The sequence below is a fragment of the Variovorax sp. UC122_21 genome, assembly GCF_044056785.1.
In the GTDB taxonomy this organism is placed as follows: Bacteria; Pseudomonadota; Gammaproteobacteria; order Burkholderiales; family Burkholderiaceae_C; genus Variovorax.
The window spans coordinates 5,620,813-5,736,155 of the sequence record NZ_CP172004.1; the positions used below are offsets into that span (position 1 = coordinate 5,620,813).

Here is a 115,343-nt window from a genome sequence, read left to right on the forward strand (position 1 = left end):
AGGCGCCGGCCAAGCCGCCGCTGCCGGCCACCAGCCGGGTCGACGTCGGCACGGTGGCCGCGATCGGCGTGGCGCTCGGCAGCATCAGCGCGGTGCTGGTCGGCATCTTCGGCAAGTTCATCGACCTGGGGCAATGGATCCCGGTGGCGCTGATCGGCATCGTGATCGCGATCTCGGGGCCGAGCATGCTGATCGCCTGGCTCAAGCTGCGCCAGCGCAGCCTGGGACCGATCCTCGACGCCAGCGGCTGGGCCATCAACGGCCGCATGAAGGTCAACGTGCGGCTCGGCGGCATGCTGTCGCAGACCGCGCACGTGCCGCCGGGCGCGCGCCGGATCACGCCCGACCCCTACCGCGAGCGGCACGGGCTCACGGGCGCGGTGGCGGCCGCGTGCATCGTCGGCGCGGTCGCGGTGCTGGCCTGGCGCATGGACTGGCTCGACGAGCGGCTGCCGGCGCGGCTGCAGCACGATCCGGCCGCGGCGAGCGCGCCGGGCGCGTGAGCGCGCCCATCGTCGAGCCAATAATCGGGCCATGACCAGGCCCGATGCCGCCCCGCCCTGCTGGCACTACGCGCCGGCGCCGCACGACGGCGTCGAGCTCGCGCACTGGCAGGGCACGCAGGTGCCGCTGCTGCAGCCGCACTTCCATCGCCAGACGCAACTGAGTTTCGTGTTGCGCGGCAGCCGCGTCGTCGAGGCCGGCGGCCGGCGCTTCGAACTGCGGGCCGGCGACTGCCTCGCCATACCGGCGGGCGTGGCGCATCGCGGCCTCGCGCACACGCACGCGGGCACGGTCTGCCTCAACGTCTACGCGCCGGCCGAGCGCACGGGCGCGGCCTGCGTGCTCGACGGGCAGGCGCTCGACGCGCTCGCATGGCACGAACCGGTGTCGAGGATCGCGCGGCGCCTCGGCCTGAGCCGCGAGGCCTTCACGCGCCGCTTCGCCGCCCAGACCGGGCTGCCGCCGCATGCCTGGCGGCTGGTCGACCGGCTCAACGTCGCGCGCGAGCGGCTGCGCGGCGATGCCGAGCTGGCGGAGCTCGCGCTCGAGCTGGGCTTCACCGACCAGAGCCACCTGGGGCGCCACTTCCGCCGCGTGTTCGGCGTCTCGCCGGGCCGTTACCGGCGCGGCATGCGGCCTCCCTCACAAACGTCCTAGATCGAAGCCGCGCGCGTTCCTAGCATCCCGTCTTTTTGCACGGGAGGTGGGCGATGGAACCGAAGGTCATGGCGCTGCTGTTCGCGGCCGGCGCGGCGGGCGGCGTGGTCAATGCGATCGCGGGCGGCGCCACGCTGATCACCTTTCCGGCCATGCTCGCGGCCGGCCTGCCGCCGGTGGTGGCCAATGCATCGAACGCGGTCGCGATCTCGCCGGGTCACCTGCTCGCGGCCGTGGCCGATCGCGCGAAGCTGCCCGCGGTCGATCGCCGGCTCGCGCTCTCGCTGGCCGCCGCCACGCTCGGCGGCATCGCGGGCGCGCTGCTGCTGCTCGCGCTGCCCGAGGCCGCCTTCCTGCAGCCGGTGCCGCTGCTGATCGGCCTCGCGACCGCGCTGTTCGCCTTCGCGCCGCGGATCCAGGCCTGGGCCGCGCGGCGGCGCGAGGGCGCGGCGCCGAGCGCGCTCGCGGGCACGGCCGCGCTCGCCGCCGTCTCGGTCTATGGCGGCTTCTTCGGCGCGGGACTGGGCGTGATGCTCAGCGCGCTGCTGGCGATCGAGGACCCCGACGACATCCGGCGCGTGAAGGTGATGAAGAACCTGCTCGCCACGGCCGTGAGCCTGGCGGCGATCGTCATCTTCGTGGTGCAGGGCGCGGTGCACTGGGGCGCCACGCTCGCGATGCTGGCCGGCGCGGTGCCGGGCGGCTGGGCCGGCGGTCACCTGGTGCGGGTGCTGCCCGCGCGGGCCGTGCGGCGCGCGGTGATCGCGGCCGGGCTCTTCATGAGCGCGTACTACGCGGCGCGCATCTGGTGCTGAAGCCGTTGGCTTCAGTCGATCAGCTGCGCCTTCATCGCGTAGTAGGTGAGGTCGCTGTTGGTGTTGAGGTGCAGCTTCTCGAGCAGCCGCGTGCGGTAGGTGCTCACGGTCTTGACCGACAGCGACAGCGCGTCGCCGATGCTGCCCACCGATTCGCCCTTGGCGAGCTTGAGGAACACCTGGAACTCGCGCTCCGACAGGTGCTTGTGCGGCGGCGCGTCGTCCTTGCGGTCGAGCTGGTTGGCGAGGATCTCGGCCACCGAGGGCGTGATGTAGCGCCGGCCCAGCGCCACGGTGCGGATCGCGTTGGCGATCTCCTCGGGCTCGCAGTCCTTGTTGAGGTAGCCCGAGGCACCCTGGCGGATCAGGTTCACCGCGTAGTGTTCCTCGGGGTAGGCGCTCAGCACGAGGATGCCGAGGTCGGGCGCCTTCGCGCGGATCATGCCGAGCGCGTCGATGCCGCTCTGGCCGGGCATCGAGAGGTCCATCAGCAGCACGTCGAGTTCGGTGGTGCGCACGAGGTCGATCGCCTCGCGGCCCGACGAGGCCTCGCCGGCGACGCGGAATTCGACGAAACCCGAGAACAGCGCCTTCAGGCCCTCGCGAACCACGGCATGGTCATCCACTATTCCGATCTTGATCATGATGCGTTTCTCCTGGTCCATTCACATGAGGCGCCCGGAATTCGGGCAGGGCGCAACGATGCCATAGCAAAGGCCCGCGCGGCAGGCCTCGCCCCCAACACGGGCCCTTGTCCTGCACGCGAATGGAACGGCGTCTTGCGGGAACGACGGACTGCGCCGACACGGCGCCCCCTCCCGCTTCGAAAAGGGTCGCAAGCGCGGAAGTCCGTGGCCATCGGCACGCAGGCTCGGCTGCGCGGGGCCGTCGGGTGCGCGGCGCCTTGCCCGCGCGGGCACGCGGTGCCGTCCGACAGACGCATCTTCTTACGGTGGTTAGCTTGGGATGCAATCCCTTCATCCACCACATACATTCATTCGGCAACGCCCTGCCGCCTGTCGCGTCGACGTCCTGCGCCGAAGCCCCGGGTGCACGGCACTTCCGTCATCCCGACATGAACGCCACCGCCAGCACGCCCTCAGCACCTTCGGCACCCTCCGCGAACGCACCCCGCTTCGTCGAACGCCCTTCCTCCTTGTCCTCCGATCCATCACCGTCCGCCGACCCGAACCGATTGCGCATCCTCGTGGTCGAGGACGACGCGGACGCGATGGCCACTTCGCTCGAGGCCCTGCGCGCGATCGGGCACTGGGCCACCGGCGTGCGCAGCGCGGAGGCGGCGATCACGCGCTACATGCGCGGCGCCTTCGACCTGCTGATGCTCGACGTGGGCCTGCCGGGCCTCTCGGGCAAGGACCTCGCGGCCAAGCTGATGGCGATCGAGCGCATCCCGGTGATCTTCGCCTCGGGCGAACCGGAGCCCGCGCAGCCGCCGGCCGGCAGCGTGTGGCTGCGCAAGCCCTATGCGCTCGAGGACCTGAACCGCGCGCTCGCGCGCGCCTGCTCGGGCCCGGTGCGCGACGCGGCCTGAGCCTGGCCGCGCAAGCGCTCGCGCGGCACGCCTCCTTCCTTTCGTTCCGGCTCGCCGACCGCGCGAGCGCACCGCACCGGTGTTCCATTTTTCCGGACGGCTTCTTCTCCGACAAATCGAAGCGGTGAACGCTTCGACGCAAGCCGTCGCGCTTCGGGGGAAATGCATTTCTCCCCGCCTAACGATCTTCGGCCATGGACTCGCAAAGAGGTTCGCGCCCGGGAACGCCGCTCCAAGGAAATACCGTGCTTGCTGTCCATTCCCCCGTCGTCTTCGACGACACCGACGCCTATCTTTTTCGCGAAGGAACCCACGCCCGCCTGTTCGACAAGCTCGGCTGCCATCCGCATGAGGACGGCGGCGCCGACTTCGCGGTGTGGGCGCCCAATGCCGAGTCGGTCTCGGTGGTGGGCGACTGGAACGGCTGGAACGGCGACGCCGATCCGCTGAGCCCCGTGCCCGGCGACAGCGGCGTGTGGCGCGGCCACGCCGAGGACGTGCGGCCGGGCCAGACCTACAAGTACCGCATCCGCTCGCGCCTGCGCGGCCATGTCGAGGACAAGGCCGACCCCTTCGCCTTCTCGTCGGAGCTCGCGCCGGCCACCGCCTCGCGCGTGCACCGGCTCGGCGAGGGCCACGACTGGGCCGACGGCGAGTGGATGGCGACGCGCCATGCGCGCAACGCGCTCGACGCGCCGATGGCCATGTACGAGGTGCACCTGGGCTCGTGGCGGCGCGAGGACGGCCAGTTCATGGGCTACCGCGCGCTGGCCCACGCACTGGCCGACTACGTGAACGACATGGGCTTCACGCACGTCGAGCTGATGCCCGTGACCGAGCATCCGTTCTACGGTTCCTGGGGCTACCAGACCACGGGCTACTTCGCGCCGACCGCGCGCTACGGCACGCCCGAGGACTTCATGTACTTCGTCGACCACCTGCACCAGCGCGGCATCGGCGTGCTGCTGGACTGGGTGCCCTCGCACTTCCCGACCGATGCGCATGGCCTCGCCTTCTTCGACGGCACGCACCTGTTCGAGCACGCCGATCCGCGCCAGGGCTTCCATCCCGAATGGAATTCGGCGATCTTCAACTACGGCCGTCCCGAGGTGCGCAGCTTCCTGGTGTCGTCGGCGCTGTTCTGGCTCGACAAGTACCACATCGACGGCCTGCGCGTGGACGCGGTGGCCTCGATGCTCTACCTCGACTACGCACGCGGCCCCGGCGGCTGGGTGCCCAACCGCCACGGCGGGCGCGAGAACCTCGAGGCCATCGAGTTCTTGCAGACGCTCAACCGCGCGGTCTACCGCGACCATCCCGACACCTTCACCGTGGCCGAGGAATCGACCGCCTGGCCGCGCGTGTCGCGTCCGATCGAGATGGACGGGCTGGGCTTCGGCCTCAAGTGGAACATGGGCTGGATGCACGACACGCTGGACTACATGCGCCACGACCCGGTGCATCGCCGCCACCACCATCACGCGCTGACCTTCTCGCTGGTCTATGCCTTCCACGAGAACTTCGTGCTGCCGCTCTCGCACGACGAGGTGGTGCACGGCAAGGGTTCGCTGATCAACAAGATGCCCGGCGACGACTGGCAGCAGTTCGCCAACCTGCGCGCGCTGCTGGCCCTCATGTGGGCGCATCCGGGCAAGAAGCTGCTGTTCATGGGCGCCGAGTTCGGCCAGCGCCGCGAATGGACGCACGACGGCGAGCTCGAATGGTGGCTCTGCGGCCTGCCGGCCCATGCCGGCCTGCAGCGCATGGTGCGCCAGCTCAACCGCGTCTACCGCGAGCAGCCCGCGCTGCACAGCCAGGACTTCACGCCCGCGGGCTTCGAATGGATCGATGCCGACGATGCCGAGCGCAGCGTGTTCCTGTTCCTGCGCAAGCCCGCGCACGACGGCCCGCCCGTGCTGGTGGCCGTGAACATGACACCGGTGCCGCGCACCAACCTGCTGGTGGGCGTGCCGTGCGACGGCACCTGGCGCGAGGTGCTCAATACCGACGCCACCGAATTCGGCGGCGCGGGCTGGGGCAACTTCGGCGAGGTCGAGGCATCGCCCGTGCGCGCGCACGGCCGGCGCCACTCGCTGAGCCTCACGCTGCCGCCGCTGTCCACCGTGATCCTGCAATCCGAGGGCCAACGATGAAGCGTGAAACCACCCCGATCGGCGCCAAGGCGCCCAAGGGCAAGACCCAGACCGCGAGCGAAAGCACCCCCATCCCCCGCACCGAGACCAAGGCCCCCGCGCGCAAGCGCTCGCTGCCGCCGCCCGAGCCGCCGCTGAGCTTCGCGCCGGCAACCGCCGCACCCGATGCGCCCGCTCCCGCCGACGGCTCCGACGGCCGCATCCGCGCGGTGATCGGCGCGGTGCTGCCCTCGGTCGACGAGGGCCGCTTCCCGGTCAAGGCCATCGTGGGCCAGCGCACGACGATCACGGCGCACTGCTTCACCGACGGCCACGACGTGCTGCGCGTGATGCTGCGCTGGCGACCCGAAGCGAGCAACGGGGCACGCGACGCGGTGCGCGAGCTGCCGATGCGCGCGCTCGGCAACGACGTGTGGGAAGCCGCGTTCGCGCCGCCCGCGATCGGGCGCTACCTCTACAGCGTCAGCGCCTGGGTCGATTCCTTCGAGTCGTGGCGCCACGAGATGGCGCGCCGCGTGGGCGAGGACATCCGCATCGCGGCGCTCGCCGCGGCCAAGGACATCGTGGCGGCCGCGGGCCGCGCCGACGGCGCCGACCGCGAGGCGCTGGCGCGCTGGGGCGAGGAACTCGCGCGCGCCGCGGCCGATGGCGCGACCGAGCTGCGCGCGGTGCAGGCGCTGGCGCTCGATGCCTCGCTGGCCGAGGTGGCGCGCCGTTACCCCGACCGCAGCCTCGCCGTGACCTCGGCCGAACTGCCGCTGTGGGCGCAGCGCACGCGCGCGGGCTTCAGCACCTGGTACGAGCTCTTTCCGCGTTCGGCCTCGAGCGAACCGGGCCGCCACGGCACCTTCCGCGACGTCGAGACGCGGCTGCCCGCGATCGCCGCGATGGGCTTCGACGTGCTCTACATGCCGCCGATCCATCCGATCGGCCGCGAGCAGCGCAAGGGCCCGAACAACACGCTGGTGGCCGGTCCCGACGACGTGGGCAGCCCCTGGGCCATCGGCGCCCGGGAAGGCGGCCACAAGTCGATCCTGCCCGCGCTCGGCACGCCCGAGGACTTCCGCCACCTGGTGCAGGCCGCGAACGCGCAGGGCATCGAGATCGCGCTCGACATCGCCTTCCAGTGCGCGCCCGACCATCCCTACGTGAAGGAACACCCCGAGTGGTTCCGCCGCCGGCCCGACGGCAGCGTGCAGTACGCGGAGAACCCGCCGAAGAAGTACCAGGACATCTATCCCTTCCACTTCGAGAGCGATGACTGGCGCGCGCTGTGGGCCGAGCTGAAGAGCGTGCTCGACCACTGGATCGGCGAGGGCGTGCGCATCTTCCGCGTCGACAACCCGCACACCAAGTCCTTCGCGTTCTGGCAGTGGGTGATCGGCGAGATCAACCGCGAGCACCCCGACGTGATCTTCCTGGCCGAGGCCTTCACGCGGCCGAAGGTGATGCACCGGCTCGCGAAGCTGGGCTTCACCCAGTCCTACACCTACTTCACCTGGCGCACCGGCAAGGCCGAGCTGGTCGAGTACTTCACCGAGCTGTCGAGCGGCCCGGGCGCCGACTATTTCCGCCCCAACGCCTGGCCCAACACGCCCGACATCCTGCACGAGCAGCTGCAGGCCGGCGACGCGCCGACCTACATGGCGCGGCTGGTGCTCGCGGCCACGCTCGCGGGCAGCTACGGTATCTACGGACCGGCCTACGAGCTGCGCGAGCACCGCCCGCGCGAGCATGGCAGCGAGGAGTACCTCGACTCCGAGAAGTACCAGCTGCGGCACTGGAACCACGACGATCCCGAGAGCCTCGCGCCCTTCATCGCGCGCGTGAACCGCATCCGCCACGACAACCCCGCGCTGCAGACGCACCGCGGCGTGCGCTTCCTGCCGGTCGAGAACGACATGCTGCTGGCCTATGCGCGCGAGTCCGTGCCCGACAACGACGAAGCCGAGGCCAACGTGGTGATCGTCGCGGTCAACCTCGATCCGCACCAGGCGCAGTCAGGCTGGATCTACCTCGACCCGGCCAGCATCGGCGTCGGTCCCGACGAGGACTTCCAGGTGCACGACCTGCTCACCAACCAGCGCTACACCTGGCGCGGCCATCACCACTACGTGAAGCTCGATCCGCACAGCGTGCCCGCCCACATCCTCGTGGTGCGCCGGCGCGTGCGCAGCGAGCGCGATTTCGATTACTTCCTCTGAGGGAGAGAGCGATGAATGCACCCGTTTTCGCGCATCGCGCTGGAAACCGTCGAGATCGACAACAGCGACGATCCGCTGTGGTACCGCGATGCGGTGATCTACCAGCTCAACGTCAAGGCCTTCTTCGACACCAACAACGATGGCGTCGGCGACTTCAAGGGCGTGACCGCGAAGCTCGACTACGTGAAGGAGCTGGGCGTCAACACGATCTGGCTGATGCCCTTCTATCCCTCGCCGCTGCGCGACGACGGCTACGACATCTCGGCCTACGAGGACGTGAACCCGCAGTTCGGCACGCTCGACGACTTCCGCGAGATGCTCGACGAGGCGCACAAGCGCGGGCTGCGCGTGATCACCGAGCTGGTCATCAACCACACCTCGAGCGAGCACCCGTGGTTCCAGGCCGCGCGCAAGGCGCCGCCCGGTTCGCCCGAGCGCGACTTCTACGTCTGGAGCGACACCGACCAGCTCTACCAGGGCACGCGGATCATCTTCACCGACACCGAGACCTCGAACTGGTCGTGGGACCCGGTGGCCAAGGCCTACTACTGGCACCGCTTCTTCAGCCACCAGCCGGACCTGAACTTCGACAACCCGGCGGTGCTGGAGGCGGTGCTCAAGGTCATGCGCTTCTGGCTCGACATGGGCGTGGACGGCTTCCGGCTCGACGCCATCCCCTACCTGGTGGAGCGCGACGGCACCAGCAACGAGAACCTGCCCGAGACGCACGCGGTGATCAAGAAGCTGCGCGCGGCGATCGACGCCGAGTACAGGAACCGCTTCCTGCTGGCCGAGGCCAACATGTGGCCCGAGGACGTGCGCGAGTACTTCGGCGACGGCGACGAGTGCCACATGGCCTACCACTTCCCGCTGATGCCGCGCATGTACATGGCGATCGCGCAGGAGGACCGGCATCCGGTGGTCGAGATCCTGCAGCAGACGCCCGACATCCCCGAGGGCTGCCAGTGGGCGATCTTCCTGCGCAACCACGACGAGCTCACGCTCGAGATGGTGACCAGCAAGGAGCGCGACTACATGTACAACATGTACGCGGCCGACCAGCGCGCGCGCATCAACCTCGGCATCCGCCGGCGCCTGGCGCCGCTGATGGAGAACGACCTCGACCGCGTGAAGCTCATGAACGGCATGCTGCTGTCGATGCCGGGCTCGCCGATCATCTATTACGGCGACGAGATCGGCATGGGCGACAACGTGTTCGTGGGCGACCGCAATGGCGTGCGCACGCCGATGCAGTGGAGCCCCGACCGCAACGCCGGCTTCTCGCGCGCCGATCCGCAGCGCCTGTACCTGCAGCCGATCATGGACCCGATGTTCGGCTACGAGGCGCTCAACGTGGAGGCGCAGGCGCGCGACGCCAGCTCGCTGCTGAACTGGACGCGCCGCATGCTCGCGGTGCGCAAGACCAGCCATGCCTTCGGTCGCGGCCGGCGCCGCTTCCTCAAGCCCGGCAACCGCAAGATCCTGGCCTACGTCAGCGAGTACGGCGACGACATCATCCTGACGGTGTTCAACCTCTCGCGCGCGGCGCAGCCGGTCGAGCTCGACCTCGCGGCCTTCAAGGGCCGGGTGCCGGTGGAGATGCTCGGTCGCGCTCCGTTCCCGCCGATCGGCGAGCTGCCCTACCTGCTCACGCTGGCCTCGTATGGCTTCTACTGGTTCAAGCTCACGCTCGATGCCGAGATGCCGGTGTGGCACCAGGAGGGCGTGGCGCTGCAGGAGCAGCCGACGCTGGTGCTGTTCGACGGCTGGGACAGCTTCTTCCGCGAGCGCGTGATGCCGTGGCGCATCGGCATGGCCGAGCGCATGCGCACCCAGTTCGAGACCGACACGCTGCCGCGCCACATCGAGATCCAGCGCTGGTACGCCTCCAAGGGCGAGACCATCGCGCGCGCCCGGCTGGCCGACCATGCGGTGTGGGAGGACGGCGCCGACCGCTACCTGCTGCCGCTGTTCGACCTCGAGGGCCCGCGCGAGAGCGCCACCTACTTCATGCCGCTGACCCTGGCGTGGGAGGAGCGCGAGGAGGAACGCATGAACCGCCTCGCGCAGGCCGGCCTCGCGAAGGTGCGCCAGCAGGCCCAGGTCGGGCTGATGGGCGATGCCTTCTACGACGAGCCCTTCTGCCGCGCGCTGGTGCGCGCCATCCAGCAGGGACTGGAGCTGCCGACGGCCGCGGGCCGGCTGCAGTTCCGCCCCACGGCCGCGTTCGCGAAGCTGGGCCTGGACATCGAAGCCATGCCCGTGGGCCGGCCGAGCGCGCAGAGCAGCAACACGGTGGTGACGCTCAACGACACGCTGTTCCTCAAGGGCTACCGCCGCGCGCGCAAGGGCATCAATCCCGAGCTCGAGATGGGCCGCTTCCTCACGGACGTGGTGCAGTACGCGAACTGCGTGCCGGTGCTCGGCGCGCTCGAGTACGTGGGCAACGACGGCCAGGTGATGGCGCTCGCGATGGTGCAGTCGTACATGGCGAACCAGGGCGACGGCTGGACCTTCACGCGCGACTACGTCGAGCGCTACCTCGAAGAGCTGCGCACCGCGCCGGCCGACCTGCCCGACGCGCCGGCGCCGGCCGATGCGCACGGCGGCTTCATGGCACTGGCCGCGACCCTGGGCCAGCGCACCGCCGAGCTGCACCTCGCGCTGGCGCGCCCCACCGGCGACCCGGCCTTCGATCCCGAGCCCACCAGCGCGGCCGACGCCACGGCGTTGCAGACCCATGCGCAGGCCGAGGTCGACACCACGCTGGCGCTGCTGCAGCAGCGGCTGGGCCAGCTGAGCGACCCGGTGCGCGAGCAGGCGCAGCAGCTGCTGGGCCTGCGCGAGGCGCTGCACGCGGCGGTGGCCGCCAGCGTGCCCGCGCAGGGCGGCGGTCGCAAGACCCGCTACCACGGCGACTACCACCTGGGCCAGGTGCTGGTGAGCGGCAACGACTTCGTGATCATCGATTTCGAGGGCGAGCCCGCGCGCGACTTCGAGGAGCGCCGCGCCAAGGCCTCGCCGCTGCGCGACGTGGCGGGCATGCTGCGCTCGTTCAACTACGCGCGCTGGACCGCGCTGCGGCGCGTGGCGCAGAACGCCGAGGAGGCGGTGCGCCTCGATGCCGCGGTGCGCGACTGGGAGCGCGTGACGCGCGACGCCTTCCTCTCGGCCTACACCGGCACGCTGGCCGGCGCGGCCGAGGCGGTGCCGGCCGATGCCGGACTGCTGCGCCTGTTCGAGATCGAGAAGGCGCTCTACGAGCTGCGCTACGAGCTCAACAACCGCAACGACTGGGTCGAGGTGCCGCTGCACGGCCTGCTCGCCCTCGTTGCGCCGAACCATTCCGCCGCGCGCTGACGCGACGGTCCACAGAAGGAGGAACTCATCATGGACAACTTCGGCTTCCACCTGGAACCCTTGCGCGCGATCCTCTACCAGATCGGCGCCTACCTGCCGCGGCTGCTGGTGGCGCTGGTGGTCGTGTTCGCGGGCTGGCTGATCGCCAAGGTGGTGCGCTTCGCGGTCATCAAGGCGCTGCGCGCGTTCAACTTCAACGTGCTGACCGAGCGCTCGGGGCTGGACAACTTCTGGCGCCAGGGCGGGCTCATGAGCGACACCTCGGCGATCGTGGGCGCGCTGTTCTATTGGGTGGTGATCCTCGCCGCGCTGCTGATCGCCTTCAACGGGCTGGGGCTGAGCTACATCGCCGACCTGCTGGGGCGCGCGGTCTGGTTCGTGCCCAACATCTTCATCGCGCTGCTGGTGCTGGCCTTCGGCGCCTACTTCGCGCGCTTCGTCGGCGGCGCGGTGCAGACCTACTGCCGCAACGCCGGCATGCAGGACGGCCAGCTGCTGGGCAAGGCCGCGCAGTACGCGGTGATGGTGTTCGTGGTGCTGATCGCGCTCGACCAGGTCAAGGTGGGCGGCGACATCGTGCGCGAAACCTTCCTCGTGATGCTCGCCGGCATCGTTCTTGCTCTTGCACTGGCCTTCGGCCTCGCGGGCAAGGACTGGGCGGCCGAGCGCATCGAGCACTGGTGGCCGCGCGAACGTCCGCGCGGGCCTGGGGTGGCGCCGGTGCGCACGCCGGTGACGCCGGCCGCGCCGCTGACGCCCACCGCGCCCGCCACGTCCACGGCGCCTGCCGCCGCCGCCGGCACCGAGAGCGCTCCAGCGCCTTCCGTGCGCCAGCCCGTGGCACCGCGCAGCGACCACGCGCCGGGCCCGTACGACAGCGGCGAGCGCTGGCCGCCACCGCGCTGAACGCGGCCATCGGCACCCTGACCTTTTTCGTGTTTCCCGACCCCGACCGATCTCTCGCATTGACCCATTCATGAAGAAGGCCACCTACAGCCCCATCTCCGCCGTCTGGCCCGGCGAGCCCTATCCGCGCGGCGCGACCTGGGACGGCCAGGGCGTCAACTTCGCGCTGTTCACGCAGCATGCGCACAAGGTCGAGCTGTGCCTGTTCGACGAGAGCGGTCGGCGCGAGCTCCAGCGCATCGAGCTGCGCGACCGCACCGACGACGTGTGGCACTGCTACCTGCCCGAGGCCCGCCCCGGCCTGGCCTACGGCTACCGCGTGCACGGCCCCTACAAGCCCGAGGAGGGCCACCGCTTCAATCCGCACAAGCTGCTGGTCGACCCCTATGCCAAGGACCTCGTCGGCTCGCTGCGCTGGGGCGACGCGCTCTACGGCTACACCGTGGGCGGCCGGCGCGAGGACCTGTCCTTCGACCGCCGCGACAGCGCGCCGCTGATGCCCAAGAGCCGCGTGCTCGAGACAGCCTTCACCTGGGGCGAGGACCGCCGGCCGTCGATCCCCTGGCAGGACATGGTGATCTACGAGCTGAACGTGCGCGGCTTCACGATGCAGCATCCCGAGGTGCCGCCGCAGCTGCGCGGCACCTACGCGGGCCTGGGCTGCGCGCCGGTGATCGACCACCTGCGCCGGCTGGGCGTGACCACGGTCGAGCTCTTGCCGGTGCACGGCTTCCTCAACGACCGCCACCTGGCCGAGCGCGGCCTGCAGAACTACTGGGGCTACAACACGCTGACCTACTTCGCGCCCGAGATGCGCTACAGCGCGTCGGGCAAGGTGAAGGAGTTCAAGACCCTGGTCAAGACGCTGCACTCGGCCGGCATCGAGGTGATCCTCGACGTGGTCTACAACCACAGCTGCGAGGGCAACCAGCTCGGGCCCACGCTGTCGATGCGCGGCGTGGACAACGCCTCCTACTACATCCTCAACGCCGACCAGCGCCGCTACTACGACGACTTCACGGGCTGCGGCAACACCGTCAACCTCGAGCATCCGCGCGCGCTGCAGCTGGTGATGGACTCGCTGCGCTACTGGGTCGAGGAGATGCACGTCGACGGCTTCCGCTTCGACCTCGCCTCGGCGCTGGCGCGCGAGTCGGGCCGGGTCGAGAACCTCGGCGGCTTCTTCGACGCGATCCGGCAGGACCCGACCCTGAGCCGCGTGAAGCTGATCGCCGAGCCCTGGGACCTGGGCCATGGCGGCTACCAGGTCGGCAACTTCCCGCTCGGCTGGGCCGAGTGGAACGACCGCTACCGCGACGGCATGCGCGGCTTCTGGAAGGGCGACGCGGGCGTCACCGGCGAGATGGCGCTGCGGCTCACGGGCTCGCAGGACCTCTACGGCTGGTCGGGCAAACGGCCGTTCGCGAGCATCAACTTCGTGACCGCGCACGACGGCTTCAACCTCGAGGACCTGGTCTCATACAACGACAAGCACAACGAGGCCAACGGCGAGGACAACCGCGACGGCAGCAACCACAACGTGTCGTGGAACTGCGGCGCCGAGGGCGCGACCGACGATGCCGAGGTGAACGCGCTGCGCGCGCGGCAGAAGCGCAACCTGCTGGCCACACTGTTGCTGTCGCAGGGCGTGCCGATGCTGCTGGCGGGCGACGAGCGCGGCCACAGCCAGAACGGCAACAACAACGCCTACTGCCAGGACAACGCGCTGAGCTGGATCGACTGGAGCGACACGCCCGAGCGCGCCGCGCTCACGCGCTTCGTGCAGCGCGCCATCGCGCTGCGGCGCCGGCACCCGGCGTTCCGCCGCCGCAGCTTCTTCGAGGGCCGCGTGCCCGAGGGGCAGTCGGCCAAGGACATCTGCTGGCTGCGCCCCGACGGCGACGAGATGAGCTCCGAGGACTGGAACACCGACCATGTGCGCTGCCTCGCGGCGCTGGTCTCGGGCAGCGCCTTGCCCGACCGCGGGCCGCGCGGCGAGACGCTGCGCGACGACGACTTCCTGCTGCTGCTCAACGCGCACCACGACGCGATCCCGTTTCAACTGCCGCCGAGCACCGCGCCCTGGCGCGTGCTGCTCGACACCACCAAGGACGATGGCGCCGGCGAGACGGGCAAGCTGGAAGGCGCGGCCTATGCGCTGCCCAGCCGCTCGCTGGTACTGCTGGGCCGAGAGAACATGGGAACCCCCGAATGAACGACGCGATCCTCACGCAGCCACGCACGCACGCGATGCCCTTCGGCGCCTTGCCGAATCCCGCCGGCGGCGTCGACTTCCGCTTCTGGGCGCCCGATGCGCCGCAGGTGCTGCTCGAACTCGGCACCGAGGCGCATGCCATGGCGCGCGATGCCGAGGGCTGGCACCGGCTGCGGCTCGCGCAGGCACGCGCCGGCGACCGCTACCGCTTCCGCATGCCCGACGGGGTGCAGGTGCCCGACCCGGCCTCGCGCTTCAATCCCGAGGACGTGCACGGCCCGAGCGAAGTCATCGACCCGGCCGCCTACGCCTGGCGCGACGGCGGCTGGCGCGGCCGGCCCTGGTCCGAGGCCGTGATCTACGAGCTGCACGTGGGCAGCTTCACGCCCGAGGGCACCTTCGACGCCACGCGCGCGCGGCTGCCCGAACTCGCGGCGCTCGGCATCACGGCCATCGAGCTGATGCCGCTGGCGGACTTCCCGGGCCGACGCGGCTGGGGCTACGACGGCGTGCTGCCCTTCGCGCCCGATGCGGTCTACGGCCGGCCCGAGGCGCTCAAGGCGCTGATCGACGAGGCCCACGCGCTCGGCATGATGGTGCTGGTCGACGTGGTCTACAACCACTTCGGGCCCGAAGGCAACTACCTGCATGCCTGCTGCCCGCAGTTCTTCAACGACGCGCACCGCACGCCCTGGGGCGCCGCGATCAACTACGACGGGCCCGGCAGCGCGACCGTGCGCGACTTCTTCATCCACAACGCGCTCTACTGGGTCGAGGAGTTCCATGCCGACGGCCTGCGCATGGACGCGGTGCACGCGATCCGCGACGACTCGCCGGTGGGCATCGTGCAGGCCATCTGCGCCGCGCTGCGCGAGGGCCGCACGCGCGAAGTGCACGTGGTGCTGGAAGAGGACCGCAACCTCGCGCACCTGCTCGAGCGCGACGAGGAAGGCCGGCCGCGCATCGCCACCGCGCAATGGAACGACGACCTGCACCATGCGGCCCACGTGCTGCTGACCGGCGAGCGCGACGGCTACTACGCCGACTACGCGCAGCGGCCGCTCGAACTGTTCGCGCGCGCGCTGGCCGAGGGCTTCGTCTACCAGGGCCAGGCCTCGGTGTTCCGCGAAGGCGAGACGCGCGGCGAGCCGAGCGCCAACCTGCCCTCGGGCGCCTTCGTGTCCTACCTGCAGACGCACGACCAGGTCGGCAACCGCGCCTTCGGCGAACGCATCGACGCGCTGGCCGACCCGGTGCTGGTGCGCGCCGCGCGCGCCTGCCTGCTGTTGTCGCCGCACACGCCGATGCTGTTCATGGGCGAGGAGTACGCGGCCGCCACGCCCTTCCCCTACTTCTGCGACTTCGGGCCCGAGCTCGCGGCCGCGGTGTCGCAGGGCCGGCGCGACGAGTTCGGCCGCTTCGCCGCCTTCGCCGACGAAGCCGCGCGCGCGGCCATCCCCGACTGCAACGCGCCCGAGAGCTTCGCGCTGGCCAAGCTCGACTGGAGCGAGCGCGAGCGCTCGCCGCACCGCGAGAACCTCGAGAGCGTGCGGCAGCTGCTGCGCTTGCGCCGCGAGCGGCTGGTGCCGCATTTCGGCGGGCGCCAGCGCGGCGGCGAATACGAGGTCGAGGACGACCTGCTGCGCGTGCGCTGGACGCTGTCGGACGGCGCGGTGCTGCACCTGCTGGCCTGCTTCGGCGAGCACCAGCATGCGGTCGACGCGCCGCCGGGCGAGACGCTGCATTCGGCCGGCGCGCTCGGTGAGGCGGTCGATGCCGCGAGCGCACCCGATGGACATCCGCAACGGCTGCGCCTCGCGCGCGGCGCGGTGCATCTGAGCCTGCAGGTGTCCGATGTCGAGTGAATCCCGCGAGCACCCCACGATCGAGGCGCTGTGCGCGCGCTTCGGCATCGACACCCGCTACCACGATGTCTTCGGCCACGAGCACCAGGTACCGCGCGCCACCCTGCGCGCGCTGCTGGCCACCTTCGGCGTGGCCTGGCGCGGCGAGGACGACGACACGCCGGCCACGGTGCCGCCCGAGGCCGGTGCCGTGCTGCCCGCGGTGCACGTGGTGCGCGCCGAGCAGGCACCGTGGTCGCTGGCGCTCGATCCTGCCGTCCTGCCGACCACGGCCGACGGCCGCCACCTCTGGCACCTGCGCGACGAATACGGCGAGCCCAGCACGGGCGAGGCGCGGATCGGCGCCGACGGCATGCTGGCCTTCGACGTCGAGCTGCAGCCCGGCTACCACCGCCTGTCGATCGAAGGCGCCGAGGGCGAGACGCTGCTGATCGCGACACCGGGACGCTGCTACCGGCCGCCCTCGCTCGCGCCCGAGGGCGGCGGCCGCGCCTGGGGCCTCGCGGTGCAGCTGCCCGCGCTGCGCTCGCGGCGCAACTGGGGCATGGGCGACTTCGGCGACCTCTCGGAACTGGCCGCGCGCATGGCGCCGCTGGGCGTGGATGCGATCGGCCTCAACCCGCTGCATGCGCTGTTCGCGCACAACCCGCTGCATGCGAGCCCTACAGCCCGTCGACGCGACAGCAGATCGACGCGCTCTACATCGCGGTGGAGGCGGTGCCCGACTTCGCCGAGTGCGAGGAGGCGCGGCGCATGGTCGCCGAGCCCGCGTTCCAGACCCGGCTGAAGGCGCTGCGCGCCGCGCCGCTGGTCGACCGCGCGGGCGTGGCGCAGGCCAAGCACGAGGTGCTGCGCTGCCTGTTCGCCCACTTCGAGCGCGCGCACCTGGGGCCCGACACCGAGCCCGGCAGCGATCGCGCGCGCATCTTCCGTTCCTTCGTGGCCGACCGCGGCGAGGCGCTGCACCGCCATGCGCTGTTCGAGGCGCTGCAGGCGCATTTCCATGCCGCCGACGCCTCGGTGCATGGCTGGACCGGCTGGCCCGAGGCCTATCGCGATCCGGCCTCGGAGGCGGTGGCGCAGTTCGAGCGCACGCATGCGAGCGAGCTGCACTTCCACCAGTACCTGCAGTGGCTGGCCTCGATGCAGTTGGCGGAGGCCGGGGCGCGCTGCCGTGCGCTCGGCATGCGCGTGGGCCTGTACCTCGACCTCGCGATCTCGGTCGACCGCGCGGGCTCGGACGCCTGGGGCGGCCAGTCGGTGTTCGCGCTCGGCGCGAGCGTGGGCGCGCCGCCCGACGAGTTCAATCCGCAGGGCCAGGGCTGGGGCCTGCCGCCGCTGCGCGCCGACCGGCTGCGCACGAGCGGCTACCGGCTGTTCGCCGACACGCTGCGCGCCAACATGCGCCATGGCGGCGCGCTGCGCATCGACCACGTGATGGGGCTGATGCGGCTGTTCTGGATTCCCGAGGGCAGCTCGCCGCGCGACGGCGCCTATGTGCAGTACCCGCTCGAGGAGATGCTCGCGATCCTCACGCTCGAGAGCCATCGCCACCACTGCATGGTGATCGGCGAGGACCTGGGCACGGTGGCCCCGCGCGTGCGCGAGGCGCTGGCGCAGGCCGACGTGCTGTCGTACCGCGTGCTCGTCTTCGAGACCCGCGGCAGCGAGTTCCTGCCGCCCGGCGACTACCCGGGCGCGGCGCTCGCGACCTTCGGCACGCACGACCTCGCGACCCTGGCCGGCTGGTGGTCGGGCCACGATCTGCGCCTGCGCGCGCAGCTCGGGCTGTTCCCCTCGCAGGAGCTGTTCGAGAAGCAGCAGGCCGACCGCGCGGCGCAGCGCGTGGGCCTGTTGCGCGCGCTGCACCGGCAGGGCCTGCTGTCGGCCGAAGAGACGGCCGCGGCCGCCACGGCCACGCAGCCCGATGCCGCGCTGACGGCCGCCGTGCATGCCTACATCGGCGCCACGCCCTGCGCGCTGGCGATGGTGCAGCCCGAGGACCTGCTGGGCACGCTCGACCAGGCGAACCTGCCGGGCACCACCGACGAGCTGCAGCCCAACTGGCGCCGCAAGCTCGAGGCCGAGCTCGAGACCCTGGCCACGCGCGAGACGGTGCGCGCGGTGGCGGCGCGGCTGGCCGCCGAGCGGCCGCGCGCGAGCCCCACGCAGGACGTCGGGCAGCGCGTGCCCGAGGCGCGCATTCCGCGCGCCACCTACCGCCTGCAGCTGCACCGCGACTTCGGCTTCGATGCCGCGGCGGCGATCGTGCCCTACCTCGCGCGGCTGGGCATCAGCCATGTCTACTGCTCGCCGATCCAGCGCGCGCGCGCCGGCAGCATGCACGGCTACGACGTGGTCGCGCACGACCAGATCAATCCCGAGCTCGGCGGCGCCGAGGGCTTCGAGCGCTTCACGCGCACCCTGCGCGAACAGGGCCTGGGCCTGCTGCTCGACATGGTGCCCAACCACATGGGCGTGTTCGGCGCCGACAACGGCTGGTGGATGGACGTGCTCGAGCACGGCCCGGCCTCGGTCTATGCGCAGCACTTCGACATCGACTGGGAACCGCTGAACCCGGAGCTGCGCGGCAAGGTGCTGCTGCCGGTGCTCGGCGTGCCCTACGGCGAGGCGCTCTCCAACGGCGAGCTGGTGCTGCACTTCGAGCGCGGCGAAGGCACGGCGCGCGGCGAGGCCGGCTTCGCGCTGCGCTACTACGAGCACCGCTTCCCGATCGCGCCGCGCAGCCACGCCAGCGTGCTGGCGCGCGCCGTCGAGGCGGTGTCGAACGCCGGGCCGCGCGCGCGGCTGCAGGCGCTGGCCGAGGCCTGGGCGCAATGGCCGGTGCACGATGCCAGCGCCGACGACGCGCCCGCGGCCGACCCGGCCGTGCGCGAGGCGCGCTCGCGCGAGCATGCATTGCTGAAGGCACGGCTGGGCGAACTCGCCGATGCGCACGCCGAGGTGGCGCAGGCGCTGGCACAGGCCACGGCCGGCTTCAACGACGGCGGCGCGCGCGATGCGCTGCATGCGTTGATCGAGGCCCAGCACTGGCGCCTGACCTACTGGCGCGTGGCGGCCGACGAGATCAACTACCGGCGCTTCTTCGACATCAACGACCTCGCGGCGTTGCGCATGGAGCGCGACGAGGTGTTCGAGGCCACGCAGTCGCTGGCGCTGGACCTGGCTTCGCAGGGCATCGTCGACGGCCTGCGCATCGACCATCCCGACGGCCTGCACGATCCGGCGCGCTACTTCCTGCAGCTGCAGGAGGGCTATGCGCGCCGCGCCGGGCTGCCGCTGACCGGCAATGACGCGCGCGGCCGACCGGCGCGGCCGCTGTACGTGGTGGCCGAGAAGATCGTGGCGCGCGGCGAGGAGGTGCCCGAGGACTGGCATGTGCACGGCACCACCGGCTACCGCTTCGCGAACGTGGCCAACGGCGTGCTGATCGACACCGCCGCGGCCGGGCGTTTCGCAGTGCTGTGGCATCGCTTCACCGAGTCGCCCGCGCACTTCGAGACCCATGTGCGCGACGGCAAGGCGGCCGTGATGCGCCATGCGCTGGCCTCGGAGCTCTCAGTGCTGTCGAACGCGCTGCTGCGCATCGCGCGCGCCGACCGCGACACGCGCGACCACACGCTCAACACGCTGCGCCGCGCGCTCGCGGCGGTGGTGGCCTGCCTGCCGGTCTACCGCAGCTACATCGTCGACCGGCCCTCGGCGCAGGACCGCCGCTTCATCGACCACGCGGTGGCCGAGGCCGAGCGGCACTTCGGCGACGGCGACACCTCGGTCTACGCGTTCCTGCGCCAGACCTTGAGCGGCGAGGCCGTGCCCACGGCCGGCCCCGCGCTGCGCGACCGGGTGCGGCGCTTCGCGGTGCGCTTCCAGCAGTTCAGCGCGCCGGTGGCGGCCAAGGGCGTGGAGGACACGGCCTTCTATCGCTACTTTCCGCTCGCCGCGCTCAACGAGGTGGGTGGCGATCCCGACGTGTTCGGCGTCGACGTGGAGGACTTCCACGCGGCGAGCGCCGACCGTGCCGCGCGCTGGCCGCACACCATGCTCGCGACCTCGACGCACGACAACAAGCGCTCGGAGGACGTGCGCACGCGCATCGACGTGCTGTCGGAGATCCCGCGCGAATGGCGCGCCGCGCTGATGCGCTGGCGCCGGCTGCAGCAGCCGCTGCGCGAGCGCATGGCCGCCGAGGGCGCGCCGGCCGACGCGCCCTCGGGCGCCGACCTCTACCTGCTGTGCCAGACGCTGATCGGCACGCTGCCCGTCGAAGAACTCGACGGCGAGGCGCTGGCCGACTACAGCGAGCGCATCGTGCAGTACATGCACAAGGCCGCGCGCGAGGCCAAGCTGCGCACCGCGTGGACCCGGCCCGACGCGGGCTACGAGGACGCGCTGCGGCGCTTCGTGGAGCTGACGCTCGATGCGGCGCAGCCGGCCGCGTGGTGGGCGGACCTGCAGGCCTTCGCGTCGCGCATCGCGCTGTTCGGCGCGTGGAACAGCCTGTCGCTGACGCTCTTGAAGTTCGCCTCGCCCGGCGTGCCCGATGTCTACCAGGGCACCGAGCTGATGCCGCTGACGCTGGTGGACCCCGACAACCGGCGCGCCGTGGACTATGCATGCCGCGAAGACCTGCTCGAGGACTTCGAGCGGCGCGCGGCCGGTGCGCGATCCGCCGAGAGCGTGGACGCGTTCGCGCGCGCGCCGCACGACGGCCGCGCCAAGCTCTGGTTCGCCTGGCGGCTGCTGGCGCTGCGCCGCGCGCAGGACGCGTTCTTCCGCGATGCCGGCTACCGCGGGCTGCGCGTCGAAGGACCGCTCGCGCGGCACGTGGTCGCGTTCGAGCGGCGCCACGAGGGACGCACGCTGGTGGTGGTGACCGCGCGCTTCTTCGCGGGCCTGTGCGGCGGCGTGATCGACGAGGCCGCGCCGGTGCTGCCGGTGGGCGAGGCCTGGCGCGGCACGCGCGTGTGGCTGTCCGACGAGGGCACGCCCGATGCGCGGGTCGGTTTCACCGAACTGCTGACCGATGCGCCGTTCGAATCGGGCCGCGAGCTCGACCTCGCGCTGCTGTTCGCGCGCCTGCCATGGGCCGCGCTGTGGCGCGGCGCGCCGGGCGATTGAATCGCGCGCGGCGGCGCGGTCCTACGCGCTGTCGCGACGAAGGGTGCCTCGTTGGGCGGCGGCGCGGCCGCACAGTGCCACCACACTGCACCACGCCCCCGCCATGCCCACCGCATCCAACACGACCCGCCGCGCGCGTCCGCCGCGCGGCCCGCTCTCCATCTTCATGGTGGAGGACGAGCCGCTGGTGCAGGACAGCCTGCGCGTGGTGCTCGGCGGCTTCCTCGGCGCCGAGGTGGTGGGCTCGGCGAACAGCGAGGCGGAGGCGATCTCGTGGCTGCAGGCGCACGACGATGCCTGGCGAATCGCCGTGGTGGACCTGTTCCTGCAGCAGGGCACCGGCCTGGGCGTGCTGTCGTGGCTCGCGCCGATGAAGAACGGCCGCACGGTGATCGCGCTGACCAATGCGGCCACGCGCGCGAACCGCGAGCAATGCCTGCAACTCGGCGCCGACGCGGTGTTCGACAAGTCCGAAGAGATCAACGAATTCCTGAGCTTCTGCGAGGGCGCGTCGACGGGCACGACGCCGGCGGTGGCGCTCGCGTCGAAGGCGACCGCGCGCACGAGCGGGCCCGCCTGAGCGACCCGCGCGCTCGCCTACAGCGACGCAGGCGGCGCACCGACGATGCGCGGCCGGTGCGGCCCGAGGATGAAGTTTCTTCACCTCTTCATCCACACAGCACACACCGAAAGGAGTCAGACATGGCCAAGGAAAAGCATCTGCTCGACACGAACAACAACCTGCACCGCGACCCGATCACCGGCGAGCCCGGCTCGCATCCGGTGGGTACCGGCGTCGGCGCCACCGGCGGCGCGCTCGCGGGCGCGGCGGTCGGCGCGGTGGGCGGCCCCGCGGGCGCGGCGGCCGGCCTGATCGCGGGCGCCGTGCTCGGCGGCATGGGCGGCAAGGCCGTCGCGGAACGCGTGAACCCGAGCGTGGAACGCGCGCACTGGGCCTCGGCCTACGAGCGCGAGCCCTACTACGAAGCCGGCCGCAGCTACGACGACTATGCGCCGGCTTATGAGCTGGGCTGGAGCGGACGCGCCTCGGGCCATGACGAGTTCGCGGCCGTGGAGCCCTCGCTCGCGCGCGAGTGGGAAACACGCCGCGGCGCCTCGACGCTCGACTGGACGCGTGCCCGTCCCGCGTCGCAGGCCGCGTGGGAGCGCGCCGACCGCATCTACTACAGCGACGAGGACAGCGCGATTCCCGCGGTGGACGGCCCGCCGCTGGCGAACGACGACGTGGTCGACGTGATCAACGACCTGCTCGAGACCAGCCGCGATGGCGAGTACGGCTTCCGTGTCTGCGCCGAGGAGATCGACGACGCGCAGCTCAAGCGCGTGTTCGCCGCGCGTGCCGTCGAGTGCGCCGACGCGGCGGCACAGCTGGTGCGCATCGTCGAGTCCTACGGCGGACAACCGGCCGCGGGCGGGACGGCCAGCGGTGCGATGCACCGTGGCTGGGTCCATGTGAAGGGCGCGGTCGGCGCCAACAGCAGGCTCTCGATCCTCGAGGAGTGCGAGCGTGGCGAGGACACGGCCGTGGCGCGCTACCGCAAGGCGCTCAAGCAGATGCTGCCGGCCGGCGTGCGCGAGATCGTCGAGACGCAGGCGCGCGGTGCGCAGCGAAACCACGATCAGATCCGCGACCTGCGCAACGCGGAGCGCGACGCACGTTGACCGCGGTGCCCTGAACGACGAAGAGCCGGCATGCCGGGCTCTTTTTTTCGCGGACCGCCTGAGCGGCTCAGCTGCAGTTGAGCTTCATCGCCTCGATGCGGCCGCCGAAACCGAGCCGGCTGATCAGCCCGCCTTCGCGGCTGTTGGCGGGGAAGCTCACGGTGCGGTCGCGGAACATCGCGCGTTGATAGACCTCGAGCGTGGCGCGCGGGCCGACCGTCACGCTGTCGATGTCGCGCTGCAGTTGCCGCGCCGTGCCCTTGTCGAGGGTCTGGAGGGTGGCCGGGCCGACCAGCGTCACGACGTCGCCCTGGAAGTCGCGCTTCGAATAGAACTGGGCCCAGCAGCCGGAGCCGTGCGCCGGGTCCTCGACGCGCAGCGGCACGAGCAGCACGGTGGGCTCGGCCTGGTTGTCGACGGCCGAGACCTTGGGCGTGCCGGTGGAACAGGCGCCGAGCGCGAGCGCGGCGGCGAGGCCCAGGGGCCAGAGGGTGCGAGAAGTCTTCATGATGGATGCAAAGGCTGAGATCGGGAGATCGGGGAATGGCGCCGGCGGGCGGATCGGGGATCCGCCTGGCTCGAAGAGGCCGAAGGCCTGCGCCGCGAAGCACCAAGATAGCGGCCGAACGGCGCGATGCCGTAGGAGAAAGGCGCGCGGCGCCGTCGCAGGCGGGCGTGCCTGTTCGTGGACCGCATCGCACCTCGCCGAATAAAGCGCTTGCAATTGAATCGCATGCGATCTAATATTCGGCCCATGCCAGCCAAGAAAAGCTCCTCCTCCCGACCTGTCGCCCCCAGTGCCGACAAGCTCACGCTGGACGAGCAGCTGTGCTTCTCCGTCTACTCGACCATGTTGAGCCTCAACAAGGTCTACCGCGGCCTGCTGCGCGATCTCGATCTCACCTACCTGCAGTACCTCGTGATGCTGGTGCTGTGGGAGCGCGACGGCCTCAACGTGTCCGAGATCTGCACCCGCCTCTCGCTCGAGACCACCACGCTCACGCCGCTGCTCAAGCGGCTCGAGGCCCGCGGCCTCATCGCACGCGCACGTTCGGCGCTCGATGAGCGCCAGGTCATCGTGTCGCTCACCGCCGAGGGGCGCGCGCTGCGCACCAAGGCCAAGGCCATCCCGGCCTGCGTCGCGCAGGCGATGGAGCTGTCGGGCGAAGAGATCGACGGCCTGCGCGAACAACTGCAGACGCTGCGCGCCAGCCTCGACAGGAACGCATGAGCACTCCATTCCCTCGCGAGGCAGTCGTTGCCGGCTGCCTTTTTTCAAGGCATTTTATATCGCATGCGATATTCATTCATGCGCTAGTTCTCCCATCCATTCGTTCCCACCCCTCCAGCCAAAGGAAATCACATGACCTCGAACCAGACCACCTCTTCCTCCACCACGCGCCGCAGCCTGCTGACCGGCAGCGCCGCCACGCTCGCGACCGGTGCCCTCGTCGGCGCGGGCCTCGCGCGCAACGCCGAGGCCGCGCCCGCGCGCGCCGCCAAGGGCCAGCGCGGCTCGAGCAACACCATCGTCACCAAGGACGGCACGCAGCTCTATTTCAAGGACTGGGGCAGCGGCCAGCCCGTGGTCTTCAGCCATGGCTGGCCGCTGAATTCCGACAGCTGGGAATCGCAGATGCTGTTCCTCGCCTCGCAGGGCTTCCGCGCCGTGGCGCACGACCGCCGCGGCCATGGCCGCTCGAGCCAGCCGTGGAACGGCAACGACATGGACACCTATGCCGACGACCTCGCCACCGTCATCGAGACGCTGGACCTGAAGAACGTGGTGCTGGTCGGCTTCTCGACCGGCGGCGGCGAAGTCGCGCGCTACATCGGCCGCCATGGCACGAAGCGCGTGGCCAAGGCCGCGCTGATCTCGGCGGTGCCGCCGCTGATGCTCAAGACGGCCGCCAACCCCGGCGGCCTGCCGATCGAGGTGTTCGACGGCCTGCGCGCGGCGCAGCTCGCGAACCGTTCGCAGTTCTACAAGGACGTGCCCTCGGGTCCCTTCTTCGGCTTCAACCGGCCCGGTGCCAAGCCCTCGCAGGGCCTGATCGACTCGTGGTGGGCGCAGGGCATGCAAGGGGGCCACAAGAACACCTACGACTCGATCAAGGCCTTCTCGGAAACCGACTTCACCGAGGACCTGAAGAAGTTCGACGTGCCCACGCTGATCGTGCACGGCGATGACGACCAGATCGTGCCGATCGGCGCCGCCGGCCTGGCCTCGGCCAGGCTCGTGAAGAACAACAAGCTGATCGTCTACCCGGGCGCGCCGCACGGCCTGACCGATACGCACAAGGACCGTTTCAACGCGGACCTGCTCGCGTTCATCAAGTCCTGAGCGGGACATCCGGCGCGCGGGCTTGACGCGCGCGCCGGGCCTGCGTCTGATGCGGACATGCACGCGCCGCATCCCGGCGCAAGGAGCTCGAGATGACATCGACCGCGTGGGACCTCGAACGCTTCGTGAACGCGCAGGACCCGGTGTACGCCGAGGTCTGCGCCGAACTCGCCGCCGGGCGCAAGCGCAGCCACTGGATCTGGTTCGTGTTCCCGCAGCTCGCGGCGCTGGGACGCAGTTCGACGGCGCGCTTCTTCGGGCTCGAGGGCATCGATGAGGCGCGGGCCTATTGGGCGCATCCGGTGCTCTCGCAGCGACTGCGGCAGTGCGCGCAGCTCGTGCTCGACGTGCAGGGCAAGAGCGCGCACCAGATCTTCGGCTCGCCCGACGACCTCAAGCTGTGCTCGTGCATGACGCTGTTCGAGGTCGCCGCGCGTGGCGAGCCGGTCTTCGGCGAGGTGCTCGCGCGCTACTACGGCGGGGTGCGCGACGAAGCGACGCTTGCGTTGATCGGCGCCTGATTCAGAGCGCCATGAGCCCGCCGGCGACGGCCGCCAGCGCGACCACCAGCACCGGCGACATGCGCGCATAGACCAAGAGCCCGAAGGCCGCGAGCGCCAATCCGAAATCGGCGCGCGTGTGGATGGCGCTGGTCCACACCGGGTCGTAGAGCGCGGCCACCAGCACGCCGACCATGGCCGCGTTGACCCCGGCCATCGCGCGCTGCACGCCCTCGCGCTGGCGCAGCGTCTCCCAGAACGGCAGCGCGCCCGCCACCAGCAGGAACGCGGGCAGGAAGATCGCGAGCAGCAAGGCCAGTCCACCGAGCCAGCCACCGAAGGGGGCGGGCATGACGGCGCCGAGGAAGGCGGCGAAGGTGAACAAGGGACCGGGCACCGCCTGCGCGGCGCCGTAGCCCGCGAGGAAGACATCGTTCGACACCAGCCCGCTCGGCACCACCCCGGCCTGCAGCAAGGGGAGCACGACGTGGCCGCCGCCGAACACCAGGGCGCCGGCCCGGTAGAAGTCCGCGACGACGGCAAGCCCCGGCGATCGCCATGCGGCCGCCACCAGGGGCAATGCCACGAGCAGCACGGCGAACAGGCCGAGCAACGCGGCGCCGGTCGTCTTGCGCACGCCGTAGTCGCGATGCCGGGCCGCGGGCAGGGGGACCAGCTTCAGCGCCCATCGCCCCACCACGCCGCCCGCGGCAATGGCCGCGACCTGCCCCCATGCCGAGGGCACCGCGAGCACCAGCAGCGCCGCGACGATCGCCACGCCCGCGCGCAGGCGATCGGGACACAAGGTCCTGGCCATGCCCCAGACGGCTTGCGCGACCACGGCCACCGCGACCACCTTCAGCCCATGCACGGCGCCCGACTGCGAGAGCGCGGACCATTGCGCGACGCCGGCCGCGAACAGCACGAGCGCCACGGCCGACGGCAGCGTGAACCCGATCCACGCCGCGATCGCCCCACCCCAGCCCGCGCGCCCGAGGCCCAGCGCGATGCCCACCTGGCTGCTCGCGGGGCCGGGCAGGAATTGGCACAGCGCCACCAGGTCCGAATAGCTCCTGTCGTCGAGCCAGCCGCGGCGCTCGACGAAGGCCGCGCGGAAGTAGCCGAGATGGGCCACCGGGCCGCCGAAGGACGTCAGCCCGAGCTGGAGGAAGGCGAGGAAGACCTCGAGCACCGAGCCGCGTGCGCGGGCGGTGTCGTGGCCCTCATCGGCGGGAAGGTCGGGGGCGGGTTGCTGCGAGGGGTTCATGGCGGAGCGCGGCAGTATCGGTCACCGGCATGAAAGTTCGACCGACCCCATGTCGACAAGATGTCTCCCAGATCGATCGCCAGAATTCGCCTTGCCCACCTCTCCTCCTCCCTCGGGTGGGCTTCCTCCTGGTCCCATGCGAGTACGGACCCTTGAGCCCGCCTCGCGCGGGCTCTTTTTTCTGCCCGCGCTCGCTGGTCGTTGCGAGCGTGAAAGCGCGCATGACAGCGCCAACCGGATTCCGTAGGCAAAATCCAGGCATGCGAAACGTAGAGGGACTGTCGGACCGAGAACTCGAGGAGCAGGCACGCGTCTGGCGCAAGCGCGCGCTGGAGGGCGAACTGCACGCCAGGGGCACGGCCCATCTGCTCGAGACCGAGGCCCGGCGCCGCGTCGGCCTGGCGCGCTTCGATCCCGATGCCCTCGACTTGCGCTCGCTGGCGGACCGGCAGTTTCTGCCGCAGCAGGGGCTGGGCGGCAGGCTGCTGAAGGCCGGCATGCTCGCCGCGGGGATCACGCTGATCCTTCTGTTGTTCGTGGCCTATCGCTGAGCGGGCCCCGCTCGCGCTGGCGCGCTCGAACGCACGCCCAAAGCAAAAGGCGCTGCAACTCTGAAAGTTGCAGCGCCTTGCAATTTGGTGGCCTGGGGCGGAATCGAACCACCGACACGCGGATTTTCAATCCGCTGCTCTACCAACTGAGCTACCGGGCCTGGTATGGCACCTCACCGATTCACTGGGGGGAAAACCGGCTTTGGAGCCTGTTCAACCACTGTGTTGCAGTGTGGAGCCTGCGATTATACAGCGCTTCTGCGGCCTCGCGAAAGATCCACACCAAGTTGTTTGAGCTTTCGGTACAGATGGGTGCGCTCGAGGCCGGTCTTTTCGGCCACGCGCGTCATCGAACCGTTCTCCATCGCGAGGTGGAACTCGAAGTAGGCCTTCTCGAAACCGTCGCGCGCATCGCGCAGCGGACGATCGAGGTCGAAGCTCTGGGTGGACTGCGGGCCCTGGTCGGGCACGGGCACCGATGCGAGCGACGCCATCAGCAGGCTGTCGCCCGTGGTGGTGATGGCGCTGGGCTGGCCATGGCCGGTGGGCGTGGGCACGACACCGGCCGCGGCGCGGCGTGCGCTCTCGCGCGCGAGGCCCTGCTCGACGGCCTTCAGCAGCTTCTGCAGGGTGATCGGCTTCTCGAGGAAGGCGAAGGCACCGATGCGCGTGGCATCGACGGCGGTGTCGATGGTGGCGTGGCCGCTCATCATGATGACGGGCATCGTGAGCAGGCCCGCGGTGGACCACTCCTTGAGCAAGGTCACGCCATCGGTGTCGGGCATCCAGATGTCGAGCAGCACGAGGTCGGGACGCGCACGCTGGCGCGCGGCACGTGCCTCGGCCGCGTTCTCCGCGAGTTCGACGTTGTGGCCCTCGTCATTGAGAATTTCGAAGAGCAGGTCCCTGATGCCCAGCTCGTCATCGACCACGAGAATGTTTGCCATGAGTGCTGCTTGTTGTGTGCGCTGGTGTGTTGGTGCGACGGCCTCTTTCGGTCGCGCCGCGCGGCGGAAGACTTACTTCGAATCTTCGGTGTGAGCGGCCGCTGCCTGCGGCTCGCCTGCCAGCGCGAATGATAGCGAGACTTGCGCCCCCGCTATAGCCCCGTCGACGACGCGGTTGGACAGCTCGATGCGCGCGCCATGCTCGTCGGCGATCTTCTTCACGACCGCGAGCCCCAAACCTGTACCTTTTGTTTTCGTCGTGACGTAGGGCTCGAAGGCGCGCTTGAGAATGTTCTCGGCGAAACCCGGCCCGCTGTCCTGCACGGTGAGGCGCACGCGCTGTCCCGAATCGCCGAGCCGCGTGCGGATGACGACCTCGCCGCGCCGACCGGTGGCACCGGCCGCGGCCTCGGCGGCGTCCTGCGCGTTCTGCAGCAGGTTGTGGATGACCTGGCGCAGCTGCTGCGCGTCGCCGCGGATCGGGCGGCAGCGCTCGTCGGGCTCGAAGCGCAACGCGATCGGCATGGCCTCGGCGTTGTAGAGATGGAGCACGTCGACCAGCAGCGCATTGAGGTCGACGGGCTTGAGGTCGGCGGCCGGCAGGCGCGCGTAATCGCGGAATTCGTTGACCAGCCGCTTCATCGCATCGACCTGGTCGACGATGGTCTTCACCGACTTGACCAGCACCGCCTGCTCGGGCGCGGCGACCTTGCCCGAGAGCTTCATCTCGAGCCGCTCGGCCGAGAGCTGGATCGGCGTGAGCGGGTTCTTGATCTCGTGCGCGAGACGCCGCGCGACTTCGCCCCAGGCCTGCGCGCGCTGCGCCGAGACGATCTCGGAGATGTCGTCGAACACCAGCAACCGCGCGGCCCCGGGCAGCTCGGCACCGCGCGCCACGATGTTGATGGCGCCCTCCTGCTGCGGCAGGTCGGTGCCGGTGGCGTGCAGCTCGAAGGCATGCTGCCAGTGGTCGAGGCCATGCTGCATGCGCTCGACGAGAAAGTCCTCGAACTGCTGCTGCACGGCCGCGCCGAAGTCGGCCAGGCCCGGCACCTCGGTGAGCGGCTGGCCTTCGTAGGCAGCCAGCGGCGCGCGCAGCACGCGCGTGGCGCCGGGGTTGGTCGACAGCACGGTGCCGGCGGCATCGAGCACGATCACGCCCGAGGTCAGGTTGTCGAGGATGGTCTGCAGGTTGGCGCGCGCGGCATCGAGCTGGCCCATGGTCTTCTCGACCGCGGTGCGCGCCTCGGCCAGTTGCTGCGTCATGACGGCGAAAGAGCGCGTGAGGCCGCCGAGCTCGTCCTTGCCCTGCGACACGGCCGTGGGCCGCAGGTCGCCGGCGGCCACCTGGCGCACGCCGTCGGCCAGCACCAGCAGCGGCCGCGCGAGCTGGTTGCCGAACAGCACCGCGAGCAGCACGGCACCGAACACCGCGAGGAACAGACTCAGCGTGAGCGTGCCGATGTACATGCGGCGCAGGCCCACGCGCCCGAGCGCGCGCTCCTGGTATTCGCGATTGGCCTTGTCGACCGCAAGCGCGTTGGCCACCACGTTGGGCGGCAGCGGCCGCGTGACCTGCAGGAAGCGCGGCGCGGCATCGAGGTCGAAGCCCGGGCGCTGCACCATCGCGAGCGCGCGCACGGTGGCCGGCGGCAGCAGGATGCCCGGCGGCGGTTCGTCGAGTCCCTCGATGTGGGCGATCGCGCGGTCGGCGCGCACCTGGCGCAGCTGCTGCGGCGTGGGCCGCTCGGGATTGAGCTGGAAGCGCGAGGCGCCCGCGGTGGCGATGAGCTGGCCCGCGTTGGTCCACAGCACCACGTCGGTGGCCTCGAGCTGGTCGCGGATGCGTTCGAGCGCGAGGCCCGCGCTGGCATCGGAGACCTGCGCGAGCTGGCCGCCGGCCGCGCGCGTCTTGGCCGCGAGGTCGTCGGACAGCGCATCGAGCGTGGCGCGCCCGAGGTTCAGGCCCGAGTTCAGCGCGCCCTCGACCTTGACGTCGAACCAGCTCTCGATCGAGCGCTCGACGAACTGGTAGGACACGACGTAGACCAGCGCGCCCGGCACCACGCCCACCAGCGCGAAGATGGCGGCGAGCTTGATCAGCAGCCGGCTGCCGAACTTGCCCTGCCGCAATCGGCGCAGCAGCCGGAACGCGACCCAGCCGATCACCAGCACCAGCACCACCGCCACCACGACGTTGATGCCGAACAGGCGCACGTAGTAGCGCTCGTAGAGCTCGCGGTTGTTGGTGGCCTGGGCCAGCAGGAACATCAGCACCAGGCCGATGGCGGTGACCAGCGCGGCGCCGACGCCCACGGCCCAGCGCATCGCGCGCGAGCGGCGCGCGGCGGGCGTGGCCGCGGCACCGCTGCGCGGCTTCGAACTCACCGCTGCTTCTCCACCGCCAGGCGCGCGCTGCGCTCGGCGGAGATGTTCCAGTCGGCCTGGCCGGCCACGCCGATCTGGAACGGCCGCGGCAGCTGCGAGGTGTCGAGCCGGAAGCGGAAGGTGACCTGGTGCAGCGGGTCGTCGCCGATCTCGGCCGGATCGCCCATGCGCAGCCGGCCCACGCGCCGCACGGCCTCGAGCGCGTCGGCGAGGCTGTCGAAGTTCTGGTTCAGCGACAGGCTGAAGCTGGCCGAGCCCGACAGCGGCAAGGGCGAGACGTTGAGCCGCCAGCGGCGGGTCAGCGGCTGGTAGGCCAGCCGCATGTGGCGCGTGGCCTGCGCGACCTTGCGGTCGGTCCAGTACCAGCGCTCCTGGAACATCTCGGCCTCGGCCACGAAATAGATCGCGATGCCCTTGTCGAGCACGTCCTCGACCAGCGAGGGCAGTTCGAACTGCACGGCGGCATTGAGGTAGACGGCATCGTCGGATTGCTCGAGCCGCATCTGGGTGACGGCGGCGGCGTTGCGCGACTGGGCCAGCACGGGCGGCGCCAGCACCGTCAGCAGCAGTACGACCACCAGCGCCAGCAGCACGAGCCACCGGGGCTTGCGCGGTTCAACCCGGGTGCTTTTCAAGCAGGGCGTAGAAAAAGCCGTCGTGGTCACCCAGGGGATTGTCCGGGACGCCACGGGCATTCGCCCCGCTTTGAGGCAGCAAATGCCCCGGCGATGGCAGCAATCGGGCGTCGGTGTTGTGTGCAAGAAACGCATCGATCTGTTGCGAACCCTCTTCCCGAAACACCGAACAGGTGCAGTAAAGCAGCCGTCCGCCGGGCCGGACCAGAGGCCAGAGCGCCGCCAGCAGCGCGGCCTGCTGCAACGCCAGCTGGGCGGTGTCGCTCTCGCGGCGCAGCCAGCGCACGTCGGGATGGCGGCGCACGATGCCCGAGGCGGTGCAGGGGGCGTCGAGCAGGATGGCGTCGAAAGGCGTGCGGTCCCACCAGTCGGCGGGGCGGGCCGCGTCGGCCACCACCACCTTGGCCCGCAGGTCGAGGCGGGCCAGGGTCTCGTCGATGCGGCGGCTGCGCACGGCGTCGACCTCGAGCGCGGTCAGTTCGAGCGCATCGGGACCCGCGAACTCGAGCAGGTGGGCGGTCTTGCCGCCGGGCGCGGCGCAGGCGTCGAGCACGCGCAGCCGCCGCTCCGATGGCGCCGCGAGCCCGTCGAGCAGCAGCGGCGCGGCCAGCTGGGCCGCGGCGTCCTGCACCGAGCAGGCGCCGTCGGCGAAACCGGGCAGCTGCTGCACCGGCCGCGCGCGCGCGAGTTGCAGCCCGCCGAGGGCGACCGGCGTGGCCGGCATGTCAAGTGCCGCAAGTTCGTTGCGGTAAGGGCCGGCTGCGGTCTTGCGCAGGTTCACGCGCAAGGTCATCGGCGCCTGGGAATTGTCGGCCTGCAGCACGCGCTGCCAGTCGCGCGGATGGTCGCGCTTGAGCTTCTCGATCCACCAGCGCGGATGGTTCCAGTGCGCCACCGGTTCGGCATCGGTCGCGGCCACGAGCTCGTCGCGCTCGCGCAGGAAGCGCCGCAGGCAGGCGTTGATGAAGCTGGCCTGCGCGCGCGTGGCCGGGTTGCGCTTGGCGGCCTCCACGGTCTGGTCGACCAGCGTGAAGGGCTCGTAGGGCGACTGCTCCGCGTCCCAGGCCAGTGCGAGCGCGGTACACAGCAGCGCATCGGGCAGCGGCGGCGGCGTGCGCTTGGCGAGGTGGCGGCGCAGGGCCTCGGCGCGGCCCAGCCAGCGCAGCACCTGGAAGCCCAGCGCCTGGACGCCGGGGCGCAGCGCCGGTTCGACGGCCTCGAAGGCGACCGAGCCCGAGGTGCCGGCGCGGATCGACGCCAGCGCCCCCGCGGTCAATTGCAGTTGGCGCCAGAGCGGCGGTTGCAGCGGCGGGTTGCCGCTGTGCGAGGGGTCAGATGGAAGAGCAGGCAATGCGGGCGATGTTAAAGGGCCCGGATGTCCGCCACCCGGGCAATGTCATGAATGGAATTGGCGGCCGAAGTTCAGTCAGTGCAGCGGCGCCGCGGGCCTCAGACGCACGGCCCATGCCACCAGCAGCGCCGGAAACTGCGCGATCGCCGCGTTGTAGCTGGCGACCGCGAGGTTGAACTGGGTGCGCGCGATCTCGGCGGCGGCCGAGGGCTCGGGCCAGGCCATGGGCTCGGCCGCGATCGCGCCGGTGGCCGTGACCGGCACCAGCGCGTTCGCAGTCGTGGCCTGTCCCGCGGGACGCGACAGCGTGCCGTCGGGATGGAAGGCGGTCACCGCATCGGGATGCCGGCGCTGCCAGGCGGTCAGCAGCACCTGCAGCGCGGTCGCGAGCGCCGACATGCTGCCGGCCTCGAGCGGGCGCTGGCGGGTCGCGCCGAGCAAGGTCGCCATCTGCGTGGTCGCGGCCTGCAGCGAGGAGGCGCCCACCGCGGGCTCGGTCGATTCCTCGGCCACCGACGGCGCGCTCAGGCTGGCCTGCACGAAGTCGAGCTGGCGCGCCAGCGCGGCGTCCAGCGTGGCATAGGCCTGCAGGACCGACGCGCGCAGGCGCACCAGCCGGTTGTAGGCGCCGACGAACCAGAACAGCAGCACGGCCACGACGATCCAGCCAGCCAGCGAATCGGGCAACACGCTCATCGACGGCACTCCATGAAAAGCTGAAAAGGAAGACGGAAAGGGCCGGCGGAAAACCGCCGCCCCCATGAAAAACGCCTCCCGACCGCCAGGGCCGGGAGGCGTTCACGACCGGTCATGGCCGGGCGATGCTAACCAGTTATTCGGTCGCGGCGCCTTCGCTGGCGTCGACCGTGGTGGTGGCATCGCTGGACGAACCGGCGAGCTCGGCGGCTTCGGACTCGGCGATGGCGCGGCGCTCGGCCTCGTCCATCTCGTCCTTGGCCTTGCGTGCCTGGTGGTACGCCATGCCGGTGCCCGCGGGGATCAGGCGGCCGACGATGACGTTTTCCTTCAGGCCGCGCAGCTCGTCGCGCTTGCCCATGATCGCGGCTTCGGTCAGCACGCGCGTCGTTTCCTGGAACGAAGCGGCGGAGATGAACGAGTCCGTCGACAGCGAGGCCTTCGTGATACCGAGCAGCAGGTTGGTATACGTCGCGGGGATCTTGCCTTCGGCGCGCAGGGCGTCGTTGGTGTTGAGCATTTCGCTGCGTTCGACCTGTTCACCCGAGATGTAGTTGGTGTCGCCGACGTTGTCGACCACGACGCGACGCAGCATCTGGCGAACGATCACCTCGATGTGCTTGTCGTTGATCTTCACGCCCTGCAGGCGGTACACGTCCTGCACCTCGTCCACGATGTAGCGCGCGAGTTCTTCCGAACCCAGCAGGCGCAGGATGTCCTGCGGGTCCGCCGGACCGTCGACCACGCTTTCGCCCTTGTTCACCACCTGGCCTTCGTGCACCAGGATGTTCTTTTCCTTCGGCACGAGTTCTTCCCAGACCTTGCCTTCCGGGTCGGTGATCTGCAGGCGGATCTTGCCCTTCGTCTCCTTGCCGAACGACACGGTGCCGGTCATTTCGGCCAGCATGCCCTTGTCCTTCGGCGAACGGGCTTCGAACAGCTCGGCCACGCGCGGCAGACCGCCGGTGATGTCGCGGGTCTTCTGGCCTTCGACCGGAATACGCGCCAGCACTTCGCCGGGGCCCACGTCCTGGCCGTCGCGCACCTGGATCAGCGCGCCGATCGGGAAGCCGATCGTCACCGAGTGGTCGGTGCCGGGGATCTTCACCTCGGCGCCCGAGGCGTCGATCAGCTTGACCTGCGGACGCACGACCTTGGCGGCGCCGCGGCGCTTCGGGTCGATCACGACCAGGGTCGACAGACCGGTCACTTCGTCCACCTGCTTGGCGACCGTGAGGCCTTCCTCGACGTTCTCGAACTGGGTCTTGCCGGCGAATTCCGTGATGATCGGGCGCGTCAGCGGGTCCCAGTTGGCGAGCACGTGGCCGGCCTTGATCTGCTGGTCGGCCTTGACCGTCAGCGTCGCGCCGTACGGCACCTTGTGGCGTTCGCGCTCGCGGCCGTGCTCGTCATGGATGACGATCTCGCCCGAACGTGCGATCACCACCAGCTCGTTCTTGCTGTTGGTCACGTAGCGCATCGTGGCGTTGAAGCCGATCACGCCGTTGGACTTGGCCTCGACGCTCGAAGCGACAGCCGCGCGCGAAGCCGCACCACCGATGTGGAAGGTACGCATCGTGAGCTGCGTGCCCGGTTCGCCGATCGACTGCGCCGCGATCACGCCGACCGCTTCGCCGTTGTTCACCAGGCCGCCGCGGCCGAGGTCGCGGCCGTAGCACTTGGCGCAGATGCCGAAGCGCGTGGCGCAGGTCAGCGCGGTGCGGACCTTGACTTCGTCCACGCCGTCGGCTTCGATGGCGTCGATCGTGTCCTCGTCGAGCATGTCGCCGGCCTTGACCAGCACGGCACGCGTCTCGGGGTGCAGCACGTCCTCGGCCACGCTGCGGCCGAGGATACGGTCGCGCAGCGATTCGATGACTTCACCGCCCTCCACGATCGCGCGCATCAGCGCGCCGTCGTGCGTGCCGCAGTCCTGCTCGATCACCACCAGATCCTGCGTCACGTCGACCAGACGACGGGTCAGGTAACCCGAGTTCGCCGTCTTCAGCGCCGTGTCGGCCAGACCCTTGCGGGCACCGTGGGTGGAGATGAAGTACTCCAGCACGTTCAGGCCTTCGCGGAAGTTCGCGGTGATGGGCGTCTCGATGATCGAGCCGTCGGGCTTGGCCATCAGGCCACGCATGCCGGCCACCTGGCGAATCTGGGCCGCGGAACCGCGGGCACCCGAGTCGGCCATCATGTAGATCGAGTTGAAGGACTCCTGCTCGACTTCCTTGCCGTGGCGATCGACGACCTTCTGCTTCGACAGCTTGGCCATCATCACCTTCGACACTTCGTCGCCGGCCTTGCCCCAGATGTCCACCACCTTGTTGTAGCGCTCGCCGGAGGTCACGAGACCGGAGACGTACTGCTGCTCGATCTCCTTCACTTCCTTGGCCGAGCGGTCGATGATGCCGTGCTTCTCGGCCGGCACCAGCATGTCGTCGATGGCGATCGAGATGCCGGCCTTGGTCGCGAGACGGAAACCGTTCTGCAGCAGCTTGTCGGCGAAGACCACGGTCTCCTTCAGGCCGCACTTGCGGAAGCTCACGTTGATGAGCTTGGAGATTTCCTTCTTCTTCAGCGCCTTGTTGATGTTCGAGAACGGCAGGCCCTTGGGCAGGATCTCGGACAGCAGGGCACGGCCCACGGTGGTGTCCACGAGCGAGGTCGACGGCTCGAATTCGCCGCTTTCCTTGTTCTTGGTGTACTCCGTGATGCGCACGGCGACCTTCGCGGTCAGCTCGACCACGTTGGCGTCGAGCGCGCGCTGCACTTCACCGATGTCCGAGAACATCAGGCCTTCGCCCTTGCCGTTGATGCGGTCGCGGGTCGTGTAGTACAGACCCAGCACCACGTCCTGCGAGGGAACGATCGACGGTTCGCCCGAAGCCGGGAACAGCACGTTGTTGGAGGCCAGCATCAGCGTGCGGGCTTCCATCTGCGCTTCCACCGACAGCGGCACGTGGACGGCCATCTGGTCGCCGTCGAAGTCGGCGTTGAAGGCCGCGCAGACCAGCGGGTGCAGCTGGATCGCCTTGCCTTCGATCAGGATCGGCTCGAAGGCCTGGATGCCCAGACGGTGCAGCGTCGGAGCGCGGTTCAGCATGACCGGGTGCTCCTTGATGACCTCTTCCAGGATGTCCCAGACCACCGGCGTGCCCGATTCGACTTCCTTCTTGGCAGCCTTGATCGTGGTCGCGATGCCCATGGCTTCGAGGCGCGAGAAGATGAAGGGCTTGAACAGTTCGAGCGCCATCAGCTTCGGCAGGCCGCACTGGTGCAGCTTGAGCGTCGGGCCCACCACGATGACCGAACGGCCCGAGTAGTCGACGCGCTTGCCCAGCAGGTTCTGGCGGAAGCGACCGCTCTTGCCCTTGATCATGTCGGCCAGCGACTTGAGCGCGCGCTTGTTGGCGCCCGTCATGGCCTTGCCGCGGCGGCCGTTGTCGAGCAGCGAGTCGACGGCTTCCTGCAACATCCGCTTCTCGTTGCGCGCGATGATTTCCGGAGCCTTGAGCTCCAGCAGGCGGCGCAGACGCGAGTTGCGGTTGATGACGCGGCGGTACAGGTCGTTCAGGTCGGAGGTCGCGAAGCGGCCGCCGTCCAGCGGCACCAGCGGACGCAGGTCCGGCGGCAGCACGGGCAGCACGTCGAGCACCATCCAGTTGGGCTTGATGCCCGACTTGCGGAAGGCCTCGAGCACCTTCAGGCGCTTGGAGTTCTTCTTGACCTTGACTTCGGAACCGGTCAGGTCGCCGCGCAGCTTCTCGATCTCGCTGTCGAGCTCGATGCCCTCCAGCAGGTCCTTGATGCCTTCGGCGCCCATCTTGGCGATGAACTCGTCACCGTATTCCTTGCGCTTCGTGTCGTAGTCGTCCTCGGACATGATGCTGAACTTCTTCAGCGGGGTCATGCCGGGGTCGGTCACCACGTAGGCTTCGAAGTACAGCACGCGTTCGATGTCGCGCAGCGTCATGTCGAGCACGAGGCCCAGGCGCGACGGCAGCGACTTCAGGAACCAGATGTGCGCGCAGGGAGCGGCCAGGTCGATGTGACCCATGCGCTCGCGGCGGACCTTGGTCTGCGTGACTTCGACGCCGCACTTCTCGCAGATCACGCCGCGGTGCTTGAGGCGCTTGTACTTGCCGCACAGGCACTCGTAGTCCTTGATCGGGCCGAAGATCTTGGCGCAGAACAGGCCGTCGCGTTCGGGCTTGAACGTGCGGTAGTTGATCGTCTCGGGCTTCTTCACCTCGCCGAAAGACCACGAGCGGATCTTTTCGGGCGAAGCCATGCCGATCTTGATGGCATCGAAATGCTCATCCGGGGTGAACTGCTTGAACAGGTCGAGTAGCGATTTCATAAGACTCTATCCCCTTCGTTTACGAACGCTCGAGCTCGATGTCGAGACCCAGCGAACGGATTTCCTTGACCAGCACGTTGAACGATTCCGGCATGCCGGCTTCGATCGAATGCTCGCCCTTGACGATGCTTTCGTAGACCTTGGTACGGCCCTGCACGTCGTCGGACTTCACGGTCAGCATTTCCTGCAGGACGTAGGCAGCGCCGTACGCTTCGAGCGCCCACACTTCCATTTCCCCGAAACGCTGGCCGCCGAATTGCGCCTTGCCGCCCAGCGGCTGTTGCGTGACCAGCGAGTACGGGCCGGTCGAGCGGGCGTGCATCTTGTCGTCCACCAGGTGATGCAGCTTCAGGAAGTGCATGTAGCCGACGGTGACGGGACGCTCGAACTGGTCGCCGGTGCGGCCGTCGAACAGGTAGGCCTGCGTGCGCGTGTCGGTCAGGCCCTTGGCCTTCGCGATGTCGTCCGGGTAGGCCAGCTTCAGCATGCCGCGGATTTCCTCTTCCGAGGCACCGTCGAACACGGGCGTCGCGAAGGTCGCGCCGTTCTGCAGGTTCGCCGCCATCTCGAGCACTTCGCCGTCGCTCAGCGAGGCGATGTTCTCTTCGCGGCCCGAGCCGTTGTACAGCTGCTCCATGAACTTGCGCAGCTCGGCCGCCTTGGCCTCCTGCTGCAGCAGGTCGCCGATGCGCTGGCCGATGCCCTTGCCGGCCCAGCCCAGATGCACCTCGAGCACCTGCCCCACGTTCATCCGCGAGGGCACGCCCAGCGGGTTCAGGCAGATGTCGCACGGCGTGCCGTCGGCCATGTGCGGCATGTCCTCGATCGGAACGATCTTCGACACCACACCCTTGTTGCCGTGGCGGCCGGCCATCTTGTCGCCGGGTTGCAGGCGGCGCTTGACGGCCAGGTAGACCTTGACCATCTTGAGCACGCCCGCGGGCAGCTCGTCGCCCTGCGTGAGCTTCTTGCGCTTCTCTTCGAACGCGAGGTCGAAGCTGTGGCGCGTCTGCTCGAGCGAGTTCTTGATCGATTCGAGCTGCGAGGCCACTTCCTCGTCGGCCGGACGGATGTCGAACCAGTGGAACTTCTCGACCGACGACAGGTAAGCCTTGTCGAGCTTGGTGCCCTTGGCGAGCTTGTTCGGGCCGCCGTTGGCGGCCTTGCCGATCAGGAGCTTCTCGATCCGGTCGAACGCGTCGGCCTCGACGATGCGAAGCTGGTCGTTCAGGTCGAGGCGGAAGCGCTTGAGCTCGTCGTCGATGATCTGCTGGGCGCGCTTGTCGCGCTGGATGCCTTCGCGGGTGAACACCTGCACGTCGATCACGGTGCCTTGCGAGCCCTGGTCCACGCGCAGCGAGGTGTCCTTCACGTCCGAAGCCTTCTCGCCGAAGATGGCGCGCAGCAGCTTCTCTTCCGGCGTCAGCGTGGTCTCGCCCTTCGGCGTGACCTTGCCCACCAGCGTGTCGCCGGGCATGACTTCGGCACCCACGTAGATGATGCCGGACTCGTCGAGGCGGTTGAGCTGCTGCTCGGCCAGGTTCGGGATGTCGCGCGTGATTTCCTCGGCACCGAGCTTGGTGTCGCGGGCCATCACCACCAGTTCCTCGATGTGGATCGAGGTGTAGCGGTCGTCGGCCACGATGCGTTCGGAGATCAGGATCGAGTCTTCGAAGTTGTAGCCGTTCCAGGGCATGAACGCGATCAGCATGTTCTGGCCCAGGGCCAGTTCGCCGAGGTCGGTCGATGCACCGTCGGCCACCACGTCGCCCTTGGCGATCTTGTCGCCGCGCTTGACGATCGGACGCTGGTGGATGTTGGTGTTCTGGTTCGAACGCTGATACTTGATCAGGTTGTAGATGTCCACGCCGACTTCGCCGGCCGCGGCCTCGTCGTCGTTCACGCGCACCACGACACGGGTCGCGTCGACGTAGTCGACGATACCGCCGCGGGTGGCCGTGACCACGGTGCCGGAGTCGACCGCGGAGACGCGCTCGATGCCGGTGCCGACCATCGGCTTCTCGGGACGCAGCACGGGCACGGCCTGACGCTGCATGTTGGCGCCCATCAGCGCGCGGTTCGCGTCGTCGTGCTCGAGGAACGGCACCAGCGAGGCGGCCACCGACACAATCTGCGCGGGCGACACGTCCATGTACTGGATGCGCTCGGCACCGACCAGGATCGATTCGCCGGCTTCACGCGCCGAGACCAGGTCACCGGTCAACACGCCGTCCTTGTCCAGGGCCGCGTTGGCCTGGGCGATGACGTACTTGCCTTCCTCGATGGCCGACAGGTAGTCGATCTCGTTCGTGACCTTGCTGTCGACCACGCGGCGATACGGCGTCTCGATGAAGCCGTATTCGTTCAGGCGGGCGTACAGGGCCAGCGAGTTGATCAGGCCGATGTTCGGGCCTTCGGGCGTTTCGATCGGGCACACGCGGCCGTAGTGGGTCACGTGCACGTCGCGCACTTCGAAGCCGGCACGTTCACGCGTCAGACCGCCCGGGCCAAGGGCCGACACGCGGCGCTTGTGGGTGATTTCGGACAGCGGGTTCGTCTGGTCCATGAACTGCGACAGCTGCGAGGCGCCGAAGAATTCCTTCAGCGCGGCCGAGATCGGCTTGCTGTTGATCAGGTCGTGCGGCATCAGCGGCTCTTGCTCCGCCTGACCCAGACGTTCCTTCACGGCCTTCTCGATACGGGCCAGGCCGGTGCGGTACTGGTTCTCGGCCAGTTCGCCGACGCAACGCACGCGGCGGTTGCCGAGGTGGTCGATGTCGTCGACTTCGCCGTTGCCGTTGCGCAGGTCGACGAGGATCTTGACGACGGCCAGGATGTCCTCGTTGGTCAGCACCATCGGGCCGGTCGATTCGTCGCGGCCGACCTTGGCGTTGAACTTCATGCGGCCGACGCGCGACAGGTCGTACGTGTCCGGGTTGTAGAACAGGCGCTGGAACAGGGCCTGCACCGCGTCTTCCGTCGGCGGCTCGCCGGGGCGCATCATGCGGTAGATCGCCACGCGCGCGGCGAACTCGTCCACCGTTTCGTCGATGCGCAGGGTCTGCGAGATGTACGCGCCCTGGTCGAGTTCGTTGGTGTAGATGACCTGGATGTCCTGCACGCCGGCGCCGCGCAGCTTCTTCAGCAGCGCTTCGGTCAGCTCGTCGTTGGCCTTCGACAGGATCTCGCCCGAGTCGGCATCGACGATGTTGCGTGCGATCACGCGACCGATCAGGAAGTCTTCCGGCACGCTGATGTGCGTGGTGCCCGACTGCTCGAGTTCGCGCGTGTGGCGCGCGGTGACCCGCTTGTCCTTGGCGACCACGACCTTGCCCGACTTATCGGTGATGTCGAAGCGCGCGACTTCGCCGCGCAGGCGCTCGGAGACGAACTCCATCTGCGCGCCGCTGTCCATCAGGCGGAAGTTGTCGTTGACGAAGAAGTTCGCCAGGATCGATTCCGGGTTCAGGCCGATGGCCTTCAGCAGGATCGTGACCGGCATCTTGCGGCGACGGTCGACGCGGAAGTACAGCATGTCCTTCGGGTCGAACTCGAAGTCGAGCCACGAGCCGCGGTAGGGAATCACGCGGGCCGAGAACAGCAGCTTGCCCGAGCTGTGCGTCTTGCCCTTGTCGTGTTCGAAGAACACGCCCGGCGAACGGTGCAGCTGCGAAACGATCACGCGTTCCGTGCCGTTGATGATGAACGAGCCCTTCTCGGTCATGAGCGGCACTTCGCCCATGTAGACCTCTTGCTCCTTCACTTCCTTGACCACCTTCGACTGCGAGGTCGACGACTCGCGGTCATAGATGATGAGCTGGACCTTGGCGCGCACCGCCGAGGCGAAGGTCAGACCACGGGTCTGGCACTCGCGCACATCGAACGCCGGCTTCGCCAGGTTGTACTCGAGGAACTTCATCTCGACGAAACCGTTGTGCGAGACGATCGGGAAGGCAGCGTCGAACGCGGCCTGCAGGCCTTCGACGGTGCGTTTCTGGGGAGCGATGCCCGCTTGCAGGAACGCCGTGTAGGCGTCCTTCTGCATCTGCAGCAGGTAGGGAATTTCGACGACGCTGTCGCGGCTGCCGAAACTTTTTCGGATGCGCTTGCGTTCGGTGTAACTGTACGCGGACGATTGGGCCATGAGAGCTCCGGTGCTTGAGATCTTCAGCGACTTGTCAGCAATGCCGGGACGAACGGCACCACTGCTTGGCGGCTGGCCACTACCAGCCGTTGGCGGACAGCGATGCGTTGCACATCGCCCGAACCAAGGGGTCTTCTGCAGTCGGGGTCAGAAGACACTCAAAAAACGTCTTGATTTGGCATTTCCCTCGACCTCCTGGTCTCCGGGAAAGCCTCGGTGAGGCTTTTCCGGAGTCCTTCGGGCCTCCGGGAAAGCCGGCATCAAGCCGACTTTTGAGTGCGCTCTGAAAGCGGCAAAGGCTGGAGGGCCTTTTTCAGGCACCTCCAGCCCTCGAGGGGGTCTGAATTACTTCAGTTCCACCTTGGCGCCGGCTTCTTCCAGCTTCTTCTTGGCAGCGTCGGCGTCAGCCTTCGACAGGCCTTCCTTGACGGCCTTGGGAGCGGCTTCCACCAGGTCCTTGGCTTCCTTGAGGCCCAGGCCGGTGATTTCGCGCACGGCCTTGATGACCGACACCTTGTTCGCGCCGACATCGGCCAGCACGACGTTGAATTCGGTCTTCTCTTCGACCACGGCAGCGGCTGCGCCACCACCTTGGGCCGGAGCCGACATTGCAGCGGCGCTCACGCCGAACTTCTCTTCGATGGCCTTGACCAGGTCGTTGAGTTCGAGGACCGTCATGCTGTCCAGCGCGGTCAGAAATGCGTCTTTATCGAATGCCATTTTGGTTTCCTAACAATTGGGTTGAATTTTTCAAACGCAAGGCTTGGCTATCAAGCCGCCTGCGCTTCTGCCGGTGCTTCGTCGGCGGGTGCAGCTTCGCCACCACCGCGCTTCTCGGCCAGCGCCGCGAGCACGCGGGCGGTACGAGAGATCGGCGATTGCATCAAGCCCAGCAGTTGCGCCAGCAGCACTTCCTTGGAAGGGATGTTGGCCAGTTGCTTCACGCCGTCGACGTCCAGGGCCTTGCCACCGAATGCGCCGCCGCGAATCACCAGCTTGTCGTTGGTTTTCGCGAAATCGGCCACCACCTTCGCGGCGGCCACAGCGTCTTCGGAGAAGCCATAGATCAGCGGACCGGTCATCTGGTCGCCGACGATCTCAAACGCGCTGCCAGCCACAGCACGGCGGGCCAGGGTGTTCTTCAGAACACTCAGGCTCACACCCTTGCTGCGAGCTTCGCTGCGCAGTTTGGTCATGTCGGCCACCGTGATGCCACGGTATTCCGCCATCACGAGCGTTTGAGCTTTTGCGGCGAGGCTGGTCACTTCAACGATGACCGCTTCTTTCTCACTGCGATTCAGACTCAAGGTCTACTCCTTTTCAATGCGGTCTTCGGTTGTTTCATGAACCTCGGACCGCGCCTCATGCAGCGACCAACTGTTTTGGAACCCATTCGTCAGAAAACTCGAATTCCTTGCAGCGGGATCGCCATCTGCGCTGGCTGCCCGGCGGGGGCCGGGCGATTAAGTGCAGGCGACCTGCACACCAGCGGTCTTGGATGGCCCGCGGCAACCGAAGCCGCCGCGACCCACCACATTCGCCCTGCCCCGTTCCTCGCGGAACCGGGCCGGGCCAATCTACTTTTGCCTTCGCTCCTGCCCGGGATCAGGCAGCGGCGATGGTCTGCGTGTCCACGCGGACACCCACGCCCATCGTCGACGACACGGCGACCTTGCGCAGGTAGACACCCTTGCTCGAGGCCGGCTTGGCCTTGACCAGGGCATCGATCAGCGCGGCGAGGTTGCCCTGCAGCTTGTCGCTGTCGAACGAACGACGACCGATCGTGCCGTGCACGATGCCGGCCTTGTCGACGCGGAACTGCACCTGGCCAGCCTTGGCGTTCTTCACGGCGGTCGCGACGTCGGGCGTCACGGTGCCGACCTTCGGGTTCGGCATCAGGCCGCGCGGGCCGAGGATCTGGCCGAGCGTACCGACCACGCGCATCGCGTCGGGGGCGGCGATCACGACGTCGAAGGGCATGTCGCCCGCCTTGACCATGGCAGCCAGGTCGTCCATGCCGACGATGTCGGCGCCGGCGGCCTTGGCTTCTTCAGCCTTGGCGCCCTGGGCGAACACGGCCACGCGCTTGGTCTTGCCGGTGCCGTTGGGCAGCACGACGGCGCCACGCACGACCTGGTCCGACTTCTTCGCGTCGATGCCGAGCTGCACGGCCACGTCGATCGATTCGTCGAACTTGGCGGTGGCGGCTTCCTTGACGATGGTGATCGCGTCAGTCAGCGGGTACAGCTTGGTGCTGTCGACCTTGCCTTCGAGCGACTTCTGCTTCTTGGTGATCTTGGCCATTTACACGCCCTCCACATTCACGCCCATGGAACGGGCCGTACCAGCGATGGTGCGAACCGCGGCGTCCATGTCGGCAGCGGTCAGGTCCTTCATCTTGGTCTTTGCGATCTCTTCGAGCTGAGCGCGCGTGATCTTGCCGACCTTGTCGGTGTGCGGGCGCGCGGAGCCCTTGTCGAGCTTGATGGCCTTCTTGATCAGGACGCCAGCGGGCGGCGACTTGATGATGAAGGTGAAGCTCTTGTCGGCGAAGGCGGTGATGACCACCGGCAGCGCCAGACCCGGCTCGTAGCTCTGCGTCTGGGCGTTGAACGCCTTGCAGAATTCCATGATGTTCAGACCGCGCTGACCGAGTGCGGGACCGATCGGCGGGGAAGGGTTGGCCTTACCAGCTGGCACTTGCAGCTTGATGAAGCCGACGATTTTTTTCGCCATGCTTTGCTCCTTGCGGGTGATATCGCCAAGGCCTGTGGCCTGGGCTCCCCGGGGTGAACGACTCTTCGATCAAGGCCGCGCGCCGAGTCGGATAGCGCACTGCCGGAATAGGGCCCGATCCGGAGACCGGGCGGGCGTCAGGTCTTCTCGACCTGGCTGAATTCGAGTTCCACCGGGGTGGCGCGGCCGAAGATCATGACCGAGACGCGCACCTTGCTCTTCTCGTAGTTGACTTCCTCGACCGAGCCGTTGAAGTCGGTGAACGGACCTTCCTTGACGCGCACGAGTTCGCCCACGGTGAACTCGACCTTGTGGCGCGGCTTCTCGGTGCCCTGCTGCATCTGACTGACGATGTCCTCGACCTCTTTCTGCGAGATCGGGGCCGGACGGTTCTTGGCGCCGCCCACGAAGCCCGTCACCTTGTTGGTGTGCTTCACCAGGTGCCAGCTCTCGTCGTCCATGATCATCTCGACCAGCACGTAGCCCGGGAAGAAGCGACGCTCGGTGGTGCGCTTCTGGCCGTTCTTGATCTCGACCACTTCCTCGGTCGGGACCAGGATGCGGCCGAACTTGTCCTGCATGCCGGCGCGGTTGATGCGCTCGGTGATGTTCCGCTCGACGGCCTTCTCCATGCCCGAATAGGCATGCACCACGTACCAACGCAGATCGGGATTGGCAGCGGGCGCAAGGACGGAGGCGTTTTCCTCCGGCGGCGTGGTTTCAACAGCGTCGTCGGTCATTGGTTCTTACTTTTTCCAGCCCAGAATGAGGTCAAAAAACACCCATTCGAGCGTTTTGTCGGTGAGCCAGAGGAAGACGGACATGATCGCCACGAAGGCGAACACATAAGCCGTCATCTGCATCGCTTCCTTGCGGGTCGGCCAGACGACCTTCTTGACCTCGCGCCACGAATCGCGGCCGAAAGCCCAGAGCTGGCGGCCGTTCTCCGAACTGCCGAAGGTCGCCACGGCGGCGGCCAGGCCCACGAGCAGCGCGGCCCACTGAACCAGCGAGCCCTGGCGCGACAGCAGATAGAACGCCACGATGGCGCCCACTGCCAGCAGTGCTGCCACGGCCAGCTTGGCCTTGTCGGCACCGGTGCTCACGGTTTCGATTTGAGAAGTGGCCATGTTCGGCTGATTTCCTGCGGCCTCTCGGCCTCAATTCACGTCGCCGCGTTGAGACGGCGAAGCCCGTCGGGTCTCGACGGGCTTTTTTGCCTTCCCGCCGGAGGCCGGCGGGTCGTTTTCGGAGGCCACCCTAGGTGGCAGGGGCAGTAGGAATCGAACCTACAACCTTCGGTTTTGGAGACCGACGCTCTGCCAATTGAGCTATACCCCTCCGTTACTCTTGCCCGACTTAGATGTCGAGGATCTTGGCCACGACGCCCGAACCCACGGTACGGCCGCCTTCGCGGATGGCGAAGCGCAGGCCTTCTTCCATCGCGATCGGGTTGATCAGCTTCACGGTGATGCTGACGTTGTCGCCAGGCATGACCATTTCCTTGTCCTTCGGCAGCTCGATCGCACCGGTCACGTCCGTCGTGCGGAAGTAGAACTGCGGGCGATAGTTGTTGAAGAACGGCGTGTGACGGCCGCCTTCGTCCTTCGACAGCACGTACACCTCGGCGGTGAAGTGCGTGTGCGGCTTGATCGAACCGGGCTTGCACAGCACCTGGCCGCGCTCGACTTCTTCGCGCTTCGTGCCGCGCAGCAGCACGCCCACGTTGTCGCCGGCTTGACCTTGGTCCAGCAGCTTGCGGAACATTTCCACGCCGGTGCAGGTGGTCTTGACCGTCGGGCGGATGCCCACGATTTCGATTTCTTCACCGACCTTGATCACGCCGCGCTCGACGGCGCCGGTCACCACGGTGCCGCGACCCGAGATCGAGAACACGTCTTCCACGGGCATCAGGAACGTGCCGTCCACGGCGCGCTCGGGCGTCGGGATGTACGTGTCCAGGGCTTCGGCCAGCTTCATGATCGCGCCTTCGCCGAGTTCGCCCTTGTCGCCTTCCAGGGCCAGCTTCGCCGAGCCGTGGATGATCGGGGTGTCGTCGCCGGGGAATTCGTACTTGTCGAGGAGTTCGCGAACTTCCATTTCGACCAGCTCGAGCAGCTCCTTGTCGTCGACCATGTCGCACTTGTTCAGGAACACGATGATGTAGCCCACGCCCACCTGGCGAGCCAGCAGGATGTGTTCACGCGTCTGGGGCATCGGGCCGTCGGCGGCCGAGCACACCAGGATCGCGCCGTCCATCTGGGCGGCGCCGGTGATCATGTTCTTCACGTAGTCGGCGTGGCCGGGGCAGTCGACGTGTGCGTAGTGGCGGTTGGCCGTTTCGTACTCGACGTGCGCGGTGTTGATCGTGATGCCGCGGGCCTTTTCTTCGGGCGCAGCGTCGATCTGGTCGTAGGCCTTCGCTTCGCCGCCGAACTTCGACGACAGCACCGTCGCGATCGCGGCCGTCAGCGTCGTCTTGCCATGGTCAACGTGACCGATCGTGCCCACGTTCACGTGCGGCTTCGTGCGGGTGAATTTACCTTTTGCCATTTTTCGACTCCGAAAAAAAACGATATCAACGTACGCAGATAAGGTCGCAACGCTGCTCTTGCAACCCCTGGGAAAAACTGGTGCCCTTTGCGGGAATCGGACCCGCGACCTCTCCCTTACCAAGGGAGTGCTCTACCACTGAGCCAAAAGGGCTTTTGCCTAACCTGCATCAAACTCGGTCTCTGGAGCGGGAGACGGGAATCGAACCCGCGTCATCAGCTTGGAAGGCTGGGGTTCTACCATTGAACTACTCCCGCATCGGGGGCACTTCAAGGCACCCAAAGCGCTAGATCCAATCGCTCTTAGAAACCAAATTCATCGCTGGTGGAGAGGGCTGGATTCGAACCAGCGTACTCGTTAGAGGGCAGATTTACAGTCTGCTGCCATTAACCACTCGGCCACCTCTCCGGCGAACCTCGAAATATAGCACGGTTTTGTGACTATGCAGAAACCCAAGCACCAAAAGGAGCGAAGGAAACCGTTCGAGGAATGAACTGCGGGCGATTATCCGCGAATTTTCAGACCCCCTTCTGGTGCTCCTCGCGCCAGGCACGCGCTTCGCTGAAATGTCCGCATCCGATGAACGGCACGGGCGGGCGCAAGGCCGACAGCGGCGACGGATGATTCGACATCAGCACCTTATGGCGGCCAACGTCGATCAACGCACGCTTACTCTGGGCGTGCGAGCCCCATAGCATGAAAACAACAGGCTTGGGACCGTCGGAAACATGGCGGATCACCGCGTCCGTGAGCACCTCCCAGCCGCGCCCCGAATGGCTGGCCGGCTGGGCTTCCTCGACCGTGAGGCAGGTGTTGAGCAGCAGCACGCCATGCGTCGCCCACTTCACCAGGCTGCCGCCCGGGTTCGGGAACGGCGGCGGCGGCGTGCCGAGGTCGCGCTGGAGCTCCTTGAAGATGTTGCGCAGCGAGGGCGGCAGCGCCACGCCGGGCGCCACGGAGAAGGCCAGCCCCTGGGCCTGGCCGCGCCCGTGGTACGGGTCCTGGCCCAGGATCACGACGCGCACGTCCTCGGGCGGCGTGAGCTCCAGCGCACGCAGCGGCTGCGGCGGGAAGATCACCGTGCCCGCGTCGAGACGCTCGCGCAGGAAGGCCTGCAGCTTCTGTCCCACGGCACCGCCGAAGAAGCCATCGACCAGCGGCTGCCAGCCCGGCGCCACCGGCCAGTCTGCAGGATCGCTGCTGACCAGCTGATCCGCGGCGCTCATTCGAACAACGCCGCGAGGGCCTCACCAGGTTCCTCGGCGCGCATGAAGGCCTCGCCGACCAGGAAGGCATGCACGCCCGCGGCGCGCAGCGTGGCGACGTCCTCGCGCGTGGCGATGCCCGACTCGGTCACCGCGAGGCGCTCTTTCGGCAGACCCGGCAGCAGGTCGATGGTGGCCTGGATCGAGACCTCGAAATTGCGCAGGTTGCGGTTGTTGACGCCCACCAGCGGGGTCTTGAGCCGCAGCGCGCGCTCGAGCTCGGCCGCGTCGTGCACCTCGACCAGCACCGCCATGCCCAGGCCGTGCGCGATGGCCTCGAAGTCCTTCATCTGCGCATCGTCGAGGCAGGCCGCGATCAGCAGGATCGCGTCGGCGCCGATCGCGCGCGATTCGTACACCTGGTAGGCGTCGACGATGAAGTCCTTGCGCAGCACCGGCAGCTCGCACGAGGCGCGCGCCTGCTTCAGGTAGTCGATGCCGCCCTGGAAGAACTGCTTGTCGGTCAGCACCGAGAGGCAGGCCGCGCTGATCTTGCCGTCGCCTTCGGCATAGCTCTGCGCGATGTCGGCCGGAATGAAATCGGCGCGCAGCACGCCCTTGCTCGGGCTGGCCTTCTTGACTTCGGCGATCACGGCGGCCTGGCCGGCCGCGATCTTGGCGCGCAGCGCGCCTTCGAAATCGCGCGTCAGCACGCGGCTTTCGGCATCGAAGCGAACCGCCTCCAGCGGGCTGCGCCGTTTCGCGGCGGCCACTTCCTGGTGCTTGACGGCAACGATCTTGTCGAGGATGTCGGACATGGCTTCTCTCTTGCTCCTGGATTCCCGGCTCAGACCGAGGTGGTGACCCGCACCAGCTCGGCGAGCTTCGCCTTGGCCGCGCCCGAGGCGGTGGCCTCGCGCGAGCGTGTCACGCCCGCGGCCACCGAGTCGACCACGTTGGCCGCGTACAGCGCCGCACCGGCGTTGAGCAGCACGATGTCGAGCGCCGGGCCGGCCTGATTGTCGAGCACGCCGAGCAGCATCGCCTTCGACTGCTCGGGCGTCTCCACGCGCAGCGCGCGGTTGCTCGACATCTGGAAGCCGAAGTCCTCGGGATGCAGCTCGTACTCGCTGATCTCGCCGTTCTTGAGCTCGCCCACCAGCGTGGCTGCACCCAGCGAGATCTCGTCCATGCCGTCGCGGCCGTAGACCACCATCGCATGCTCGGTGCCCAGGCGCTGCAGCGCGCGCACCTGGATGCCCACCAGGTCGGGATGGAACACGCCCATCAGGATGTTGGGCGCGCCGGCCGGGTTGGTCAGCGGGCCCAGGATGTTGAAGATGGTCTTGATGCCGAGCTCCTTGCGCACCGGCGCCACGTTCTTCATGGCCGGATGGTGGTTCGGCGCGAACATGAAGCCGATGCCCGACTGCTCGATCGAGCGCGCGATCTGCTCGGGCTTGAGGTTGATGTTGACGCCCAGCGACTCCAGCACGTCGGCGCTGCCCGACTTGCTCGACACGCTGCGCCCGCCGTGCTTGCTGACCTTGGCGCCGGCCGCGGCCGCGACGAACATCGAGCAGGTCGAGATGTTGAAGGTGTGCGAGCCGTCGCCGCCGGTGCCGACGATGTCGACCAGGTTCGTGGTGTCGGCCACCGCCACCTTGGTCGACACCTCGCGCATCACCTGCGCGGCGGCGGTGATCTCGCCGATGGTTTCCTTCTTCACGCGCAGCCCGGTGATCAACGCGGCCATCATCACGGGCGAGCATTCGCCGCTCATGATGAGCCGCACGATGTGCAGCATCTCGTCGTGGAAGACTTCGCGGTGCTCGATGGTGCGCTGCAGCGCTTCCTGGGGGGTGATCATGGAAAGTCTCCTCGGGATGAATCAGCGGCCGATGCGCGCCGCGGGGGCGTCGGTGAATGCGAGCTTGAGGCCGAAGCCGATGAAAAGAAGGCCGGCGGCGCGGTCGAGCCAGTGCATGCCCTTCTGCACGGCACCGCGGCGCGCCATCCAGCCCGCCGCCAGCGCCCAGCCCACGTTGACGGGGATCGCGTTGAGGTTGAACAGCACGCCGAGCAGCACGAAGTACAGCGCCTTGTGGTCGGCCCCGGGCGCGATGAACTGCGGCACGAAGGCCAGGAAGAACAGCGCCACCTTGGGGTTGAGCACGTTGGTCCAGAAGCCGCCGAGGAAGATCGCCTTGAGGCTGCGTGTCCCGGTGGCCGCCGCGGCCTGCGCCAGGTCGGTCGGCGGCGCGGCACGCGACAGCAGCATGCGCACGCCCAGGTACAGCAGGTAGGCCGCGCCGATGTACTTGAGCACGGTGAAGGCCGCGGCCGAGGTCGCCATCAGCGTGCCGACGCCGATGGCCGCCGCGAAGATGTGGACGAAGCAGCCGGCGGTGATGCCGAGCCCGGCGACGATGCCGGCGCGCACGCCCGAGCGCAGCGAGTGGGTGACCACGTAGAGCACGTCGGGACCCGGCGTCAGGTTCAGCAGCCAGCCGGCGGCGATGAAGGCCAGCAGATGGGGAAGATCGGGCATCGCGTTCTCCTCTCCTCGAACGACGGATCAGGCGGCGAAGTAGGCCCGGATCGCGGCCACCGCGCGGTCGACGCCGGCGGCATCGACATCGAGGTGCGTCACGAAGCGCAAGCGGTACAGGCCCGTGGCCAGGATGCCCTGGCGCTCGAGGCTCTCGATCAGCCCCGCCGAGCGCGCCTTGGCCTCGCCCTCGAGGTCGACGAAGACGATGTTGGTGTGCGGCATCTCGAGCTTCAGCCCCTCGATGCCCGCGAGCCCCTGCGCGAGGCGCAGCGCCAGCGCATGGTCGTCGGCCAGCCGGTCGACGTGGTGCTCGAGCGCATGCGCGGCCGCTGCCGCGAGCAGCCCGGCCTGGCGCATGCCGCCGCCCGCCATCTTGCGGATGCGGTGGGCGCGCGCGATGAAGTCGCGCGAACCGACCAGCGCCGAGCCGATCGGCGCGCCCAGGCCCTTGCTGAAGCACACCGACACGCTGTCGAAGCACTGCGCGATGCGGCGCGCCTCGGCGCGCACGTCGGTGCTTCCGCTCTGCGCAGCCTGCGCGGTCGCCGCGTTGAAGAGCCGCGCGCCGTCCAGGTGCCGCTGCAGCCCGTGGTGCGCGGCGAGTTCGGTCGCCGCCTGCACGTAGTCGAAGGGCAGCAGCTTGCCGCCCCAGCGTGTTCTCGAGCGCCAGCAGCCGGGTGCGCGCGAAGTGCGCGTCGTCGGGCTTGATCGCCGCCTCGATCTGCGCGAGCGGCAGCGTGCCGTCGGCCGCATGGTCCAGCGGCTGCGGCTGCACGCTGCCGAACACCGCCGCGCCGCCGCCTTCCCAGCGGTAGCAGTGCGCCATCTGGCCGACGATGTACTCGTCGCCGCGGCCGCAGTGCGCGAGGATCGCGCTGAGGTTGCTCTGCGTGCCGGTCGGCACGAACAGCGCCGCCTCGAAGCCCAGCAGCGCCGCGATCTTCTCCTGCAGCGCGTTCACGCTCGGGTCGGTGCCGAAGACGTCGTCGCCCAGCGGCGCCGCCATCATGGCCTCGCGCATCGCGGGCGTGGGTTGGGTGACGGTGTCGCTGCGAAGGTCGACGATGGCGCTGCGGTCGGTCATGGCTTCAGTCCAGGAAGTTCTTGAGCATGGCGTGGCCGTGCTCGGTGAGTATCGATTCGGGGTGGAACTGCACGCCTTCGATGCGCACGTCGTGCGCATACCCGGTGTGCCGCACCCCCATGATCTCGCCGTCGTCGGTCCAGGCCGTGACGGCCAGCGCCTCGGGGCAGCTCGCGCGCTCGATCGACAGCGAGTGGTAGCGGTTGACGACGAAGGTCTTCGGCAGCCCCGCGAACACGCCCTCCTGCGTGGTCGTGATCTCGCTGGTCTTGCCGTGCATGAGCTGCTCGCGCGCGCACGATCCTGCCGCCGAAGGCCGCGCCGATGGCCTGGTGGCCGAGGCACACGCCGAGAATCGGCAGCTTGCCCGCGAAGGCCTCGATGGCCGCCACCGACACGCCCGCTTCCGCCGGCGAGCACGGCCCGGGCGACACCACCAGCCGCGTCACGCCCGAGGCGATCAGCTCGCCGATCTGCGCGACCGTGATCTCGTCGTTGCGGTGCACCTGCACATCGGCACCCAGCTCGCCGAAGTACTGGACGATGTTGTAGGTGAAGCTGTCGTAGTTGTCGATCATGAGGAGCTTCATGACTGGCCTTTCGAATACGGACTTCCGGACGCAGAGGACGCGAAGGATTCGCGAAGAACGCGAAAGGAATTCAAGGAAGAATGAAAAAGAAAATTCAGGGCTCCACTCATAGCTTGTTCACCATTCTCTGGATGCCTTTGACGACGGGAAATGCGTGGAAGTTGATCAACAGCCCCAGCTTCAGTCCCGACAAGCGCAGATAGGACAACAGTTGCGCGCGATGCAGGTCGGCCAGGACATCGATGGCCTTGAGCTCTACGATCACTGAGTCCTCGACAACGAAATCTGCGCGATACGCAACACCCACGCTACGGCCCTTGTAGTACGCGGTGATGGGCGCCTCGCGTTCGAACCGGAGCTCTCGTTCATTCAATTCGACCGCCAACGCCGCTGCGTAGGCGCTTTCAAGCAAGCCCACACCCAGCACTCGTTGCACCTCGACAGCCGCCCCGATGATGTCGTGCGAGAAGTCATCTAAAAAATTCTTGTCTTCCTTTTGCGTCCTTCGCGAATCCTTCGCGTCCTCTGCGTCCGGCTGCCCGTATTCGGAATTCATTCCAACCCCTCCTCAACAAGCTCCGCCGCCCGCAGCAGCGCACGCGCCTTGGCCTCGGTTTCCTTCCACTCGAGCTCGGGCACCGAATCGGCCACCACGCCGGCCGCGGCCTGCACGTGCAGCACCTGGTCCTTCACGATGCCGGTGCGGATCGCGATCGCGACGTCCATGTCGCCCGCGTAGCTGATGTAACCGCAGGCGCCGCCGTACAGGCCGCGCTTGGTGGGCTCGAGCTGGTCGATCAGTTCCATCGCATGCACCTTGGGCGCGCCGGTCAAGGTGCCGGCCGGGAAGGTGGCCTTGAGCACGTCGATGGCGGTCATGCCGTCCTTCAGCGTGCCCTCGACGTTGCTCACGATGTGCATCACGTGGCTGTAGCGCTCCACCGCGAAGGCTTCCGTCACCTTCACCGTGCCGGTCTTGGCGATGCGGCCGATGTCGTTGCGCGCGAGGTCGATCAGCATCACGTGCTCGGCGCGCTCCTTCGGGTCGTTGATCAGCTCGACCTCGGCCGCCTTGTCGAGCTCGATCGAGGCGCCGCGCGGGCGCGTGCCGGCCAGCGGGCGGATGGTGATCTTCTGCTCGCCCTCGCCGGTGTGCTCCTGGCGCACCAGGATCTCGGGCGAAGCGCCCACCACGTGGAAGTCGCCCAGGTGGTAGTAGTACATGTAGGGCGAGGGATTGAGCGAGCGCAGCGCGCGGTACAGCGACAGCGGCGACTCGGTGTAGCGCTTGCTGATGCGCTGCCCCACCTGCACCTGCATGAAGTCTCCGGCGGCGATCATCTCCTTGGCGCGCTCCACCGCCGCGAGGTAGTCGGCCTTGGCGAAGCTGCGCTCGGCCGGATGCGGCTGCGTGGGCTTCACGATCGGCGCGCTCACCGAGTACTTGAGCTTTTCCTTGAGCTCGCGCAGCCGGCGCTTGGCGTTGGCATAGGCCTCGGCCTGCTTGGGATCGGCATAGACGATCAGGTAGAGCTTGCCCGAGAGGTTGTCGATGACCGCCAGTTCCTCGCACTGCAGCAGCAGGATGTCGGGGCAGCCCAGCGTGTCGGGCGGGCAGCTCTTCTCGAGCTTGCGCTCGATGTGGCGCACGGTGTCGTAGCCGAAGTAGCCGGCCAGCCCGCCGCAGAAGCGCGGCAGCCCGGGCCGCAGCGCGACCTTGAAGCGCTTCTGGTACTGCGCCACGAAGTCGAGCGGATTGCCCGCGGCGGTCTCGACCACCTGGCCGTCAGTCACGACCTCGGTGACGGCCTCGGCGCCGAAGCCGCTGGCGCGCAGCAGGGTGCGCGCCGGCAGGCCGATGAAGCTGTAGCGGCCGAAGCGCTCGCCGCCCACGACCGATTCGAGCAGGAAGCTGTGCTTGCCGCCGCCCTGCGAATGGGCCAGCTTGAGGTACAGGGACAGGGGGGTTTCGAGGTCGGCGAAGGCCTCGGCCATCAGCGGGATGCGGTTGTAGCCCTGGGCGCTGAGGCTCTTGAATTCGAGTTCGGTGATCACGTGTCGTTCTCCGGAAAGCCGGCCCGGCGCGCTTTCATCGGCCGGGAGCGGTCTCATTCACAAACAGAGGAGGTGGTTCGGCGTCGATGCGTCCGGAACCGCGGGCGCACGGCGTGCGCCGTGCAATCAAACAGGCAGCGTCGATGGCGTACGCCAGGGCCAGGCTCCCCGGCTGCCTTCACCTGTTTGATGGATGTGATGAACGAACATGAGGGCCGGAGTTTAGCCCACGAGAACGCGGCCGCGCGCAAACCCGCGCTTCAGGGTTCGTCCGGAGCCGGCCCGATAGAACGAAAAGATACATTCGCACGACCGTTCGCAAATTCCAGAGGAGGCCGCCTTGTCCGCACGCTCGACCGCACTTCCGCTCGTGTCACGACCGCTCGCGCGCCTGTGCCTGCTGGCCGGTCTCGCGGCGGCGCTGGCCGTCGCCGCGCCGGCGCGCGCCGCCCCGGTCGACATCGCGGGCGTCAAGCTCGAGGACAACCTCGAGCTGCGCGGCACGCCGCTGCAGCTCAACGGCGCCGGCGTGCGCTACAAGGCCATCCTCAAGGTCTACACGGCCGGCCTCTACATGGGCCGCAAGGCCTCGACCCCCGAGGAGGCGCTGGCCGTGCCCGGCCCCAAGCGCGTGGCGATCACCATGCTGCGCGACATCGACGCCAACGAGCTCGGCAAGCTCTTCATCAAGGGCGTGGAGGACAACTCGCCCAAGAGCGAGATGGGCCAGCTGATCCCCGGCCTCTTGCGCATGGGCCAGATGTTCGCCGACCAGAAACAGCTCAAGGCCGGCGACACCTTCACCATCGACTGGCTGCCCGGCACCGGCACGCTGATCACGGTGCGCGGCGTGCCGCAGCCCGATCCCGTGAAGGAGCCCGCCTTCTTCAACGCGCTGCTGCGCATCTGGCTCGGCCCGAGCCCGGCCGACTGGAAGCTCAAGGACGCACTGCTCGGCAAGCCGTCCTGAGCGGCGGCCAGCGCCTCAGTCGCGCGGCGCCGCCAGTTCGGCCAGCGAATCGACGAAGCCGTCGGCATCGACCGCGCGCACCGGCTCGCCGTGGTTGTAGCCGTAGGTGACCAGCACCACTGGACAGCCGGCCGCGCGCGCGGCACGCGCATCGTTGCTCGAGTCGCCGATCATCAGCGTGCGCGCGGGCTGCGTGCCCAGCGCCTCGCAGGTCTTCAAGAGCGGCAGCGGATCGGGCTTCTTGCGCTCGAAGGCATCGCCGCCGAACACGCGTTCGAAGAAGCCATCGAGCCCCTTCTGGGCCAGCAGCGGCTGCGCGAAGGCGGTCGGCTTGTTCGTGAGGCAGGCCAGCTTCAGCCCCCGGTCGCGCAGCGCCCGCAGCCCCTCGACCACGCCCGGATACACCGCCGCATGCTGGCCGTTGATCGCGAGGTAGTGATGCTGGTAGCGCTCCCAGCCGCGGTCGAACCGCGCCTGCGCGCTGGCCAGGGCGCCGGGTGCGTCGGCACCGTCCGCCGCGGCCACGTACTGCAGCGCCGACAGGATCAGGTGCTCCGAACCCTTGCCGATCATCCGCTCGATGCGCTCGCGCGGCAGCGTGGCGAGGCCGAGGTCCTCGAGCATGCGGTTCAGGGCCACGGCGAAATCGCCGAGCGTGTCGATGGTGGTGCCGTCGAGGTCGACGATGGCGGCGTCGAAGCGGGTGAGGTTGAAATCGATGGAGTTCAAGGAAGAAGGGCTCATGGCGTTGCGAAGACTGCCCGCGACTTTACAGAGCCTCGCTGGATGACGTGGCTCACCACGCCATCGACTCGGCGCCGCCTTCGCGCAGCGCGGCGGCATGGACCAGGTTCGCCGCCACCATGTCCTCCATCGCGATGCCCATGGCCTTGTAGACCGTGATCTCGCGCGCATCGCGCCGGCCCGGTGCGCTGCCGAGCACGACCTCGCCGAGCGTGGTCGCGCGCCGGCGATCGCAGCCCGCGAGCTCGGCGCACCCCACGGGCACGGGCTCGAAGGCATCGAGCGTCTCCACGAACAGGCGCGCGTCGCGCGCGAGCGCCACCGGCAGCTCGCCCGCCGGCGGGTGGTAGCCGACCGAGCTCACGTGGGCGCCGGGCTTGAGCCACTCGGGCCGGATCACGGGCTGGGCGCTGTGGCTCGCGAGGCAGACGATGTCCGAGTCGCGCACCGCCGCCTCGATGTCCTCGCCGGCCCGCGCGAGCGGATGCCGCGCCGCGAGCCGCCGCGCCTCCTCGGGATGCAGCGCGCAGACATGGATGCGCTCGAGGTTGCGCACCAGCGGCAGCAGCCGCAGGTGCTCGCGCGCCTGCACGCCCGCGCCCACGATGGTCGCGACGCGCGCGTCGGGGCGCGCCAGCAGCCGCGCCGACAGCACCGCCGAAGCAGCCGTGCGGATGCCGGTGATGAAGGTGCCATCCATCACGCACGAGGCCATGCCGGTCTCGGGCTCGAACAGCAGGATCATCGCCAGGTGGTTCGGCAGCCCGAGCGCGAGGTTGCCGTCGAAGACGTTGACCACCTTGATCGCCATCTGCATGCCCGGGCGCCACGCCGGCATCGCGAGCGAGAAGCCCTGGCCCGGCACCGTGAGCTCGGGCCGCGCCGGCGACTGCACTTCGCCGCGTGCCAGTGCGCGAAAGCCGTCCTCGAGCCCATCGAGCAGTTCGCGTGGATCGAGAAGGCGCGCCACCTCGGCCTCGCTCAGCGTCATGACGCGGCGCGGTCCCTTCGCGATCTCGAACGCGGCAGGCTGGTTGTTCATGTGAATCTCCTTCATTGATGTGAAGGGGAATTCTGCGAAGCCGCCCTGCTTCGTTCAATTGATTCGTTTCGCGTTGACGTGAAGCAAACTCACTCCTAGGATGCGCCCGCATGCCACTGCCCCTGTTCTTGCTCACGAAGCTGCGCGCCTTCGAGTCGGTGGCCCGCCACGGCAGTTTCAAGCGCGCGGCCGAGGAACTGCACGTCACGCAATCCGCCCTGAGCCACCACGTGCGCCATCTCGAGACCGAGCTCGGCATGCCGCTGGTGCTGCGCTCGCACCGCCGCATCGAGCTCACGGCCGAAGGACGGCAGCTCTGCGCCGACTGCGCCCAGGGCTTCCAGGGCCTGGAGGCGGCAATCGACCGGCTGCGCCGCGCCGCGCGGCCCGACACGCTGGCGCTGAGCGTCGCCCCGTACTTCTCGGCACGCTGGCTCACGCCGCGCCTCGGGCGGCTCTGGGCGCGGCATCCGCGGCTGCATCTGCAGCTGCACCATGCCTACCAGCCCGCCGATTTCCTGCGCGATCCGGTCGATGCCGGCATCGGTTGGGGCGACGGACGCTGGCCCGGCGTCGAGGCCCGGCTGGTCGTGCCGGGCACGCTCACGCCCGTGTGCAGCCCGGCCTTCCTGGCCACGCTGCCGCGCAAGATCAAGCCGCGCGACCTGCGCGGCCGCCGCCTGTTCCACGAGTTCGATGCCGCGCACTGGAGCGCCTGGTTCACGGCGGCGGGCGTGGACGCGGGCCCGCTCGACACCACCCGCATCGACGACTCCCACGCGCTGCGCCGCACCGCGCTCGACGGCCATGGCTTCGCGCTGTTCTTCACGGCGCTGGTGCGCGAGGACCTCGATGCCGGACTGCTGGTGGCGCCGTTCGCGCACACCGTCGATCCGGGGAGCGCCTACTACCTCGTGCGTCCGGCGGACCGCGCGCCGAGCGCGGCGCTGCAGTCGTTCACCCAGTGGCTCATGGACGAGGTGGCCAGCGCGCCCTTCGTCTGAGCGCGGCGTGCCGCGCTCAGCGCCCGGTCCAGACCGGCCTGCGCTTCTCGTTGAACGAGGCCAGCCCTTCCTTCGCATCCTGCGTGCCCGCGAGCAGCGCGATCTGCCCCTCGGTGAACGCGATGCCTTCGTCGAAGGACATGGCCTCGAGCGCGCGCATCGCGTACTTGCCGCGGCGGATGGCAGTCGGCGACTTGTCGGTCAGGCGCTCGAGCAGCCATTGCGTCTTCGCATCGAGCGCATCGGCCGGCACCACGTGGTTCAGCAGGCCGGCCTCCTTCGCCTCGGCCGCGCCGAAGGGCTCGCCGCTCAGGCACCACTCGCGCAGGGTGCGGCGCGGCACGATGCGCTGCAGCAGGCTCAGCACCTGCATCGGGAACAGGCCGATCTTCACTTCGGGCAGGCCGAACTGCACCGTGTCGGCGGCCACCGCGAGGTCGGTCATGCACAGGAGGCCGATGCCGCCGGCCATGCAGCTGCCGTTGATGCGCGCGATGCTCGGCAGGGTGCCGGCCTGTGTCTCGCGCAGCAGGTCGGCGTAGTCGAGCGTGGGCTGCGCGAGGTCGAACGCGAAGCCCGCGCCGGGCTGCAGGTCGCCGCCGGCGCAGAAGGCCTTCTCGCCCGCGCCGGTCAGCACGATGGCGCGCACCTCGGGATCGGCATGCGCGAGGCGCCAGCCTTCGCGAATGCCGGCCACCACCTCCGCGTTGAGCGCATTGCGCTTGTCGGGCCGGTTGATCGTGATCCAGAAGGCGCGGTCGCGCTTCTCGTGCAATACGGCGGCGGTGCTCATGGCGCGGCTCCTTCGGCAACGGGGGCATCGACCTCGATTTCGGCGACGACGCGGCGCGCCTCGACCTGATCGCCAATGCGCACATGCAGCGCGGCCAGCCGGCCGCTGACCGGCGCGGCATGCACATGCTCCATCTTCATCGCCTCGAGCGTGAGCAGCGGCTGCCCCGCGCGCACGGCCTGGCCGGGCTCGGCCAGCACCGCGACCACGCGGCCGTTCATGGAGGCGCGCAACTTGCCGTCGCCGCCGCCCGCGCCGCCCTGGCGCACGGAAGCCGCGCGCGTGGTGTCCTCGATGCGCAGCGCGCGGTCGCTGTACTGCAGCCACAGTAAGGTGCCGTCGCGCCAGTACGCGGCGCTCTCGTGCACGCCATCGCAGGCGAAGCGCACGCTGTCGCCGCCGTGCTCGATCAACTCGATCGAGAATGCCTGCGCATCGAGCGTGACCTGGAACTGGCGCGACGCGATCAACGCGACGCTCGCATGCCGCACCTGCCCCGCGAGCTCGAAGCGCAGCGAGATCGGCAGCTTGTGCGGCAGCCGCCGCGCCTGCGTGTCGTCGGCGCGCTCGTACAGCAGCACCGCCGCGAGCGCGGCCGCGCGTGCAGCCGCGGCCTCGTCGGCCCGCAGCAGCGCCGCCTGGTGCTCGCCGATGAAGGCCGTGGTGGCACCGCCCGCCGCGAACACCGGATGCACGAGGCAGGCGCGCAGGAAGGCCTGGTTGGTGATCACGCCCAGCGCCACCGCGTCCTCGAGCCCCGTGGCCAGCTTGCGCCGCGCCTCCTCGCGCGTGCGGCCATGGGCCACGAGCTTGGCGATCATCGAGTCGTAGTACGGCGGCACCTCGGCACCCGAATGCAGCGCATGCTCGGCGCGCAGTCGCGGCGGCATCCGCCACAGCGCGAGCGTGCCGCTCTGCGGCACGAAGCCCTGCGCCGCATCTTCCGCGCACAGCCGCACCTCGATCGCATGGCCCTCGAAGCGCACGTCCTGCTGCGCGAGCGGCAGCGGCTCGCCCGCGGCCACGCGCAGTTGCAGTTCCACCAGGTCGAGGCCGGTCACGGCCTCGGTCACCGGATGCTCGACCTGCAGCCGCGTGTTCATCTCCATGAAGTAGAAGTTGCCGTCGCCATCGAGCAGGAACTCGAGCGTGCCCGCGCCCTCGTAGCGGATCGCCTTCACGGCCGCCACCGCGGCCGCGCCCATGCGTTCGCGCAGCGCGCCGTCCACCGCCGGCGAGGGCGCCTCCTCGATCAGCTTCTGGTGCCGCCGCTGCACCGAGCAATCGCGCTCGCCCAGGTGGATCGCATGGCCGTGGCGGTCGGCGAAGACCTGGATCTCGATGTGCCGCGGCTGCGCGATCGCGCGCTCGAGGATCACCTCGGGATCGCCGAAGGCGCTCTGCGCCTCCGAGCGCGCGCTGCGCAGCAGGGGCGCGAACTCCTCGGCCGACGGCACCAGCCGCATGCCGCGCCCGCCGCCGCCGGCCGTGGCCTTGATCATCACCGGGAAGCCGATGCGCGCGGCCTCCCGCGCGAGCCGCTCCTCGCCCTGGTCCTCGCCCTGGTAGCCCGGTATGCAGGGCACGCCCGCAGCCTGCATCAGCGCCTTGGCGCCGGCCTTGTGGCCCATGGCCTCGATGGCCTCGGCCGAGGGGCCGATGAAGACCAGCCCGGCCTCCCTGCAGGCACGCGCGAAGGCAGCGTTCTCGGCCAGGAAGCCGTAGCCCGGATGCACCGCGTCGGCGCCGGTGCGGCGCGCGGCCTCGACGATGGCCTCGATGCGCAGGTAGGACTGCGCGGGCAGCGCCTCGCCGATGCACACGGCCTGGTCGGCCTCGCGCACATGGCGCGCGCCGGCATCGGCGCTCGAATACACCGCCACCGTGCGGTAGCCGAGGGCGCGCGCGCTGCGCATCACGCGCAGCGCGATCTCGCCGCGGTTGGCGATCAGGATCTTCTGGAAGGGCGAGGCCTGGGTCATGGACTGCTTCCCCTCGCTCATGGCCGCGCCACCGAGAACTGCATCGGCTGCGGCTCGCGCAGCTCGGCCTCGCGACAGACGGCCAGCAGCTTCGCGAGCACGGCGCGCGTGTCGCGCGGATCGATCACGCCGTCGTCGAGCACGTGCGCGCTGGTGGTGAACACGCTCATCTGGCTGTCGAAGCGCTCGACGATGCGGCGCTCCATCTCTGCGAGCTTGGCGCGGTCGACCTCGCCGCCCTTGCGCCGCATCGCTGCCCTCGGTCACGTTGACCATGGTCCGCGCCGCCTGCTCGCCACCCATCACGGCGGTGCGCGCGTTGGGCCACGAGAAGCAGAAGCGCGGATGGAAGCCGCGCCCGCACATGCCGTAGTTGCCGGCGCCGAACGATGCGCCGCAATGGATGGTGATCTGCGGCACGGTCGCATTGGTCACGGCCTGGATCATCTTCGAGCCGTGCTTGATCATCCCGCCCTCCTCGTGCGCGCGCCCGACCATGAAGCCGGTGGTGTTCTGCAGGTAGAGGATCGGCGTGCGCGACTGGCAGCAGGCCTGGATGAAGTGCGCGGCCTTGGTGGCGCCCGCGTTGTCGATCGGCCCGTTGTTGGTGACCACGCCCACGGGCAGCCCCTCGATCTTGAAGTGGCCGACCACGGTGGCGCTGCCGTAGCCGGCGCCGAACTCGAGGAACTCGGAGTCGTCGGCGATGCGCGCGATCACCTGCTTCATGTCGACCGGCCGCTTGAGGTCGGCCGGCATGATGCCCAGCAGTTCCTCGGCATCGAAGCGCGGCGGCTTGAAGCGCCGCGGCGGCGGCGCCGGCAGCTCGCGGTTCCAGTCGATGTGGGCGAGGATCTCGCGCGCGATGCGGATCGCGTCGCGGTCGTCCTCGGCCGAATTAGTCGCCGAGCCCCGACACCGAGCTGTGCATGAGCGCACCGCCCAGTTCCTCCTCGGTCGCGATCTCGCCCGTGGCGGCCTTCAGCAGCGGCGGCCCCGCGAGAAAGGCGCGCGAGCGGTCGCGCACCATCACGATGTAGTCCGACAGGCCGGTCTGGTAGGCGCCGCCCGCGGTCGAGGAACCGTGCGTGACGGTCAGCACCGGCAGGCCGGCGGCCGACAGCCGCGCGAGGTTGCGGAACAGGCTGCCGCCGGTCACGAATTCCTCGACCTTGTAGGTCATGAGGTTGGCGCCCGCGCTCTCCACCAGCTGCACGTAGGGCAGCCGGTTCTCGAGCGCGAGTTCCTGGATGCGCAACTGCTTCGGAATGCCCATGGGCTGCAGCGCGCCGGCGTCGATGCCCGAGTCGGAGGCATTGACCATCACGCGCAGGCCCGAGACCTGGCCGATGCCCGCGATCACGCCGCCGCCGGGCACGCTCTTGTCGAGGTCGGGGTTGTCCAGGCCGAGCCCGGCGAGCGAGCAGAGTTCGAGGAAGGGCGTTCCGGGGTCGAGCAGCAGCGACAGCCGCTCGCGCGGCAGCAGCTGGCCGCGTTTCTCAAGCGTTCGCGCGAGCGCTCCGAAGTGGCGGCGGCGCGCTGCTCGCAGCCGCGTACGCGCTCGAGCAGCGCGAGCATGTGGGCGCGATTGGCCTGGAAGGCTTCGCCGTGGGGGAGAGGGTCGATTCGATGGTGGCCATGGTCTGCGGAAGAGTCCATGGCAGCTTAGGCAGCGCCCCCCGGGCGTCTTGTGCCCAGTGGCTGGGGATCAGCGCACGCCGAACAGCCCGGCCGCGTTGTCCCACGCCACGCGCTGCGCCACCGCGGGCGGCAGCTCGCCGAGCCAGCCGCGGTAGCCGCGCATCAGCTCGTCGTAGGCGCTCCAGCGCTGGTTGACCCAGGTGTCGGAGCCGATCAGGAAGCGATCGGGAAAGGCCAGGATCAGTTCGCGCCACGGCGCGCACAAGGTGCCGCCCTCGCAGACCAGGCCCGGGCGGTACGACAGCTCGCCCATCAGCTTCGGATAGCGCTCGAGCATCTGGCGCACGCGCGCCACCGGCGTGCCGCCGATGCCGGTGTGGGCCCAGATCAGCCGCGTGTCGCGGCCCTGGCTCGGCGTGTTGGCCATCAGCAGGTCGACCGCCTCGTCGTCCACGTGCGCGAGCACGGCGAGCTGCTTGCGCTCGGCCAGCGCCATCAGCTTCTTCGCGACCGGGCCGTTGGCATTGGCGCTCTCGTAGAGGTGGAACTCGCCGATGCCGCGGTAGGGCCCGCTCGCGGTGCCGCGCTCGAGTTCGGCCAGCACCATCTCGTGGATGCTCTCGTCGCGGAACCAGTTGCTGTAATCGGCGCGGTTGCGGTACAGCCGCACGAAGGGCACCACGGTGACGCCGGCCTCGCGGGTCTCGCGCAGCGCCGCGAGCGTGCGCGTGCCGTCGTTGGGCCGCGAGTTGCCGACGATGGCGCGCACGCCGTTGCGCTGCATGCGCGCGAGCGCCTCGGCCGGCGGGAACGGGCCGCTGCTGCCGTTCCAGGCCTCTTCGTTGTAGTGCAGGTGGGTGTCGAACAGCGGGCCGGCGTAGTCGGCGGCCTGGGCCGCGAATGCGAAGCCGGCGGCGACAGCGGCAACGACCGCGGATGCGGCGCGCGTCCAGCGTCGATGAAGGGAATCGGTGGTCCGGGTCATGCGGGCTCCTCGCGGCGGATGCGGTCGGTACGGTGGGCGGCGGAAGAATACCCGTCGCCGCGCCGGCTCAGCGCAATAACCGTGCCCTGAACTTCTGCACCATCGCCGCCGGCGCGTACGAACGCTTGCTCCGCCGGAAGCCCGCGATGCCCATGTCCCTGCTCGAAGTTGAGCCAGCGCACCGGCCGGCCGAACCGGGCCTCGAACTGCCGGCAGAAGTGCTGGAACATGTGCGGGTAGATGCCCGCGTGGCTGTCGAGCCCCTTGGCGAAGCGCATCGCGAACACGCCGGGCTGCAGTTCCTGCGCGAGCACGAAGCCCAGCGGCTCGTCGTGCGCGAAATGCACGAAGCCCTCGAGCCCGAGCGCCGCCGCATCGGCGATGGCTGCGCGGCATGGCGCCTCGTCGGCCTCGCCCGCGGCCTTGCCCTTCTGCGCCATCCAGGCCTCGAGCACGCGCAGCGCGGCACCGGCCGAGGCGGGACCGAAGACCTCGGCGCGCGGCGTGCACTGCGCGAACAGCTGCCGCACCTGGCTGCGCTTCCAGGCCAGCGCGCGGCCGGCGTAGTCGGCGAAGCGGCTGGCGTCGTAGAGGTAGTCGGCGTCGTCGGGCGAGGCGCTCAGCGCGAAGCGGTCGGCGCTCAGGCCGTCGATGTCGCGCCGCGACAGCGGATAGAAGCAGTCGTGGTCTTCGAGCATCGCGGCCAGCGCCTCGGGCGGCGCTTGCGGCAGCGCGAACAGCGCGATCAGGTGGCGCGTGTCGTCGTAGGTGCGGCCCGAGATGCGCGGCCAGCCGTCGTTCTCGGGCCCGATGTAGCGGTAGTCGTGGGCCTCGCGGAACAGCCAGAGGTTCGAGAACGTCAGGTCCGACAGGCAGCCCTCGGCGCTGCCCGCGCGCAGCCGCGCGAGCGCCGGCTCGATCGCCTCGCGCAGCGCCAGCGACAGCGGCTGCCCGGCGCTCATTCCGCGTCGTAGACCACCGCGCGCACGCCCGGCGCCGGCGGATCGGCCGGCGGCCCCGCGAAGCACTGGGCGATCGACAGCCACTGCGTGGCGCTGCCCGGCGTGCAGCGCAACGCGGTGTCGGCGAGGTGGCGGCGCTGGGTCACGACCAGGCAGAAGTCGAGCGCATCGCCGCGCACCGATTCCGCCGAGGCCGGATCGCCCCAGCGCCAGGTCTGGCCGCCGGGCGCGTCGAGCTCGATGAAGGGCGCGGGCTCGGGCACCGGCAGCTGGCGGTTGACGAAGGTCCAGCCGAAGGTGGTGGCGCCGATGTGGGCGATGTGGCGCAGCCGCGCGCTGGCCGGCCGGCGCCGGCGCATCAGGTCCCAGATGTCCTGTCCATGGGCCCAGGTTTCCATCAGGCGCGCGGTCGCGAACGAGCGCGCGCTCATCATCGGCCCGTACCACGGCAGCCGCGCCTTCGGGTCGAGCGCCGCGAGCGCATCGGCCAGCTGCATCGAGATCGGCTGCCACAGCGCGAGCATCGCGGGGCCGTCGAGCTGGCCGTACTTCTCGCGCGCCAGCGAGCTGATCTCGCGGCCCTGCGCGAACTGCGCGTTGAGCGCCGCGGCATCGCGCACGAAGGCCGCGGGATCGTTCAGCGCGAGCATCGAGGTCTCGTCGAAGAAGCACAGGTGGGCGATCTCGTCCCAGGGCGACCAGCCGTAGAACACGCTGGGGCGCGCGCCACTGTTCGGGCGTGAGCGTGGCGCACAGCGCGGCGAGCTCGGCGTATTCGTCGCGCAGGTCGCGCGCGGTCTCCGCGTCGGGGCCGTTCGTCGAATCGTTCATCGTGGGTGTCGTCCTTCTCGTTCTTCAGAGCCCGAGCTGCCGGGCCGCCAGGTCCTTCATGATCTCTTCCGATCCGCCGCCGATCATCATCACCTTGACCTCGCGGTAGATGCGTTCGCTGCGCGTGCCGCGCATGAAGCCCATGCCGCCCAGCAACTGCACCGCCTGGTCGGCGCAGAACTGCATGGCCTGGGTCGCCTGCACCTTCGCGAGGCACACGCGCGCCACGAGTTTCGCCGGATCGGCCAGGCCGTGCTCGATGCGGTAGGCCAGGTCGTAGACCAGGGTGCGCGCGGCATCGACGCGCAGGGTCATGTCCATGAGCTTGTGGCGCACCACCTGGCGCTCGGCCAGCGGCACGCCGAAGGTGACGCGCTGCCGCGCCCAGTCCACCGCCTCCTCGAGGCAGACCTCGGCGAAGCCGCAGGCCAGCGCCGACATCAGGAGGCGCTCGCCGTTGAAGTTGTTCATCACCAGCCTGAAGCCCTGGTTCTCCGTGCCCACCAGGTTGCGCGCGGGCACGCGGCAGTTCTCGAAGCGCAGGTGCGCGGTGTCGGAGCTCCACCAGCCCATCTTTTCGAGCGAGGTGCGCGCGAGTCCCGGCGCGTCGCCTTCGATCACCAGCAGCGAGATGCCGCCCGCGCCCTTGTTCGCGGGATCGGTGCGCACGGCGGTGGTGATGAAGTCGGCGCGCACGCCCGAGGTGATGAAGGTCTTCTCGCCGTCGACCACGTAGTGGTCGCCATCGCGCACCGCGGTGGTCCGAAGCGCCGCGACGTCGGAGCCGCCCGAGGGCTCGGTGATCGCGAGCGCGGCGATCTTCTCGCCGGCCAGCACCGGCGGGATCACGCGCTGCTTCAGGTCCTCGCTGCCGGCCTTGAGGATCGGCGGCAGCGCGATGCTGTGCGAGTTCAGCGAGGCCTGCACGCCGCCCGCGCCGCAACGCGGCGAATTCCTCGGCCACGATCAGTTGATGGAACAGGTCGGCCGGCGTGCCGCCGAGCGCCTCGGGATAGCCCAGGCCGAGCACGCCGAGTTCGGCAGCGCGCCGGTAGAGATCGCGCGGGAAGGTTTCGGCCTCGTCCCACTCGGTCACGAAGGGCGCGATCTCGCGTGCCACGAAGGCGCGCAGGCTGGCACGGAAGGCTTCGTGCTCGGCGGAGAAGTAGAAGGGCAGCGGCGGGGCGTCCAGGAATTCCATGGCGTCTCCTTGGCGCACGAGGCTAGCGGCGGGCGCTCCACGGGTCTTGCGCCAACAGGCTGCGCCCTGCGATGCGATGCGATGCGATGCGAGGCGCAGCGACTCGACGCAAGCCGCGCCACGCGCACGCCGCTAAGCTGGACTTTCCATCCGCCACCCGAGGAAGACCATGCCTTCATCCGCCGCCGCAGCGAAGAAAACCGTCCGCATCGGCGGCGCCTCGGGCTTCTGGGCGACAGCATGGTGGCCGCACCGCAACTGGTGCAGCACGGGCGGCTCGACTACCTGGTGTTCGACTACCTGGCCGAGACCACGATGGCGATCCTGGCCGCGGCGCGCGCGAAGAAGCCCGAGCTCGGCTATGCCACCGACTTCGTCGAGATCGCTATGAAACCGGTGCTCGCCGAGATCAAGCGCCAGGGCATCAAGGTGGTGAGCAACGCGGGCGGCATCCATCCGCAGGGCTGCGCCGCCGCGCTGCGCGCACTGGCCGAGGCCCAGGGCGTGCCGCTGCGCATCGCGGTGGTCGAGGGCGACGACCTCGGCGCGCGCATGGCCGAACTGCGCGCCGCGGGCACGCGCGACATGTTCACGGCCGAGGCCCTGCCCGAGAAGGTGCTGAGCGCCAACGCCTACCTGGGCGCGCTGCCGATCGCCGCCGCGCTGGCCGCGGGCGCCGACGTGGTGATCACCGGCCGCTGCGTCGACAGCGCGGTCACGCTCGGTCCGCTGATGCACGAGTTCGGCTGGCAACCCGGCGACTTCGACCGGCTGGCCTCGGGCAGCCTCGCGGGCCACATCATCGAATGCGGCTGCCAGGCCACGGGCGGCCTGCACACCGACTGGGAAGACATTCCCGACTGGGCGCACATCGGCTACCCGATCGTCGAATGCCATGCCGACGGCAGCTTCGTCGTGACCAAGCCCGAGGGCACGGGCGGCAAGGTGATCCGTGCCGCGGTGGCCGAGCAGCTGCTCTACGAGATCGGCGACCCGGGCGCCTACCTGCTGCCCGACGTGAGCTGCGATTTCCGCGAAGTGACGATCGAGCAGGAAGGCCCCGACCGCGTGCGCGTGGGCCCCGCGCGCGGCCGCGCGCCGACCTCGGCCTACAAGGTCTCGGCCACGCAGCTCGACGGCTTCCGCTGCGCGGGCAGCCTGGTGATCGTGGGCATCGACGCCGAGCGCAAGGCGCGGCGCACGGCCGAGGCGATCCTCGAGCGCACCGGCGGCATCCTCGCGCGCCTGGGCCTGCCGTCCTTCACGCGCAGCCACATCGAGGCGATCGGCGCCGAGAACGCTCTACGGCCCGCATGCGCGCACCCACGGCGTGCGCGAGGCGATGATGCGCGTGGCGGTCGACCATCCGCAGAAGGCCGCGCTCGAGATCTTCGCGCGCGAGATCGCGCCCGCGGGCACCTCGTGGTCGCCGGGCACCACGGGGCCCGGCGGCGGCCGGCCTTCCGTGTCGCCGCTCATCAAGCCCTTCGCCTTCCTGCTCGACAAGGCGCAGGTGCCGGTGTGGTTCGAGATCGACGGCGAGCGGCGGGCCGTCGCGATCCCGCCGGGCACGGGCGATGGCGCCGCGCCGCCGGTGGCGGAACCGCCACCCTTCGCCGACGACGGCGGCGAACAGGTCGAGCTGCGGCTCATCGACCTGGCCTGGGCGCGCAGCGGCGACAAGGGCGACCTCTCGAACATCGGCCTGGTGGCGCGCCGGCCCGAGTGGCTGCCGCTGCTGTGGTCGCGCGTCACGCCCGAAGCGGTGCGCGCCTACTTTGCGCACCTGGTGCACGGCAGGGTCGAGCGCTTCCACCTGCCGGGCATCGCGGCGATGAACCTGCTGCTGCACGGGGCGCTCGACGGCGGCGGGCCCTCGTCGATGCGCCTGGACCCGCTGGGCAAGGGCATGGGGCAGATGCTGCTCGACATGCGGGTGAAGGTGCCGCGCGCGGTGGCGCAGGTGGCGCAACGGCGCTGAAACGGGGGCGGCGGCCCGCGCGTGGGATGCTCGAAAACCGTCCGGGCCGAGCTCGGCCGGTCCTGAGCTTGTCGAAGGATCGAAGCCTTGCGCGAGGCTTCGACAGGCTCAGCCCGAACGGTCTTGGGTCTGGGTCAGGTCAGCTCAGGCCTGCGCCTCGGTCAAGGCCTGCGCCGCGACCACCGCCTCGGTGCGGTTGCGCACGTTGAGCGCGCGGAAGATCGCCGCGAGGTGGATCTTGACCGTGCCCTCGCTGATGCCGAGGCTGCGGCCGATCAGCTTGTTGGGCTTGCCCTGCGACAGCAGCTGCAGCACCTCGACCTGCCGCTCGGTCAGCACGTTGCGCAGGTGCTCGAGCGTCTGCGAGGCGGCCGGGGCACCGGGCGCGCGCGCGGCGTCGGGCTGCGGCGCCACGCCGGCCACGATGCCCGGCGGCAGCGCGGTCAGCATCATCGGCGGCACGTAGACGCCGCCGGCCAGCACCAGCCGCACGGCCGACAGCATGACCTCGGGCGAGTAGGCCTTGGGAATGAAGCCGAGCACGCCGCGCTCGAGGGCGGCGCGCATGATGGCCGGGTCTTCGTAGCCCGACAGCACGATCACCGGCACGGCCGGATGACGGCGGCGGATCTCGTCGATGTGGGCCTGCCCGTCGGCGCCGGGCATGTTGAGGTCGATCAATGCCAGGTCGAGGTCGTCGGTGGCGCCGGCGAGCAGCTCGTCGACGCTCATGACCAGCACGAACTCGATGCCGGGCTCCAGCTCGGACAACTTGGCCTTGACCGCCTCGATGACGAGCCGGTGGTCGTCGGCGATCAGAATTTTCATGGCTTAACCCCAGCGTGCATTGACTCAGCGACCGCCGACGATACCGGCGAATGCCCGGCGCAGCAAGGCTGGCGCGCTGCCCGAACGGCATAGGCCCCAAGCGATATGGCGCCTTGCGGGCCCGCTGAGAAGAATGGTCGCCAACCCGAAGGAAGCGAGACATGGGCATGTGCCAACGAAGCCGGCGCCGGTGCAGGGCATCTCTCGGGCGGCGCCCCGCGCTGCCTGCGGCCTGAGCCGGCACGCGTGTCTTCATGGCCCGCCTGATCGACTGCCATTCGGCCTTCGTCTCGTTCGGGCTCGCGCTCGATGCCGCGATCGCCGCGAACCGCCCCACGCTCGACCACGACGCCGCGCAGCGCCAGGCCCGCCTGCTGCTCGACGAGGCGCGCGAACGCGCGCGCGCGAGCGCGACGCCGCTGTCGCCCGCGCAACTCGAATCGGCCGCCTTCGCGATGGTCGCCTGGATCGACGAGATCCTCGCGCGCCACCCGGGCGCGGCCCAGGGCGCGGCGCCGCTGCAGGTGCAGCTGTTCGCCTCGAACAACGCCCACAGCGAGTTCTTCCACCACCTCTCGGCGCTGGGCGCGCGCGACGACGAGGTGCGCGAGGTCTACTGGCATGCGCTGGCGCTGGGCTTCAAGGGCCAGTACTACTTCGAGCACGGCGACCGCGGCGAGCTCGGCAAGCTCAAGGACCTGCACGGGCGCCAGCTGCGGCTGCCGCCGCTCGCGCTCGGCAGCCTCGCGCAGCAGCGCATCACGCCCCAGCCCTACGCCGAGCCCGATCCGCCCGCCGCCATCGACATGCACCGGCGCGACCGCTCGATGCTGCGCGCGAGCGCGGCGCTGGCGCTGCTGGTGCCGCTGCTCTACCTGCTGTGGGCCTGGCTGGCCGGCGCGCCGCGGCCCGAGGCCGACCTCGCGCAGCGCGTCGAGCAGCAGTTGCAGGGCTACGCCTGCGCCGACCTGGCCGTGGCGGTGGAGGCCGGCGGCACGCTCAAGGTCAGCGGCTTCGTCTCGCTGCCGGCCGACGTGGCCAACGTGCAGCACGACGTGGGCCGGCTGCCGGGCGTGAAGGCGGCGCGCTTCGAGCTCGGCGTGCGCGTGTGGCCGCACTGCGAGGTGTTCGCGATCCTCAAGCCCTACCAGGCACGCAATGCCGACAAGGCCTACGGCCTCGGACTGGCCCTGCCCTCCGCGCGGCAGGGGCGCCTGCGCGAGGGCGACAACGTGCGCGTGGAGGTGACCGCGCCGCGCCACGACAGCGTGCTGTGGGTCGACTACTACACGGCCGACGGCTCGGTGATGCACCTCAACGCGGGCCAGGCGCCGACCCCGGCTGCGCGCCGGCGAGAAGCTCGAGCTCGGGCGCGACATCCCTTCGAGCTGGCTCGTGAGCCCGCCCTTCGGCAGCGTGCTGGTGACCGTGATCTCCTCGCCGATGCCCTTCCACGAGACCGCCGACCGGCCGCCGTTCGAACTGGCCTCGGCCTACCTGCTGCAGCTGCGCGAGGCGCTCGCGGCCAACAAGGGCGGCGATCGACTGGTCGCCGACTTCGTGTTCCTCGAGACCGAGGCGCGCTGAGCACCGCGCCGCCGCCATGCACACCCTGCCGCCCGCCCACCTCTTCTGGCCGCTGTTCGCGCTGTGCGCGCTCGGCTTCGCGGTGCTGTGCGCCGTGGTGCGCGATGCCGGCCGCGGCGCGCGCCGGCGCGCGCTGCAGCAGCGCATCGCCACGCTGCGGCCGCCCTCGCGCGCGGCCGATGCGCAGGCGCTCGAGCGCCTGCACGAGGCGATGGCACGCGCGCAGCAGCGGCTGCGGCTGGCGCCGCGTCCGCGCGCGGCCGGCGAGAAGCTCGACGACGAGGACTTCGGCCGCTGCGCGACGCCGGGCGTGCCGTGGCTGCTGTTCCTCGGCGACGCGGCGGCCGGGCTGCCGGGGCTGCTCGCGGCCTCGCCGCTCGACGCGGACCCGTCGGACGACGCGCCGATCGGCCCGGTGCGCAACGGCTGGCGCTGGTGGACCGGCGGCGCCATGGCCGCGATCGAGATCGACGCGCGCGTGCTCGAGGACCCGGCCGACGCGCCGCAGTCGCGCGCCCTCTGGCTCGCTTCGCTGCTGGCGGTGGCCGAGCGGCGCGAGCGCATTCCATTGCACGGCATCGTGGCCTGCATCGGCGCGCAGGCGCTGCGCGAGGCACCGGCCGATGCGGTCGCCTTCCGCGCCCGCGTCGCGCGGCTGCGCCGGCTGGCCGAGGAAGCGGGCCGCACCTTGCGGCTGCAGCTGCCGTTCTATCTCGTGGTGACGGGCCTCGAAGGGCTCGAGGGCTATGGCGCGCTGCGCGGCACGCTGCCGCCCGAGGTGCTGGCGCAGGCGCTGGGCCATCGGCTGCCGCTGGAGAGCGCGGCGACCGACACGCGCGGCGCCGCCGAACGGCTCGACGCGGCCTTCGAGCCGCTCGCCGCGCGGCTGCATGCGCTGCGCATGGGATTGCTGCGCGAACAACCGGGCGCCTCGGGCCGGCTCGCGGTGCATTCGTTCGTGGAGGGGGTGCGAAGCCTGCAACCGGGGCTGCGGCTGGCGGCCGAGGCGCTGTTCGACAGCCATGGCCGCAAGGCGCGCGAGGCCCGGGGACTGCGCTGGCGCGGCCTCTACCTGACGGCGGCCGGCGGCGCGGCGGGCGGCAACGGGGCCTTCACGGGCGACCTGTTCCATCGCTTCCTGCCGGCGGACCCTTCGCTGGTGCGGCCCGGCCGGCTGCCGCCGTCGGCGCACGACACGGGCATGGACGCGATGTGAACGCGGCCCGTGCGTGCCGTGCGTGCCCTGTGCAGCGCCTACTTCTCCTTGATCGGCTCGGCCTTCTGATCGATGCGGATCTGGCGCGCGCCGTAGGTCACGGTGATGGTGTTGATCTTGCCGACCTCGAGCGGGCGCACCTCGCGCCAGCGCGCGCGGTCGAGGTCGCGGAACGCGCCCATCACGCCGATCATCTTGGCGTCGGGCTGCAGCACGAAGTCGAACTTGCGGCTCTCGCCGGGGCGCAGCAGCGTTTCCTCGCGCTGCACCAGCTCGGCGCCGAGCGTGGCCTGGTCCTTCTCGAACAGCGAGAAGAAGTCGGCGCCCTCGAAGGCACCCGGCGTCTTGAGGATGTAGGCGCGCACGGTGAGCGGCGATGCGCGGCCGCGCGCGTCGGGATCGGCATCGGGGGCCCGCCACCAGCGTCAGCGACACCGGCGTCTTCACTTCGGGTGGCGGCTTGCTCGCGCAGCCAGCGAGAAAGAGCCCCGCGGCAGCGAGGCCGAAGGCCGCCACGTGCCGGCGCGAAGCCGTGGCCAGCAGGCCTCCATAGGACGAATGGTGTGTACCGAGCGCTCGCATGCTATTCCCTTCGTTGCATTGACCGGTTGAGAGGCATCTTTCGATTATCACCAGCCACATTCAACAGGCAACATGCTCACCAACGAACTCGCAGATGCACTGCTCATACCGATCGGCGACAGCGCGCCGAGCGGCACCGACCTCGAGTACGACGCGGACTTCACCGCGCTCGTGACCGCGTCGCAGGGCAAGCCCGAACAGCAGTTCGGCGACACCGTCATTCCCGCGGTGGAGCCGGACTGGCGCAGCGTGGCCGAGCAGTCGGACGCGATCCTGCGCCGCAGCAAGGACGTGCGCGCCGCCGTGCTGATGCTGCGTGCCGCCACCCGGTTGCAGGGCGTGCCCGGCTTCGTCGCCGGCCTGCGCCTTCTGACCGGATTGCTCGACCGCTTCTGGGACGGCATACATCCAACGCTCGATGCCGACGACGACAACGATCCGACGATGCGCCTGAACGCGCTCGCGCCGTTGAACGACGAGACCATGGTGCTGCGCGACCTCTACGACGCCCAGGTGGGCGCGGCGCCGGGCGTGGGCTCGATCCCGCGTGCGCGACATCGCGGTGGTCCAGGGCACGCTCGCGGCGAACGGCGAGCCGCTCTATTCCGCGCCGCAGCTGCAGGCCGGCCTCGAGGCCCTGCAGGCCGCGCAGCCCGAGCGCATCGAGGCCGCGATCGGCGCGCCGGCCCTCATCGACCAGCTGCAGGCGCTGCTGGTGGAGCGCACCGGCCGTTCCGATGCCATCGACCTGGGCGCGCTGCGCACCATCGCGCGCACCGTGCAGAAGGCCTGCGGCGCCGCGATCGGCGCGCCCGAGGAAGCCGGCGCGGCGGACGCGGAGGACGGCGGCGAAGCCGTGGCGGGCGGTGGCGGTGCACGCCCCGCGGCCGCGCGCGGCGAGATCCAGACCCGCGAGGACGCGCTGAAGATGCTCGACCGCGTGATCCGCTTCCTCGAGACCACCGAGCCCGGCAATCCCGCGCCGCTCCTGATCGAGCGCGCCAAGAAGCTGATCGGCGTGAGCTTCCTCGAGATCATGGCCAACCTCGCGCCGAACGCGCTCGACACGATCGAGAACGTGACCGGCCGCCGCGCTTCGGATTGAGGCCTCCCGCCTCTTCTTCCTCGTCCCCTCCCCTTTCCATCCCTGGATCGACCCACCCCGTTTCACCCCCGCAAGGAGCATCGCCATGGCCAAGAGCAGTCAGAAATTCATCGCCCGCAACCGGGCGCCCCGGGTGCAGATCGAATACGACGTCGAACTCTACGGCGCCGAGAAGAAGATCCAGCTGCCCTTCGTGATGGGCGTGCTGGCCGATCTGTCGGGCAAGCCCGCCGACCCGCTGGCGCCCGTGACCGACCGCAAGTTCCTCGAGTTCGACGTCGACAACTTCGACTCGCGCATGAAGGCCATGAAGCCGCGCGCGGCCTTCGCGGTCGAGAACTCGCTGACCGGCGAGGGCGAGCTCAAGGTCGAGCTGACCTTCGAGAACATGGAGGACTTCTCGCCCGCCGCCGTGGCCCGCAAGGTCGGCGCGCTCAACAAGCTGCTCGAGGCGCGCACCCAGCTGTCGAACCTCGTCACCTACATGGACGGCAAGAACGGCGCCGAGGAACTGCTGGCCAAGGTGCTCGAGGACCCGGCGCTGCTGCAGTCGCTGGCCGCGACCAAGAAGCCCGAGGACGGCACCACCCCGCCGGCCGCCTGATCCCTGTCCCTTTCCGACTTCCACATCCGGTTCACGAGGAGTAACCCACCATGGCCGAAGCACTCGAACAGAGCGCGTTAAAAGACGTCGCGTACGCGGGCAGCGACTTTTCGTCGCTGCTGCAGAAGGAATTCAAGCCGCGCAGCGACGAAGCCAAGAGCGCGGTCGAAGCCGCCGTGCTCACGCTGGCCCAGCAGGCGCTGGCCAACACCGAGGTCATCGGCAAGGACGTCACGAAGTCGATCCAGTCGATGATCGCGGCGATCGACGCCAAGCTCACCGAGCAGGTCAACCGGATCATCCACCACCCCGACTACCAGAAGCTCGAGAGTGCGTGGCGCGGCCTGCACTACATGGTGAACAACACCGAGACCGACGAGAACCTGAAGATCCGGGTGATGGACATCTCCAAGCAGGAGCTCGCCAAGAACCTCAAGAAGTTCAAGGGCGCGGCCTGGGACCAGAGCCCGATGTTCAAGAAGATCTACGAACAGGAATACGGCCAGTTCGGCGGCGAGCCCTTCGGCGCGATCGTCGGCGACTACCACTTCGACCAGAGCCCGCCCGACGTCGAGCTGCTCGGCGAGATGGCCAAGATCGCCGCCTCGGCCCATGCCCCCTTCATCACCGGCGCGAGCCCGAACCTGATGCAGATGGAGTCGTGGCAGGAGCTCGCCAACCCGCGCGACCTGACCAAGATCTTCCTCACGCCCGAGTACGCCGGCTGGCGCTCGCTGCGCGAGTCGGACGACGCCAAGTACCTGGGCCTGTGCATGCCGCGCTTCCTGGCGCGCACGCCCTACGGCGCCAACACCAACCCGGTGGAGGAGTTCGACTTCGAGGAGGACACCGCCGGCGCCGACCACAGCAAGTACGCCTGGGCCAACGCGGCCTATGCGATGGCCACCAACATCAACCGCTCGTACAAGCTCTACGGCTGGGGTTCGCGCATCCGCGGCATCGAGTCGGGCGGCGCGGTCGAGAACCTGCCGCTGCACACCTTCCCGAGCGACGACGGCGGCGTGGACCAGAAGTGCCCGACCGAGATCGCGATCAGCGACCGGCGCGAGGCCGAGCTCTCGAAGGCCGGCCTGCTGTCGCTGATCCACCGCAAGAACTCCGACTTCGCGGCCTTCATCGGCGCCCAGTCGCTGCACAAGCCGGCCGAGTACGACGATCCCGACGCCACCGCCAACGCCAACCTGGCCGCGCGCCTGCCCTACCTGTTCGCCTGCAACCGCTTCGCGCACTACCTCAAGTGCATCGTGCGCGACAAGGTCGGCTCGTTCAAGGAACGCGACGAGATGCAGCGCTGGCTCAACAAGTGGATCATGAACTACGTCGACGGCGACCCGGCGAACTCGTCCGAGGTCACCAAGGCCCAGAAGCCGCTGGCCGCGGCCGAGGTGGTGGTCGAGGAGGTGGAAGGCAATCCCGGCTACTACTCCTCCAAGTTCTTCCTGCGCCCGCACTACCAGCTCGAGGGCCTGACGGTCTCGCTGCGCCTGGTCTCCAAGCTGCCGTCCGCCAAGGGCGCGGCATAGGCCATCGGGCGGGTTTGAAATCCCGCCCGCTTCTTCGTTCTGAGATCACTACCGGCCGAAGCCTCATCCGCGGCGGCCGGTAGCCCCGAAAAAACCTTCTCTTTCGTCAACCATCGCCCGCGCATCGCAGGCATCACAGGAGTAGCAAGATGGCATCCGATTTCCACATCAAGTTCGACGGCGTCACCGGCGAGGCCACCCACAAGGATCACAAGGACGAGATCGAGATCCTGTCGTGGTCGTGGGACGTGGCGAACACCTCCGGCGCGGCATCGGGCGGCGGCTCGGGCAAGGGCAAGGCCCAGCCCGGCACCTTCAACTTCGTCCACATCTTCGACAAGGCCTCGCCCGTGCTGGCCAAGAACTGCGTCAGCGGCAAGCACTTCAAGGACGCGATCCTGACCTGCCGCAAGTCCGGCGACGGCCAGGGCGAGTACCTCAAGATCACGATGAAGGAAGTCTTCATCTCGAACGTGGCCCCGGCCGGTTCGCAAGGCGGCGACGTGCTCGAGAACGTGGTCGTGACCTACAAGGACATCGAGTTCGCCTACAAGGCCCAGAACGACAAGGGCGCCACCACCGGCGACGTCAAGTTCGGCTGGAACGTGGCCACCACCGAGACCCGCTGAGATCCCCCCGGGGGCTTCGCCGCGCGAGCGCGGCAAGCTCCACGCCATTCGGCCCGCGTCCTCTGCTCGAGGGCATCGCGGGCCGTTTCCATTTGTGCGGGAGATAAGAAGAAGGGAGAGGAGGCGGCGCGCGCCGCCCGTTGCGTCAGCCGAGGACGGTGTCGTCGGGATCGCGCGGCTCGGGCTGCGCCTCGACCGGCAGCAGCCGCGTCTCGTCCTCGGCGGCGTCGATCACCCACAGCGTGAGCGCCGTGTAGTTGTCGTGCCCCGGCTTCGCGCGCGCGACGATCTGCGCCTCGATCTGCTCGACCCACTGGCTGGGCGTGCGCGAGGCATGCAGGGTCTCGACCAGGCATTCGTCGCCCAGCGGCTCCCACACGCCGTCGCTGCACAGCAGCAGCACGTCGCCCGGCAGGAGCCGCATGCGGTCCGACACCGCGATGTCGGGTTCCTCCTCGAGCGAGCCCAGCGCCGACAGCAGCATGTTGCGCTGCGGATGCAGGCGCGCGCCCTCCTCGTCGAGCATGCCGCCGGCCACCATCTGCTGCACCAGGCTGTGGTCGGTGGTGCGCGCGACGATCGCGCCGCCGCGGAACAGGTAGGCCCGGCTGTCGCCGCTGTGCACCCAGGCCAGCGCATGGATCTCGAGGTCGATCGCCGCGAACACCACCGTCGAGCGCATGCCCGCGAGCGTGCCGCCCTCGGCCTGGCGCGTCACCACGTCGCGGTTGGCCTGCTCGATCAGGGCGCGCAGCACGCCCGCGTCGAGGCTGGGGCCGGCCGAGACGCGCCCAGCACGCTCGCGCGCACCGTGGCCGCCGCCACGTCGCCGCCGCCATGGCCGCCGGCGCCGTCGGCCACCAGGCAGGCGACATGGCGCTCGTCGTGCCAATGGCCGTGAACGTCTTCGTTGTAGCTGCGGCCGCCCTGGCGGGACAGCGTGACGATTTCGATTTCCAAGCGGGGCTCCTCGCGTCGGTCGTGCGTGTCGTGGGTTCTTGTTCTGGCTGCAGCGGTCGCGCGCGCCTCAGTCGTCGGATTTCAGGCGCGCCATCTGCGCCTCGTAGGCCTCGAGGAAGGCCTTGCCGAACAGGTTGTGGAAGTCGTCCTCGGCTTCCGTCGCGATGCCGCCGTACAGCGCCACGAACTGGTCCCACAGCTTGGCCTTGCGGTTGGCCGCGAACAGCGCGTCGAGCGCCGACTTCGAGCTGATCTTCTTCTCGAGCTCCTCGGGCTCGAAGCGCGCGATGACGTGCGCCAGCGCCGCGCGCAGGCCGACCATCACGCCGAACTGGTGCGCGCGCAGGTCGTTGAAGGCATCGCGCATCGCGGCCTCGGCCGGCATGAAGCCGCGCACGCCCGGGCCCCAGCAGGTGCGCCAGCGCGACCTCGACCGTGGGCGAGAACTTCAGCGGGTTGTTGGCCTGGGCCGCGATCATCGTGACCTCGGCGCGCACCTCGCGCTTGAACTCCTGGCGCGTGAGCAGCAGCTGCAGCGTGCCCTCGGTGGCGCTGCGCAGCATCGAGCCGATACGCTCCATCAGGCCCGGCGTGAGCATCTCGGGCGGCTGGTGCGTGCCGCCGAGGCCGCGCAGGAAGGCGGCCAGCAGTTCGTCGTCGCTCGCGATGCGCTCGACGGGCGCGGCGGCGACAGGGCCAGGCGCGGGCGCGCGCGGTGCGGGCGCCGGTGCCGGCGCGGACAGCGGCGGCAGCGGGCGGCCCGCGGTGTCGGGGCCGCTGATGCGGATCGGCAGGCCCGTCATGTCGTCGAAGGCGGGCAGCTCGGGCAGCGGCGCGGCGCGCGGCACGGGCGCAGGGGTGGGCGCGGGGATGGGTGCCGCGATCGGTGCGGCCGGCGGCGTGATCGCCTTCGGCGGCGTGAAGCCGAACTGCTCGATCGGCAGGTGGTCGGAACGCGCCATCGGCGTGGCCGGCGCGGCGCGCTGCAGCGCGGCCAGCGGGTCGGCATCGTTCGCGGTGTTGGGCTGCAGCAGCGGATCGGCCAGCGGCGACAGCGCGAGCGGATCGCCGCCGATGCCGCCGGCACCGGCCGTGCCGCCGAACAGCGCGTCGATGCTCGCGGCCTTGCCGTGCGCGGGCGGCGTGCCCAGGTCGGAGAAGTCGTCGAGCGCGCCGAGGCCACCGGCGGGCGCCGAGGCAGGGTCGGGGCCGAGCAGGTTGGCGAAGGGATCGATCTGCGCGGCCTGCGCGTTGCGCGAACCGGTGGCCATGGGGTCGGGGAACAGCAGCGAGTCGGCTGACGGCGATGACGACGACAACGACGACGACGACGACGACGACGGCGCGGGCGACCGGCCCGGCGCGGGTGCGGGCGCGGCCGGCGACCCCAGGCCCGCGAGCAGGTCGGCGAAGGGATCGTCGCTGCTCGCCGCGGCGGATGCCGGCGCCGGTGCCGACTTCGCGCCCGACAGGCCCATGATGGTTTTCGGGAATCGCGAACGCTGCCGCGGCAGGTGCCGGCGCGGGCGCGGCGGCCTGCACGCGCACCACGAGCTCGAAGCTGCCGACCACGAGGCGGGCGCCGTCGACCAGCGCGGCTTCGTTGCCGGGCCCGAGCGGCTGCCCGTTGCACTGCATCGGATTGCTGCCGCGATCGACGATGAAGTACCGGCCGTCGCGGCACAGCACCTGCGCATGCACGCGCGACACGGTGCGGTCGGGATCGTCGAGCACCAGTGCATTGCTCTCGGCGCGGCCGATGGTGCCGCCGGCGGGACCGAACTCGGCGGCCAGGGACGCCCCCGTCGGCACGCCCTGGCGGGAGATAACAGCGATCTGGATCATGAACCGGCTCCCGGGCGACGCCCAAACACCGCCCGCCTGCGCGGGCGCGGCAACTCGCAAGGAGTATTCATTCGGTGGGGGCGCATTGGCAATCTCGCCTTAAGAGATAGGCCGTTTCCGCCGCCGCGCTCAGGGCGCCAGCAGCAGCACCAGCGCCTGGCTCGGCACGAGGCGAACGCCCGGGCAGTTGGTGCTGTTCTGCAGCGACACGCTCGTCAGGCGCGAGGCCGGCATGCCGTTGAGCAGCACGGTGAAGGCGCCGGTGACATGGCGCGACGGTCCCATCACGGTGCCCGAGGCCACGCCCATGTTCACGCCCACGTTGTCGCCGTTGGTCATCGGGATGGTGGTAGCCAGGTTGTGGGCCGGCATGCACATGAACAGGATCGTGGGGCAGTTCGGAATCGCCATCGGCCCCATCGCGATGTTGGGATAGGGGATCGGCACCGGTCCGGCGGGCGTGGGCGTGAGGCAGACATCGGGAAATCCCATGTCGGTGCCCATCATCTGGCAGTTGGCGAACATGGCGCGACCTCAGCCGAAGTGGATCTGGCCGCCGCGCGCCTTGACCAGCTGCTCGCCCTCGATCAGCGCGTGCTCGGCGTGGATCTGCAGCAGCTGCTTCGCCTGCAGCTCCAGGTGCTGCGCCTGCGTGCGGTCCAGGCCCTCGGTGGTGCGCAGGTGTTGCCCGGCGTGGTGGTGCGCGCGATCGAACAGGGTCGACAGCGTGGCGCCGATCGCCTTCATCGCGCCGCCGATCAGGTTCAGCCGGTCGCCGACCGCGTCGGCCTGCTCGCACTGCAGCCGCACCTGCGGCGCGGCGAGCTCGAGCGCCTCGGACGCACGCGCGCGAAGCACAGGCGCCTCGAGCGCCAGCGATCCCTCGCTGCGCAGCACCACGTCCTGCGCGCCCTCGCGCTCGAGCACGGACATCACCCACCACTGCGCGCCCTCGTCGAGCAGCGCCGCCACCGTATCGCCGCGCCGCAGCGCGACCAGGCAGCTGAAGGCCTGGCGCGCGGACACCTCGTGCGTGCCGACGCGCAATCGCAGGCCGGTGGCCGGATCGGCCGAGACGGTGGCACGGTGCCAGCCGGTGGCCGGGGCGGCCGGAGCCTTCGGCGCGGGCGACGCGACCCGGGTGGCCCGGCGCGTGGAAAGAAGGGTGGTCATGGTGTTGCCTCGGGAAGAACGATGAACGGGAACCGCCTCAGGCGGCGCTCCATTGCTCGGCGCGCGCGAGTTCGGCATCGGTGCCGAGCGCGCGGCTGCGGTCGGTGAACTGCGCGTCCTGCAGCTGCGCGGCATGGAAGACGGCGCGGAACAGCTCGGCATCGCGCAGGTCGGCGCCCTGCAGGTCGGCATGGCGGAAATCGGCGTAGGTGCAGTCGGCGGTGACGAACACGGCACGGGCCAGCCTGGCCTGCGCGAAATGGCACTGGTGCAGCCGCGCGCCGCCGAAGTGCGCGCCCGGCAGCACGGCGCCGGTGAACAGCGACTGCGTCAACTGGGCCTTCGTGAAGCGCACGCCCTCGCCCGCCGCGTCGCAGAAGATCGCATGCGGCGCCTTCACCTCGGAGAAGTCGCAGCCATCGAGCTTGGCGCCCTGGAAGTTGCACTGGTTCAGCTGCACGCCCGCGAAGCTGCTGCCGCCGAGGTCGGCGCCGTTGAACTGGCACCCCTCGAGCCGGCAGCCATCGAAGCGGCGGTTCGGCAGCACCTGGTTCGAGAACACCGCGCGGGTCATCGAAGCCCCGGCCCAGGTCATGCGTGCCAGGTCGCAGCCGGTGACCACCGTGTGCAGCCACTGCGTGTGGTCGGCATTCACGTCGAGCAGCTTCGAGCTCGAGAACACGGTCGATTCCAGGCCCGCGCGCTGCATGCCCGCATGGTCGAGCACGCAGCCGTGGAAGCGCGCCATGCTCAGTGCCGCGTCGCCGAACTGCGCATGCGACAGGTCGCACTCGTTGAAGGTGGCGGTGTGCAGGTTCGCATTGCGGAAGTCGGCGTGGTCGAGCTTGCAGCGGTTGAACACCGCATGGCGCAGGTTGGCGCCGGCGAACAGCGTGCCGGCCATCGCGCACTGGTCGAACACGGCTTCGCGCACGTCCGCGCCGCGCAGGTCCGCGCCATTCCAGCGGCAGGCTGTGAACAGGCCGCCGCCGAGAAAGCTCTTCGCATAGTGGCCGCCTTCGAAGTCCTGGCCCTCGAAGGTCTCGCCCAGGCCGGCGCCCAGCGACAGCAGTTCCGCGCTCACGCTCATTGAAATGCTTTCGTGCTTCGCACCGCGGTGCGAGCTTGTTCGGGGCGGCCCGGCGCTGCGCTCATGCGGCACCTCCACCATCGGTCGGCGCCGCGGCGCGCGCCGCCGCCACGGCCTGCTGCTCGGGGCTCAGCCGCGGCCAAGTCCGGCTGCGCGCGAGCAGCGCGCCGTCGAAGCGGCTGTCGCCGCTGAGCGCGACGCGCGTGAGGTCGGCGCCGAAGAGGTTGGCGCGCCGGAAGTCGGTGCCGATCAAATCGGCATGGCTGAACACCGCATCCTGGAAGTTCGCACCCGCGAGCCGCGCGCGGCTGCAGCGCGCCTTGCGCAGCAGCGCGCCCTTGACCGACGCGAGGCGCAGGTCGGCGTCGCGCAGGTCGGCCATGCCGAGGTTGGCGCCGTCGAGCAGCGCCTTGGGCGCGCGCAGGCCGATCGCGCTGCACTCGCCCAGGTTGGCGTTCGAGAGATCGGCGCCGCTCGCATCCACCCCGTCGAGCACGGTGTTCTTCGCGAACACCACACCCTTGGCACGCGCCGCGACCAGGCGCGCGCCCTGCAGCTGGCAGGTGATGAAGGCGGTCGACTGCAGGTTGGCGCCCGAGAGTTCCACGCCGCGCAGGTCGCATTCGACGAAGCTCGCGCCCGAGAGGTCGGCCTCGCGCAGATCCACGCCCCGCAGCGACAGCTTGTAGAAGACATTGCCGGCCAACCGCGCGCCGCTCCAGTCGGCCGGACCCCACCGGGTCTCGAGCAGGTTGGCGCCGGCGAGGTCGGCGCCGCGCATCTGGGTCTGCGCGAGCTCGGTGTGCATCAGCATCGTGCTGCCCAGGCGCGCGCGGTCGAACACCGCGCCGGCCAGTTGCGCGCGGCCGAGGTTGGCGCCGCAGAGGTTCGCCTCCACCGCGAGACACCCGCGCAGGTCGGCATGGGCCAGCACAGCGCCCGAGAAGTTGCAGCCCGAGACGTTGGCATTGCGCAGGTTCACGCTCTCGAGCCAGGCGCCCGAGAAGTCGACACCATGCAGGTCGAGCCCCGACAGGTCGACGCCCGTGAGGTCGATCCACGGCAGGGTGCGGTGGCCCTTCTCGACCAGCCGCTGCACCTCGGCGCGGCGCTGCGCGCCCTCCTCGCCCGCGAGCGCGAAGGCCGGGGGCTGCATGTGGGCGCCCTGCAGGTAGCCCTGCCGCTCGGCCTGCTCGCGGGCGCGCAGCCTGTCGAGCAGCTGCGGCTCGGGCATCGGCAGCCGGCCGAACGCCTCCTTGAGCTCGGCCAGGTGCCGCTCGGCGCCGAAGAGGGGCGGCCCGCGATGGGCCAGCTGCGCCAGGCGCTGGCGCTGCGCGTCGTCCATCGCGAGCAGCTTCTCGACCTGCGTGAGCAGGTCCTCGGCGACCGCGATCTGCTGCGCCTCGGCCAGCTTCTGCTTGTCCTTGATGTAGGCCGGCAGTTCGGCCATGGTGGGCGGCTTCTCGCGCACCGGCGGCTTCAGCCCCATCGCATCGGGGTCCTTGCCCATCGCGACGGCCTTCTCGCGCGCGAGCGCCACGTCGATCTCGGCGCGGCGCATCTGCGCGTCGCCGCGCAGGCCGTCCATCTTGTAGACCTCGGTGGCGCGCTCGAAGTCGGGATCGGTGGTGTCCTGCCCCTCGGGCAGCAGCTCGCCGTCGTCGAGGCTGTCGATGCCGCCGTGCACCGGATCGAGCCGGCGCGCCAGCACGTCGGCGTAATGGGCGTCCTCGCGCGGCTCGCCCTGCCGCTCGACCGCGGCCATGAGGTGCGCGATGTCGCTGCCGTCGTTCTCCGCCACCTCGGCCAGGCCGTGCCAGATCAGCAGCATGCGCTCCACCTGGGGAAGAACCAGACGGTGGTCAGCCGCATCGGCACTTCCTTGAGCTTGAAGGCCTCGCCGCCCGCCGCCGCCGTGCCGGGCAGGCGGTAGTCGGCGAACACGCGCAGCCGCAGGCCCGGCAGTTGACCCTGCAGCAGCGGCTTCTCGGGATGCAGGTTCTCGAGCGCGAAGGGCTCGTCGCCGCGCAGCGGCGCGGCCAGCCACTGGTCGCGCGGCGCCATGTTGAAGTGCCGCCAGTCGACGTCGGGCGGAAAGCCCGGCGCATGGTTCTGCAGGTAGGCCTCGTCGTCAGGTGCCGCGCAGCGCGGCGCGCTGCGGATGCAGCACGTCGAGCGCGCCGAAGCCGGCCGGGCGCACCACGTCGCCGGGCGCGGTGATGCGCGAATCGGGCAGCTCCAGCGGCGGCAGCCACTGCACGCCGTCCACCGGCGCGGCGCCCATGCCCTGCGGGTTCTCGTCGTGGCCGGCGCCGCCGTAGGCCTGGCTCCAGTCGAGCGGCACGGGCCGGTAGTCGGGCGACTGCACCACGCGCGCGCCGTCCCAGTAGCGCGGCGCGAAGGCCAGCACCGACTTGCTCGCGCCGCCCAGGCGCACCCGGGCCACGGCGCCGCGCGCACCGGGCTCGCTGGTGTGCACGCGGCCCACCACCAGGTACTCGGGCGTGAGCTTGGCCACGCCTTCGTCGACCAGCGGCACCGCCATCAGGCGGGAGACGGTGTTCCACATCGACTGCTCGCGCAGCAGTCCGCCATCGGCGGGCGACATCGGCAGGAACAGCATGCCGCTCAGGCACAGCCCGGCCTTGGACCGGTACTCGATCGGCCGGAAGCTCAGGGCGACGACATGGGGCTTCAGTATGTGCATCGGTATCGCGCGGTGGTCGGCGCCTGGCGTTGCGCGTTCATTCCGCGGGCGTGGGCGGCACCGGCAGGTCGCGGCTCGCGGCCGGGCCCGGCGCGGAATTGGGCATCGGCGTCGGTCCGAGGCCGTGCGTGGCGGAGTCGGCCTCGACCGCGTTGCCGGGGCTGGAGAGCGGGTTCTGGTCGTCGGTGTAGTTCCCGGACCTGTCGGCGGGCGCCGAATGCAGACGCACGGAATCGAGCAAGCCGCTCGCGCGCCGCGCCGCGGCGATCTCCGCGGCGGCCTGCAGCCGCGCCGCCATGCCGGCCAGCCCAAGGTTCTTGGCCTCTTCCTGGGCCTCCTTCAGCGCGGCCGCGGCATCGTCGTACTGCTTGTTGGTCGCCTGGATGTCGGTGATGGCGGCCCACAGCGAGAAGCCGACGGCATCGATGGCCGCGCCGATCGAGGCGCCCATCGCGAAGGCGCCGCCGCCGCCGCCCGCGCCGCCGCCGGGCATGATCACCTTGGCCTGGCGCTGCTCGACGTCCACCGGCGAGATGCTCAGGTCCACACCCGCGAAGCCGAGCTTGAGCGCGGCCGCCGTCTCCATCTGCAGCGCGAGGCAAGACGCCATGCTCAGGCCCACCATGGTGTCGATCGACATGCCCATGAAGGTCGAGCGGGCCATGCCCATGTTGGCCTCGGTGTTCACCCCGATGTAGCCGCTGGAGTTGGCGCCCAGCACCGTGGTGTTCGATCCGTTCGAGGTGGCGTTGATGTTGCCGACCGCGAACATCTCGATGTTCGAGTTCGACACCGCCTTGATCGCGTTGGCGTAGATCTTGTGCGCGCCGGCCGCCGAGTCGATGCGGTCGGCGTTGGTGCTCATCTTCATCTCGGCGGTGGAGCCCAGCGCCACGTTCGCGCCCGAGGTCAGCGTGACCGCGCCCACCGAGTTGATCTTCATCGAGGCCGAGGTCTGCGAGAACGCACCCACCGTGGTCAGCGTGTAGGTGTTGTTCGTGTGCGAGGTCACCGGCCCGTTGACCACGGTGTCCTGCTTGCCCTTGGTGCCGATGCTCTGGTTGCCCAGCGTGGTGGTGAAGGTGTCGGCGTCGAACTTGTTGGTCTGGTTCAGGACCACGTGGTTCATCTGCGTCTTGAGCACCGTGTGCTCTTCCTTGCCCTTCACCGTGATGGTCCGGTGGCGGTCGACCGTCAGCGACTGGTCGTTCATGACGTGGGTGGTGTCGTCGTTCTCCACCGTCGTCGTCATGTTCCGCTCGGCATGGATGTTGACCAGCTCGCCCCCCCTTCTTGTCCTCGAACATGATCTCGTTGTAGTTCGAGGGCCCGCCACCGGGCGTGGAGCGGGTCTTGAAGCCGCTCTGCGTGGCCGACTTGTAGGGGATCGGCTGGTCGTCGTTGTAGACGCGGCCGGTGACGATCGGCCGGTCGGGATCGCCGTTCATGAACTCGACGATCACCTCCTGGTTGATGCGCGGCGCGAAGTAGCCGCCCCACCCCTTGCCGGCCCAGGGCTGCGAGACGCGGATCCAGCAGGTCGAGCGGTCGTCGCGGAAGTCGTTGCGGTCCCAGTGGAAGTGCACCTTGACGCGGCCCATGGGGTCGACGTCGTGCTCCTTGCCCTTGCCGCCCACGACGATGGCGCTCTGCGGGCCCGGCATGGTCACGCGCGGCGTGAGCCGCGGCGGACGGAAGATGTGATCGGCGGGCAGCGCGGTGATCAGGAAGGCGCTGGTGCCGCGCACGCCCTCGCGCAAGGTCGGCGTGGTGTCGATCAGCTCGAGCAGGGCATCGGTGCAGCCGGCGTTGACCGCGTCGTCGCGCAGCGCCTCGCGCAGCAGCTCCGCGGTCGGCCGCGGCGCGACGAAGGTGCCCATGCCCTCGTAGCCCGGATGGGTGGCGACGAAGACGCAGCCGCCGATCAGGTAGTCGCCGTCGCGCGTGCCGTCTGGGTCGCCCTTGAAGGTGAAGGTGTGGCCCACCGCCACGTCGGGCCAGCGCGTGACGGCCCAGTGCAGCGTCTGGCGCGCCGGCAGCTCGCCCGCGCGGATCTCGAGCACGACGTCGGACTGCTCGCTCGTGAAATAGCCGCCCGGGTACTCGAACACCTCGAGGTCCGCCAGCTCGTGCGCGGGCACCATCTCGCCGTGCGTGCTCAGCAGGGTGTTGATCGCCTTGTAGTTCACGTCGCGCGACTCGTACTTGCCCGAGCGCAGCTGGCGGCCGCTGATCCAGCGCTCGATCTCGTTGTAGCGCGCCTCGCTCGCACCGTCGCCGGCGTAGTTCAGCACGCCCTTGGCCGGCAGCGGCCCGTGCGCCATGCCGGTGGAATCGGCCAGGTGCATCATGCCGGGCGAGTCGAAGGAATCGAACCAGTAGTACACGCCCTCGTCCTCGAGGATGCGCGACAGGAAGTTGTAGTCGCTCTCCTGGAACTGCACGCAGTAGCGGCGCGGCTCGTGCACGCCGATCACGCCCGCGGGCTCGGTCTTCGCATGGGCCTTGATGGGGCTGTCGGTCAGCACGGCATCGAGCACGTCGAGCACCGGCTTCTCCTGCAGGATGCGCGAGTTGACGCGCTTGGTCAGCAGCCCGAACCACGAACGCAGGCTGATGCGGTATTCGAAGAAGCGCCCCACCTGCCCGCCGCGCACCACGCGCACCGCGTGGCCGCGCGCATGCCGCTCGTGCTTCTGGTCGTCGGCATCGACGAAGCCGATCACCACGTCGAAGGCATGGCCGAGGATCTGGCGCGGATCGATGGTGCGGTCCTGCGAGAGCACGGTGAGCTCGTAGGACGACGGGCGCGACAGCCCCTCGTGCCCCACGATGCGCCAGAACTTCAGGTCCTGGTTGACGGGGGATTCGCTGTCGATGCGGAACTCGTGCTCGGCCATCTTGCTGTCTTTCTGGTTGGGAGCGCCTCAGCGTGCCGGCCGCGGCGCCAGGTCAATCGAAGGCGTAGGTGAAGTCGGCGTCCTTGACGTCGAGCGCGACGCGGCGGATCTCGCCGCCGGCGGCCAGGCGCTGCAGGTACTCGACCGAGATCGTCGGCAGCACGGTGTTGGTCAGGATGGCGTCGATCACGCGGCCGCCCGACTCCGGGTCCTGGCAGCGCGCGACCACCTGGTCGACCACCGCGTCGCTGTATTCGAAGGGCACGCCGTGGTTGGTCTCGACGCGCTTCTTGATGCGGCCCAGCTGCAGCCGCACGATCTTCTTCATCATCTCGGGCGACAGCGGGTAGTAGGGAATGGTGACGATGCGGCCCAGCAGCGCGGGCGGGAACACCTTCATCAGCGGCGCCTTCAGCGCATCGGCCAGCGCGTTCGGGTCGGGCAGCAGCTCGGGGTCGCGGCACATGCTCATGACGAGCTCGCTGCCGGCGTTGGTGGTCAGCAGGATGATCGTGTTCTTGAAGTCGATCATGCGGCCCTCGCCATCCTCCATCCAGCCCTTGTCGAAGACCTGGAAGAAGATCTCGTGCACGTCGGGGTGCGCCTTCTCCACTTCGTCGAGCAGCACCACGCTGTAGGGCCGGCGGCGCACGGCCTCGGTCAGGATGCCGCCCTCGCCGTAGCCCACGTAGCCCGGAGGCGCGCCCTTGAGTGTGGAGACGGTGTGCGCCTCCTGAAACTCGCTCATGTTGATGGTGATGATGTTCTGCTCGCCGCCGTACAGCGCCTCGGCCAGCGCGAGTGCGGTCTCGGTCTTGCCGACGCCCGAGGTGCCGCACAGCATGAACACGCCGATGGGTTTTTGCGGGTTGTCCAGCCGCGCGCGCGAGGTCTGGATGCGGCGCGCGATCATCTCGAGGCCGTGCTTCTGGCCGATCACGCGCTGGTTCAGCGTGTCGGCGAGCTTGAGCACCGCCTCGACCTCGTTCTTGACCATGCGCCCGACCGGAATGCCGGTCCAGTCGGCGACCACCGAGGCCACGGCCTGTTCGTCGACCGAGGGCAGGATCAGCGGCGACTCGCCCTGCACCGCGTGGATCTTCGCCTGCAGCTCGTGCAGTTCGGCGAGCAGCGCGGCGCGGTCGGGGGATGCGCCCTCATCCGTTCGGGCTGAGCTTGTCGAAGCCGGGACCGGCACTTCGACAGGCTCAGTGCGAACGGTTGGGGATGCATTCGCGGCGGCGTCCTGTGGCGCATCCACCGGCTTGTTCCCCGTGCGCAGCTTCGCGCGCAGTTCGAGCAGCCGGTCGACCAGGCCCTTCTCTTCCTGCCAGCGCGCGTTCAGCACCTCGAGCTGGGCCTTCGATCGGCCAGCAGCGCCGACACCTGCGCGGCGCGCTTGGTGACGTCGATGCCGATCGCCTCCTCGCGGCCGATGATCTCCTGCTCGACCGTCAGGCCCTCGATGCGGCGCATGCAGTCCTCGACCTCGGGCGGCGTCGCATGCTGGCTCACGGCCACGCGCGCGCAGGCGGTGTCGAGCAGGCTCACGGCCTTGTCGGGCAGCTGGCGCGCGGGAATGTAGCGGTGCGACAGCTTCACGGCGGCCTCGATGGCCTCGTCGAGCAGCTGCACGCGGTGGTGCTTCTCGAGCACGCTGGCCACGCCGCGCAGCATCAGGATGGCCTTGGTCTCGTCGGGCTCGGGCACCTGCACGACCTGGAAGCGCCGGGTCAGCGCCGGGTCCTTCTCGATGTACTTCTTGTACTCGGCCCAGGTGGTGGCGCCGATGGTGCGCAGATTGCCGCGCGCCAGCGCGGGCTTGAGCAGGTTGGCGGCGTCGCCGGTGCCGGCCGCGCCGCCCGCGCCCACCAGGGTGTGGATCTCGTCGATGAACAGGATGATCGGCGTGGGCGAGCTCTGCACCTCGTCGATCACCTGGCGCAGCCGCTGCTCGAACTCGCCCTTCATGCTCGCGCCGGCCTGCAAGAGGCCGATGTCGAGCGTCAGCAGCTTCACGTCCTTGAGCTGCGGCGGCACGTCGCCGCGCGCCAGGCGCTGCGCGAAGCCCTCGACCACGGCGGTCTTGCCGACGCCGGCCTCGCCGGTCAAGAGCGGGTTGTTCTGGCGCCGGCGCATCAGGATGTCGACGATCTGGCGGATCTCCTCGTCGCGGCCCGTCACCGGGTCCATCTCGCCCTTCTTGGCCTTCTCGGTCAGGTCGACCGCGAACTTCTTGAGCGCATCGCCCTTGCCCATGGCGGCCGGCGCCATCGCGCCCGCTTCCTCGCCCGGCGCGCCGCTGCCCATGCCGGTGCCGTCCTGCGCGCGCATCTGGGCCTCGGGCGAGGCATCGCAGATCTTCACGAAGTTCTCGGCCAGATCCTCGACCTTGACCTTCTCGAACTGCTTCGACAGGCCGAACAGCGGGTTGCGCAGGCTCTGCGTCTTGAGCATGCCCACCAGCAGGTAGCCGGTGCGCACCTGCGCCTCGCCGAACTGCAGGGTGGCGTAGGTCCAGGCGCGCTCGATCGCGTTCTCGATGTGCGGCGAGAAGTCGCTGATGGCGGTGGCGCCGCGCGGCAGGCGGTCGAGCGCGGCCGTCATGTCCTTGGCGATCACCGAGACGTCGAGGCCGTAGTGCTGGATCACGCGGTGCAGGTCGGAGTCCTGCGCCTGCAGCAGCTGCGCGAACCAGTGCTCGAGCTCGACGTACGGGTTGCCGCGCATCTTGCAGAAGACGGTCGCGCCTTCGATGGCCTTGTAGGCCAGCGAATTGAGTTTCCCGAACAGGGCGGTGCGGCTGATTTCACTCATGGAGGACTCCGTATCTCTTCAAGACGAACGAAAGGGGTTTCATTGAAAGGCCGGCGCGCGCGGATGCGCCTCGCCACCGGGACGGCTCGCGATGCGCACGTCGCTCGCGTCGCGCGAACGCGGGCGCTCGCCGAGCCACGAGATCCAGCCCAGCCGCGGCGCGTTGCCGCGCTGCTGGCCGAGCCGGGTGGGCGGTACCTGTTCCTTGCGCAGCACCAGTTCGGCATCCCACTCGAGCTCGCCGCCCAGCAGCTGCAGCATCCAGCGCTGCAGCACCGGCTGCGCGTCGCCGATCGGCAGGAACATGCGGTAGCGCGCGAGGTCGAGCGGCCCGACGTGCAGGCGCACGCGGTGCTGGCGGTCCCAGGCGCGGGTGCCGAGCATCGCGCCCATGCCCATGGCGCGCGAGCTCTCGCCGCGGCCCAGCCGCGTGAGTTCGGCATCGGGCAGGCTCATCCAGTGGCCGACCCAGCGCTCGAGCTTCATCGGCACGCCGAAGTAGCTGCACAGCACCGACTCCACGCCCTCGGCGCTGTGCACGCGGCGCGCGAGCCAGCCCGAGAAGTGCAGCCGCGCGTCGTCGTGGATCTCGTCGCGCCCGATGCGCCCCGGCGTGCCGATGCCCACCAGCGCGCCGATCTGCAGCCGGAAGCGGTCCTCGCCCGGCCGGTCGAGCGCGACCGCGGGCCGGGCCTGCGCCCAGGCGCGGTAGAAGTGCAGCGAGAAGCGGTGCAGGAAGCTGTCGAGGAAGGCGAGCCAGGTCGGGTCGCCGTGGTTCAGGCTGCGCTCGCGGATGAAATCGCTCAGATGCACCGGCAGCGGCCCGTTGGGACCGATGTAGGCGAAGAAGTGCTGGCGCAGCCGCGGCGGCGAATGTGCGCCGGCCGGCTCGAAGCGGCTGAAGGCGGCGGGCGCGAACGACAGCGAGGGCTCCTGGCCCACGCGCACCGGCTCGGCGCTCGGCAGCAGCGCGCGGCCCCAGCGCGGCGTGGTCGCGGCGGCCGATTCGAGCCGGCGCAGCACCGCGAAGTAGTCGTAGGCCCAGGGCTGGTGGGACCACTGGCGCAGCGCGGCATCGACGCGCCCCGCCACCGTTCCCTCGGGTGCGACCGGCGCCAAGGGCACCGCGGGCGCGGCTAGAGGATCTGGCGCATTCCGCACAGCGGCCTCCAGCGCATGTTCTCGCCCTTGCCCGCGACGCGCACCACGGTCTCGACGAAATGGTTGACCTCGACGTGGCGCGCCAGGTAGCGCGCGAGCACGGCACCGAACAGGAACACGCTGTGGCCGTGGAAGGCGTCCTTGTCGACCTCGAGCGTGACCTCCAGGCCGCGCCCGAAGGCGATCGGCCCCTTCATCGGCAGGCGGCGCGCCACCGCCTTGCTGCTGACCGACAGCAGCCCGCGCACCTGGCCCTGGCGCATCTCGTCGGCATGCGAGGCATAGAGCATCAGCGTCTCGCGCAGCGCGGCCGCGCCCTGCTGCGGCGAGCTGTTGGAGATCGACAGGTAGTTGAGCGCGAGGTGGTCGAGCACGCGCCAGCCCAGCCCCTGGCTCACCACCGGCGACACCGGCCGCGAGGGCCCGCGCACCATGCGCACGCGCTGCGCGGGGAAGGAGTCGACGCAGTCGAAGTCGTTGTCGCGGCCCATCGGCAGCAAGAGCGGCAGGTCGCGGTTGGTGCACAGCGCCGACACCGCGAGCTGGCGCAGGCTGGCCGCGTACGGCGCCTGCTGCGGATCGACGATCTGCATGTAGACCTCGGAGCCGATGTGGCTGCTGCGGTTGCCCTCGGTGCGCTGGCGCACCGACAGCATGCGCGGCTCGCGCGTGGTCGTGTAGTAGGCCGGATGGCTGTGGCGCGTGCCGTGGAAGGCCGAATAGAAGGGCCGGAACAGCTGCTCGACCGCGGCCGCCGAGCCCGAGTCCGCGCCCGGCGCGCCATGGCCGACGACCTCGGTCACGGTGTGGACCTCGAAGTCCTGCGGCCGCGTGCGGTCGGGCACCAGGTGGAACTGGCTCACGCCCTCGCTGAGCGGCACGCGGTCGAGCCGCTTGTTGAACAGGTTGACGATCGGCACGCAATGCAGCTGCACGTTCTCGGCCGTCACCAGCTTCTCGAGCGCCGCGTCGCCGCGCGAGAACAGCAGCACGATCTCGATCTGCGTCACCGGCATCGAGGGCAGCACCGACTGCAGGCCCGCGATCTTGAGGAACTGGAAGCGCTGCGGGAACGCGAAGTACTCCTGCAGCAGCCGGAAGCCCGAGAAGCCGGTGGCCGTGACCGGCAGCAGCGCCTCGTCGTCCTCGAAGCCGACCAGGCCGATGGCGCTCGGCGGCAGGCTGCGCGCCTCGCCCTGCAGGGCGCCGCCGGCACCCAGCGGCCGCACCATCACGCCGATGGGCTGGCCCAGCGCGCATTCGTGCAGCTGCCAGGCCACGTCGTCGGCGCCGCCCAGGTGCAGCACCAGGTCGTCGAGCGCGATCTGGCTGAAGTTCAGGTCGGCGGTGGTGCGCAGCACCATGCGCAGGCCGCCGCGGATGGCGCGCGACTGCGGGTGCGTGGCCAGCGGCAGGTCGGGCGCGTAGCTGAAGTACTGGGCGCGCAGCAGCTCGAGCGGCCACAGCCGCATCGCGCTCGCGGTGCGGAACTCGCAGTAGGTGCTCTGACCCACCGCATGGCGCGCGCGCAGGCCGGCGCCGCGCGGCAGGGTCGGGCCCGCTGCGAGGTTGGCGTCGTCGGGGTCGTGCGCCATGCTGACCACCGCCATCGCGGGCGTGGGCGCGAGGAAGTGCGGATAGACGATGTCGAGCAGGTGGCCGGTGAAGCGCGGGTACTCGGCATCGAGCTTGAGGTTGACGCGCGCCGACAGGAAGGCGGTGGCCTCGATCAGGCGCTCGACGTAGGGATCGGCGACTTCCTGGCCCTCGATGCCCAGGCGGTTGGCGATCTTCGGGAAGGCGCGCGCGAACTCGGCCGAGCTCTCGCGGAAGTAGCGCAGTTCCTGCTCGTACAGGCTCAGCAGTCGGGGATCCATCGCGGCGCTACCTTCGGGTCATGGCTTCTGGGTCGCGTCCTCGATCTCGATGCGTCCTTCTTCCAGGTCGACCCGGCTGCGCATGAGGAACTCCAGCGGCACGGGCTGCGCCCACAGCATGCCGCGGATCTGCAGGCCGACGCAGTTGTGCGAGTCCAGGGCGGAGCCTTCCATGACGAGTTCCACTTCGAGAGTGCGTGAGAGGATGCGAGGCTCGAACTGCAGGATCGCGTTCTTCAGAGCCTGTTCCATGCTGACACGCTGTATCGACGAGGTGAACTGGCCAGACAGCATAGGCAATCCGTAGTTGATGACGGAGCGCGCGGCGTTCGGGTACTGGCGGTCGTCCATGCCGAGGCCGTAGCTGGTGGCGTTGAAGAGCCAGCTCAGGTCGCGCAGCACGGCCGCGCGCAGCGCCTGCTTGGTGAGCGTGCGCTTGTCGTCGCCCTCGCGCTGCTCGTCGGGCGCGCTGTCGACGAGCCGGTCCAGCAGCGAGGGCTGCAGCCGCTCCTGCGCGGTGAGGTCAACCACCCGCGCCGCCTTCTTCGCTGCCTGCTCCGCCGCTCTCTTCTTCCTGCGCGACGGTGTCGAACACGATCTCGCGCACGTCCATCAGCGCGTACTCGCCGGCGTCGGTGCCGAACACGCGCTGGCCATGGCCGGCCCAGACCTCGGGCCGCAGCTCGCGCCACTCGGTGCGGCGCGCGAGCAGCAGCTGGCCGTCGGTGCAGCCCTCGGTGCCCTCGTAGCGCGTGGGGATCAGCGCCAGCGTCTCGCCGCCGTTCTCGAAGTCGAGGTGCGCGGGCATCCACACGCAGTCGCGCAGGTCCTCGGGCGGCTCGATCTTCACGCGCGCGAGCCGCGCGTAGGGGATCCAGTAGTACTTGCCGTTGACGAAGGCCTCGAGCACCGGGCCCAGCCGCATGTCGGCGTCGGACAGCCATTCGAAGGGCACGCCGTCGATGCTGCCGGCGATGGCCGGCGCGGCCTCGAAGGCGCGCTGGCGCAGGTCTTCGGCCAGCTCGGCCTCACCGCGTCCCTGCCGCAGCAGCGACTCGATGAGCAGCGCCAGCCATTCGTCGGGCTGGCCGAAGATCATGGGCGTGCGCGTGCCGGCGAACACTTCGGCGCGCAGGCCTTCGCAGCGCACGGCCTCGCCGTACACCTGCTTCATCGGCACGGCGAGCGCATCGAGCTCGGCCGCGACCGTCAGCTGGTTGAGCGCGCGCTCCCACTGGCCCAGCACGCACAGCAACTGCGCCATGAAGACGCGCGGCTTGCTGTCGGCGGGCTTGGCGCGCACGTCGTCGCTCAGCGCCTTGAGGGCGGACACCGGATCTGCGGCCTTGAGGAATTCGGCGGCGGTGGTCATGGCTGGCTCCGTTTCACTGGGTGGCGGCGATGACCGCGGTGCGCACGGCGCCGCGGATGCCCGAGGCGAGCTGCGGCGCGGTCTTGACCTGCACGTTGCGGCTCTCGAACACGGTCACCTCGCGCGGCTGGCGCGGCTTGCCGCCGGTCACGATGGCCTGGCTCACGACGCGCGCGCCGGTCAGGATGACCTCGAAGAAGGGCTGCGACGGCAGGTGGTCGCCGCTGGCGCGGTAGACGAAGATCGAGACCTCGAGGTTGGCCTCCTGGCTGAACAGCAGGCTCGCGATCGAGGCGGTGGCGGCATCGACCTCGCGCACGATGACGAAGGGATGCACGCGCACCGAGCCCTTGGTCGAGCCGGGCGGCGACACCACCTCCATCTGGTGGCAGTAGCCGCCGATGTCGATGAACTCGATGCCGCGTTCCGATTCGCCCTTGACCTTGGTGCCGCGGTTGTCGATCGACATCAGGAAGTCGTTGGCCGGTTCGCCGGCCATCAGGTCGAGCAGGCGCAGCAGCTCGTCGGGATCGAGGGCGCCTTCTGCAGAAAAGCTCATTGCAATCTCCTTGAAAAAATCATCGGGACGCGGCGTCCGCGCTACCCCAGGACAACATCGCCGCATAGAGGCGGCGCCGCGGCGGCTCCACCTGGCCGCGCACGCGCAGGTCGGCCAGCACTGGCTCGACGGCGGCGCCGAACAGCCGCGGCCCGCTCTGCGGCGCGGCCGGCGTGGCCAGCACGAACAGGCGCGCGCCCTCGGCCGAGAGCCAGGGCAGCTCGAAGCGCTTGGCGGCCGGCGCCTCGCGCGTGCCGCGCTCGAAGCGGTTGCTCTCGCCGGGGTCGGACGGGTACTCGGCGCGCGGTCGGCCCTGCGCATCGATGCCCGCGACCACCATGTCGACCGAATGGCCGCTGGTGTTGCGCACGTTGAGCGCCGCGCGCTCGCCGTCGCGCAGCGGCAGCAGCTTCGCCCCGCCGGTGCGCAGCGGCCCGCTGCGCGCGAGCCGGTCGCCGTTCCAGACCTCGAGCACGGCCTCGAAGCCGTCGATCGGCGCCTGCGTGCCCTCGCCGAGCGCGCAGAGCTGGCGCCACCACTTGAGCCGCGCCAGCGTCTCGAGCCGGCGCCGCACCGCGGCCCTGTCGCCCAGGCGTTCGCCGACGCCGCCGGCACCGAGCGCCGGCGACAGCCATTCGAGGCGCTGGCCGGCCGCGCCGAGGTCGCTCCAGCGCAGGTCGGCCGGCGCGCCCGCGCCCACCGCCACCACCGAGGCCGGGTAGTCGAGGCCGATGCCGGGCGGCAGCGGGCCGTCGCTGCGCACGCGCAGCGCGGTCGCGGGCGGCGCGGCCAGCGGCGAGGCGCTCCACAGCACCGCGCCGGGCAGCTCGCGCAGCGCGGCGGGCACCGCGAGGCTCGCGCCGTCGAGGTCGACCTGCGAGGCGCGCGCCTGCACGCTGCGCACTGTGCCGTCCTCGAGCGTGGCGTTGACGCGCAGTTCCTGCTGCGGCTGCAGGCCATCGGCCAGGCCGGCCTGCAGCACCAGGCTGTCGCCGCTGCGCTGCGCGCGCCACACCGGCAGGGTGGAGACGGCGCCGGCGCTGTTGGCGAACAGCGGCGCGTCGAGGTTGCCCTCGGCCACCGGCGAGGGCAGCTCGCGGGTCGGGAAGCGCTGCGCCAGTTCGTCGATCACCGGCGGATAGAGCGCGAGCACGCCGTCGAACAGCTCGCGCCAGGTGGCGGGCCGGCGTTCGAGCGCGCCGGCCACGGCCCAGGTCAGCAGGCCCTGCGGCCGCGCGTTGCGGCCCTGGCGCGGCAGCCGCAGCTCGGGCGTGATCTGGTGGCTCTCGGAAGCGAAGAAGGCGACGTAGCGCGCGCGCGCCACGCGCTCGGCCACGGGCGGCGCGGCCGGTGCGGCGAGCGGCACGGCCGCCGGCACGGCGCGCAGCTGGCCCGCGCGCAGGCCGCGCCAGCGCACCTCGTCGTCGGCCGGGCCTTCGGCGACGGCGGGCACGGCGGCAGCGGCATTGCGCGTCATCGAGGTGGCGGCGCAGGTGTCGAACACCGACCAGACGAACACGCCGCGCGCGAGGAAGGCCTGCACCCAGCCGTCGAAGTCGACGTCGCGCACGCCGCCCGCGAGCGCGCTGTCGACGCCGACGGCACCGCGCACGTCGCGCGCCAAGAAGTTCTCGGCCAGGCCATCGGGCTCCTGGTAGCGCTTGGTGGCATCGCGCCAGCGCGTGCCGTGGCCCGAGAAATAGAGCAGCACGAAGTCGCCACTGCGCGACTGCGCGAGCAGCCGCGACAGCGCGTCATGGATGGCCTGCGACTCGGGCAGCGCGGCGCCGCTCACGCCGTCGGCCAGCGTGGTGATGTCGCCCGCGCCGAAGCCCTGCCGGAGCAGGGCGTCGCGCATCAGCGCCACGTCGTTGCGCGGCGCCTGCAGCCACAGCGACTGCGGCTGGTTGACGAGTTCGGACACGCCCACCAGCAGCGCGCGCTGGGTGGCGAAGGCGCGCGGGGCGAGGCAGGCGAGCGCGAGCAGCAGGAGCCAGGAGAACCAGGGCAGGGATTGGCATTGCCGCGCCACTGTCGAGCGCCGCGTGCCCCCACCCCAGCCCTCCCCCAGCGGGGGAGGGAGCCGGGCCGGCGGCCGCGCGCCATGGCTCATGGCCGCTCCGACGCCCGTCCGGCCGCTTCGACCAGCGGCGACGCGGCCAGCACCTGCAGGCTCTTCTCCACGTCGGGCACGCGCAGCCGCCACACGCCGTTGCTGCCGGGACCGCCGACCACGTCGGCCGAGATCGTCTGCAGCAGGCGGTCGGCCTCGTCCACGCGCACGCCGTCCTTCCAGCGCACCGTGAGGTCGGCCACCGCCGCGGCCGGTGCCGTGGGCACGGCGCGAAAGCGCACCTCGTCCTGCGCCTCGTGGCCGCCGAACAGGCCGACGTTCTGCACCACCACGCACAGGGCCAGCACCGCGAACGCGGGCCGCATCCAGCCGTCGGCGCCGAGCCAGCGCCGCACGCTGCCCGCACCAGCCGCCTTCGGGGCCGGGCTGGGGCCGCGCGCGCGGCGCCGCGGCCGGGCCGGGCGCGTTGGCGCGCGGCCGGCAGCCAGGCCGCGCCGAGCTGCGCGGCGGCGTCGCGGTAGAGCGACTGGTATTCGGCGCGCGGATCCTTCGGGCCCAGCGGCGTGCCCGACAGCACCGCGAACACGCCGCCCACGGTGCGCAGCGCGATGCGGCCGGGCTCGGGCGCGATGGCCGGCGCCGCCTGCGCGGCCCACTCGTCGTGCACCGCGCGGATGGCGGCGAGCCGGGTCGCGGAGACCTCGCCGAGCACGCGCGCGGCCAGCTGCGGGCTGGGCTCGAGCGTCAGCACGTTCCAGGCCTGGATCAGGCCGAAGGCCGGTTCGAAGGGTTCGTCGTCGGGCTCGAGCAGCACGTCGAAGGCGCCGGCCCAGTCGGCCTCGCCGGCCGCCATCCAGCCCTGCCAGAGCTCGCCGTGGATGCAGCGGTCGAGCAGCACGCCGAGCAGCCGGCCCTCGTGCACCACGCTGACCAGCCGGCCCGGCGCCCAGCGCGCGCCGAAGCTGCGCTGCGCCACGGCCTCGCGGCGGCGCGCGAGCTCGGCCAGCGGCAGCAGCAGGTCGACCGGCGGCGCTGCGGCCGTTTCGGGCACCGCGACGCGCGCGCCGGGCATGGCGACGGTCGCGAGCCCGGGCGTCTCGGGCGCGAACGCCGCGGCGGCACCGGGTCCGGTTTCGAAGGCGCTGCGGATCGCGCTGAGCGGTGGCCAGAGGTGGGTGGTCATGGCGTCTGTTCCTGAATGGCTATGTCTTCAGGCATAAGACGCTTCAGCGCCGAGGATTTTGAAAACCTGCAGGATCGCCGCCATGTTGTCCGCCTCGATGGCGATGCCCAGCGTGCCCTGGATCCAGCCGCCGAGCCGGGTCTTGGCGTAGTCGGCGGTCAGGCCCTCGCGCTTGTGCACCAGGCCGAGCCGGCCCGCGCGGTAGTGGTAGGAGGCGATGGCATGGCGCGAGGCGATGCCCGACAGGCCGCCCTCGGCCTCCTTGCCAAAGCCCTCGCACAGCAGGATGCGCTCGGGCTCGGGCAGCTCGGCGATGAAGGCGCGCGCCGCCTGCTGCACCGCGAGGCTGCTGAGGCCGTGCTCGGCCAGGCAGCCCTCGAGGTCCTCGTCGGCGCCCAGTTCGTCCTCGAGCTGGGCCTCGGTGATCTGGTCGCCGATCGACAGCTTGCGCTTGAAGGCGGCCGAGCGCGTGCAGTCGATCAGGTAGCGGCGGAAGTACGCGCACAGCGCGAAGGCGGTCGAGGGCGCGCTGTGGCCCGCGCGCTCCTCGGCCTCGTCGGGATCGGCATCGAGCCGCAGCACCTTGACGTAGAATGAACTGCGCCACCAGCTCCTGGCGCCCTTCGCCGAGCACCTGCAGCTCGGGCGGATTGCAGGCCACCAGCGCATCGCCCACGATGCGGTACATGCGGCCCATGTCGTTCGACGTCAGCGTCTGGCGCCGACGCCACAGGCGCACGAGTTCTCCGCTTTCCTCGGACGACAGCGTTTCCTGCATGGATTCAACGGCCGGAGCCGGGCCTCGTGGCGGCATTCACGCTGTCGTCTCCTCAGTCGTCCTCGCAGACGCCCTCGGTCGGCACCAGGCATTGCGCGAGGCCGGCGCCCACCGGTCCGCCGCGCGTGCGGATCGCCGAGGACACGGCGGCGCTCGCCACGGCCAGGCCGCGCGGCAGCAATATCCAGAGCTGGCCGCGTTCCTTCATGCGGCGCGCGTTGGTCGCGGCCTGCTGGCCGTTGCCGAAGAAATAGTCGGCCCGCACCGCGCCGCGGATCGCGCCGCCGGTGTCCTGGGCGATGGTCAGGCGCTGCATCGGCGCGCCGCTGCCGGGCGTGCGCGTCGAGACGAACACCGGATAGCCGAGCGGCGTGCTGCGCGGGTCGACCGCGATCGAGCGGCCGGCCGACAGCGGCACGCCGAAGGCGCCCACCGGGCCGCCGGGCGTGGCCGCCTCCTTGAAGAACACGTAGCTCGGGTCCTTGATGCCGGTGCCGGCCACCGGGCCGGCCGCGCGCCGTCCGGGCACCACCACCGCGCCGCTCGCGGCGGGCCGCGCCAGCGTGAAGCCGCGCGTGCGGATGGTGGTCGAGACGTTGCCCGAATCGTCGTCGTCGCCGTCGTCGAGGTCGAGCTCGATCGACGAGCCGCGCACCTTGACCGGGCTGCGCGGCTTGCCGTTGGCGGCCTGCGCCAGCGTGGGCCGGAACGGCTGACCGTTCTGCTCGGCGTAGGCGACGCGGATCATCTCGCCGCTGGCCAGGCGGATGCGGCCCGAGCCCTGGATCTGCATCTCGTAGAGCGCGGTGGCGCTCGAGACGAAGGCCAGCACCTTGGCGTTCGGCGCGCCCTTGGTCTCGATCTCCTCGCGCGTGTAGTACGGCAAGAGCTGCTTGCCCTCGATGCGCAGGCGCACCTTGCGGTCGAGCGTGTCGCGCACGATGCCCGAGAGGTCGAGCGCGTAGAGGCCCGGCGCGCCCATGTCGCGCGTGCTCAGGCCGGTCTGCACCACCACGTTGCGGCCCTGCACGCGCGCGGCCACGGTGCCGTCGCCCGCGGGCAGCTTGCGCGCGTCGGCGAACAGCATGTCCTCGGGCTGGCCGTACACCGGGTAGATGAAGGGCGGCGCATAGCTGCGGCTGCCCTGGATCTCGGGCTCGAAGTAGCCGGTGACCACGCCGTCGGGGCGGCGGTCGTCGTCGCGGATCTGGTAGACGGAGAACTCGGTCTCGAAGAAGTTGCGGATCGAGGGATTGCTCTTGCCGTCGACCTTGACCGCGCGGTCGCAGACCGACTTCCATTCGGTGCCGCGGCCGTTGAGCACCTTGCAGCTGCCGAGGAAGGCGGGCCAGCTCTCGGCGAAGTCGTCGCGGGTCCAGCCCGGCACCGCGTCGAAGCCGACCGCAGTGTAGGTCGCGAGCTGGGTCGAGAAGGTGCGTGCCTGCCCGGCCACGCTGCCGCTCGAGGGCGGGCGCGGCGCCGGCGCCGGCGCGGGCGCGGGTGCCGCGGCGGCCGTGTCGGTGCTGGGGGCGGGGGTCGGGGCGGCGGCGGGCGGCGGCACGGCGCAGCCCGCGAGGAAGGCGCAGGCGGCGGTCGCGGCGGTCGCGGCAGCCACGGCGGCCCGGTGCAGGGCCGGCGCGGGCGTCGGCGCGAGGGCCGGCAGGTGCTTGTTCATGGTGAAGATCTCCTTCGTGGAAAGGTGGCCCGTCGGGTCACGCTCTACAGACGATTACTTCTCGACGATTTTGAAATTGGCGACGCCATAGACGTCGTCGCAGGGGGTGCCGGGCACGCACACCGGCTTGCCGAGCAGCGGCGAGGGCCCGCTGCCACGGGTGGCTTCGAGGGCCGCGAGCACCGGCAGCGGGAACTGCGGGAACACGCCCTCGTTCTGCACGCCCGAGGCGCTGAAGTCGCGCTCGTGCTCGCTGACGAGCACCGCGAACTGGTTGGTCCCGGCGGGCCCACCGGCCTCCATCGGCCACGAGGCACGCGGCAGCGCGAGGGGGCTGCCGGCGGTGATCTTGTTGTATTTGTCGAGCAGGTTCGGGAACAGCAGGAACATCTCGCCGCCGCTGGACAGCAGGAACACGTAGACGAAGCCGTCGCGCTTGCTGCGCACCTCGAAGGCCAGCTTGTCCTTGCCGATCGTCACCTCGGGCTTCTTCGCCGAGGCCGTGACATCGAAGCCGGCCGCGGCACCGCCGGCCAGCGACTGCAGCGATTCGAGCGCCGTGCGCGGTGCCGGCGGCGGCGCGGGCGGCGGCGGTGGCGGGGGCGGCGGTGTCTGCGCGACCTGCTGCGTGTCGCCGCCCGATGGCGGCGGCGCGCTCGCGGTCGTCGGCGACGTGTCGCCGGTGCCGCGCCCCTGGAACCACCACCAGCCGCCACCGGCCGCGGCCGCGAGCAGCGCCACCGAGACCAGCGCCACGGCCGTCTTGTTGCCGCCCGCTCCCCCACCGGCCGACGGTGCCGGCGCGGGCGGCAGCACCACCGTCTTGCCGCCTCCGCCGCTGCGGCTGTTCGGACCCGGTGCCGCCGAGGTGCCGCGCGCATGCTGCGAGGGATGCGCGGGCGGCGCGATGCTCTGGCTGGTCTCGAGCCCGAGCGCCGCGCGCAGCTCGGCCATCGATTGCGGCCGCGCCTCGGGCCGCACGCCGAGCCCGGCGTCGATCGCCGCGAGCAGCTGCGGGCTGTAGCGCTGGCGCAGGATCTCGTTGCCCGCGAGCGGCACGTAGCTGTCGGACAGGAGGCGCGCCACCGACGGCGGCGGCGCGCGGCCGCACACGGCCACGTGCATCACGGCCGCGAGCGCGTAGACGCTCGGTCCACGCGCCCTGCGACATGTCGGGCATCTCGGCGTACTGCTCGATCGGCGCGTAGCCCGGCTTGAGGATCACCGTGATCGCCTGCGTCTTGTCGGTGATCACGCGCCGTGCCGCGCCGAAGTCGAGCACCACCGGCCGGCCCGAACCTTCGAGCAGGATGATGTTGTCGGGCGCGATGTCGCGGTGGTAGCAGTTGGCGCCGTGCATCACGCCGAGCGCCTGCGTGACGCCGTCCATGATGCGGATGAGCCAGGCCTCGTCGACGCCCGCGGGGATCGACACCAGCGCCTGGCGCAGGGTGTCGCCGCGGTAGAAGGGCATCACCATGTAGGTGGTGCCGCGCTCCTGCCAGAAGCGGTAGACCTTGAGCAGCGAGGGGTGGTCGAACTGGGCGAGCAGGCGGGCTTCGTTGATGAAGCTGCGCATGCCGAGGTCGAAGGTTTCGCGGTGGCGTTCGGACAGGGGGACGACGCTGCCGTCGTTCTGGCGGGTGGAGAGGGACGAAGGGAGGTATTCCTTGATCGCGACGATGCGTTCGAGGGTGTGGTCCCAGGCTTCGTAGACGACGCCGAAACCGCCCTGGCCGATGACCCGGGTGATCTCGAATTCTGCGAGGCGGCTGCCTACGGGGAGGAGGCCGGCTTCGTGGGGTGTTCCTTGGGATGGGCCCGTGGCTGGGTTTGTCGGGGGGTTCGGGGGGCGAACAGCGGGCTGTTGGTGCGCGTGGGTTGGCCGGACGTGATGACCGTGGCGCTGTCGTCCAGGGGTGTGGTTCGGGGGACGACTCGGTGCGGTCGTCGCTGCCTTCTGGTTTGGTTTCTTCGGTCATCGGGTCCTCCGGGCCTCTGCGGGGCTTGCTCCTGGCGGGAGGCTGTCGGCCGGGTCCCGCCCCGGCGGGCGGCTCACTTTCTTTGTCTCGCCAAAGAAAGTAAGCAAAGAAAGGCGACCCCACTGTCTGCGACCCCTTCGCTGCGCTACGGGGCAACCTGCGGTGCTCGCGTTTCGCGGGGTCTCGCAGAACTCGCTTCGCTCAAACAGCTGCGAGCCCTTATCCGCGAAACGCTGCGCTCCTCGGCGCAGCCAGAGGGGGGCGCTCGGGCCTTTGCTTCGCTCGGCCTTGCAATGCCGCTCGGGCCATCGCTTCGCTCGGCTTCTTGTTCCCCTCTCCCTCTGGGAGAGGGTTAGGGCGAGGGCACCGGGCCTCACCAAGGGTCTGACGGTATCCACCGCCCAGTGCCCTCACCCCAGCCCTCTCCCAGAGGGAGAGGGAGCAATACCGCCGAGCGTAGCGAAGGCCCGTTGGGTATGTGAGGCCGAGCGAAGCAAAGGCCCAACGCCCCCCTCTGGCTGTGCCGAGGAGCGCAGGCGTAGGCGGATAAGGGCCGCAGCTGTCTGAGCGGAACGAAGTGCAGCGAGTTCTGCGCACCCCCGCCGTAGCCGAGCACCGCAGGTTGCCCGCAGCGAAGCGGAGGGACACAGACAGTGGGGTCGCCTTTTCTTTGGTTACTTTCTTTTGGCGAAGCAAAAGAAAGTGACTCGCCCGCCGGGGCGAATTCCGGCCGACACCCTCAAAAAAACAATCAGAGGAAGACAAAGCTCACTCCCCTCCCCCAAGAAACAGCGCCTCGAACTGCAAATCCATTGGCAGCCCAACGCAAAACCATCCGCAGCCCGCTTTCAACAGAAGGATCCCCAATCCACAAAGAGGCCCCTTCCAAAGGCAAAGCCAACGCACCTTCAGAAGACGAAGCCTCAGACCCAGCAGCACCACCAAACAACCGAGCCAAAGCAGCATCAAACCGCGCCGCATCCAGATCCAGCTCCAACCCTTCCAAAGCAGCCTGAGTAGCCACCCCCCACCACCGCAAGGCAGCCACCAACGCAGCCCCCTCGAGCCCGAGAGAGCAGCGGGTCTTCCAACTCCACAGCCACGGTGAACGGAAAGTACCGCCCCACCCCATCGACCGAAGGCATCGACACCCCGATCCACCCCCGCTCCCCGCCACCCGAGGCCCCAGCACGAAGCACCACACCGGCGCCTCGAGGTAATGCGAAGTCCAGTCCGCATGCCGATCCCGCAGCCGAGCGAGCCCCTGCTGCAGCCACGCATCCCACACCCCCGAAACGATTCGGGCAGCCGGCGATGCGCGAAGTCCCCCATCCCCGGCAACTCGCCGAACCATCCCGGCAATTGCGTGGAAGCGAACAACGGGGACGAGGCGAGGTTCACAAGCCCTCCGGGCACGAGAACTCGCGCAGTTCCTTCAACCGGATCGGGTGCTGCACGCTGTTGGTCGTCACCTCGAAGCGGGTGCGCCGGTTGCCGACCTGGAAGGTGATGAAGAACTTCTCGGGCGCGTCGCCGGCCTCGAGCTGGCCGTCGTCGAGCGTGCGGAACAGCGCCCACGGCCCATCGACCGCCGAACCCGAGCTGCCCGTGGCCGAGGGCGGGCTCACCTGCACGCGCACCTGATTGCTGCCCTTCGGGCCGGGCCACTGCACCGCCATCGGCACCACGGGGCCGTGCGCGTACTTCACGAGCTGGCCGTCGACGTCGAGGATGAACTGCGTGATGCTCGCGTCCATCTCCACCGGCTTGAAGTCGAGCCGCATCGACGGACCGCGCCCGCCGCCGCGGAAGAAAATCTCCTTGATGCGCGCAGCGCGCTCGAACTGCGCCAGCGCCTGCGTGGTGATGGCGCCGCGCTCGGCCACGGGCTTGTAGCGCCACGGCCGCGTGCTGGTGTCGACCAGCGCGGCCAGCCGCTTCTGGAAGAAGTCGTCCATCAGGCCGCCGGCGCCGAACATCTGGCCGAAGTCCTCGGGCAGCACGTCGCGCTTGCTGTTCTGCACGAAGGGATAGCGGCCCGCGATGGCGCGCGCGCAGAACTCGGCCACGGGGCGCAGGTCCTGGCTCAGGTTGCCGCGCTCGGCCACCTGCGCCTGCGTGGCGCCGGTCTGGCTCAGGTTCTCGATCATGCTGCGCACCGGCTCGGGCAGGCGGCCGGCATCGGACTTGAGCTTGCCGGCCACGTCGCCGGGCGGCGGCGAGGTGCGGCCCTTGACCGCGGTGTCGACCGCGTTGAGGTAGACGTAGACCTCGTTGAACAGCTTGAGCGCGTTCGTCGATCGGCGCCGGCTGGTTCGGGCCGCCGGCGGTGACGAGACGGCGCAGCGACTCGAAGCGGTCGTCCACGATGCTCTCGATGCGCTTGCCCGGCGCCACCTGGCGGCCGGGGTCGCCGCCGAACAGGTCCTCCAGGCCCTTGCGCGTGTTGCGCACGGTCTCGGTGGCCTTGCTCACCACGTCCTTGTTGGCGTCGGCGGCGGGGATCAGCGTGGTCTGCTTGACCACGGCGCGCAGGAAGTTCGCGAGCGGCGAATCCACGCCCGAGAGGATGCGCGCGGCCTCGATGTTCTTGTCGAGGCCGGTGACGCGGATCAGCCGCACGTCGGCCAGAAGCGCTTCCCACTGCTTGACGTACTCGGCCAGGTAGAGCCGGCGCACGCGGTCGGTGAGCTCGCCGAGCGCGGCCACGTCGCGCAGCCGGTCGGCGGTGTTGCGGTCCTGGCCCAGCACCCACGGGTCCTCCTGCGCGAGCAGGCCGGTCAGCACCACCACCTCGTTCTGGAAGCGCTTGTGGTAGCCGTCGTAGGTGAACATGCCCGGCACGCCCTCGGTCAGCGGCTTGCCGCTGATGCGCTCGAACACCAGCGGGCCCGAGGGACCGGTGGCCTGCGCCACGCTGAAGGCCGGGATGTCGCGCGAGGCGCGCTGGCGCTTCAGGCGGCTGAACACGCGCTGCTCGAGCGGATAGCTCGCGAGCACGGCGCGCACGCTGCGCACCAGGTTCTCGTCCATCTTCAGCGGCGAGCGCGGCGGGCCCTGCGCGATCAGCACGTCGAGCTGGTCCTCGAGCTGCTTGCGCTGCTCCTCGGGAATGCCGCGGTCGAGGCTGCGCGACCAGTCGAGCGTGATCCAGGCCTTGAGCGCCTCGGGATCGAAATGCTCGGGGCTGGTAGAGCATCAGGTAGCTCTTGAGCGCTTCGTACGTGTACTCGAGGTTGTCCTTCTGCGCGGTGCGCAGCTGGTCCTCGAGCCGCTTGGCGATCTGCGGCAGGAAGGCCTCGTTGAGCGCGCGCTGGTGCACCAGCATGGCGGCGGCATCGAGCTTGTCGCCCTGGTAGAGGCCCAGGGTCATGGCCAGCGGCTCGTCGCCCAGGCGGTTCTCGGGCGTGCGCCAGATGTCGCGCAGGTTCTGCAGCACCGGCGCCACCTCGACCAGGTTCTGCACGCGCGCCGGCAGCGCGGCCAGGTTCTGCTTGGCCGGATCGACGCGCGCCTCGACCGACTTCAGGTAGTCCATGTTGCGCAGCGTGCTGTAGCCCCAGGCCGCGAGCAGGCCCACCGTGAGCAGCGTCATCGCGGCCACGGCCGCGAAGCGCAGCGTGTGGCGACGCCGCTCGAGCTTGACGTCGGCGCCGGCCAGGCGCTGCTCGGGGAACACCACCTCGCGCAGCAGCGTGGTGAGGAAGTAGCTGCGCCCGCTCGACTTCTGCGGCGCGAGCATCGCGCGCTCGATGCCGAAGCTGCGCGCCAGGCTGCCCATCACGCGGTCGATCGGGCTGCCTTCCTGCGTGCCGCTGGTGAAGTACACGCCGCGCACCCACGGCGGCTGGGTGAAACGCGAGCCGGTGAAGACCTGGTCGAGCAGGTCCGACAGCAGCGGGCCGATGGAGCCGAACTGCGCCGGGAAGCCGAAGATCGCGGCGCGCCGCGTGCCGTCGGTCTCGCGCTGCATGCGCGCGATCAGGCCGTCGTTGACGCGGTGGTGCAGCAGCGCGAACTCGCGCTGGAAGGCCAGCGACAGGCCCTTCTCGTCGACCTGCTGGTTCTCCTCGGGCGGCAGGGTGAAGCCGAACACCTGCGCGCGCTGTTCCTTGCCGAGGTCGTCGAAGTAGTCGGTGAAGCCGTACAGCAGGTCGCTCTTGGTGACCAGCACGTAGACCGGCAGCCGCGTCGTGAGCTTGCCGTCGAGTTCGAGCAGGCGCGCGCGGATCGAGGCCGCGAGCTGCGAGCGCGCCTCGGGGCCCTGGCTCAGCAGGTCGCCGACGCTGACGGTGAGGAACACGCCGTTGAGCGGCCGGCGCGGGCGCACCTTCTTGAGCAGGCCGAGGAAGCCTTCCCACGCGCTCTTGTCCTCCGACTGGTGGCTGTCCTGCGTGGTGTAGCGGCCCGCGGTGTCGATCAACACGGCCTCGTCGGTGAACCACCAGTCGCAGTTGCGCGTGCCGCCCACGCCGCGGATGGCGCCGGGGCCGAACTTCTCGGCCAGCGGGAACGACAGGCCCGAGTTGACCAGCGCGGTGGTCTTGCCCGCGCCCGGCGCGCCGATCAACACGTACCAGGGCAGGTCGTAGAGATAGCTGCCGCCCGAGATCGAGAGCCAGTCGCGCCAGCCGGGCTTCTTGCCGGCCGCGTGCAGCTTCATCTGCTTGAGCGTGGCCACGGCCTCGTTGAAGCGGGTGTCGAGGATCTGCTGCTCGCCGGCCACCGGCGTGCCGGACTTGGCCGCGGGCGCCTTCATCAGGCCGTCGGTCAGGTGCTGGCTGGCGCGGCGCGCGCGCCAGCGGCGGTAGATGGCGCGCAGCAGCACCACCAGCACGATCACGCCGATGACGATGGCGCGCGTGGTCTCGCTCTCGAGCGGCGCCAGCGCGCCGATCTTCACCAGCGGGCCGATCCACCAGATCAGCAGCGCGACGACGATCAGCGCGAGCAGGGTCAGCAGCAGCGGGCTGAACAGGAAGCCGAGGATTTTCTTGATCATTTGGTCGCTCCCGTGGCGGGCGACGGCGTGGCGGGCGCGGCGGCGGCAGCGGGTGGTGCCGACGCCAGGCGCTCGGGCTCGGTCAGCAGCACCACCTCGACGCGGCGGTTGCGCGCGCGGTTGGCGGGGGTGTCGTTGGGCGCGACCGGCTCGGCATCGGCCTTGCCGTCGGAACGCATGCGCGCCGGATCGACCAGCGTCGACAGCGCGCCCTTGACCGCGTCGGCGCGCGCGGCCGACAGGTGCCAGTTCGACGGATAGCGCAGCGAGCGGATCGGCTGGTTGTCGGAGTGGCCGGTGATCAGCACCTCGCCCTTGACCTCGGCCAGCGCCTGGCCGATGCGGCGCAGCACCGGCAGCGACTGCGCCATCGGGTCGGCGCTGCCCGAGCCGAAGAAGGAGTCGCCGCGCAGGCGCACCACGCTGCGGTCGGCCTCGTCGGTCACGGTGACCAGGCCCTGCTTGACCTCGGGCTCGAGGAAGCGCGCGAGCCGCGGCGTCTTGGCCGGCGCGGCCGGCGGCGCGATCTGGATGTTGGGCACGCGCAGGCTCGACAGCGCCGAGTAGGTGGTGTCGGAGCGGTAGTTGAGCGTGAGCCGCAGGCCGAACCAGGCCAGCGCGAGCAGCAGCGCGAAGCCGGCCGCGAACACCCACAGCGGCAGCGACTCGCGCAGCCGCACCGTGCCCGCGCCCTGCCCGCGCCAGTGCGGCGAGAGCTCGGGCTCGACCGCGGGACGGTCCTTGGCGATCAGGTCGGCGAGCCGCTGGCGCACCGAGTCGAGCTGCGCGCGGCCGTTGTCGACCACGCGGTAGCGGCCCTCGAAGCCGAGCGCCAGCACGCTGTAGATCAGCTCGAGCAGCTGGCGGTGCGTGGGCACGTCCTGCGCGAGCTTGGCCAGCAGCTGGAACACCTTCTCGCCGCCCCAGGTCTCGTTGTGGAACTGCACCAGCAGGCTCTGCTTGTTCCAGCCGGCCTGCACGCCCCAGGGCGTGTTGGCCACCGCCTCGTCGAGCGCGGTACACAGCACGTAGCGCGCGGCCAGCACCGATTCGTTGCCCACGCCCGCGCGGCGCGCGTTCTGGTCGAACTGGTTGACGGCCTCGGCGGTGGAGGCGCGCAGCGCCGGCACGTTGGGCGGCTGCACCAGGTTGCGCAGCTTTCCGATCAGCACCAGCAGCTTGCCGGCCGCCGACACCAGCGGATTGAGCAGGCCGAGCTCGCCGAGGTCGGCCGCCGGCGTGGGATCGGTGGCGGGGAAGAAAGGCGCGGGCGCGGCCGAGGCCGCGGGCGCGTAGGCCGGCGTGCGCGGCTTGGGCTTGATGACCGTGCGCTCGGACTCGAAGGCGGCGAAAGGGTCGGGTGTGGTCATGGAGTGTCCGTCCTTTGCCGGTGGCTAGCCACGGATCGCCCAGAACGCGAGGTCGAGGCCCGGGAAGTCGCCCGCGATGTGCATCGCGACGCCGCCCGACTGCTCGAGCTGGCGCCAGAGGTCGCTGTTGCGGGTCTCGAGCTCGAAGTAGTTCGCGCCCGAATGGAACGGGATCTGGCGCGGCGCCACCGGCATCGGCGTCAGCGTGACGCCCGGCAGCGCGAGGTTGACGAGGTCGCGGATGCGCTCGACCGGGCCGATCTTGACCTGCGTCGGGAAGCGCGCGCGCAGCGCCTCGCTGGGCATGTGGGCGTTGACCGCGAGCACGAAGACCGCGTTGCGCTGCAGCTCGACGTCGCTGATCACCGCCACGCGCACGCCGTGCTTGCGGTCGTGCAGGTCGATGCGGATCGCCGACTGCTCGAGCACCATCGACAGGCTGCGGCGCAGGTCGTCCATCAGCGGCCGGAAGCTCATCGCGAGGTCGTCGTGGATGTAGGGACCGAAGCGCGCCACGCGGCGCGAGTCGCGGAAGCTCGCGAGGTCGCCGGCCAGGCCGAGCGCCTGCTCGAAGAAGCGCTGCGGATGCAGCATCGCGCTCCTGGCGAGGTGCGCGAACACCGCCTCGTTGCGGTTCACGGTCTGCAGCAGCATGAAGTCGGCGATCTCGGCCACGCCGCCGGTGCCGCCCTGCGTCATGCGCCCGGCCAGCGCCTCGCCGCGCTGGCGCAGCAGGCCCAGCAGCTCGTCGAGCCAGGCGCGGATCACCGCATGGCCGGCCACGTCGAGCAGCGGCGGCAGCATCGCGCGCTCGAGCTGCACCTGGTTGTCGACGCGGCGCTCGACCACGCGCGCCACGCCCAGCGTGGTCCAGGCGTCGGTGGCCTCGCTGGCGCGCATCAGCCGCGTGTGGAGCTGGCCCAGCTGCAGCATCGCGGTGCGCTCGCCGGCGGTGTTGGAGTCGGGCACATCGGACTCGAGCACGCGGTGGCGCACCAGTTCCTCGTATTCCTCGGCATCGGCCTCGCGCGCCCCGGCGCGGCGCAGCGGCAGCGCCAGCACCACGGCTTCGTCGCGCATCGCCTGCGGGATGTCGATCGGTTCGGGCAGCGGATCGACCGCCGGCATGTCGAACACCGTGCCATCGCCGAACACGCCCACCGCGCGCACCAGCGCCAGCTTGCCCAGCGTCAGCGCGGCCTGGTCGATCTCCAGTTCGGCGAAGCCCCAGGCATAGGGCGTGGTGGAGCGCAGCAGCACGTGCCGCGCGTGATCGGCATGTCGTTCGCTCTGCTGCAGGTGCTGGGGCTGCAGCAGCATCCCCTCGCTCCAGACCACTTTTGTTCGCCAACTCATCCGCTCGCACTCCGTCAACGGCAAGGGCTGCCTGTAAGAAGCGGTGAGTTTCCGGCGCGCGAAGTCGTGGGCAAATCCGCCTTAAGGCCTAGCTAACGGCATAGGCGGCGCGCGAGGACGTACGGCGAAGGGAGTAGACGCGTGCTTATTCGGGAGGGTCGACCGGCCCGGTCTTGAGGTGGCTGGCCGCGTGCTCGACCCAGCGGCCCGGCGTGCCGTGCACGATGCCCGCGCTGCTCCATTCGCTGAAGCTGCCGCCGCCGTTGACGACGACGCGCTTCGGCGCCGCGATCCGGATTTCCGTGGTGCTGCTGGTGATGCGCACGGCGCCGCGGGCCCGGACGCCGATCGCGCCGGCGCGCGCCTCGAGGCGGACCGCGCCGCTGGCCGCGACCCACCGCATGCCGTGGCGCAGCGCGAACAGGCGCACGCCCTCGCGCGCGGCGACCAGCAGCCGGCGCAGCGCGCTGAAGCTCGCGGGGCCTTCGCTCGTGAGCGCGAGGGGACCGCCGGCCTGCAGGTGCAGGCTGCCGGGCGTCGTGGCGGCGATGCCCGCCGCGCTGGCGAGCGCCAACTGCGCTGCCCGCAGTTCCGGGAAGCGGGCCGCGGGCGGATCGCCGGGGCCGCCGCGAATCGCATCGTTCTGGGCTGCCAACGCGCGCGCCACTTGCGCCTGGTCGTCACCGGCGTCCTGGGCCTTCGCGGCCAGGGCGGCTTCGGCCAGCGTGCGGTGCTGCTCCTGCGCTTCGGCCAGCCGCGCCGTGGTCTCGCCCATGTCCAGCGCATGGTTCGCCGCGTTCGGCCGGGCTTCGGTGGTGATCAGCATCCCGCGCGCTGCCCGCAGCACGCCGTGCCCGTCGGTGCGCAGCTCGAAGCCCTCGCCGCGCTCCTCCTTGCGCCCCGCATGGTCCTCGATGCGTGCGAAGCGCCCCAGGCTCAGCACGCTGCACTGGTGGTCGCTCTTGAGCTGGGCCTGGATGCGGTCGGGCGTGTCGTCGAGCACCAGATGGTTGCTGCGCCCCGCCGCGGCATTGCCGCCGCCCTCGGTCAGCTCGCGGCTCCTGAAACCGCTGAGCGCGGCTTGACCCGGCAGCGCCCACGGCGACAGGTTGTCCCGGTCGTGCACCCGCCCCGTGCAGATCGGCAGGTCGGCATCGCCGCCGACGAAGCTCACGATCACTTCCTGGCCGATGCGCGGCAGCCAGACACCGCCGAGCTGGTTGCCCGCCCAGGGCGCGCTCACGCGCAGCCAGCAGCTGCTGTGCGCGTCGTGCGCACCCTCGCGGTCCCAGGGGAACTGCACCTTGATGCGGCCCAGGGCATCGGTCCAGAGGTTCTGGCCTGCAGGGCCGACGACTCTTGCCACCTGCGGGCCGACGGCCTCGGGCTTGGGGCGCACGAGCGCGGGGCGCAGCGGTTCGGCCAGCGGGTGGGCGGTGAAGTCGAGATTCACGCGCCAGTGTTCGCGGCGGTTGCTGTCGGCGCCGACTTCCTCGATCAGGAAGCGGGTGTCGAGCGCGAGGTATTCGGTGGCCTCGATTTCCTGGCGTGGGTGGCCGTGCAGGCGGAAGGTGGTGCCCGGAGCCAGGCCGCGGAGAGGACCGCAGCCATTTGCGCGGACCGCCTCTGCACGCAGGGCCTGGAGGCGAAGCAGTGCGAGCTGACGTCCCTCGGCGAACGGATCGTTCGCCGCCTCCTCGAATCCCCCGCGCCCGGCCCTCGGCTGCGCCCAGTGGCTGCCGCCCACCGAGTCATGCCAGCTGTAGACCTCGGCCTGTGAATCACCGCCCTGGCTGACGGAGAGATCGGCCCGCGGCCGCATGTAGTCATACTCCCGGCTCGCATACCGCCCGCTGGCGATCCGGTGCATGGGCACGAAGCCGTGGACGTACTCCGCATCGAGCTTCCAGCCCGGCGGGTGGAAGTCCAGGTCGCGGTAGCGCCCGGCGGCGGGGTGGAAAGCCCCGGCCCCATCGCCAAGCACCAGCCGGTGCGCCCCGTCCGCATGTTCGAAGTGATAGCCGATGCCCCATTCCTGGCACAGCCGCTCGAAGAAGGCGAAGTCGCTCTCGTTGAACTGGGTCTGGTAGTCGCGCGGCGGATAGTGTTCGGCGAGGCGCCAGCAGACGGGAAAGGGGTAGCGCGCGAGCAAGGCCTCGAGGATCTGGACGACCGTCAGGTCCTGGAAGATCCTGCAGTCGGTGCGCAATTCGGCCAGGTGCAGCCAGGGTCGCAATGTCAGCAGGTACTGCGCGTGGCGGCCCGCCTCACCCAGAAAGGCAGCCTCGGCGACGAGCGCGTTGATCTCGCGCACGCCCTCCAGCCCGTCGTCGAGCGCGATGCGGCAGTGGATCTCGCGGCCGATGAAGGCATCGAGGTCGAGGTCGGCGTCACCGGGCGACTCGAGCAGCAGCTCATAACAAAACAGCGCGTTGAGCCCCTCGCGGCCCGACAGCCGCACGGCCCGCAGCGCGGGCTGTCCATCGACAAGAGGAAGCGACGGTCCGAAGACCGACAGCGTGCGCGGCAGATTCGACATCGGCGTGACCTCCAGGGAAACGAGGTCGCGCAGTGTGCAAGCGCCTTCGCGTTGGCACTGCGAACAATGGTTGCGCCGGCGCCGCCGGGCGGGAGATATGTCTCAGCGCGCGGGGTTACCGCCGAGCAGCCGCACCTGGTCGGCGTAGACCTTCTCGATGCGCTGCAGCCGCTGTTCGCGCGCGGCATCGTTGACCCATTGCGCGGCCATCGCGCGCTGGCGGCCGAGCTGGCGGTCGAGCCGCGCCTGCGGCAGCAGCGCGCTGTCGTCGGCCGCCGCATAGCCGAAGCCCGCGCGCAGGGTCCGGAGCACCTCGCGCTCGGCATCGGCGCGCGCGCCCTTGCCCTGGCCGTAGTGGGTCAGGAAGGACTGCAGCCGGGCCTGGAACTCGGGCGGCCAGTCGCGCCGCACCACCATCGGCGCGCCCGGCGGCGGCTGCGATTCCCACACCACCTGCAGCCGCTCGGCCTCGACCGGGAACTGCTCGCGGAAGCGCTCGAAGTCGGTCGTGTTGTTGGTCGCCACGTCGGCGTCGCCATTGGCCACGGCCAGCGCGGTGGCCTGGTGGGTGTCGACGATCTCGCTGCGAAAGCGCGTCTCCATCACGATGTGGTTGGGCAGGAACAGCTCGCTCTGCGGCACCTGGAAGCCGGTCACCGAGCGGCTGTCGCCGCGCGCGAGCCGCCACGACTCGGGCTTGGCGAGCAGCGCCTCGAGGCTGTTGAAGGGCGGCGCCTTGCGCGTCAGCAGCACGGCGCGGTGGTCGGGCATGCCGGGGCGGCGCGCGATCTGCGCGATCACCTTCATGCGGCCCTGGGTCACGGCATCGAGCGCCATCTTGGCCGACAGGAAGGCCATGTCGACCTCGTCGCGGCCGATGGCACGGTCGAGCTCCTCGTACGACGAGACCGAGTAGGCGCTCACGGGCACGCCGATGGCGCGGCCGAGGTCGGCCAGGAGCGGCGTCCACAGCGCGCGCGACTCGACCGCGCCGCCCAGCGGCAGCACGCCGAAGCGGATCGCCTTGACGGGCGCCGGCTGCGTCGCCAGCGCGGCGGGCACCACGGCGCAGGCCAGCACGGCCAGCAAGACGGCGCGCAGCCAGGCGATCAAGGCGAGACGTCCTTCAGCACGCCGACCTGCTCGGCATAGCCGCTGTCCAGCCGCTGCAGCCGGGCCTGGCGCGCGGCGTCGTTGACCCATTGCGCGGTCTTCGCGTTCTGCGTGGCGAGCTGGTAGGCCAGCCGGGCCGCGGGCAGCAGCGAGCTGTTGTCGGCCGGCACGAAGCCCGCGAGGTCGTGCAGCGACTTCAGCACCACGCGCTCGGCATCGCCGCGCGGCCCCTTGGCGCGGCCGTAGGCCACGAGGAAGGCCTGCACGCGCTGGCGCAGCTCGCTCGGGTAGTCGCGCCGCATCACGATCTGCGCATGCGGGATCAGCTCCGACTCCCACAGCACCTGCAGCCGGCCGGCCTCGGCCGGGAAGCGCAGCCTGAAGCGCTCGAAGTCGGCCGTGTTGTTGGTGGCGACGTCCGCCTCGTTGTTGGCCACGGCCAGCGCCGTGACCTGGTGCGTGCCCACCACCTCGCTCGCGAAGCGGGTCTCCATGGCGATGTGGTGGGGCAGGAAGAACTGCAGCTGCGGCACGATGAAGCCCGACACCGACTGCTT

Annotated in this window: 85 protein-coding genes, 5 tRNA genes and 16 pseudogenes (2 of these 106 only partly in view); 30 read left to right on the plus strand and 76 right to left on the minus strand. The window is 70.0% G+C overall.

Annotated features, from left to right (window positions below):
• The 3 genes in view from ACHMXE_RS39220 to ACHMXE_RS39230 are tightly spaced (at most 53 nt apart) and all read left to right on the plus strand, a layout consistent with a single transcriptional unit that may run on beyond the window.
• Positions 1-503: the 3' end of a hypothetical protein gene (locus tag ACHMXE_RS39220; protein ID WP_395349023.1), read on the plus strand. 1,741 nt of this gene lie to the left of the window's left edge; the window shows 503 of its 2,244 coding nt (coding positions 1,742-2,244); its start codon lies beyond the left edge, outside the window; the stop codon is at positions 501-503.
• A 31-nt stretch (positions 504-534) separates the two neighbouring features.
• Positions 535-1,161, plus strand: a complete 627-nt coding sequence (locus tag ACHMXE_RS39225; RefSeq protein WP_395349024.1) for a helix-turn-helix domain-containing protein — start codon at positions 535-537, stop codon at positions 1,159-1,161.
• A 53-nt stretch (positions 1,162-1,214) separates the two neighbouring features.
• Positions 1,215-1,976: a sulfite exporter TauE/SafE family protein gene (locus ACHMXE_RS39230; RefSeq protein WP_395349025.1), complete on the plus strand. Its 762-nt coding sequence runs from the start codon at positions 1,215-1,217 to the stop codon at positions 1,974-1,976.
• 11 nt (positions 1,977-1,987) lie between these two features.
• Here the strand turns inward: ACHMXE_RS39230 and ACHMXE_RS39235 are convergent, their stop codons facing one another.
• Positions 1,988-2,620, minus strand: a complete 633-nt coding sequence (locus tag ACHMXE_RS39235) for a response regulator transcription factor (RefSeq protein WP_057593235.1) — start codon at positions 2,618-2,620, stop codon at positions 1,988-1,990.
• Positions 2,621-3,132: 512 nt separating this feature from the next.
• On the opposite strand from ACHMXE_RS39235, the gene ACHMXE_RS39240 reads away from it, so the two are divergent.
• The 11 genes and pseudogenes from ACHMXE_RS39240 to ACHMXE_RS39290 all read left to right on the plus strand — a co-directional run bounded on the left by ACHMXE_RS39240 (position 3,133) and on the right by ACHMXE_RS39290 (position 23,056).
• Positions 3,133-3,528 (plus strand): response regulator, encoded by a 396-nt coding sequence (locus ACHMXE_RS39240; protein ID WP_395349026.1) that lies wholly within the window; start codon positions 3,133-3,135, stop codon positions 3,526-3,528.
• A gap of 194 nt (positions 3,529-3,722) precedes the next feature.
• Positions 3,723-5,681: a 1,4-alpha-glucan branching protein GlgB gene (gene glgB, locus ACHMXE_RS39245; RefSeq protein ID WP_395349027.1), complete on the plus strand. Its 1,959-nt coding sequence runs from the start codon at positions 3,723-3,725 to the stop codon at positions 5,679-5,681.
• Complete coding sequence (locus ACHMXE_RS39250; RefSeq protein WP_395349028.1) at positions 5,678-7,885, plus strand: alpha-1,4-glucan--maltose-1-phosphate maltosyltransferase; 2,208 nt, start codon at positions 5,678-5,680, stop codon at positions 7,883-7,885. Before glgB ends, ACHMXE_RS39250 begins: the two co-directional genes overlap by 4 nt.
• Positions 7,886-7,900: 15 nt before the next feature.
• Complete coding sequence (treS, locus tag ACHMXE_RS39255; protein WP_395349029.1) at positions 7,901-11,245, plus strand: maltose alpha-D-glucosyltransferase; 3,345 nt, start codon at positions 7,901-7,903, stop codon at positions 11,243-11,245.
• 30 nt (positions 11,246-11,275) lie between these two features.
• Positions 11,276-11,977 (plus strand): annotated as a pseudogene (locus ACHMXE_RS39260) (hypothetical protein); the annotation flags it as partial.
• A 244-nt stretch (positions 11,978-12,221) separates the two neighbouring features.
• The gene (gene glgX / locus ACHMXE_RS39265) at positions 12,222-14,366 is read left to right on the plus strand and encodes a glycogen debranching protein GlgX (RefSeq protein WP_395349030.1); all 2,145 of its coding nucleotides are present in this window, start codon (positions 12,222-12,224) and stop codon (positions 14,364-14,366) included.
• Positions 14,363-16,231, plus strand: a complete 1,869-nt coding sequence (gene treZ, locus ACHMXE_RS39270; RefSeq protein ID WP_395349031.1) for a malto-oligosyltrehalose trehalohydrolase — start codon at positions 14,363-14,365, stop codon at positions 16,229-16,231. Before glgX ends, treZ begins: the two co-directional genes overlap by 4 nt.
• Positions 16,221-17,018: a hypothetical protein gene (locus ACHMXE_RS39275; RefSeq protein WP_395349032.1), complete on the plus strand. Its 798-nt coding sequence runs from the start codon at positions 16,221-16,223 to the stop codon at positions 17,016-17,018. The genes treZ and ACHMXE_RS39275 overlap by 11 nt, the downstream gene beginning before the upstream one ends.
• A complete protein-coding gene (gene treY / locus ACHMXE_RS39280) occupies positions 16,919-21,373 on the plus strand; it encodes a malto-oligosyltrehalose synthase (protein ID WP_395353000.1) in 4,455 nt (1,484 codons plus the stop codon). Before ACHMXE_RS39275 ends, treY begins: the two co-directional genes overlap by 100 nt.
• A gap of 103 nt (positions 21,374-21,476) precedes the next feature.
• Positions 21,477-21,953: a response regulator gene (locus ACHMXE_RS39285; protein ID WP_203204182.1), complete on the plus strand. Its 477-nt coding sequence runs from the start codon at positions 21,477-21,479 to the stop codon at positions 21,951-21,953.
• A gap of 122 nt (positions 21,954-22,075) precedes the next feature.
• The gene (locus ACHMXE_RS39290; protein ID WP_395349033.1) at positions 22,076-23,056 is read left to right on the plus strand and encodes a PA2169 family four-helix-bundle protein; all 981 of its coding nucleotides are present in this window, start codon (positions 22,076-22,078) and stop codon (positions 23,054-23,056) included.
• A 67-nt stretch (positions 23,057-23,123) separates the two neighbouring features.
• On the opposite strand, the gene ACHMXE_RS39295 is transcribed toward ACHMXE_RS39290, so the two are convergent.
• On the minus strand, positions 23,124-23,564 hold the full coding sequence (locus tag ACHMXE_RS39295; RefSeq protein ID WP_203204181.1) for a hypothetical protein: 441 nt from the start codon (positions 23,562-23,564) through the stop codon (positions 23,124-23,126).
• A 246-nt stretch (positions 23,565-23,810) separates the two neighbouring features.
• Between ACHMXE_RS39295 and ACHMXE_RS39300 the strand changes: the two genes are divergently transcribed.
• The 3 genes from ACHMXE_RS39300 to ACHMXE_RS39310 all read left to right on the plus strand — a co-directional run bounded on the left by ACHMXE_RS39300 (position 23,811) and on the right by ACHMXE_RS39310 (position 25,921).
• Positions 23,811-24,287 (plus strand): MarR family winged helix-turn-helix transcriptional regulator, encoded by a 477-nt coding sequence (locus tag ACHMXE_RS39300; RefSeq protein ID WP_395349034.1) that lies wholly within the window; start codon positions 23,811-23,813, stop codon positions 24,285-24,287.
• Between the two features lie 132 nt (positions 24,288-24,419).
• Entirely contained in the window at positions 24,420-25,400 is a 981-nt protein-coding gene (locus ACHMXE_RS39305; RefSeq protein ID WP_395349035.1) for an alpha/beta fold hydrolase, read from the plus strand.
• A 92-nt stretch (positions 25,401-25,492) separates the two neighbouring features.
• Complete coding sequence (locus tag ACHMXE_RS39310) at positions 25,493-25,921, plus strand: DUF1810 domain-containing protein (protein ID WP_395349036.1); 429 nt, start codon at positions 25,493-25,495, stop codon at positions 25,919-25,921.
• Between the two features lies 1 nt (position 25,922).
• Here the strand turns inward: ACHMXE_RS39310 and chrA are convergent, their stop codons facing one another.
• A complete protein-coding gene (gene chrA / locus ACHMXE_RS39315; RefSeq protein WP_395349037.1) occupies positions 25,923-27,167 on the minus strand; it encodes a chromate efflux transporter in 1,245 nt (414 codons plus the stop codon).
• 260 nt (positions 27,168-27,427) lie between these two features.
• Here chrA and ACHMXE_RS39320 point away from each other — a divergent pair, with 260 nt between their 5' ends.
• Entirely contained in the window at positions 27,428-27,718 is a 291-nt protein-coding gene (locus ACHMXE_RS39320) for a hypothetical protein (RefSeq protein WP_395349038.1), read from the plus strand.
• A gap of 85 nt (positions 27,719-27,803) precedes the next feature.
• On the opposite strand, the gene ACHMXE_RS39325 is transcribed toward ACHMXE_RS39320, so the two are convergent.
• From ACHMXE_RS39325 to trpE, 27 genes and pseudogenes are all read right to left on the minus strand, one after another.
• Positions 27,804-27,879, minus strand: a tRNA-Phe gene (locus tag ACHMXE_RS39325).
• A gap of 84 nt (positions 27,880-27,963) precedes the next feature.
• Complete coding sequence (locus ACHMXE_RS39330) at positions 27,964-28,665, minus strand: response regulator (RefSeq protein ID WP_057596622.1); 702 nt, start codon at positions 28,663-28,665, stop codon at positions 27,964-27,966.
• Positions 28,666-28,737: 72 nt separating this feature from the next.
• Positions 28,738-31,053 (minus strand): ATP-binding protein, encoded by a 2,316-nt coding sequence (locus ACHMXE_RS39335; protein ID WP_203204175.1) that lies wholly within the window; start codon positions 31,051-31,053, stop codon positions 28,738-28,740.
• Positions 31,050-31,688 (minus strand): DUF4390 domain-containing protein, encoded by a 639-nt coding sequence (locus ACHMXE_RS39340; RefSeq protein WP_395349039.1) that lies wholly within the window; start codon positions 31,686-31,688, stop codon positions 31,050-31,052. The genes ACHMXE_RS39335 and ACHMXE_RS39340 overlap by 4 nt, the downstream gene beginning before the upstream one ends.
• Positions 31,669-33,039 carry a 16S rRNA (cytosine(967)-C(5))-methyltransferase RsmB gene (rsmB, locus tag ACHMXE_RS39345; protein ID WP_395349040.1) on the minus strand — a complete coding sequence of 457 codons (1,371 nt, stop codon included), beginning with the start codon at positions 33,037-33,039 and terminating at the stop codon, positions 31,669-31,671. The genes ACHMXE_RS39340 and rsmB overlap by 20 nt, the downstream gene beginning before the upstream one ends.
• A gap of 75 nt (positions 33,040-33,114) precedes the next feature.
• Complete coding sequence (locus tag ACHMXE_RS39350) at positions 33,115-33,735, minus strand: lema family protein (protein WP_395349041.1); 621 nt, start codon at positions 33,733-33,735, stop codon at positions 33,115-33,117.
• 136 nt (positions 33,736-33,871) lie between these two features.
• Entirely contained in the window at positions 33,872-38,101 is a 4,230-nt protein-coding gene (gene rpoC, locus ACHMXE_RS39355) for a DNA-directed RNA polymerase subunit beta' (RefSeq protein ID WP_203204172.1), read from the minus strand.
• Positions 38,102-38,120: 19 nt separating this feature from the next.
• The gene (gene rpoB, locus ACHMXE_RS39360; RefSeq protein ID WP_203204171.1) at positions 38,121-42,245 is read right to left on the minus strand and encodes a DNA-directed RNA polymerase subunit beta; all 4,125 of its coding nucleotides are present in this window, start codon (positions 42,243-42,245) and stop codon (positions 38,121-38,123) included.
• Positions 42,246-42,590: 345 nt separating this feature from the next.
• Positions 42,591-42,965: a 50S ribosomal protein L7/L12 gene (gene rplL / locus ACHMXE_RS39365; protein WP_203204170.1), complete on the minus strand. Its 375-nt coding sequence runs from the start codon at positions 42,963-42,965 to the stop codon at positions 42,591-42,593.
• Between the two features lie 50 nt (positions 42,966-43,015).
• Positions 43,016-43,552, minus strand: coding sequence for a 50S ribosomal protein L10 (gene rplJ / locus ACHMXE_RS39370; RefSeq protein ID WP_203204169.1), 537 nt, complete (start codon positions 43,550-43,552; stop codon positions 43,016-43,018).
• 298 nt (positions 43,553-43,850) lie between these two features.
• The gene (gene rplA / locus ACHMXE_RS39375) at positions 43,851-44,549 is read right to left on the minus strand and encodes a 50S ribosomal protein L1 (protein WP_057596630.1); all 699 of its coding nucleotides are present in this window, start codon (positions 44,547-44,549) and stop codon (positions 43,851-43,853) included.
• Positions 44,550-44,981, minus strand: coding sequence for a 50S ribosomal protein L11 (rplK, locus tag ACHMXE_RS39380; protein ID WP_019658337.1), 432 nt, complete (start codon positions 44,979-44,981; stop codon positions 44,550-44,552).
• A gap of 137 nt (positions 44,982-45,118) precedes the next feature.
• Positions 45,119-45,721, minus strand: a complete 603-nt coding sequence (nusG, locus tag ACHMXE_RS39385; protein ID WP_064262260.1) for a transcription termination/antitermination protein NusG — start codon at positions 45,719-45,721, stop codon at positions 45,119-45,121.
• 6 nt (positions 45,722-45,727) lie between these two features.
• The gene (secE, locus tag ACHMXE_RS39390) at positions 45,728-46,111 is read right to left on the minus strand and encodes a preprotein translocase subunit SecE (RefSeq protein ID WP_093353725.1); all 384 of its coding nucleotides are present in this window, start codon (positions 46,109-46,111) and stop codon (positions 45,728-45,730) included.
• Positions 46,112-46,246: 135 nt separating this feature from the next.
• Positions 46,247-46,322: transfer RNA gene (locus ACHMXE_RS39395), tRNA-Trp, on the minus strand.
• An 18-nt stretch (positions 46,323-46,340) separates the two neighbouring features.
• A complete protein-coding gene (gene tuf, locus ACHMXE_RS39400; RefSeq protein WP_093356177.1) occupies positions 46,341-47,534 on the minus strand; it encodes an elongation factor Tu in 1,194 nt (397 codons plus the stop codon).
• Positions 47,535-47,612: 78 nt separating this feature from the next.
• Positions 47,613-47,687: transfer RNA gene (locus tag ACHMXE_RS39405), tRNA-Thr, on the minus strand.
• Positions 47,688-47,717: 30 nt separating this feature from the next.
• Positions 47,718-47,791, minus strand: a tRNA-Gly gene (locus ACHMXE_RS39410).
• 65 nt (positions 47,792-47,856) lie between these two features.
• A tRNA-Tyr gene (locus tag ACHMXE_RS39415) sits at positions 47,857-47,942 on the minus strand.
• A gap of 110 nt (positions 47,943-48,052) precedes the next feature.
• A complete protein-coding gene (locus ACHMXE_RS39420; RefSeq protein ID WP_395349042.1) occupies positions 48,053-48,760 on the minus strand; it encodes a uracil-DNA glycosylase in 708 nt (235 codons plus the stop codon).
• Entirely contained in the window at positions 48,757-49,557 is an 801-nt protein-coding gene (trpC, locus tag ACHMXE_RS39425; protein ID WP_395349043.1) for an indole-3-glycerol phosphate synthase TrpC, read from the minus strand. The genes ACHMXE_RS39420 and trpC overlap by 4 nt, the downstream gene beginning before the upstream one ends.
• 29 nt (positions 49,558-49,586) lie before the next feature.
• Entirely contained in the window at positions 49,587-50,609 is a 1,023-nt protein-coding gene (gene trpD / locus ACHMXE_RS39430) for an anthranilate phosphoribosyltransferase (RefSeq protein WP_395349044.1), read from the minus strand.
• A 21-nt stretch (positions 50,610-50,630) separates the two neighbouring features.
• Positions 50,631-51,290, minus strand: a complete 660-nt coding sequence (locus tag ACHMXE_RS39435; protein ID WP_395349045.1) for a LysE family translocator — start codon at positions 51,288-51,290, stop codon at positions 50,631-50,633.
• 27 nt (positions 51,291-51,317) lie between these two features.
• Positions 51,318-52,377: pseudogene (gene ltaE, locus ACHMXE_RS39440) on the minus strand (low-specificity L-threonine aldolase).
• 70 nt (positions 52,378-52,447) lie between these two features.
• A pseudogene (locus ACHMXE_RS39445) lies at positions 52,448-52,967 on the minus strand (gamma-glutamyl-gamma-aminobutyrate hydrolase family protein); the annotation flags it as partial.
• Positions 52,968-53,073: 106 nt separating this feature from the next.
• Entirely contained in the window at positions 53,074-53,523 is a 450-nt protein-coding gene (locus ACHMXE_RS39450; protein ID WP_395349046.1) for a GxxExxY protein, read from the minus strand.
• The gene (gene trpE / locus ACHMXE_RS39455; protein WP_395349047.1) at positions 53,520-55,022 is read right to left on the minus strand and encodes an anthranilate synthase component I; all 1,503 of its coding nucleotides are present in this window, start codon (positions 55,020-55,022) and stop codon (positions 53,520-53,522) included. The genes ACHMXE_RS39450 and trpE overlap by 4 nt, the downstream gene beginning before the upstream one ends.
• A gap of 340 nt (positions 55,023-55,362) precedes the next feature.
• Here trpE and ACHMXE_RS39460 point away from each other — a divergent pair, with 340 nt between their 5' ends.
• Positions 55,363-55,992 carry a chalcone isomerase family protein gene (locus tag ACHMXE_RS39460; protein WP_395349048.1) on the plus strand — a complete coding sequence of 210 codons (630 nt, stop codon included), beginning with the start codon at positions 55,363-55,365 and terminating at the stop codon, positions 55,990-55,992.
• Between the two features lie 15 nt (positions 55,993-56,007).
• Here ACHMXE_RS39460 and ACHMXE_RS39465 read toward each other — a convergent pair whose 3' ends face one another.
• Together ACHMXE_RS39465 and ACHMXE_RS39470 are read right to left on the minus strand one after the other, a co-directional pair.
• Complete coding sequence (locus ACHMXE_RS39465) at positions 56,008-56,736, minus strand: phosphoglycolate phosphatase (protein WP_395349049.1); 729 nt, start codon at positions 56,734-56,736, stop codon at positions 56,008-56,010.
• Positions 56,737-56,788: 52 nt separating this feature from the next.
• Entirely contained in the window at positions 56,789-57,778 is a 990-nt protein-coding gene (locus tag ACHMXE_RS39470) for an ornithine cyclodeaminase family protein (protein WP_395349050.1), read from the minus strand.
• 110 nt (positions 57,779-57,888) lie between these two features.
• Between ACHMXE_RS39470 and ACHMXE_RS39475 the strand changes: the two genes are divergently transcribed.
• On the plus strand, positions 57,889-58,782 hold the full coding sequence (locus tag ACHMXE_RS39475) for a LysR substrate-binding domain-containing protein (protein WP_395349051.1): 894 nt from the start codon (positions 57,889-57,891) through the stop codon (positions 58,780-58,782).
• A gap of 16 nt (positions 58,783-58,798) precedes the next feature.
• Here the strand turns inward: ACHMXE_RS39475 and ACHMXE_RS39480 are convergent, their stop codons facing one another.
• From ACHMXE_RS39480 to ACHMXE_RS39510, 7 genes and pseudogenes are all read right to left on the minus strand, one after another.
• On the minus strand, positions 58,799-59,575 hold the full coding sequence (locus tag ACHMXE_RS39480) for an enoyl-CoA hydratase/isomerase family protein (RefSeq protein ID WP_395349052.1): 777 nt from the start codon (positions 59,573-59,575) through the stop codon (positions 58,799-58,801).
• Positions 59,572-61,557, minus strand: a complete 1,986-nt coding sequence (locus tag ACHMXE_RS39485) for an acetyl-CoA carboxylase biotin carboxylase subunit (protein WP_395349053.1) — start codon at positions 61,555-61,557, stop codon at positions 59,572-59,574. Before ACHMXE_RS39485 ends, ACHMXE_RS39480 begins: the two co-directional genes overlap by 4 nt.
• Before the next feature lie 17 nt (positions 61,558-61,574).
• Positions 61,575-63,197, minus strand: a pseudogene (locus ACHMXE_RS39490) (acyl-CoA carboxylase subunit beta).
• Between the two features lie 68 nt (positions 63,198-63,265).
• On the minus strand, positions 63,266-64,183 hold the full coding sequence (locus ACHMXE_RS39495) for an amidohydrolase family protein (RefSeq protein ID WP_395349054.1): 918 nt from the start codon (positions 64,181-64,183) through the stop codon (positions 63,266-63,268).
• The gene (locus tag ACHMXE_RS39500; protein WP_395349055.1) at positions 64,180-65,145 is read right to left on the minus strand and encodes a phosphatidylglycerol lysyltransferase domain-containing protein; all 966 of its coding nucleotides are present in this window, start codon (positions 65,143-65,145) and stop codon (positions 64,180-64,182) included. The genes ACHMXE_RS39495 and ACHMXE_RS39500 overlap by 4 nt, the downstream gene beginning before the upstream one ends.
• Positions 65,142-65,858 (minus strand): TIGR03084 family metal-binding protein, encoded by a 717-nt coding sequence (locus ACHMXE_RS39505; protein ID WP_395349056.1) that lies wholly within the window; start codon positions 65,856-65,858, stop codon positions 65,142-65,144. Before ACHMXE_RS39505 ends, ACHMXE_RS39500 begins: the two co-directional genes overlap by 4 nt.
• Before the next feature lie 142 nt (positions 65,859-66,000).
• A pseudogene (locus ACHMXE_RS39510) lies at positions 66,001-67,177 on the minus strand (acyl-CoA dehydrogenase family protein).
• Between the two features lie 169 nt (positions 67,178-67,346).
• Between ACHMXE_RS39510 and ACHMXE_RS39515 the strand changes: the two are divergent.
• A pseudogene (locus ACHMXE_RS39515) lies at positions 67,347-69,158 on the plus strand (acyclic terpene utilization AtuA family protein).
• Positions 69,159-69,302: 144 nt separating this feature from the next.
• On the opposite strand, the gene ACHMXE_RS39520 reads toward ACHMXE_RS39515, so the two are convergent.
• On the minus strand, positions 69,303-69,986 hold the full coding sequence (locus tag ACHMXE_RS39520; RefSeq protein WP_209542390.1) for a response regulator transcription factor: 684 nt from the start codon (positions 69,984-69,986) through the stop codon (positions 69,303-69,305).
• A 254-nt stretch (positions 69,987-70,240) separates the two neighbouring features.
• Between ACHMXE_RS39520 and ACHMXE_RS39525 the strand changes: the two are divergent.
• The 3 genes and pseudogenes from ACHMXE_RS39525 to ACHMXE_RS39535 form a co-directional block, all read left to right on the plus strand.
• Positions 70,241-70,819 (plus strand): annotated as a pseudogene (locus tag ACHMXE_RS39525) (DotU family type IV/VI secretion system protein); the annotation flags it as partial.
• A 562-nt stretch (positions 70,820-71,381) separates the two neighbouring features.
• Positions 71,382-71,573, plus strand: a complete 192-nt coding sequence (locus ACHMXE_RS39530) for a hypothetical protein (protein WP_395349057.1) — start codon at positions 71,382-71,384, stop codon at positions 71,571-71,573.
• Positions 71,574-71,589: 16 nt separating this feature from the next.
• Positions 71,590-72,789, plus strand: coding sequence for a type VI secretion protein IcmF/TssM N-terminal domain-containing protein (locus ACHMXE_RS39535; RefSeq protein ID WP_395349058.1), 1,200 nt, complete (start codon positions 71,590-71,592; stop codon positions 72,787-72,789).
• 38 nt (positions 72,790-72,827) lie between these two features.
• On the opposite strand, the gene tssJ is transcribed toward ACHMXE_RS39535, so the two are convergent.
• On the minus strand, positions 72,828-73,154 hold the full coding sequence (gene tssJ / locus ACHMXE_RS39540; RefSeq protein ID WP_395349059.1) for a type VI secretion system lipoprotein TssJ: 327 nt from the start codon (positions 73,152-73,154) through the stop codon (positions 72,828-72,830).
• Positions 73,155-73,443: 289 nt separating this feature from the next.
• Here tssJ and ACHMXE_RS39545 point away from each other — a divergent pair.
• The 5 genes and pseudogenes from ACHMXE_RS39545 to ACHMXE_RS39565 all read left to right on the plus strand — a co-directional run.
• Positions 73,444-73,785: pseudogene (locus tag ACHMXE_RS39545) on the plus strand (ImpA family type VI secretion system protein); the annotation flags it as partial.
• A gap of 133 nt (positions 73,786-73,918) precedes the next feature.
• Positions 73,919-74,476, plus strand: coding sequence for an ImpA family type VI secretion system protein (locus ACHMXE_RS39550; RefSeq protein WP_395349060.1), 558 nt, complete (start codon positions 73,919-73,921; stop codon positions 74,474-74,476).
• An 85-nt stretch (positions 74,477-74,561) separates the two neighbouring features.
• Positions 74,562-75,080 carry a type VI secretion system contractile sheath small subunit gene (gene tssB, locus ACHMXE_RS39555; RefSeq protein ID WP_093350860.1) on the plus strand — a complete coding sequence of 173 codons (519 nt, stop codon included), beginning with the start codon at positions 74,562-74,564 and terminating at the stop codon, positions 75,078-75,080.
• A 50-nt stretch (positions 75,081-75,130) separates the two neighbouring features.
• The gene (gene tssC, locus ACHMXE_RS39560; RefSeq protein WP_203204146.1) at positions 75,131-76,624 is read left to right on the plus strand and encodes a type VI secretion system contractile sheath large subunit; all 1,494 of its coding nucleotides are present in this window, start codon (positions 75,131-75,133) and stop codon (positions 76,622-76,624) included.
• Positions 76,625-76,773: 149 nt separating this feature from the next.
• A complete protein-coding gene (locus ACHMXE_RS39565) occupies positions 76,774-77,253 on the plus strand; it encodes a type VI secretion system tube protein TssD (protein WP_209542386.1) in 480 nt (159 codons plus the stop codon).
• A 145-nt stretch (positions 77,254-77,398) separates the two neighbouring features.
• Here ACHMXE_RS39565 and ACHMXE_RS39570 read toward each other — a convergent pair whose 3' ends face one another.
• The 21 genes and pseudogenes from ACHMXE_RS39570 to ACHMXE_RS39670 form a co-directional block, all read right to left on the minus strand.
• Complete coding sequence (locus tag ACHMXE_RS39570; RefSeq protein WP_395349061.1) at positions 77,399-78,010, minus strand: PP2C family protein-serine/threonine phosphatase; 612 nt, start codon at positions 78,008-78,010, stop codon at positions 77,399-77,401.
• Complete coding sequence (locus tag ACHMXE_RS39575; protein WP_395349062.1) at positions 77,995-78,213, minus strand: hypothetical protein; 219 nt, start codon at positions 78,211-78,213, stop codon at positions 77,995-77,997. Before ACHMXE_RS39575 ends, ACHMXE_RS39570 begins: the two co-directional genes overlap by 16 nt.
• Before the next feature lie 67 nt (positions 78,214-78,280).
• Positions 78,281-78,610: a type VI secretion system-associated FHA domain protein gene (locus ACHMXE_RS39580; protein WP_395349063.1), complete on the minus strand. Its 330-nt coding sequence runs from the start codon at positions 78,608-78,610 to the stop codon at positions 78,281-78,283.
• A gap of 58 nt (positions 78,611-78,668) precedes the next feature.
• Positions 78,669-79,910: pseudogene (locus ACHMXE_RS39585) on the minus strand (type VI secretion system-associated FHA domain protein); the annotation flags it as partial.
• Positions 79,837-80,058: pseudogene (locus ACHMXE_RS39590) on the minus strand (FHA domain-containing protein); the annotation flags it as partial. The pseudogenes ACHMXE_RS39590 and ACHMXE_RS39585, both read right to left, overlap by 74 nt.
• Positions 80,059-80,187: 129 nt before the next feature.
• Positions 80,188-80,583: a DUF4150 domain-containing protein gene (locus ACHMXE_RS39595; protein ID WP_203204143.1), complete on the minus strand. Its 396-nt coding sequence runs from the start codon at positions 80,581-80,583 to the stop codon at positions 80,188-80,190.
• A gap of 9 nt (positions 80,584-80,592) precedes the next feature.
• A complete protein-coding gene (locus ACHMXE_RS39600; protein WP_395349064.1) occupies positions 80,593-81,231 on the minus strand; it encodes a DUF3540 domain-containing protein in 639 nt (212 codons plus the stop codon).
• Positions 81,232-81,268: 37 nt separating this feature from the next.
• Positions 81,269-82,321, minus strand: coding sequence for a pentapeptide repeat-containing protein (locus tag ACHMXE_RS39605; RefSeq protein ID WP_395349065.1), 1,053 nt, complete (start codon positions 82,319-82,321; stop codon positions 81,269-81,271).
• A 61-nt stretch (positions 82,322-82,382) separates the two neighbouring features.
• Positions 82,383-84,152 (minus strand): pentapeptide repeat-containing protein, encoded by a 1,770-nt coding sequence (locus tag ACHMXE_RS39610; RefSeq protein WP_395349066.1) that lies wholly within the window; start codon positions 84,150-84,152, stop codon positions 82,383-82,385.
• On the minus strand, positions 84,143-84,550 hold the full coding sequence (locus tag ACHMXE_RS39615; protein WP_395353002.1) for a DUF2169 domain-containing protein: 408 nt from the start codon (positions 84,548-84,550) through the stop codon (positions 84,143-84,145). Before ACHMXE_RS39615 ends, ACHMXE_RS39610 begins: the two co-directional genes overlap by 10 nt.
• Positions 84,453-85,028, minus strand: coding sequence for a DUF2169 domain-containing protein (locus tag ACHMXE_RS39620; RefSeq protein ID WP_395349067.1), 576 nt, complete (start codon positions 85,026-85,028; stop codon positions 84,453-84,455). The genes ACHMXE_RS39615 and ACHMXE_RS39620 overlap by 98 nt, the downstream gene beginning before the upstream one ends.
• Before the next feature lie 37 nt (positions 85,029-85,065).
• Positions 85,066-86,280, minus strand: coding sequence for a bacteriophage T4 gp5 trimerisation domain-containing protein (locus ACHMXE_RS39625; protein ID WP_395349068.1), 1,215 nt, complete (start codon positions 86,278-86,280; stop codon positions 85,066-85,068).
• A 91-nt stretch (positions 86,281-86,371) separates the two neighbouring features.
• Positions 86,372-87,928, minus strand: a pseudogene (locus ACHMXE_RS39630) (type VI secretion system Vgr family protein); the annotation flags it as partial.
• A gap of 52 nt (positions 87,929-87,980) precedes the next feature.
• Positions 87,981-90,745: pseudogene (gene tssH, locus ACHMXE_RS39635) on the minus strand (type VI secretion system ATPase TssH).
• A 39-nt stretch (positions 90,746-90,784) separates the two neighbouring features.
• Positions 90,785-91,870 (minus strand): type VI secretion system baseplate subunit TssG, encoded by a 1,086-nt coding sequence (gene tssG, locus ACHMXE_RS39640; protein ID WP_203204138.1) that lies wholly within the window; start codon positions 91,868-91,870, stop codon positions 90,785-90,787.
• An 11-nt stretch (positions 91,871-91,881) separates the two neighbouring features.
• Positions 91,882-93,783, minus strand: a complete 1,902-nt coding sequence (gene tssF / locus ACHMXE_RS39645) for a type VI secretion system baseplate subunit TssF (RefSeq protein ID WP_395349069.1) — start codon at positions 93,781-93,783, stop codon at positions 91,882-91,884.
• An 18-nt stretch (positions 93,784-93,801) separates the two neighbouring features.
• Positions 93,802-94,314, minus strand: a complete 513-nt coding sequence (gene tssE, locus ACHMXE_RS39650; RefSeq protein ID WP_093350827.1) for a type VI secretion system baseplate subunit TssE — start codon at positions 94,312-94,314, stop codon at positions 93,802-93,804.
• On the minus strand, positions 94,307-95,155 hold the full coding sequence (locus ACHMXE_RS39655; RefSeq protein ID WP_395349070.1) for a type VI secretion system accessory protein TagJ: 849 nt from the start codon (positions 95,153-95,155) through the stop codon (positions 94,307-94,309). Before ACHMXE_RS39655 ends, tssE begins: the two co-directional genes overlap by 8 nt.
• 13 nt (positions 95,156-95,168) lie before the next feature.
• Positions 95,169-95,714, minus strand: a complete 546-nt coding sequence (locus tag ACHMXE_RS39660) for a type VI secretion system tube protein Hcp (protein ID WP_203204135.1) — start codon at positions 95,712-95,714, stop codon at positions 95,169-95,171.
• A gap of 19 nt (positions 95,715-95,733) precedes the next feature.
• Positions 95,734-97,827: a caspase family protein gene (locus tag ACHMXE_RS39665; protein WP_395349071.1), complete on the minus strand. Its 2,094-nt coding sequence runs from the start codon at positions 97,825-97,827 to the stop codon at positions 95,734-95,736.
• A complete protein-coding gene (locus ACHMXE_RS39670) occupies positions 97,824-98,183 on the minus strand; it encodes a hypothetical protein (RefSeq protein ID WP_395349072.1) in 360 nt (119 codons plus the stop codon). The genes ACHMXE_RS39665 and ACHMXE_RS39670 overlap by 4 nt, the downstream gene beginning before the upstream one ends.
• Before the next feature lie 168 nt (positions 98,184-98,351).
• Between ACHMXE_RS39670 and ACHMXE_RS39675 the strand changes: the two genes are divergently transcribed.
• Positions 98,352-99,008 carry a hypothetical protein gene (locus ACHMXE_RS39675; RefSeq protein ID WP_395349073.1) on the plus strand — a complete coding sequence of 219 codons (657 nt, stop codon included), beginning with the start codon at positions 98,352-98,354 and terminating at the stop codon, positions 99,006-99,008.
• Here the strand turns inward: ACHMXE_RS39675 and ACHMXE_RS39680 are convergent.
• From ACHMXE_RS39680 to phnD, 14 genes and pseudogenes are all read right to left on the minus strand, one after another.
• Complete coding sequence (locus ACHMXE_RS39680; RefSeq protein ID WP_395349074.1) at positions 98,999-99,640, minus strand: hypothetical protein; 642 nt, start codon at positions 99,638-99,640, stop codon at positions 98,999-99,001. The genes ACHMXE_RS39675 and ACHMXE_RS39680 overlap by 10 nt on opposite strands.
• Before the next feature lie 161 nt (positions 99,641-99,801).
• Positions 99,802-101,424, minus strand: a complete 1,623-nt coding sequence (locus ACHMXE_RS39685) for a murein transglycosylase A (protein ID WP_395349075.1) — start codon at positions 101,422-101,424, stop codon at positions 99,802-99,804.
• A gap of 54 nt (positions 101,425-101,478) precedes the next feature.
• Complete coding sequence (locus tag ACHMXE_RS39690) at positions 101,479-102,549, minus strand: DUF4384 domain-containing protein (RefSeq protein WP_395353004.1); 1,071 nt, start codon at positions 102,547-102,549, stop codon at positions 101,479-101,481.
• 139 nt (positions 102,550-102,688) lie between these two features.
• Positions 102,689-103,177: pseudogene (locus ACHMXE_RS39695) on the minus strand (serine/threonine protein kinase); the annotation flags it as partial.
• 980 nt (positions 103,178-104,157) lie between these two features.
• Positions 104,158-104,430 (minus strand): hypothetical protein, encoded by a 273-nt coding sequence (locus tag ACHMXE_RS39700; RefSeq protein ID WP_395353102.1) that lies wholly within the window; start codon positions 104,428-104,430, stop codon positions 104,158-104,160.
• Positions 104,372-104,760: pseudogene (tagF, locus tag ACHMXE_RS39705) on the minus strand (type VI secretion system-associated protein TagF). Before tagF ends, ACHMXE_RS39700 begins: the two are co-directional and overlap by 59 nt.
• A gap of 43 nt (positions 104,761-104,803) precedes the next feature.
• Positions 104,804-105,610 carry a type VI secretion IcmF C-terminal domain-containing protein gene (locus ACHMXE_RS39710; protein WP_395349076.1) on the minus strand — a complete coding sequence of 269 codons (807 nt, stop codon included), beginning with the start codon at positions 105,608-105,610 and terminating at the stop codon, positions 104,804-104,806.
• A 364-nt stretch (positions 105,611-105,974) separates the two neighbouring features.
• Positions 105,975-106,556: pseudogene (locus ACHMXE_RS39715) on the minus strand (ImcF-related family protein); the annotation flags it as partial.
• 85 nt (positions 106,557-106,641) lie between these two features.
• Positions 106,642-108,408 (minus strand): annotated as a pseudogene (tssM, locus tag ACHMXE_RS39720) (type VI secretion system membrane subunit TssM); the annotation flags it as partial.
• Positions 108,405-109,778: a DotU family type VI secretion system protein gene (locus ACHMXE_RS39725; protein WP_395349077.1), complete on the minus strand. Its 1,374-nt coding sequence runs from the start codon at positions 109,776-109,778 to the stop codon at positions 108,405-108,407. The pseudogene tssM and the gene ACHMXE_RS39725, both read right to left, overlap by 4 nt.
• Positions 109,779-109,802: 24 nt before the next feature.
• Positions 109,803-111,134 carry a type VI secretion system baseplate subunit TssK gene (tssK, locus tag ACHMXE_RS39730; RefSeq protein WP_203204128.1) on the minus strand — a complete coding sequence of 444 codons (1,332 nt, stop codon included), beginning with the start codon at positions 111,132-111,134 and terminating at the stop codon, positions 109,803-109,805.
• 145 nt (positions 111,135-111,279) lie between these two features.
• Positions 111,280-113,673: a type VI secretion system Vgr family protein gene (locus tag ACHMXE_RS39735; protein ID WP_395349078.1), complete on the minus strand. Its 2,394-nt coding sequence runs from the start codon at positions 113,671-113,673 to the stop codon at positions 111,280-111,282.
• 102 nt (positions 113,674-113,775) lie between these two features.
• Positions 113,776-114,786, minus strand: coding sequence for a phosphate/phosphite/phosphonate ABC transporter substrate-binding protein (locus ACHMXE_RS39740; protein WP_395349079.1), 1,011 nt, complete (start codon positions 114,784-114,786; stop codon positions 113,776-113,778).
• A protein-coding gene (gene phnD, locus ACHMXE_RS39745) for a phosphate/phosphite/phosphonate ABC transporter substrate-binding protein (RefSeq protein WP_395353006.1) crosses the window boundary here: on the minus strand, positions 114,783-115,343 show its 3' portion. The gene runs 441 nt beyond the window's last position; 561 of the gene's 1,002 nt are visible here — the last part of the coding sequence; the start codon falls outside the window, past its right edge; it ends in the stop codon at positions 114,783-114,785. The genes ACHMXE_RS39740 and phnD overlap by 4 nt, the downstream gene beginning before the upstream one ends.

Bases quoted from the DNA above. Each gene is read 5' to 3' on its own strand.
- ACHMXE_RS39470 (WP_395349050.1), bottom strand. From the start codon at position 57,778: ATGAACAACCAGCCTGCCGCGTTCGAGATCGCGAAGGGACCGCGCCGC.
- secE (WP_093353725.1), bottom strand. From the start codon at position 46,111: ATGGCCACTTCTCAAATCGAAACCGTGAGCACCGGTGCCGACAAGGCC.
- ACHMXE_RS39660 (WP_203204135.1), bottom strand. From the start codon at position 95,714: ATGAGCTTTTCTGCAGAAGGCGCCCTCGATCCCGACGAGCTGCTGCGC.
- ACHMXE_RS39250 (WP_395349028.1), top strand. From the start codon at position 5,678: ATGAAGCGTGAAACCACCCCGATCGGCGCCAAGGCGCCCAAGGGCAAG.
- ACHMXE_RS39605 (WP_395349065.1), bottom strand. From the start codon at position 82,321: ATGAGCGTGAGCGCGGAACTGCTGTCGCTGGGCGCCGGCCTGGGCGAG.
- treZ (WP_395349031.1), top strand. From the start codon at position 14,363: ATGAACGACGCGATCCTCACGCAGCCACGCACGCACGCGATGCCCTTC.
- ACHMXE_RS39465 (WP_395349049.1), bottom strand. From the start codon at position 56,736: ATGAGCCCTTCTTCCTTGAACTCCATCGATTTCAACCTCACCCGCTTC.
- ACHMXE_RS39275 (WP_395349032.1), top strand. From the start codon at position 16,221: ATGTCGAGTGAATCCCGCGAGCACCCCACGATCGAGGCGCTGTGCGCG.
- ACHMXE_RS39480 (WP_395349052.1), bottom strand. From the start codon at position 59,575: ATGAGCACCGCCGCCGTATTGCACGAGAAGCGCGACCGCGCCTTCTGG.
- tssF (WP_395349069.1), bottom strand. From the start codon at position 93,783: ATGGATCCCCGACTGCTGAGCCTGTACGAGCAGGAACTGCGCTACTTC.
- ACHMXE_RS39310 (WP_395349036.1), top strand. From the start codon at position 25,493: ATGACATCGACCGCGTGGGACCTCGAACGCTTCGTGAACGCGCAGGAC.
- tssK (WP_203204128.1), bottom strand. From the start codon at position 111,134: ATGAGTTGGCGAACAAAAGTGGTCTGGAGCGAGGGGATGCTGCTGCAG.
- ACHMXE_RS39450 (WP_395349046.1), bottom strand. From the start codon at position 53,523: ATGAATTCCGAATACGGGCAGCCGGACGCAGAGGACGCGAAGGATTCG.
- ACHMXE_RS39225 (WP_395349024.1), top strand. From the start codon at position 535: ATGACCAGGCCCGATGCCGCCCCGCCCTGCTGGCACTACGCGCCGGCG.
- rplK (WP_019658337.1), bottom strand. From the start codon at position 44,981: ATGGCGAAAAAAATCGTCGGCTTCATCAAGCTGCAAGTGCCAGCTGGT.
- trpD (WP_395349044.1), bottom strand. From the start codon at position 50,609: ATGATCACCCCCCAGGAAGCGCTGCAGCGCACCATCGAGCACCGCGAA.
- tssC (WP_203204146.1), top strand. From the start codon at position 75,131: ATGGCCGAAGCACTCGAACAGAGCGCGTTAAAAGACGTCGCGTACGCG.
- ACHMXE_RS39655 (WP_395349070.1), bottom strand. From the start codon at position 95,155: ATGACCACCGCCGCCGAATTCCTCAAGGCCGCAGATCCGGTGTCCGCC.
- chrA (WP_395349037.1), bottom strand. From the start codon at position 27,167: ATGAACCCCTCGCAGCAACCCGCCCCCGACCTTCCCGCCGATGAGGGC.
- treS (WP_395349029.1), top strand. From the start codon at position 7,901: ATGCACCCGTTTTCGCGCATCGCGCTGGAAACCGTCGAGATCGACAAC.
- ACHMXE_RS39535 (WP_395349058.1), top strand. From the start codon at position 71,590: ATGCACACCCTGCCGCCCGCCCACCTCTTCTGGCCGCTGTTCGCGCTG.
- ACHMXE_RS39320 (WP_395349038.1), top strand. From the start codon at position 27,428: ATGCGAAACGTAGAGGGACTGTCGGACCGAGAACTCGAGGAGCAGGCA.
- ACHMXE_RS39435 (WP_395349045.1), bottom strand. From the start codon at position 51,290: ATGCCCGATCTTCCCCATCTGCTGGCCTTCATCGCCGCCGGCTGGCTG.
- ACHMXE_RS39230 (WP_395349025.1), top strand. From the start codon at position 1,215: ATGGAACCGAAGGTCATGGCGCTGCTGTTCGCGGCCGGCGCGGCGGGC.
- ACHMXE_RS39285 (WP_203204182.1), top strand. From the start codon at position 21,477: ATGCCCACCGCATCCAACACGACCCGCCGCGCGCGTCCGCCGCGCGGC.
- ACHMXE_RS39610 (WP_395349066.1), bottom strand. From the start codon at position 84,152: ATGCTGCTGATCTGGCACGGCCTGGCCGAGGTGGCGGAGAACGACGGC.
- ACHMXE_RS39725 (WP_395349077.1), bottom strand. From the start codon at position 109,778: ATGACCACACCCGACCCTTTCGCCGCCTTCGAGTCCGAGCGCACGGTC.
- tssB (WP_093350860.1), top strand. From the start codon at position 74,562: ATGGCCAAGAGCAGTCAGAAATTCATCGCCCGCAACCGGGCGCCCCGG.
- ACHMXE_RS39485 (WP_395349053.1), bottom strand. From the start codon at position 61,557: ATGACCCAGGCCTCGCCCTTCCAGAAGATCCTGATCGCCAACCGCGGC.
- ACHMXE_RS39685 (WP_395349075.1), bottom strand. From the start codon at position 101,424: ATGAACAAGCACCTGCCGGCCCTCGCGCCGACGCCCGCGCCGGCCCTG.
- ACHMXE_RS39595 (WP_203204143.1), bottom strand. From the start codon at position 80,583: ATGTTCGCCAACTGCCAGATGATGGGCACCGACATGGGATTTCCCGAT.
- glgB (WP_395349027.1), top strand. From the start codon at position 3,723: ATGGACTCGCAAAGAGGTTCGCGCCCGGGAACGCCGCTCCAAGGAAAT.
- ACHMXE_RS39350 (WP_395349041.1), bottom strand. From the start codon at position 33,735: ATGAGCGTGTTGCCCGATTCGCTGGCTGGCTGGATCGTCGTGGCCGTG.
- ACHMXE_RS39600 (WP_395349064.1), bottom strand. From the start codon at position 81,231: ATGACCACCCTTCTTTCCACGCGCCGGGCCACCCGGGTCGCGTCGCCC.
- ACHMXE_RS39330 (WP_057596622.1), bottom strand. From the start codon at position 28,665: ATGGCAAACATTCTCGTGGTCGATGACGAGCTGGGCATCAGGGACCTG.
- rpoB (WP_203204171.1), bottom strand. From the start codon at position 42,245: ATGGCCCAATCGTCCGCGTACAGTTACACCGAACGCAAGCGCATCCGA.
- tuf (WP_093356177.1), bottom strand. From the start codon at position 47,534: ATGGCAAAAGGTAAATTCACCCGCACGAAGCCGCACGTGAACGTGGGC.
- ACHMXE_RS39290 (WP_395349033.1), top strand. From the start codon at position 22,076: ATGGCCAAGGAAAAGCATCTGCTCGACACGAACAACAACCTGCACCGC.
- ACHMXE_RS39500 (WP_395349055.1), bottom strand. From the start codon at position 65,145: ATGAGCGCCGGGCAGCCGCTGTCGCTGGCGCTGCGCGAGGCGATCGAG.
- ACHMXE_RS39495 (WP_395349054.1), bottom strand. From the start codon at position 64,183: ATGACCCGGACCACCGATTCCCTTCATCGACGCTGGACGCGCGCCGCA.
- ACHMXE_RS39690 (WP_395353004.1), bottom strand. From the start codon at position 102,549: ATGCACGTGGCCGTGTGCGGCCGCGCGCCGCCGCCGTCGGTGGCGCGC.
- glgX (WP_395349030.1), top strand. From the start codon at position 12,222: ATGAAGAAGGCCACCTACAGCCCCATCTCCGCCGTCTGGCCCGGCGAG.
- ACHMXE_RS39565 (WP_209542386.1), top strand. From the start codon at position 76,774: ATGGCATCCGATTTCCACATCAAGTTCGACGGCGTCACCGGCGAGGCC.
- ACHMXE_RS39475 (WP_395349051.1), top strand. From the start codon at position 57,889: ATGCCACTGCCCCTGTTCTTGCTCACGAAGCTGCGCGCCTTCGAGTCG.
- ACHMXE_RS39305 (WP_395349035.1), top strand. From the start codon at position 24,420: ATGACCTCGAACCAGACCACCTCTTCCTCCACCACGCGCCGCAGCCTG.
- ACHMXE_RS39420 (WP_395349042.1), bottom strand. From the start codon at position 48,760: ATGAGCGCCGCGGATCAGCTGGTCAGCAGCGATCCTGCAGACTGGCCG.
- ACHMXE_RS39680 (WP_395349074.1), bottom strand. From the start codon at position 99,640: ATGCGCTGGTGGCCTGCAATCCGCCCGAGCTGCAGGTGCTCGGCGAAG.
- rpoC (WP_203204172.1), bottom strand. From the start codon at position 38,101: ATGAAATCGCTACTCGACCTGTTCAAGCAGTTCACCCCGGATGAGCAT.
- ACHMXE_RS39665 (WP_395349071.1), bottom strand. From the start codon at position 97,827: ATGAGCCATGGCGCGCGGCCGCCGGCCCGGCTCCCTCCCCCGCTGGGG.
- ACHMXE_RS39735 (WP_395349078.1), bottom strand. From the start codon at position 113,673: ATGTCGAATCTGCCGCGCACGCTGTCGGTCTTCGGACCGTCGCTTCCT.
- nusG (WP_064262260.1), bottom strand. From the start codon at position 45,721: ATGACCGACGACGCTGTTGAAACCACGCCGCCGGAGGAAAACGCCTCC.
- ACHMXE_RS39620 (WP_395349067.1), bottom strand. From the start codon at position 85,028: ATGCACATACTGAAGCCCCATGTCGTCGCCCTGAGCTTCCGGCCGATC.
- rplA (WP_057596630.1), bottom strand. From the start codon at position 44,549: ATGGCCAAGATCACCAAGAAGCAGAAGTCGCTCGAAGGCAAGGTCGAC.
- ACHMXE_RS39520 (WP_209542390.1), bottom strand. From the start codon at position 69,986: ATGAAAATTCTGATCGCCGACGACCACCGGCTCGTCATCGAGGCGGTC.
- ACHMXE_RS39300 (WP_395349034.1), top strand. From the start codon at position 23,811: ATGCCAGCCAAGAAAAGCTCCTCCTCCCGACCTGTCGCCCCCAGTGCC.
- rplL (WP_203204170.1), bottom strand. From the start codon at position 42,965: ATGGCATTCGATAAAGACGCATTTCTGACCGCGCTGGACAGCATGACG.
- ACHMXE_RS39625 (WP_395349068.1), bottom strand. From the start codon at position 86,280: ATGACGACGACGGTGGAGAACGACGACACCACCCACGTCATGAACGAC.
- ACHMXE_RS39235 (WP_057593235.1), bottom strand. From the start codon at position 2,620: ATGATCAAGATCGGAATAGTGGATGACCATGCCGTGGTTCGCGAGGGC.
- ACHMXE_RS39295 (WP_203204181.1), bottom strand. From the start codon at position 23,564: ATGAAGACTTCTCGCACCCTCTGGCCCCTGGGCCTCGCCGCCGCGCTC.
- trpC (WP_395349043.1), bottom strand. From the start codon at position 49,557: ATGTCCGACATCCTCGACAAGATCGTTGCCGTCAAGCACCAGGAAGTG.